The organism is Pseudomonas sp. 008, assembly GCF_016861935.1.
In the GTDB taxonomy this organism is placed as follows: Bacteria; Pseudomonadota; Gammaproteobacteria; order Pseudomonadales; family Pseudomonadaceae; genus Aquipseudomonas.
The window spans coordinates 633,109-746,337 of the sequence record NZ_BOMA01000001.1 but is presented as its reverse complement, the minus strand read 5'-3'; the positions used below and the strand labels follow the sequence as shown (position 1 = coordinate 746,337).

The 113,229-nt window shown below is 57.5% G+C and carries 106 protein-coding genes and 6 pseudogenes (2 of these 112 cut by a window edge); 33 read left to right on the top strand and 79 right to left on the bottom strand.

From position 1 onward, the window contains the following. From JUI81_RS03280 to JUI81_RS32125, 7 genes and pseudogenes are all read right to left on the bottom strand, one after another. Window positions 1–194 carry the start of a hypothetical protein gene (locus JUI81_RS03280; RefSeq protein WP_028940514.1) on the bottom strand. 754 nt of this gene lie to the left of the window's left edge, so the window shows 194 of its 948 coding nt (coding positions 1–194); its start codon is at window positions 192–194; the stop codon falls past the left edge of the window. 64 nt (window positions 195–258) lie between these two features. Next, the gene (locus tag JUI81_RS03275; RefSeq protein ID WP_019579212.1) at window positions 259–849 is read right to left on the bottom strand and encodes a hypothetical protein; all 591 of its coding nucleotides are present in this window, start codon (window positions 847–849) and stop codon (window positions 259–261) included. A 1-nt stretch (window position 850) separates the two neighbouring features. Then, window positions 851–1,303 (bottom strand): hypothetical protein, encoded by a 453-nt coding sequence (locus JUI81_RS03270; RefSeq protein ID WP_204123724.1) that lies wholly within the window; start codon window positions 1,301–1,303, stop codon window positions 851–853. Between the two features lie 363 nt (window positions 1,304–1,666). Next, on the bottom strand, window positions 1,667–2,191 hold the full coding sequence (locus tag JUI81_RS03265; RefSeq protein ID WP_204123723.1) for an AAA family ATPase: 525 nt from the start codon (window positions 2,189–2,191) through the stop codon (window positions 1,667–1,669). Beyond that, the gene (gene pnuC, locus JUI81_RS03260; RefSeq protein WP_028940517.1) at window positions 2,188–2,751 is read right to left on the bottom strand and encodes a nicotinamide riboside transporter PnuC; all 564 of its coding nucleotides are present in this window, start codon (window positions 2,749–2,751) and stop codon (window positions 2,188–2,190) included. The genes JUI81_RS03265 and pnuC overlap by 4 nt, the downstream gene beginning before the upstream one ends. Window positions 2,752–2,997: 246 nt before the next feature. Continuing rightward, the gene (locus tag JUI81_RS32130) at window positions 2,998–3,732 is read right to left on the bottom strand and encodes a methyl-accepting chemotaxis protein (RefSeq protein WP_370695259.1); all 735 of its coding nucleotides are present in this window, start codon (window positions 3,730–3,732) and stop codon (window positions 2,998–3,000) included. A 123-nt stretch (window positions 3,733–3,855) separates the two neighbouring features. Continuing rightward, a pseudogene (locus JUI81_RS32125) lies at window positions 3,856–4,542 on the bottom strand (cache domain-containing protein); the annotation flags it as partial. Window positions 4,543–4,927: 385 nt separating this feature from the next. Between JUI81_RS32125 and JUI81_RS03250 the strand changes: the two are divergent. After that, entirely contained in the window at window positions 4,928–5,758 is an 831-nt protein-coding gene (locus JUI81_RS03250; protein ID WP_019579207.1) for an undecaprenyl-diphosphate phosphatase, read from the top strand. Continuing rightward, window positions 5,755–6,183, top strand: a complete 429-nt coding sequence (locus JUI81_RS03245; RefSeq protein WP_019579206.1) for a DUF1294 domain-containing protein — start codon at window positions 5,755–5,757, stop codon at window positions 6,181–6,183. Before JUI81_RS03250 ends, JUI81_RS03245 begins: the two co-directional genes overlap by 4 nt. Window positions 6,184–6,201: 18 nt before the next feature. Here the strand turns inward: JUI81_RS03245 and JUI81_RS03240 are convergent, their stop codons facing one another. Together JUI81_RS03240 and JUI81_RS03235 are read right to left on the bottom strand one after the other, a co-directional pair. After that, the gene (locus tag JUI81_RS03240) at window positions 6,202–6,561 is read right to left on the bottom strand and encodes an MmcQ/YjbR family DNA-binding protein (protein ID WP_026286414.1); all 360 of its coding nucleotides are present in this window, start codon (window positions 6,559–6,561) and stop codon (window positions 6,202–6,204) included. Further along, complete coding sequence (locus JUI81_RS03235; protein ID WP_019649947.1) at window positions 6,558–7,466, bottom strand: LysR substrate-binding domain-containing protein; 909 nt, start codon at window positions 7,464–7,466, stop codon at window positions 6,558–6,560. Before JUI81_RS03235 ends, JUI81_RS03240 begins: the two co-directional genes overlap by 4 nt. 130 nt (window positions 7,467–7,596) lie before the next feature. On the opposite strand from JUI81_RS03235, the gene JUI81_RS03230 reads away from it, so the two are divergent. Then, window positions 7,597–8,208: an FMN-dependent NADH-azoreductase gene (locus tag JUI81_RS03230; RefSeq protein WP_204123722.1), complete on the top strand. Its 612-nt coding sequence runs from the start codon at window positions 7,597–7,599 to the stop codon at window positions 8,206–8,208. 169 nt (window positions 8,209–8,377) lie between these two features. After that, a complete protein-coding gene (locus JUI81_RS03225; RefSeq protein WP_019579088.1) occupies window positions 8,378–9,415 on the top strand; it encodes a dienelactone hydrolase in 1,038 nt (345 codons plus the stop codon). A 1-nt stretch (window position 9,416) separates the two neighbouring features. Here JUI81_RS03225 and JUI81_RS03220 read toward each other — a convergent pair whose 3' ends face one another. The 3 genes and pseudogenes from JUI81_RS03220 to JUI81_RS31760 all read right to left on the bottom strand — a co-directional run. After that, window positions 9,417–10,610: an MFS transporter gene (locus JUI81_RS03220; RefSeq protein ID WP_204123721.1), complete on the bottom strand. Its 1,194-nt coding sequence runs from the start codon at window positions 10,608–10,610 to the stop codon at window positions 9,417–9,419. 169 nt (window positions 10,611–10,779) lie between these two features. Beyond that, window positions 10,780–12,369 carry an ABC-F family ATPase gene (locus JUI81_RS03215; RefSeq protein ID WP_026286413.1) on the bottom strand — a complete coding sequence of 530 codons (1,590 nt, stop codon included), beginning with the start codon at window positions 12,367–12,369 and terminating at the stop codon, window positions 10,780–10,782. After that, a pseudogene (locus JUI81_RS31760) lies at window positions 12,353–12,624 on the bottom strand (hypothetical protein); the annotation flags it as partial. The gene JUI81_RS03215 and the pseudogene JUI81_RS31760, both read right to left, overlap by 17 nt. Before the next feature lie 348 nt (window positions 12,625–12,972). On the opposite strand from JUI81_RS31760, the gene JUI81_RS03210 reads away from it, so the two are divergent. From JUI81_RS03210 to JUI81_RS03200, 3 genes are read left to right on the top strand one after another with little or no spacing between them, the layout of a single operon-like run. Continuing rightward, window positions 12,973–13,254 carry an excalibur calcium-binding domain-containing protein gene (locus JUI81_RS03210; protein WP_204123720.1) on the top strand — a complete coding sequence of 94 codons (282 nt, stop codon included), beginning with the start codon at window positions 12,973–12,975 and terminating at the stop codon, window positions 13,252–13,254. Further along, window positions 13,251–13,463 carry a hypothetical protein gene (locus JUI81_RS03205; protein ID WP_204123861.1) on the top strand — a complete coding sequence of 71 codons (213 nt, stop codon included), beginning with the start codon at window positions 13,251–13,253 and terminating at the stop codon, window positions 13,461–13,463. The genes JUI81_RS03210 and JUI81_RS03205 overlap by 4 nt, the downstream gene beginning before the upstream one ends. Window positions 13,464–13,501: 38 nt before the next feature. Continuing rightward, window positions 13,502–13,843, top strand: a complete 342-nt coding sequence (locus tag JUI81_RS03200) for a hypothetical protein (protein WP_204123719.1) — start codon at window positions 13,502–13,504, stop codon at window positions 13,841–13,843. A 90-nt stretch (window positions 13,844–13,933) separates the two neighbouring features. Here JUI81_RS03200 and JUI81_RS31755 read toward each other — a convergent pair whose 3' ends face one another. Beyond that, window positions 13,934–14,140 (bottom strand): hypothetical protein, encoded by a 207-nt coding sequence (locus tag JUI81_RS31755; protein ID WP_019579085.1) that lies wholly within the window; start codon window positions 14,138–14,140, stop codon window positions 13,934–13,936. A gap of 182 nt (window positions 14,141–14,322) precedes the next feature. Next, complete coding sequence (locus tag JUI81_RS03195; protein WP_028940522.1) at window positions 14,323–15,000, bottom strand: SOS response-associated peptidase family protein; 678 nt, start codon at window positions 14,998–15,000, stop codon at window positions 14,323–14,325. A gap of 234 nt (window positions 15,001–15,234) precedes the next feature. Here JUI81_RS03195 and lpxO point away from each other — a divergent pair, with 234 nt between their 5' ends. Further along, window positions 15,235–16,134, top strand: coding sequence for a lipid A hydroxylase LpxO (gene lpxO / locus JUI81_RS03190; RefSeq protein ID WP_204123856.1), 900 nt, complete (start codon window positions 15,235–15,237; stop codon window positions 16,132–16,134). An 80-nt stretch (window positions 16,135–16,214) separates the two neighbouring features. Here the strand turns inward: lpxO and JUI81_RS03185 are convergent, their stop codons facing one another. Then, on the bottom strand, window positions 16,215–17,075 hold the full coding sequence (locus JUI81_RS03185) for a Ku protein (RefSeq protein ID WP_028940523.1): 861 nt from the start codon (window positions 17,073–17,075) through the stop codon (window positions 16,215–16,217). 213 nt (window positions 17,076–17,288) lie between these two features. Here JUI81_RS03185 and JUI81_RS03180 point away from each other — a divergent pair, with 213 nt between their 5' ends. Further along, window positions 17,289–17,651 (top strand): hypothetical protein, encoded by a 363-nt coding sequence (locus JUI81_RS03180; protein WP_204123718.1) that lies wholly within the window; start codon window positions 17,289–17,291, stop codon window positions 17,649–17,651. A 51-nt stretch (window positions 17,652–17,702) separates the two neighbouring features. Beyond that, on the top strand, window positions 17,703–18,851 hold the full coding sequence (locus tag JUI81_RS03175) for a PQQ-dependent sugar dehydrogenase (RefSeq protein ID WP_204123717.1): 1,149 nt from the start codon (window positions 17,703–17,705) through the stop codon (window positions 18,849–18,851). A 55-nt stretch (window positions 18,852–18,906) separates the two neighbouring features. On the opposite strand, the pseudogene rimI reads toward JUI81_RS03175, so the two are convergent. After that, window positions 18,907–19,353, bottom strand: a pseudogene (gene rimI, locus JUI81_RS03170) (ribosomal protein S18-alanine N-acetyltransferase); the annotation flags it as partial. A 200-nt stretch (window positions 19,354–19,553) separates the two neighbouring features. On the opposite strand from rimI, the gene JUI81_RS03165 reads away from it, so the two are divergent. Further along, window positions 19,554–21,032, top strand: coding sequence for a RimK family protein (locus JUI81_RS03165; protein ID WP_204123715.1), 1,479 nt, complete (start codon window positions 19,554–19,556; stop codon window positions 21,030–21,032). Here the strand turns inward: JUI81_RS03165 and JUI81_RS03160 are convergent. Next, complete coding sequence (locus JUI81_RS03160) at window positions 21,007–21,324, bottom strand: DUF2834 domain-containing protein (protein WP_019579077.1); 318 nt, start codon at window positions 21,322–21,324, stop codon at window positions 21,007–21,009. The two genes, JUI81_RS03165 and JUI81_RS03160, sit on opposite strands and share 26 nt — an antisense overlap. Window positions 21,325–21,572: 248 nt before the next feature. Here JUI81_RS03160 and ilvA point away from each other — a divergent pair. Next, window positions 21,573–22,568 (top strand): annotated as a pseudogene (gene ilvA, locus JUI81_RS03155) (threonine ammonia-lyase, biosynthetic); the annotation flags it as partial. Between the two features lie 30 nt (window positions 22,569–22,598). On the opposite strand, the gene eco reads toward ilvA, so the two are convergent. Further along, a complete protein-coding gene (gene eco / locus JUI81_RS03150; protein WP_204123714.1) occupies window positions 22,599–23,081 on the bottom strand; it encodes a serine protease inhibitor ecotin in 483 nt (160 codons plus the stop codon). Window positions 23,082–23,471: 390 nt separating this feature from the next. Here eco and JUI81_RS03145 point away from each other — a divergent pair, with 390 nt between their 5' ends. Beyond that, the gene (locus JUI81_RS03145; protein WP_026331664.1) at window positions 23,472–23,741 is read left to right on the top strand and encodes a DUF1652 domain-containing protein; all 270 of its coding nucleotides are present in this window, start codon (window positions 23,472–23,474) and stop codon (window positions 23,739–23,741) included. Here JUI81_RS03145 and JUI81_RS03140 read toward each other — a convergent pair whose 3' ends face one another. The 19 genes and pseudogenes from JUI81_RS03140 to JUI81_RS03050 form a co-directional block, all read right to left on the bottom strand. After that, on the bottom strand, window positions 23,742–24,140 hold the full coding sequence (locus tag JUI81_RS03140) for a hypothetical protein (RefSeq protein WP_028940527.1): 399 nt from the start codon (window positions 24,138–24,140) through the stop codon (window positions 23,742–23,744). 90 nt (window positions 24,141–24,230) lie between these two features. Further along, window positions 24,231–24,500 carry a DUF2790 domain-containing protein gene (locus tag JUI81_RS03135; RefSeq protein WP_028940528.1) on the bottom strand — a complete coding sequence of 90 codons (270 nt, stop codon included), beginning with the start codon at window positions 24,498–24,500 and terminating at the stop codon, window positions 24,231–24,233. A 172-nt stretch (window positions 24,501–24,672) separates the two neighbouring features. After that, window positions 24,673–25,206, bottom strand: coding sequence for a hypothetical protein (locus tag JUI81_RS03130; protein ID WP_204123713.1), 534 nt, complete (start codon window positions 25,204–25,206; stop codon window positions 24,673–24,675). A gap of 224 nt (window positions 25,207–25,430) precedes the next feature. Beyond that, the gene (locus JUI81_RS03125; RefSeq protein WP_204123855.1) at window positions 25,431–25,898 is read right to left on the bottom strand and encodes a DUF1910 domain-containing protein; all 468 of its coding nucleotides are present in this window, start codon (window positions 25,896–25,898) and stop codon (window positions 25,431–25,433) included. Between the two features lie 19 nt (window positions 25,899–25,917). Continuing rightward, window positions 25,918–26,079 (bottom strand): annotated as a pseudogene (locus tag JUI81_RS03120) (contractile injection system protein, VgrG/Pvc8 family); the annotation flags it as partial. Window positions 26,080–26,167: 88 nt separating this feature from the next. Then, a complete protein-coding gene (locus JUI81_RS03115) occupies window positions 26,168–26,899 on the bottom strand; it encodes a hypothetical protein (RefSeq protein WP_204123712.1) in 732 nt (243 codons plus the stop codon). Between the two features lie 394 nt (window positions 26,900–27,293). After that, on the bottom strand, window positions 27,294–28,232 hold the full coding sequence (locus tag JUI81_RS03110) for a carbohydrate kinase (RefSeq protein ID WP_204123711.1): 939 nt from the start codon (window positions 28,230–28,232) through the stop codon (window positions 27,294–27,296). A 13-nt stretch (window positions 28,233–28,245) separates the two neighbouring features. After that, a complete protein-coding gene (gene xylB / locus JUI81_RS03105; protein WP_204123710.1) occupies window positions 28,246–29,742 on the bottom strand; it encodes a xylulokinase in 1,497 nt (498 codons plus the stop codon). A gap of 126 nt (window positions 29,743–29,868) precedes the next feature. After that, entirely contained in the window at window positions 29,869–31,344 is a 1,476-nt protein-coding gene (locus JUI81_RS03100) for a mannitol dehydrogenase family protein (RefSeq protein WP_204123709.1), read from the bottom strand. A gap of 16 nt (window positions 31,345–31,360) precedes the next feature. Continuing rightward, window positions 31,361–32,464, bottom strand: coding sequence for an ABC transporter ATP-binding protein (locus JUI81_RS03095; protein WP_019579065.1), 1,104 nt, complete (start codon window positions 32,462–32,464; stop codon window positions 31,361–31,363). A gap of 32 nt (window positions 32,465–32,496) precedes the next feature. Then, complete coding sequence (locus JUI81_RS03090) at window positions 32,497–33,327, bottom strand: carbohydrate ABC transporter permease (protein ID WP_019579064.1); 831 nt, start codon at window positions 33,325–33,327, stop codon at window positions 32,497–32,499. Between the two features lie 10 nt (window positions 33,328–33,337). Further along, window positions 33,338–34,267, bottom strand: coding sequence for a carbohydrate ABC transporter permease (locus tag JUI81_RS03085; protein WP_028940533.1), 930 nt, complete (start codon window positions 34,265–34,267; stop codon window positions 33,338–33,340). A 182-nt stretch (window positions 34,268–34,449) separates the two neighbouring features. Next, window positions 34,450–35,760: a sugar ABC transporter substrate-binding protein gene (locus JUI81_RS03080; protein ID WP_204123708.1), complete on the bottom strand. Its 1,311-nt coding sequence runs from the start codon at window positions 35,758–35,760 to the stop codon at window positions 34,450–34,452. Between the two features lie 289 nt (window positions 35,761–36,049). Next, the gene (locus tag JUI81_RS03075; RefSeq protein ID WP_204123707.1) at window positions 36,050–36,955 is read right to left on the bottom strand and encodes an AraC family transcriptional regulator; all 906 of its coding nucleotides are present in this window, start codon (window positions 36,953–36,955) and stop codon (window positions 36,050–36,052) included. An 80-nt stretch (window positions 36,956–37,035) separates the two neighbouring features. Further along, window positions 37,036–37,917: a phospholipase gene (locus tag JUI81_RS03070; protein ID WP_204123706.1), complete on the bottom strand. Its 882-nt coding sequence runs from the start codon at window positions 37,915–37,917 to the stop codon at window positions 37,036–37,038. Between the two features lie 190 nt (window positions 37,918–38,107). Beyond that, window positions 38,108–38,974: a phospholipase gene (locus JUI81_RS03065; RefSeq protein ID WP_204123705.1), complete on the bottom strand. Its 867-nt coding sequence runs from the start codon at window positions 38,972–38,974 to the stop codon at window positions 38,108–38,110. 143 nt (window positions 38,975–39,117) lie between these two features. Beyond that, entirely contained in the window at window positions 39,118–40,413 is a 1,296-nt protein-coding gene (locus JUI81_RS03060; protein WP_204123704.1) for a glycosyltransferase, read from the bottom strand. Between the two features lie 133 nt (window positions 40,414–40,546). After that, window positions 40,547–44,341 carry a hypothetical protein gene (locus JUI81_RS03055; RefSeq protein ID WP_204123703.1) on the bottom strand — a complete coding sequence of 1,265 codons (3,795 nt, stop codon included), beginning with the start codon at window positions 44,339–44,341 and terminating at the stop codon, window positions 40,547–40,549. A gap of 238 nt (window positions 44,342–44,579) precedes the next feature. Further along, window positions 44,580–44,939 carry a response regulator gene (locus JUI81_RS03050; protein WP_204123702.1) on the bottom strand — a complete coding sequence of 120 codons (360 nt, stop codon included), beginning with the start codon at window positions 44,937–44,939 and terminating at the stop codon, window positions 44,580–44,582. A 258-nt stretch (window positions 44,940–45,197) separates the two neighbouring features. Here JUI81_RS03050 and JUI81_RS03045 point away from each other — a divergent pair, with 258 nt between their 5' ends. The 4 genes from JUI81_RS03045 to JUI81_RS03030 all read left to right on the top strand — a co-directional run bounded on the left by JUI81_RS03045 (window position 45,198) and on the right by JUI81_RS03030 (window position 51,216). Next, a complete protein-coding gene (locus tag JUI81_RS03045; protein ID WP_204123701.1) occupies window positions 45,198–48,689 on the top strand; it encodes a response regulator in 3,492 nt (1,163 codons plus the stop codon). Continuing rightward, entirely contained in the window at window positions 48,689–49,501 is an 813-nt protein-coding gene (locus JUI81_RS03040; RefSeq protein WP_204123700.1) for a protein-glutamate O-methyltransferase CheR, read from the top strand. Before JUI81_RS03045 ends, JUI81_RS03040 begins: the two co-directional genes overlap by 1 nt. 78 nt (window positions 49,502–49,579) lie before the next feature. Then, window positions 49,580–50,794, top strand: a complete 1,215-nt coding sequence (locus JUI81_RS03035) for a hybrid sensor histidine kinase/response regulator (protein ID WP_204123699.1) — start codon at window positions 49,580–49,582, stop codon at window positions 50,792–50,794. A 44-nt stretch (window positions 50,795–50,838) separates the two neighbouring features. After that, window positions 50,839–51,216 (top strand): response regulator, encoded by a 378-nt coding sequence (locus tag JUI81_RS03030; RefSeq protein ID WP_018926027.1) that lies wholly within the window; start codon window positions 50,839–50,841, stop codon window positions 51,214–51,216. Window positions 51,217–51,301: 85 nt separating this feature from the next. Here the strand turns inward: JUI81_RS03030 and JUI81_RS03025 are convergent, their stop codons facing one another. Both JUI81_RS03025 and JUI81_RS03020 read right to left on the bottom strand, forming a co-directional pair. Continuing rightward, entirely contained in the window at window positions 51,302–52,357 is a 1,056-nt protein-coding gene (locus JUI81_RS03025; protein WP_019579051.1) for a tetratricopeptide repeat protein, read from the bottom strand. A 76-nt stretch (window positions 52,358–52,433) separates the two neighbouring features. Next, on the bottom strand, window positions 52,434–53,333 hold the full coding sequence (locus JUI81_RS03020; RefSeq protein WP_204123698.1) for a bestrophin family protein: 900 nt from the start codon (window positions 53,331–53,333) through the stop codon (window positions 52,434–52,436). A gap of 210 nt (window positions 53,334–53,543) precedes the next feature. Between JUI81_RS03020 and JUI81_RS03015 the strand changes: the two genes are divergently transcribed. From JUI81_RS03015 to JUI81_RS03005, 3 genes are read left to right on the top strand one after another with little or no spacing between them, the layout of a single operon-like run. Continuing rightward, window positions 53,544–55,691: an FUSC family protein gene (locus tag JUI81_RS03015; protein ID WP_204123697.1), complete on the top strand. Its 2,148-nt coding sequence runs from the start codon at window positions 53,544–53,546 to the stop codon at window positions 55,689–55,691. Beyond that, window positions 55,681–55,881, top strand: coding sequence for a DUF1656 domain-containing protein (locus tag JUI81_RS03010; RefSeq protein ID WP_008026537.1), 201 nt, complete (start codon window positions 55,681–55,683; stop codon window positions 55,879–55,881). The genes JUI81_RS03015 and JUI81_RS03010 overlap by 11 nt, the downstream gene beginning before the upstream one ends. A gap of 4 nt (window positions 55,882–55,885) precedes the next feature. Next, complete coding sequence (locus tag JUI81_RS03005) at window positions 55,886–56,851, top strand: HlyD family secretion protein (RefSeq protein WP_019579048.1); 966 nt, start codon at window positions 55,886–55,888, stop codon at window positions 56,849–56,851. A gap of 236 nt (window positions 56,852–57,087) precedes the next feature. On the opposite strand, the gene JUI81_RS03000 is transcribed toward JUI81_RS03005, so the two are convergent. From JUI81_RS03000 to JUI81_RS02950, 11 genes are all read right to left on the bottom strand, one after another. Further along, window positions 57,088–58,509, bottom strand: coding sequence for an efflux transporter outer membrane subunit (locus JUI81_RS03000; RefSeq protein ID WP_019579047.1), 1,422 nt, complete (start codon window positions 58,507–58,509; stop codon window positions 57,088–57,090). Next, the gene (locus tag JUI81_RS02995; protein ID WP_019579046.1) at window positions 58,506–61,685 is read right to left on the bottom strand and encodes an efflux RND transporter permease subunit; all 3,180 of its coding nucleotides are present in this window, start codon (window positions 61,683–61,685) and stop codon (window positions 58,506–58,508) included. The genes JUI81_RS03000 and JUI81_RS02995 overlap by 4 nt, the downstream gene beginning before the upstream one ends. Window positions 61,686–61,700: 15 nt before the next feature. Continuing rightward, the gene (mexE, locus tag JUI81_RS02990) at window positions 61,701–62,954 is read right to left on the bottom strand and encodes a multidrug efflux RND transporter periplasmic adaptor subunit MexE (protein WP_019579045.1); all 1,254 of its coding nucleotides are present in this window, start codon (window positions 62,952–62,954) and stop codon (window positions 61,701–61,703) included. Window positions 62,955–63,265: 311 nt separating this feature from the next. Then, a complete protein-coding gene (locus JUI81_RS02985; RefSeq protein WP_019579044.1) occupies window positions 63,266–63,970 on the bottom strand; it encodes a YafY family protein in 705 nt (234 codons plus the stop codon). Window positions 63,971–63,972: 2 nt separating this feature from the next. Continuing rightward, complete coding sequence (locus JUI81_RS02980) at window positions 63,973–64,905, bottom strand: NAD(P)-dependent alcohol dehydrogenase (RefSeq protein WP_026331661.1); 933 nt, start codon at window positions 64,903–64,905, stop codon at window positions 63,973–63,975. Between the two features lie 164 nt (window positions 64,906–65,069). Further along, window positions 65,070–66,104, bottom strand: coding sequence for a Gfo/Idh/MocA family protein (locus JUI81_RS02975; protein WP_111455245.1), 1,035 nt, complete (start codon window positions 66,102–66,104; stop codon window positions 65,070–65,072). Window positions 66,105–66,110: 6 nt separating this feature from the next. Next, on the bottom strand, window positions 66,111–66,998 hold the full coding sequence (locus JUI81_RS02970) for a shikimate dehydrogenase (RefSeq protein WP_239077655.1): 888 nt from the start codon (window positions 66,996–66,998) through the stop codon (window positions 66,111–66,113). Between the two features lie 115 nt (window positions 66,999–67,113). Then, window positions 67,114–68,547: an MFS transporter gene (locus JUI81_RS02965; protein ID WP_096480174.1), complete on the bottom strand. Its 1,434-nt coding sequence runs from the start codon at window positions 68,545–68,547 to the stop codon at window positions 67,114–67,116. A 330-nt stretch (window positions 68,548–68,877) separates the two neighbouring features. Then, window positions 68,878–70,458 (bottom strand): aldehyde dehydrogenase (NADP(+)), encoded by a 1,581-nt coding sequence (locus JUI81_RS02960; RefSeq protein WP_019579039.1) that lies wholly within the window; start codon window positions 70,456–70,458, stop codon window positions 68,878–68,880. Between the two features lie 60 nt (window positions 70,459–70,518). Further along, complete coding sequence (locus JUI81_RS02955; protein ID WP_019579038.1) at window positions 70,519–72,066, bottom strand: UxaA family hydrolase; 1,548 nt, start codon at window positions 72,064–72,066, stop codon at window positions 70,519–70,521. 123 nt (window positions 72,067–72,189) lie between these two features. Next, window positions 72,190–73,176: a LysR family transcriptional regulator gene (locus JUI81_RS02950; protein ID WP_204123696.1), complete on the bottom strand. Its 987-nt coding sequence runs from the start codon at window positions 73,174–73,176 to the stop codon at window positions 72,190–72,192. A gap of 120 nt (window positions 73,177–73,296) precedes the next feature. Here JUI81_RS02950 and JUI81_RS02945 point away from each other — a divergent pair, with 120 nt between their 5' ends. From JUI81_RS02945 to JUI81_RS02920, 6 genes are all read left to right on the top strand, one after another. Then, complete coding sequence (locus tag JUI81_RS02945) at window positions 73,297–74,475, top strand: fumarylacetoacetate hydrolase family protein (RefSeq protein ID WP_204123695.1); 1,179 nt, start codon at window positions 73,297–73,299, stop codon at window positions 74,473–74,475. 290 nt (window positions 74,476–74,765) lie between these two features. Beyond that, window positions 74,766–75,572 (top strand): IclR family transcriptional regulator, encoded by an 807-nt coding sequence (locus JUI81_RS02940; RefSeq protein ID WP_019579035.1) that lies wholly within the window; start codon window positions 74,766–74,768, stop codon window positions 75,570–75,572. After that, complete coding sequence (locus JUI81_RS02935) at window positions 75,569–76,369, top strand: 2-keto-4-pentenoate hydratase (protein WP_019579034.1); 801 nt, start codon at window positions 75,569–75,571, stop codon at window positions 76,367–76,369. The genes JUI81_RS02940 and JUI81_RS02935 overlap by 4 nt, the downstream gene beginning before the upstream one ends. Before the next feature lie 3 nt (window positions 76,370–76,372). After that, window positions 76,373–77,266 carry a fumarylacetoacetate hydrolase family protein gene (locus JUI81_RS02930; protein ID WP_204123694.1) on the top strand — a complete coding sequence of 298 codons (894 nt, stop codon included), beginning with the start codon at window positions 76,373–76,375 and terminating at the stop codon, window positions 77,264–77,266. Window positions 77,267–77,287: 21 nt separating this feature from the next. Beyond that, entirely contained in the window at window positions 77,288–77,983 is a 696-nt protein-coding gene (locus JUI81_RS02925; RefSeq protein ID WP_019579032.1) for a DUF4286 family protein, read from the top strand. 286 nt (window positions 77,984–78,269) lie between these two features. Next, window positions 78,270–79,565 (top strand): OprD family porin, encoded by a 1,296-nt coding sequence (locus tag JUI81_RS02920; RefSeq protein WP_204123693.1) that lies wholly within the window; start codon window positions 78,270–78,272, stop codon window positions 79,563–79,565. Window positions 79,566–79,670: 105 nt separating this feature from the next. Here the strand turns inward: JUI81_RS02920 and JUI81_RS02915 are convergent, their stop codons facing one another. Beyond that, complete coding sequence (locus tag JUI81_RS02915; RefSeq protein WP_019579030.1) at window positions 79,671–80,060, bottom strand: helix-turn-helix domain-containing protein; 390 nt, start codon at window positions 80,058–80,060, stop codon at window positions 79,671–79,673. A gap of 102 nt (window positions 80,061–80,162) precedes the next feature. Here JUI81_RS02915 and JUI81_RS02910 point away from each other — a divergent pair, with 102 nt between their 5' ends. Next, a complete protein-coding gene (locus JUI81_RS02910; RefSeq protein ID WP_204123692.1) occupies window positions 80,163–81,281 on the top strand; it encodes an NADH:flavin oxidoreductase in 1,119 nt (372 codons plus the stop codon). Window positions 81,282–81,915: 634 nt separating this feature from the next. Here the strand turns inward: JUI81_RS02910 and JUI81_RS02905 are convergent. After that, window positions 81,916–82,497 (bottom strand): helix-turn-helix domain-containing protein, encoded by a 582-nt coding sequence (locus JUI81_RS02905; protein ID WP_019579028.1) that lies wholly within the window; start codon window positions 82,495–82,497, stop codon window positions 81,916–81,918. A 155-nt stretch (window positions 82,498–82,652) separates the two neighbouring features. Here JUI81_RS02905 and JUI81_RS02900 point away from each other — a divergent pair, with 155 nt between their 5' ends. Beyond that, on the top strand, window positions 82,653–83,546 hold the full coding sequence (locus tag JUI81_RS02900) for a DMT family transporter (protein ID WP_019579027.1): 894 nt from the start codon (window positions 82,653–82,655) through the stop codon (window positions 83,544–83,546). A 12-nt stretch (window positions 83,547–83,558) separates the two neighbouring features. After that, window positions 83,559–83,693, top strand: a pseudogene (locus JUI81_RS31980) (hypothetical protein); the annotation flags it as partial. Window positions 83,694–83,984: 291 nt separating this feature from the next. Here the strand turns inward: JUI81_RS31980 and JUI81_RS02890 are convergent. From JUI81_RS02890 to mobH, 6 genes are all read right to left on the bottom strand, one after another. After that, entirely contained in the window at window positions 83,985–85,982 is a 1,998-nt protein-coding gene (locus JUI81_RS02890; RefSeq protein ID WP_204123691.1) for a DUF3732 domain-containing protein, read from the bottom strand. After that, window positions 85,966–86,472: a three component ABC system middle component gene (locus JUI81_RS02885; protein ID WP_204123690.1), complete on the bottom strand. Its 507-nt coding sequence runs from the start codon at window positions 86,470–86,472 to the stop codon at window positions 85,966–85,968. The genes JUI81_RS02890 and JUI81_RS02885 overlap by 17 nt, the downstream gene beginning before the upstream one ends. Then, window positions 86,469–87,674 (bottom strand): ABC-three component system protein, encoded by a 1,206-nt coding sequence (locus JUI81_RS02880; RefSeq protein ID WP_204123689.1) that lies wholly within the window; start codon window positions 87,672–87,674, stop codon window positions 86,469–86,471. Before JUI81_RS02880 ends, JUI81_RS02885 begins: the two co-directional genes overlap by 4 nt. A gap of 783 nt (window positions 87,675–88,457) precedes the next feature. Then, on the bottom strand, window positions 88,458–89,600 hold the full coding sequence (locus JUI81_RS02875; RefSeq protein ID WP_204123688.1) for a hypothetical protein: 1,143 nt from the start codon (window positions 89,598–89,600) through the stop codon (window positions 88,458–88,460). Between the two features lie 584 nt (window positions 89,601–90,184). Continuing rightward, entirely contained in the window at window positions 90,185–90,619 is a 435-nt protein-coding gene (locus JUI81_RS02870) for a hypothetical protein (protein WP_204123687.1), read from the bottom strand. A 192-nt stretch (window positions 90,620–90,811) separates the two neighbouring features. Next, window positions 90,812–92,536: a MobH family relaxase gene (gene mobH / locus JUI81_RS02865; protein WP_204123686.1), complete on the bottom strand. Its 1,725-nt coding sequence runs from the start codon at window positions 92,534–92,536 to the stop codon at window positions 90,812–90,814. A gap of 223 nt (window positions 92,537–92,759) precedes the next feature. Here mobH and JUI81_RS02860 point away from each other — a divergent pair, with 223 nt between their 5' ends. Beyond that, entirely contained in the window at window positions 92,760–92,957 is a 198-nt protein-coding gene (locus JUI81_RS02860) for a hypothetical protein (RefSeq protein ID WP_007901093.1), read from the top strand. A 133-nt stretch (window positions 92,958–93,090) separates the two neighbouring features. Here JUI81_RS02860 and JUI81_RS02855 read toward each other — a convergent pair whose 3' ends face one another. Together JUI81_RS02855 and JUI81_RS02850 are read right to left on the bottom strand one after the other, a co-directional pair. Continuing rightward, window positions 93,091–94,053, bottom strand: a complete 963-nt coding sequence (locus JUI81_RS02855) for an ArdC family protein (protein WP_204123685.1) — start codon at window positions 94,051–94,053, stop codon at window positions 93,091–93,093. Between the two features lie 136 nt (window positions 94,054–94,189). Further along, window positions 94,190–94,519: a hypothetical protein gene (locus JUI81_RS02850; RefSeq protein ID WP_204123684.1), complete on the bottom strand. Its 330-nt coding sequence runs from the start codon at window positions 94,517–94,519 to the stop codon at window positions 94,190–94,192. Window positions 94,520–94,973: 454 nt separating this feature from the next. On the opposite strand from JUI81_RS02850, the gene JUI81_RS02845 reads away from it, so the two are divergent. Further along, a complete protein-coding gene (locus JUI81_RS02845; RefSeq protein ID WP_204123683.1) occupies window positions 94,974–95,357 on the top strand; it encodes a DUF3742 family protein in 384 nt (127 codons plus the stop codon). Between the two features lie 10 nt (window positions 95,358–95,367). Here JUI81_RS02845 and JUI81_RS02840 read toward each other — a convergent pair whose 3' ends face one another. From JUI81_RS02840 to JUI81_RS02820, 5 genes are all read right to left on the bottom strand, one after another. Beyond that, window positions 95,368–96,912, bottom strand: coding sequence for a conjugal transfer protein TraG N-terminal domain-containing protein (locus JUI81_RS02840; protein WP_204123682.1), 1,545 nt, complete (start codon window positions 96,910–96,912; stop codon window positions 95,368–95,370). Window positions 96,913–96,922: 10 nt separating this feature from the next. Then, window positions 96,923–97,231, bottom strand: coding sequence for a hypothetical protein (locus tag JUI81_RS02835; protein ID WP_204123681.1), 309 nt, complete (start codon window positions 97,229–97,231; stop codon window positions 96,923–96,925). 3 nt (window positions 97,232–97,234) lie between these two features. Next, a complete protein-coding gene (locus JUI81_RS02830; protein ID WP_204123680.1) occupies window positions 97,235–98,614 on the bottom strand; it encodes an integrating conjugative element protein in 1,380 nt (459 codons plus the stop codon). Continuing rightward, a complete protein-coding gene (locus tag JUI81_RS02825; RefSeq protein ID WP_204123679.1) occupies window positions 98,611–99,567 on the bottom strand; it encodes a TIGR03756 family integrating conjugative element protein in 957 nt (318 codons plus the stop codon). The genes JUI81_RS02830 and JUI81_RS02825 overlap by 4 nt, the downstream gene beginning before the upstream one ends. Before the next feature lie 105 nt (window positions 99,568–99,672). After that, window positions 99,673–99,927: a helix-turn-helix domain-containing protein gene (locus tag JUI81_RS02820; RefSeq protein WP_204123678.1), complete on the bottom strand. Its 255-nt coding sequence runs from the start codon at window positions 99,925–99,927 to the stop codon at window positions 99,673–99,675. Window positions 99,928–100,097: 170 nt separating this feature from the next. Here JUI81_RS02820 and JUI81_RS02815 point away from each other — a divergent pair, with 170 nt between their 5' ends. Next, window positions 100,098–100,370 carry a LasR-specific antiactivator QslA gene (locus JUI81_RS02815; RefSeq protein WP_204123677.1) on the top strand — a complete coding sequence of 91 codons (273 nt, stop codon included), beginning with the start codon at window positions 100,098–100,100 and terminating at the stop codon, window positions 100,368–100,370. 130 nt (window positions 100,371–100,500) lie between these two features. Here the strand turns inward: JUI81_RS02815 and JUI81_RS02810 are convergent, their stop codons facing one another. The 10 genes from JUI81_RS02810 to JUI81_RS02765 all read right to left on the bottom strand — a co-directional run bounded on the left by JUI81_RS02810 (window position 100,501) and on the right by JUI81_RS02765 (window position 108,362). Next, the gene (locus JUI81_RS02810; protein ID WP_090454301.1) at window positions 100,501–100,773 is read right to left on the bottom strand and encodes an HU family DNA-binding protein; all 273 of its coding nucleotides are present in this window, start codon (window positions 100,771–100,773) and stop codon (window positions 100,501–100,503) included. 124 nt (window positions 100,774–100,897) lie between these two features. Further along, window positions 100,898–103,648 (bottom strand): conjugative transfer ATPase, encoded by a 2,751-nt coding sequence (locus JUI81_RS02805; protein WP_204123676.1) that lies wholly within the window; start codon window positions 103,646–103,648, stop codon window positions 100,898–100,900. Beyond that, window positions 103,648–104,064 carry a TIGR03751 family conjugal transfer lipoprotein gene (locus JUI81_RS02800; protein ID WP_204123675.1) on the bottom strand — a complete coding sequence of 139 codons (417 nt, stop codon included), beginning with the start codon at window positions 104,062–104,064 and terminating at the stop codon, window positions 103,648–103,650. The genes JUI81_RS02805 and JUI81_RS02800 overlap by 1 nt, the downstream gene beginning before the upstream one ends. Beyond that, entirely contained in the window at window positions 104,027–105,544 is a 1,518-nt protein-coding gene (locus tag JUI81_RS02795) for a TIGR03752 family integrating conjugative element protein (protein WP_204123674.1), read from the bottom strand. The genes JUI81_RS02800 and JUI81_RS02795 overlap by 38 nt, the downstream gene beginning before the upstream one ends. Then, on the bottom strand, window positions 105,534–106,346 hold the full coding sequence (locus tag JUI81_RS02790) for a TIGR03749 family integrating conjugative element protein (RefSeq protein ID WP_204123673.1): 813 nt from the start codon (window positions 106,344–106,346) through the stop codon (window positions 105,534–105,536). Before JUI81_RS02790 ends, JUI81_RS02795 begins: the two co-directional genes overlap by 11 nt. Next, on the bottom strand, window positions 106,343–106,984 hold the full coding sequence (locus JUI81_RS02785; protein WP_204123672.1) for a PFL_4703 family integrating conjugative element protein: 642 nt from the start codon (window positions 106,982–106,984) through the stop codon (window positions 106,343–106,345). The genes JUI81_RS02790 and JUI81_RS02785 overlap by 4 nt, the downstream gene beginning before the upstream one ends. Further along, window positions 106,981–107,394 carry a TIGR03750 family conjugal transfer protein gene (locus JUI81_RS02780; RefSeq protein WP_204123671.1) on the bottom strand — a complete coding sequence of 138 codons (414 nt, stop codon included), beginning with the start codon at window positions 107,392–107,394 and terminating at the stop codon, window positions 106,981–106,983. Before JUI81_RS02780 ends, JUI81_RS02785 begins: the two co-directional genes overlap by 4 nt. Window positions 107,395–107,401: 7 nt before the next feature. After that, on the bottom strand, window positions 107,402–107,773 hold the full coding sequence (locus tag JUI81_RS02775) for a TIGR03745 family integrating conjugative element membrane protein (protein WP_020300904.1): 372 nt from the start codon (window positions 107,771–107,773) through the stop codon (window positions 107,402–107,404). Window positions 107,774–107,790: 17 nt separating this feature from the next. Then, entirely contained in the window at window positions 107,791–108,030 is a 240-nt protein-coding gene (locus JUI81_RS02770) for a TIGR03758 family integrating conjugative element protein (protein ID WP_029290855.1), read from the bottom strand. Further along, window positions 108,027–108,362 carry an RAQPRD family integrative conjugative element protein gene (locus JUI81_RS02765; protein WP_204123670.1) on the bottom strand — a complete coding sequence of 112 codons (336 nt, stop codon included), beginning with the start codon at window positions 108,360–108,362 and terminating at the stop codon, window positions 108,027–108,029. The genes JUI81_RS02770 and JUI81_RS02765 overlap by 4 nt, the downstream gene beginning before the upstream one ends. Before the next feature lie 286 nt (window positions 108,363–108,648). Between JUI81_RS02765 and JUI81_RS02760 the strand changes: the two genes are divergently transcribed. Then, window positions 108,649–109,020, top strand: coding sequence for a histone-like nucleoid-structuring protein, MvaT/MvaU family (locus tag JUI81_RS02760; protein WP_204123669.1), 372 nt, complete (start codon window positions 108,649–108,651; stop codon window positions 109,018–109,020). Window positions 109,021–109,289: 269 nt separating this feature from the next. Here JUI81_RS02760 and JUI81_RS02755 read toward each other — a convergent pair whose 3' ends face one another. The 4 genes from JUI81_RS02755 to JUI81_RS02740 form a co-directional block, all read right to left on the bottom strand. Beyond that, entirely contained in the window at window positions 109,290–110,021 is a 732-nt protein-coding gene (locus JUI81_RS02755) for a TIGR03747 family integrating conjugative element membrane protein (RefSeq protein WP_204123668.1), read from the bottom strand. Between the two features lie 86 nt (window positions 110,022–110,107). Next, a complete protein-coding gene (gene traD / locus JUI81_RS02750) occupies window positions 110,108–112,213 on the bottom strand; it encodes a type IV conjugative transfer system coupling protein TraD (RefSeq protein ID WP_204123667.1) in 2,106 nt (701 codons plus the stop codon). Between the two features lie 9 nt (window positions 112,214–112,222). Further along, window positions 112,223–112,738 carry an integrating conjugative element protein gene (locus JUI81_RS02745; RefSeq protein ID WP_204123666.1) on the bottom strand — a complete coding sequence of 172 codons (516 nt, stop codon included), beginning with the start codon at window positions 112,736–112,738 and terminating at the stop codon, window positions 112,223–112,225. Continuing rightward, window positions 112,735–113,229, bottom strand: the 3' portion of a protein-coding gene (locus JUI81_RS02740) for a lytic transglycosylase (protein ID WP_204123665.1). 54 nt of this gene lie beyond the right edge of the window; 495 of the gene's 549 nt are visible here — the last part of the coding sequence; its start codon lies off the right edge, out of view; the stop codon is at window positions 112,735–112,737. The genes JUI81_RS02745 and JUI81_RS02740 overlap by 4 nt, the downstream gene beginning before the upstream one ends.

Below are 113,229 nucleotides of genomic sequence, written 5' to 3'. Positions count from 1 at the left end.
CTGTCCTGTGTATCCCCTACATAGGCGCTGGCGGCGGAGTCGATTGACAGTTGCTGTTCCCAGGTTGGGCCTTTGGGGCCGTGATGATGGTGGCCGTGACCACCGTCGTGATCGTTATCGTTGGCTTGCGCAGCCATCGCCATGACGGCTGCCAGGGCGAAGACGAGAGGCTTGAGAGCCATTGTGGGTTTCATGGTGTTTCTCCGTGCTTATTAGTTGGTTAAGTGTTGGTTACTTTCTAATCGCACTGCGTTCGGGTCAGTCAGCGACCCGTATGCTCAGGGTGTTAGCCATTCGGTTCCCCACCCCGGCACTCTGGTTCACCTGAATCACTCCTCGGCTGCCGGTGAAGGCCTGGTCGCTTGTCACGACCTGGCGACTGCCTTTTGAAGCGTCAGTTGCCCCTGAGCTTGGTAGCAACGCCACGTTCTGTTGAGAAAGGGCGCTATCGTCGACGCTTTGCGGCGCAGCACTGATGCTGATGCGCATTGCGTTGGCCATCTGGTTATTGGCCCCGGCGCCCTGGTTGACACCCAGTGCACCGTTGCCTTGACTGAAAGAGTTGCCGCCGATGGTGGTCGTCGCGTTCATCGACGGGTTGGCGGGCGTGTCGAGTTTCTGGATGACACGAGTGGTCGCCGAGGCATCGGTGCCGATGGCGATGGCGCGGGTATTGGCCTGTTGCTGTTGATCGCCGGAGGCCTGGTTGACGTTGAAGTTGCCGTTGTACCGGGCGCCGGAATCCAGGATGTTGGCGGTGTTGACCACCGGAACGCTGGAGTCGGCCATGGCGCCTGGGCTCACGCTGGCACCGATGACCAGGGCGAGAAGGATCAGGGAGCGGCTCATGTCATTGACCTCCCGCCAGTCTGCCCAACGGCGCGAGGCCGGAACTCATGGCATGGTTGATCGTTCCCGAAATCGCGCCACCGCTACCGCCGCCGTGACCGGCACTCATGCCGGGCATGCCATTGGGGTTGGTCACGACATTGAGGCTGCCGGGTATGTTGCCGTTCTGGTTGATGTTGTTGCTGATGGACGAACCGCTGGCCACGCTGGCGAACTCACCATCGCTCAGTTCGGTGCTGTTGAGTGTCGAGGTGACACGATCCGAAGGGTTGGCGTTGACAGTGGTCGGGTAGGGGTCTTTCTGGAACGGCGGCCTGCCGACGGTGTGGGGCTGTACATCACGGGTGAGTACGATGACGCCATTGCCTTCAGCCTGAACGTCAAAACTGAGTACCGAGACGGCGGCACATCCGAGCAGCATCAAGCGCGTAAAGCCTTTACGAAAAGTCCCCACGACTGCGATTCCTTCTGTTGTGCGCTGGCCCTAATCAGCGTTGTGAAGGAGAGAGCGAAAGTCGTGCCGTTTTTTGATTGTTGTTTTGATTCAATGGGTTATCGATCAAGGGAAATGGATCCTTGATCGAGCTGTTTCAGGCCTGAGACAAAAGCGGGGGGCTATAACGGGGAAAAGGAGGCGCAACACTCTGGATCCATAGCTTGCGTTGTGATGTATCAGCGCTTTAACACAGATCATGACGCAATGATGAATAGCGCTGAAACGGGCTGTTCGAGTGTAAAGGTATGTTTCACAAACGGACGCATTTGCAAAAATATCGCAACAAATGCAGGGGGGCTGTAGCAGCTGCTACAGCCGAATTCAGAAACCTAGCAGCAGAGTGACGGCCTGCAACGCTTGGGCTCGGCGTTCTGCCCAGTCACCCTGGATCACTTGAACAGGTTGGCGATGCTGCTCCAGCCATGCCCGAGTCGCGTTGAAAAAAGCCCGGCGTTGATCCAGCTGCGGCTGACAGCGCTGACCATCGTCGGTCCAGTCGACGAGTTCAGGCGACAACAGCAAGTGCAAGTCGTAATGCCGGGCCAGCAGCGCTTGTTCGAGCCAGGCCGGGCAATCGCTAAACAGGGTCTGGCTCCAAAGCATGTTGCTCAGTAAGTGCGTGTCGAGAATCAGCAACGGTGGCGCAAGGGCGCGGGCATCATCTTCCCATTGCAACTGGCCGCGGGCGATCTCGGGGATATCCGCGAGGCAGGTGTCCCGTGCCTCCTGTTCAATGAACCAACGCACGTATTCGCCCACCAGAACGCCGCCGAATTGCTGTTGCAGCTCGGTGGCGAGCCAGCTCTTGCCGCTCGATTCGGGGCCCGTGAGCACCAGCACTTTCATGTGCGCAACGCCGGGTCGGCGCGCCACGTCCGCCAGCCTTGCACCGCCAGCAGGGCGAAAACCCCATAGAGGGCGGCGGTCAGGTACAGCTCTTTGTAGATGAACAGGCCGACGAAGATGACGTCCAGCGCGATCCACAGCGGCCAGCATTGCAGGCGTTTTTGCGCCATCCATAACTGTGCTACCAGGCTGAAACCGGTCAAGGCAGCGTCGAGCCAGGGCTGGGCGGCGTCGGTCCAGTGAGCCATCGCAGCCCCCAGCAGCAGGCTACCGACCGCGCCCACGGCCAGACCGAGCGCGACGGATTTGCCATCGAGCACGCTGACATGCCGCCCGTCATGCGTCACGCCCGCGCGAGTCCACTGCCTCCAGCCGTAAAGCTGCAACGCGGCGTAGATCACTTGCAGCAACATGTCCGAATACAGCTTCACCTCGAAAAAGATCCAGCTATACAGCAGCACCATGACCAGACCGACCGGCCAGCACCAGGGGTTCTGCTTGACCGTCAGCCAGACGGCAATCACACCGAGGGCGGCGGCAAACAGTTCAAGCCCGGACATGGAGGTTCCTTGGTGAAGACGAGTAGGGGGGCGGATTGTAGCGGCAGGCGCTGCCAAGTAGAACCGGCTTGCACGGTCCGGTGTAGCAGCTGCCGAGCCTGCGAGGCTGCGTTCGGCGGCGAAGCCGTCGTGAAATCAGGCGACGCGGTGTTCCAGATGACCGCGTGCTCAGAAATTACGACGGTTTCGCCCGAATGCGGCCCACACCGAACGCAGCCTCGCAGGCTCGGCAGCTGCTACAAGTGATCAGACCCGAAACTGCTTGAGCAACCCGTTCAACTGTTCGCTCAATTCCTTGAGATGAACACTGGCCACGCTCGACTGCTCGGCCGCCAATGCCGTGCTGTGGGACAACCCGGCGGCCTGGGTGACGTTCTGATTGATGTCTTCCACCACATGCGCCTGCTGCAAGGTTGCACTGGCAATCGAGGCATTCAAGCCGTTGAGGTTGCGCAAGGCCTGGCCGATGGCATTCAGGCTGGCACCGGCCAGACCGGCCTGCTCGATGGTCAGTTGCGAGGCGCGGCTGCTGTCGCCAATCACCTTGACCGCCGCCTCGGAATGGCTTTGCAGGCGTTCGATCATCGACTGGATTTCTGCCGTCGACTTCTGGGTGCGCTGGGCCAGCAGGCGCACTTCATCGGCGACCACCGCAAACCCTCGACCTTGCTCACCGGCCCGGGCGGCTTCGATGGCGGCGTTGAGGGCCAGCAGGTTGGTTTGCTCGGCGATAGAGCGAATCACTTCCAGGACACTGCCGATTTGCGTGCTTTCGTCGGCCAGCGTACGAATCACTTCTACCGCTTGATCGATGGTCGAAGACAGCTTGTCGATCTGCTGCAGGCTGCCATCAATATTGATCTGTCCCTGCTGCGCCTGAGATTCGGCATCGCGCATTTCACTGGCCGCGTGTTCGGCGTTTTTCGCCACATCCTGCACGCCGTAGGTCACTTCGTTGATCGCGGTCGCCACCAGTTCCATTTGCTGGGACTGCTGCTGGCTGCGTTGCTGGGCTTGCGCGGCGTCGTTGCCCAGTTCGCTGGAAGACTGGCCCAGCGCGCCGGCGGACACTTGCAATTGACTGATCACCAGGCGCAGCTTGGCGGTAAAGGCATTGAAGTGCCGGGCCAGTTGCGTGACTTCGTCCTGGCCGTGGGTATCGAGGCTGCGGGTCAGGTCGCTTTCACCGCTGGCGATATTGGCCATGGCATTCACGGTTTCCTGCAACGGGCGCACGATGCTGCGGGCAATCATGATCACCAGCAGCGCCATGATCAGGGCAATCACCAGGCCGACGAAAGACGCCTTCCAGACCTGCGCATTAAACTCGGCCTGCATGTCGTCGATGTACACGCCCGAGCCGATCACCCAACCCCAGGGCTCGAACAGTTTGACGTAGGAGGTTTTTTCCACCGGCGCACTGGCGCCCGGTTTCGGCCAGCGGTAGTTGACCATGCCGGCGCCCTTGGCCTTGGCGATGGCGGCCATTTCGTTGAACAGTGCAAAACCGTCCGGGTCGCGGATCGTCGAGAGGTTCTGGCCTTCAAGTTTTGGATTGGTCGGGTGCATGACCATGACCGGCGTCAGGTCGTTGATCCAGAAATAGTCATTCTGGTCGTAGCGCAAACCACGCACGGCGGTCAGTGCCTGCTGTTGCGCGGCGGCGCGGGTGAGGGTGCCGGCGGTTTCCAGGCCGTGGTAGTAGGTCAGGATGCCACTGGCGGTCTGCACCACATGCTGGGTCTTCTGGGCCTTGGCCTGATAAAGGTCGTCGTGGATCTGTTTGAGCATCAACGCGCCCAACGTCAACAGCATCACCACGGCCACGATCAAGATAAGCCACAAGCGTCGGCTGATCGACACACTGCGCAAGCTGTTCATAACGCTGTTACTCCGTTTTCTTGTTCTTGTCATAAACGATCGCCAGCATCCAACCACACTGTGCCGATCGGAGCCTATACGACTCAGGTCCTATTACACGGCAGCGCAAATGAGGCTTGTCTGATAGGATTTCGGCCCCGCGCGGAAAAACCTGAGTCCAAGTCGATTTTTCACGGAATTTTTACGGTTTTGTGTGGATCTTGTGCGCGCGGGGTTTCAGCGCACGCTGATCGCGAATAACGCTCTACAAATTATTAACGGGGCATGCCTGGGGGCATGGCTTCTTGGGGGAACGATGGATCTTTGGACAGCCTTTCAGGCATTGATTTTAGGCGTTATAGAAGGGCTGACCGAGTTCTTGCCCATTTCCAGTACCGGGCACCAGATCATTGTGGCGGACTTGCTCAATTTCGGCGGTGAACGAGCGATGGCCTTCAACATCATCATTCAGCTCGGCGCGATCCTGGCGGTGGTCTGGGAGTTCCGTCGCAAGATCCTCGACGTGATCATCGGTTTGCCGACGCAGCCCAGCGCTCGACGCTTTACCGCGAACCTGTTGATCGCCTTCCTGCCGGCCGTGGTATTGGGGGTGATTTTCGCCGACCTGATCCACAAGTACCTGTTCAACCCGATCACCGTAGCCAGTGCATTGGTCGTGGGCGGGATCATCATGTTGTGGGCCGAACGCCGGCAGCATGTCGTGCATGCCGAAAGCGTCGATGACATCACCTGGAAAGAAGCCCTGAAAGTCGGCTTCGCCCAGTGCCTGGCGATGATCCCGGGGACCTCACGTTCCGGTTCGACGATCATCGGCGGTTTGCTGTTCGGGTTGTCGCGCAAGACGGCTACTGAGTTTTCGTTTTTCCTCGCCATGCCAACCATGGTCGGCGCGGCAGTGTACTCGGGCTATAAATACCGCCACCTGTTTGTACCGGCTGATTTCCCGGTGTTCGCCATCGGCTTCGTCACCGCGTTTATCTTTGCAATGATCGCCGTCCGGGGGCTGCTCAAGTTCATCGCTAGCCACAGCTACGCGGCGTTCGCCTGGTACCGCATCGTGTTCGGCCTGGTGATCCTGGCGACCTGGCAGTTCGGTTGGGTCGACTGGACCGCGGCCAAGCCATGAGCGACGCCACCGCACGCAACAACCCCGGGCGCAAGTCCGGGGGAGCGATTCAAAACCTGCGGTTGAAATTGCTGGTGTTCGTTGCGCTGTGCGCAGTGCCGTTGTTTGGCTCGGTGTCGCTGTGGCTGCGCGGGGTGTCGGTGATTCCCCTGGCCGCCTATGGCGTCGTCAGCGTGCTGGCGTTTTTCCTGTACTGGGGCGACAAGTACAAGGCCCGCGCCGACAGCTGGCGCACGCCGGAGAACGTCTTGCACGCAGTGGAACTGGCGGGCGGTTGGCCGGGTGCCTTGCTGGCCCAGCAAGTGTTTCGGCACAAGACCCGCAAGGTTTCGTTTCAACTGGTGTTCTGGCTCATCGTGCTGATGCATCAGGTGTTCTGGATCGACCAGTTGTTTTTGGGTGCCCAGCTGTTCGCGCTGTTCTAAAGCTGTTCTAAAGCTGTTTTAAAGCAGCAAGCCGATCTGCGTGCGCTTGGGCAACTTGCTCACCACCAGTTGGTGGGAGCGTTGCAGCAAGCCTTGCAGCTCTTCGGTGCCCAGCGGGTAGGGCGTGTCCATGATGATCCACTGCGCCCGGGCCAGATACGGCGCCGGGTGAATACCCGGTCGGTCGCAATGGCCCAGGAACAGGTCCTTGTCGACCTTGAAGGCCAGGGACTGGCCCCGCAGGTTCTGCAAGGCGAACATCTTGCTCCCGGCAATCGAAAACACCCTCACGCCCCCCCACTTGTAATCCTCCCGCGCGCCGGGCAGCGCCAGGCAGAATTGCGCGACATCCTCTTCGCTCATTGGTCTTGCCTTCATAACAGTCGGTCCCCACAGGCATTGAATGATTCGATCAAATGGTCGATCCAGGCGCGTACCGCCGGCATTACCCCGCGCCGATGAGGGTAGACCGCTTGCAGCCAACCGCCCGGCAAAGACCAGTCGGGCAGCAGTTGCACCAGCGAGCCGTTTTCCAGTTCCTGCTCGCAGTACATCATCGGCAACACAGTGAAACCCAGCCCGGACAGGGTACATGCCTTGCGCACGAGAAAATCGTCGATGCCCAATCGAGCTTCGAATGTCATTTCACAGGCCTTGCCCTGCTGGTCGAGCATCCGCAGATGCACCAGCCGATCGGCTTCCAGTGCGCCCAATATCGGCACGTTTTTCAAGTCGTCCGGGGTCTTGATCTGCCGCTCGCGAAGAAACGCCGGGCTGGCGACCATGACAGTCTGCGCCTGACGTAAGCGGCGGGTGACCAGCAGTGGGTCTTCATCACCCAGTTCCCGCACTCTCAAGGCGACATCGACGCCTTCGGTCACCAGGTCAACCCGGCGATTGAGCAGCAGCATCTCCAGCTGAACCTGCGGGAATTTCTCCAGGAACTTGCTGATTACCGACGGGAACATGTCGTGGGCCAACCCCACCGGGCAGGACACCCGCAGTCTGCCGCGTGGTTCGCTGGACATGCTGGCCACCGCTTCGTCGGCCATCTCGGCTTCCAGCAGCATCGCCTGACAGTGCCGCAAGTAGCGCTCGCCCACGGCGGTCAGGTTGAGTTGGCGGGTGGTGCGTTGCAGCAGGCGCGCGCCAAGGCGTTCTTCAAGTTCGGCGATGCGTCGTGACAGCCGGGACTTGGGAATCCCGAGCAAACGCCCGGCCGCCGCGAAGCCGCCGGCGTCGACCACCTTGGCGAAGTAGTAGAGGTCGTTGAGATCTTGCATGCTTTAAATCCAACTGTCCTATCAGTGGGACGAACTATCGCACTATTGCCGGCTAATCAGCTATTGGTTTCGTTGGTAGGATTGTTTCCATCAGATCGCCGGGTGGCGATCCTCACCTTGGAGATCCCACATGAAATTACTGCATATCGATTCGAGCATTCTGGGTGACAACTCGGCTTCCCGTCAGTTGAGCGGTGAAGTCGTCAAAGCCTGGCAAGCCGCCGAGCCTGGCGTTGTGGTGACTTACCGCGACCTGGCCGCCGATGCCATCAGTCATTTCTCCGCCAGCACGCTGGTCGCCGCCGGCACCGCCGCCGAACTGCGTAACGCCGCGCAACAGCATGAAGCCGATTTGAGTGCGAAGGCCCTGACAGAATTCCTCGCTGCCGATGCCGTCGTGATTGCAGCGCCGATGTACAACTTCACTATCCCGACCCAACTCAAGGCCTGGATCGACCGCATCGCCGTAGCCGGCCAGACTTTCCGCTACACCGAAGCCGGCCCTGAAGGCCTGTGCGGCGGCAAGAAAGTGGTGATCGTTTCGACGGCTGGCGGTTTGCACGCAGGCCAACCGACCGGCACTGCTCACGAAGAGTACTTGAAGGTGATGTTCGGCTTCCTCGGTATCACCGACATCGAGTTCGTCCGTGCCCATGGCCTGGCCTACGGTGATGAAGTGCGCAGCAAAGCCATGAGCGACGCTCAGGCGCAAATCAGCGAACAACTGTTCGCCGCCGCGTAAGGCTTGCGTAAAGTCGTAAACAGCTCGGGCAATACCCCTGAAACTCTGTATTCTGGTCATCGTGATGGCCAGGTACAGAGTTTTTTGTTTCTGGCGGCGATCAGTTTCTGGCCCAGGTTATGCAGTCGAGGGTTAATATCTGCGGTCAGGTAATAAGGTGGGGCATCCCATGGTGCGTCTTTGTGCAACATTACTGATTTGCCTGTTCGGCAGCCTGAATTCAGTGCACGCCGCGCCTGTGCTGTTTCCTCACTGGAGCGTCGGTTTCCATGAGATGACGTTCCTCGACCCGCTGGACTTGCAGCCGATGCGCGCCATCGCCTTTTATCCATCCAGTGAGAGGGAACACTCCAGCAAGCTCGAGGGTTACACGGTCGAAGCCGGTGAAGACACCAAAGTTGCTATCGGACGCTTCCCGATGCTGATGCTGTCCCATGGCAACACCGGAACCCCGCTGGCGCTGCATGATCTGGCCACCTCGCTGGCACGCAAGGGGTTTGTGGTGGTGGCGGTGATCCATCCCGGCGACAACTCCAAAGACCACAGCCGCCTCGGCACCTTGAGCAATCTTTACGGGCGGCCGATCCAGATTTCCGAAGCCATTACCGCGACCCTGGGCGACCGTATGCTTGCGCCCTTCGTCAATGCCGATCAGGTTGGGGTGATCGGCTATTCGGCGGGCGGTGAGACCGCGTTGATCTTGTCCGGCGCCACTCCGGACCTGGACCGTCTGCGCCGTTATTGCCATGAGCGCCCGGACGATCATGATGCCTGCAACACGCAAGGTGAATTGATCGTCGACCGCGATGACTTGCAGCCAGTGCCAGACCCGCGAGTACATGCCTTGTTGCTGATGGCGCCACTGAGTCTGAAGTTCGGCCGTCATACCCTGGCCGATGTGCATGTGCCGGTGCTGCTGTACAGCGGCGATGGCGACAAGCTGGTGGCGTTCGACAAAAACGCCGCAGCGCTGGCGCGCAAACTGCCGACTGCACCGGATTTCAAATTGCTGGCCGGGGCAGGGCACTTCGTGTTCCTGGCACCGTGCAACGAAGAACAAATCGCCACCATGCCGGCGCTGTGCACCGACGCCGACGGCGTCGACCGCAAGGACATTCACCGCAACCTGATCTCTGAAGCCGGCCGTTTCTTCTCCCATGCCCTGGGCAAACCAAGCCGGGCCGGCATGCAAACCGCGGATCAATAAATCAATCCTGGCCGATGGCGCGGTGTTTCAGTAACAAGGTCAAACCGAGTCCAGTCACGGACAACAACGCCGCACTAAAGAAAATCCACGAATACCCCAGGTTCAATGCCACCGCACCCATCAGCGGCCCGGCAATCGCCAGTGCCAGATCGAAAAACACCGCATAAGCACTCAAACCCGCCCCGCGACTGGAATTGGGCACCTGCTTGATCGCTTCCACCCCCAGCGCCGGATAGACCAGCGACAGACCGAACCCGGTCAAGCCTGCGCCGATCAAGGCGTAAACGGTCGAGGGCGCCAGCCACAACAGCACCAGTCCAACGGTTTCAATGCTCATGCAGGCAATGGCCGAGGTGAAACCACCGAAACGGCTGATGCTGGAAATGAACAACAGCCGCGACAGAATGAAGCACACCCCGAACACCGTCAGGCAGTAAGCCGCACCAGTCCAGCTACGACTGGCGTAATACAGGGTTATAAAAGTAGTGAGTGTGCCGTAGCCGATGGATGCCAGGCTCAGGCTCGCGCCAAAAGGGGCGATGCGCCCGAACACCGCCCAGAACGGCAGCCGCTCGCCGCGAATCACCGGCACCGAAGGTTTGTTGCGGATCAACAGCAGTGCCAATAGGGCCAGTAACGACAGCACGATCCCGAGGCTGGCGAAGCCCAATTCAGCCACCATCACCACGCCCAACGGTGCGCCAATGGCAATGGCGCCGTATGAGGCAATCCCGTTCCAGGAAATCGAACGCGCCGTGTGCTCGACACCGACCTGGCCCATGCACCAACTGATGGTGCCGACCCCGATCAACCCTTGGGCGATCCCCAGCAACAACCGGCCGGCGATCAGGATGATCAGGCTCAACAACGGCAAACTTTGCAGCAGGGTCGACAGCAGCGTCAGCACGCCGCTCAACACAATCCCCGACAACCCGTAAACAATCGCCCGTTTGGTGCCGACGCTGTCCGACAAGCGCCCGGCCATCGGACGGCTGAGCAGGGTGGCCAGGTATTGCGAACCGATGGTCAGCCCCGCAACGATGGCGCTGAACCCCAACTGTTCATGGACATACCCCGGTAACACGGCAATCGGCAGGCCGATGCAGAGGAAGGCAATAAAGGTATAGAAAACGATGGATACGATCTGCAGGGTGATCGCCATGGAGCTTTGCGGGGGCAGTTGCTGCACAGACATGAGAGCTCGTTCGCGGGCGGCGGTAGGAGAACTGCATCATGGCGCGGGTGTGAAATAAAAGAAAGCAGGCTAACGATGTGGATGATAGATCGGCAGTAAGTGGATCAATCTGAAATGCAAAAAGCCCCGTCACCAGGACGGGGCTTTCCATTTGCAGCCAGAAGCCGCCTTACATCAACACACCCTGACTACGCAGGTAGTCGTCATAGGTGCCGCTGAAGTCGATCACGCCATCGGCGCTCAACTCGATGATACGGGTGGCCAGGGACGATACGAACTCACGGTCGTGGCTGACGAAAATCAGCGTGCCCGGGTAGTTCTCCAGCGCCAGGTTCAGCGCCTCGATGGATTCCATGTCCAAGTGGTTGGTCGGTTCGTCCATTACCAGCACGTTCGGCTTTTGCAGGATCAGCTTGCCGAACAGCATGCGACCTTGCTCACCACCGGAGATGACCTTGACCGACTTGAGGATCTCGTCGTTGGAGAACAGCATGCGCCCGAGGGTGCCGCGAACCAGTTGCTCGCCGCCCTGGGTCCATTGGCCCATCCAGTCGAACAGGTTGCAGTCGTCTTCGAAGTCGTGCGCGTGGTCCTGGGCGTAGTAGCCCAGCTCGGCAGCGTCGGTCCATTTCACGGTGCCGGCGTCCGGGGTCAGTTCGTTGACCAGGGTGCGCAGCAGGGTGGTTTTACCGATACCGTTCGGGCCGATGATCGCCACGCGCTCGCCGGCTTCAACGGTGAAGCTGAAGTCCTTGAACAGGGTCTTGCCATCGAAGCCTTTGGCCATGCGCTCGACGATGACCGCCTGACGGTGCAGCTTTTTGGTCTGCTCGAAACGAATGAACGGGCTGACACGGCTCGAAGGTTTGACTTCGGCCAGCTGGATTTTGTCGATCTGCTTGGCGCGGGAAGTTGCCTGCTTGGCTTTCGAGGCGTTGGCCGAGAAGCGGCTGACGAACGATTGCAGTTCCGAGATCTGCGCTTTCTTCTTGGCGTTGTCCGACAGCAACTGCTCGCGGGACTGGGTCGCCACGGTCATGTACTCGTCGTAGTTGCCTGGGAACAGGCGCAGCTCGCCGTAATCCAGGTCAGCCATGTGGGTGCACACGCTGTTCAGGAAGTGACGGTCGTGGGAGATGATGATCATCAGGCTGGAGCGCTGGGTCAGCACGTTTTCCAGCCAGCGGATGGTGTTGATGTCCAAGTGGTTGGTCGGTTCGTCGAGCAACAGCACTTCAGGATCGGAGAACAGCGCCTGCGCCAGCAACACGCGCAGTTTCCAGCCCGGCGACACTTCGCTCATCGGGCCGAAGTGCTGCTCGATGCCGATACCCAGGCCCAGCAACAGCTCGCCGGCACGGGACTCGGCGGTGTAGCCGTCCATTTCGGCGAATTCGGTTTCCAGCTCGGCCACGGCCATGCCGTCTTCTTCGGTCATTTCCGGCAGCGAGTAGATGCGATCGCGCTCGGCCTTGACCTTCCACAGCTCTTCGTGACCCATGATCACGGTGTCGATCACGGTGAATTCTTCGTAGGCGAACTGGTCTTGACGCAATTTACCCAGACGCACGTTCGGCTCAAGCATGACCTGGCCGCCGGACGGCTCGAGATCGCCACCGAGGATTTTCATGAAGGTCGACTTGCCGCAACCGTTGGCGCCGATCAGGCCGTAGCGGTTGCCCGCGCCGAATTTGACCGAAACGTTTTCGAATAGCGGCTTGGCGCCGAACTGCATCGTGATGTTAGCTGTGGAGATCAATTACTTTACCTATCAATGGGTTGCGAGCTGCGCATTTTGGCGCTTGGGCCATACCTGGGGCGTTTTGGAGTTTCTCCATCTCTCCCCAGTCACCGCTAGACTTCAACCGGCGCGCATAAGTCGAGAGCAGCATCTGGACGCTTGTCCAAGCTGTTGGGCAATAAAGGCGGGATTCATGCCAGACATTCTGCATATTGTCGCATAAGTGTGACGGCAGTTGTACGGCGCGCGATAACGTGTCGCGAGCTTCTTCAGGTTGGCCCCGCTGCTTGGGTCTACCTGAGGGGATGGTTCATCCTGGTGGGTGGTGAAACGCTGCGCAAATCCTTGATTACACGCCAATGTTATTTTTGTTCAGCGTTGTGTTAGGGACACCGGGCGCTGCTCTGGGTAAAGTCGGCAGCGCTTGCCCGGCCAGGTGTGTTTCAGAAGGATTGCTGAATGGCCAGCACTTGGTCAGGGTGGGCACCTATTCGGATTTATCTCTCCATGCCGCATGGGGCGGCAGTCTCTCTCCAGAGCATCGCGGCTTTGGTTGCCCTTGCCAGATGATTCGTTCTAAGCGACTAGAATATAAACGGCCTCTAGTCACGGATGAATCAAATGAAACTGATTTTGGTCGTGTTAATCATTGGTTTGTTGGCTTGGAAGCTTTCCCCCGAGTTACAACCTTGGGTTGAAGCCAAGCTACCGCATCCGAAAGTAACCCCTACAGTCGCGACTGCGCCGAAGCCTGTTTCTGCGCCATTCAAATGTGACGGACGCCAATATTGCTCGCAGATGACCTCGTGTGCAGAGGCCAAAAAATTCCTGCAAAATTGTCCGGGAATGAAAATGGATGGCGACAACGATGGCGTGCCCTGTGAGTCGCAGTGGTGCCAATGACTTTTTTGCCGCTCACCGGCAGGCTTAATGGTTTAATGCGGGAAATTCTTAAAGGAGAAGGTGCCATGGATAAGGCGTTTAGAAACCCGATGTTTTTGACTGGGCTGCCAATGGCTATCTGCGATCTCGCTATCACTGCGCCTGGCCTGTGGATTCCCGGCCTGGGCCTAATGGTAGTTGGTTGGGCAAAAGGGAATAAACGAGCCTGACGGCATCCTCTGTCCATCAGCCCACGCCCCCAAGGAACATGGAAGTGAGAAACAAATACGCTGCGGGCATGCTCTTTTTACTGACGCTTGTGACCGCTCAAAGTACTTACTCCGGCGCTACAGACGAGTCCATCGAGAATGCCTCGTTGCTCTGCAAGATCCTCGATGGCAACGACGCCTTGACCCAAGCCTCCGAATTCTCGGCCGAGGACCGTACGGTCAACATCTCGGTAGACCGCTCCCCAGAGGTGGCCAAAAAGCTTTACCCCGAAATCAACGCCATCGTCGAGTATCACGACATGACTTTTGCGCAAGGCTGGGCCGTGCAGATCACCTCTCCAGGCAGTGGTGATGATGTTGTTGCTATCTGCCCGTTGTAACGATGGTCGGGTAAAGATCAATAGATCGCAGCCTTCGGCAGCTCCAATGGGGCTGCCGTGCGACAAACTGGCGATCGTTCGGGTCGAGACTCAGAGCAAGTAGCCCGCTGCTTGTCCGAGGTGATTGTCCTGTACGCCAGTGATCAGGTGCAGTGGAATGTGCTGTTGCTCATCAATGCATGTGATTTCGAAACTGCCCACTATTTGAGGGTGTCGCTCACTCAGCCCGGTCGACTCTTCTTCCCTTGCCTTAGCCATTCTCGCGTGGTTCGCTGCGATTTCGTTGAGAGTTGACACGTTACATCTCCCGGTGACTGACCAAGCGGATCGCTGGAGTCCTTAAACGTTAATGTGAATGCCGCCGCGTCAGAATTACGTCGTTCTGGGGCTGCTACCGCCGGCATGTGCAAACCCTAAGCCAGACATTGACGCGTATTCCGCGCCACGCTTTCCATACGACGAATGGTGTCGCGCGATGTTCAGATAGGTTCGATCAGTCCAGGGCCATCGTTGTGCACATTGCCCACGGCTTGATCAACCTTGAACCACTCGAATGTCTCGGCCGGCTCGCCCTGCGACAGTACTATCTGCTCGGCTCGCTCTTTCGGCGTGGCCGGATCCAGCCATTCCCGGGCCAGTTCGGCATTCAGCGTCACCGGCTGCCGATCATGAACATCCACCATGCCGCCCTTGCTGTCGGCAGTGATGATCACGAAGCCGTCATGTTCGTCCGGCTGATGTTCGTACCTCGGATATTGACCGATCGCCGCGCACAGGATCGGTGCGCGATCCTTGCGGCGGATGAGGTAGGGCTGCTTCTTCGGGCCGCCCTCGTAAACCCATTCAAACCAGTTATCGATGGCAACGATCGCCCGGTGCGGCCATATGGCTTTGAAGAATGGCCCGTGACTGACTTTCTCAACCCTGGCATTGATCGGCATAGGGTGTTCTTCGGACCAATGCGGCCGCCAGCCCCAGCGAACCCTGTCGGCGTGCAGTACGTCGCCTTCTTGGTGGAAGAGGGCGAGCTGAGTCGTCGGTGCGGCGTTGTAGAGCTCGAATGGCTGATCGCCGGCATTGTTGACCAAGGCGTTGGGCATGCTCAGCGCCTTGACGAAGTCGTGAATGCCTCGGTACTGCGAAAGTCGTCCGCACATGGCTGAGCCCTCATGCTTACATCTGAGCTTAGACGATCCTTTGAACTAATAGGGCGTTAAAGCCGCGTGGCGTTTTGGCGGGCATGAGTAGACACATTTTCACAGTTGAAGGTTAACTATTGGTTACAAAGTATGGCTAAAATGACATCTTTCGCCCCCATGTCGATTGTCGGCATGGCTCAAGAACGCGCCATCGGGACGCACTTTGTTCATTTCAGACGTGTGACGATTTCCGTGAAACTCATTATTGCCGCTATCTATGTCATCTCCATCGCGTATGTCCACTTGCGCGGTAAGGTGCGCCACAAACTAGGCCGCCAACTAAGCGACCACTCGACATTTCTGGCGCCGATCAATTGCTTCCTTTATATGTTCTCGAAAATCCCCAATCGGCCTTATCTCAATCCCGCGGACTTTCCTGACTTGAGCCCATTGCAGGCTCATTGGGAAGAGATTCGCGCCGAAGGCCAGAACCTGCTCAAGGCCGGGGAGATCAAGCGCTCGAATCAGTACGACGACGTCGGTTTCAACTCGTTTTTCAAAAGTGGCTGGAAGCGTTTCTATCTCAAGTGGTATGGCGACAGTCACCCGTCGGCCGCGAAGCTCTGCCCGCGTACTACTGAACTAGTGCAAAGCATTGGCTCGATCAAGGCAGCGATGTTTGCCGAACTGCCACCGGGTTCCAAACTGGTCCGCCACCGTGATCCGTATGCCGGCTCGTACCGTTATCACCTGGGGCTGGAAACGCCGAACGAAGCCGGTTGCTACATCAACGTCGACGGTGAGAGCTACCATTGGCGTGACGGCGAAGCGGTGATGTTCGATGAAACGTTCATTCATTACGCTGAAAACAGCACCCAGCAGAACCGCATCATCCTGTTCTGCGACGTCGAACGGCCGATGAAGTATCGCTGGGCGGCGGCGTTCAACCGCTGGTTCAGCCGCACAGTGATGGCGGCGGCGGGTGCACCGAACGATGCGGGTGACAAGACCGGTGCTATCAACCGTTTGTTTGCCAAAATCTACACGGTTCGCCTGCGCGGCAAAGCACTCAAAAAGCGTAACCGCGCTCGCTATTACCTGGAGAAGTGGGCGATTTTTGGCGGGTTGCTGGCGATTTTTGTGCTGATCTGAGTTTTGCTTTGCGGCGCATTTAGTCATTGCAAGCAGGCCAGTATTTTCACCGCATAACGTATGGGCACTCCACTAACCGATCAGCCACGAGAACGCTTCGTGGCTTTTTTATCTGTGCTCGCTTTGGCTTTTTCTGCCGTTTTACCGGCATTCCTGGCACCGAGGCTGCGCTTGAGCAGTTCAGTCAGATCGATGACATCCGCGGTCCTGCGTTCCTCCTCACCCGTAGCGGTTTCGACGATTTCGATCTTGCCTTCATTCGCCTTCTGCTCAACCAGCGCCATGATCTTGTCTTCAAAGCTGTCGCGGTACTCTTCGGGCGTCCAGTCGGCGCTCATGTCCTCCACCAACCGTTTGGCCATCTCCAGCTCGCCTTTGGCCAGGTCCGGCTTGGTCACTTCACTGCCCAACTCCAATTGATCCAGGCTGCGCACTTCGGCCGGCCAGCGCAGCATCACCAGAACCAGAGCGGATTCCAGCGGCATGACGGCCGCCAGGTGCTGGCGGGTATGCAACACCACGCGTGCGAGGGCGACCTTGCCGGTTTTGCTGAGGGTTTCGCGTAACAGCGCATAGACCTTGCCACCGCGTTTGTCCGGCGCCAAGTAATAGGGTGTGTCGATGTTTTGCAGGGGGATCTGCTTGCTGTCGACAAAGGCAAAAATGTCGATGGTTTGGGTCGACAGTGGATGGGCCGAGCGAATGTCCTCTTCGCTGAGCACCACGTAACGACCCTTTTCGTACTCGACCCCTTTGACGATGTGTGCCTGGGTGACCTCCTTGCCAGTGACCTTATTGACGCGTTTATAGCCCACCGGCTCCATGCTGCGACTGTCGAGCCAGTTGAAATCGATCCCGTGGGAAGACGTCGCCGAGACCAGCGCCACGGGGATGTGCACCAGACCGAAACTGATTGCGCCTTTCCAGATTGCCCGTGCCATCGTCGTGTTCTCGTCAGCCCATTGATGTTCAGGTGACCTGTTGCCCGGGGGAAAGTTTCAGTCGGCTGCGACCCGCTTTTGCGGGCTGATCGACGGTGCAGTCAACTGGTGTTACATCTTCTGAAGGAGGTTTTAGTTAACAAATCCGAACCCCGGGCGTAGCGTGGCTCTATTCATCCATGAAGCGTTGCACGCGCTTTTAGAGAGGTTTCCATGAACCGATGTGTGTTCGGCGTCATCGCACTGGCATTGAGTGGCGTGCTAAGCAGCCTGGCCCTGGCCGATGCCGCTGATCCGCCATCCTCGCCCTTGCTGCTGGCCCAGAACCTGCCGGGCAGCACCAATAACAATCCTTACAACAACCCGATCCGCCGGGCCAATCCCAACAGCATGCAAGGCACGCGACCCGGCATCCCGGTGATCCGCGGGCCGAGTACGGCGCCTGCGCCGCGACCACCGACCCTGGAGAACGGCGGTATCGGCAACCGTTATCCGCAGGATCGCCAGGCTCCCGCCAGCCCACCGACATTCATACCCAATCCACCTCATCGGGACGCAGACACCAGCAACCGTTGAACGGTAGGACAGAGGTCTTACCAGCCATTTTGACGACAAAAGGAATCGTGCATGTTGCGTAAGACCCTCCTGACCACACTATTTACCGGCGTACTGTTCACCAACTCGCCCGTGTTTGCTGCGCCTGCCCAGGAATTGAAAAGTGAGGAGGGCACCCTTGAGGTCACGCCGATCGTTAAAGGTCTGGAGCATCCCTGGGCGCTGGCGTTCCTCCCCGGTCGCCAAGGGATGCTGGTGACCGAACGGCCGGGCAACCTGCGGGTGGTCAGTGCCGATGGCAAACTTTCGAGTCCGCTCAGCGGTGTGCCTCAGGTCTGGGCCAAGGGGCAGGGCGGGTTGCTCGATGTGGTGTTGTCGCCCGACTTCAAGCAAGACCGCATGGTCTATCTGTCTTATGCCGAAGGCGGCGGTGAGGGCGGCAAGGCGGGTACGGCGGTCGGTCGCGGACGGTTGTCGGAAGACCTGACGGTCCTCAAGGATTTCAATGTGATCTTCCGCCAGGAGCCCAAGCTTTCGGTTGGCAATCACTTTGGCTCCCGTCTGGTGTTCGACCGCGACGGTTATCTGTTCATCACTCTGGGCGAGAACAACGATCGACCCACGGCGCAGGACCTCGACAAGCTGCAAGGCAAGGTCGTGCGGATCTATCCGGACGGCAAGGTGCCGAAGGACAACCCCTTCGTCGGGCAAAAAGGCGTTCGCCCGGAAATCTGGTCCTACGGCCATCGCAACCCGCAAGGCGCGGCGCTCAACCCCTGGAGCGGCACGCTCTGGGAAAATGAGCACGGCCCCCGGGGCGGTGACGAAGTCAACATCATCGAGCGCGGCAAGAACTATGGCTGGCCGATAGCAACCCACGGCATCAACTATTCCGGCCTGCCGATCCCGGAAGCCAAGGGCAAAATCGTCGAGGGTACCGTGGGCCCACAGCATGTCTGGGAAAAATCCCCCGGTCTCAGCGGCATGGCGTTCTACGATGGCGATCGCTTCAAGGCTTGGCAGCACAACGTGTTTATCGGCGCGCTGGTGGGCCAGGAGCTGATCCGCCTGCAGTTCGACGGCGATAAGGTTGTTCACGAAGAGCGGCTGCTGGGTGAGCTGAACAAACGGATTCGCGATGTGCGGCAGGGGCCGGATGGTTATCTGTATGTACTAACCGATGAAGACGATGGTGCGTTGTATAAGGTTGGGTTGAAGTAAACAGACTCGCACAACCTTTGTAGCAGGTGGCGTAGCCTGCGTTCGGCAGCTGCTACAGGACGTGTTTCTCCAGTCGCAGTGCGTCGGCATGGTCCTGGTAATAGTCTTGAATCAGCCCGAATCGCCGATAACCGTTGCGCTCGTACAGAGCGATTGCCATCGGGTTGTCGATGCGTACTTCAAGTCGCAGGTAGGCGCAATCGTGCTCAAGGGCGCAGGCTTCGGCGCGTTCGAGCAATTGCCTGCCCAACCCACTGCCGCGAGCATCAACGGCGATCGCAATCGAATACAGACGTGCCCGTGAAGTACCCCGGTGAAATAACACCAGCGCATACCCCACCAATCGCTCGCCACGTTGGGCCACCAGCAGTTGCCCGTGAGCCCGGCTGATCATCCATCGAAAACTGCGCCGGTTGAGCCGGTCGGTGGTGAAGCATTGCTGTTCGAGTGCCAACAGTGCTGGAAGGTCTTCAATGACCGCCAGGCGGAAAACAGGATTCATATGACCGCCGTAAAAGTTGCGTAACGAAACGGGACTTTCGAAAAAGTTCGTGCTTAATAGGAAAGGTCTTGTTCTCCAACGGATCAATCACTATGTCAGCGGTACAAGGTCATTGGCGCGAAGTATCCGAACAAACTTTGCCGACGGCAATAACTTCTGCAAACTATTTAAATGCCTCGATCAGAACTTCCAGTCCGTTGATGATAATCGTCGAACGCAAGGAAGACTGGACCTCCTACTTTCCCAGTGAAGACATCGTCACCGCCCAGGAATACCTCGAACAGACCCGCAACAACGAGCAGGGCAAACGGGTTCAGGTGATCAACCTGTGCCGCAGTTACAAGTACCTCGGGCACGGCTATTACTGCTCGCTGCTGGCCGAAGCACGGGGGCACAAGGTGATTCCGTCGGTGCGGACCATCAGCGAACTGACCCGAAAGTCCCTGTATGGCCTGGCCTTGGACGATCTGGATAAAACCCTGGAAAAAGCCTTAAGTCATCATGTTTACAGCGACACCGAAGGTTTCACCTTGACCCTGTACTTCGGCCAGACCTCAATCGAGCCATTACAGGAATTGGCTCGACAGTTATTCGAGGTTTTCCCTTGTCCAATATTGTTAGTTGAATTTCGTCGAACTAACGGTTGGCACATCGAAGGTGTAAAGTTCGGCACCCTGCTTAAGTTGCGTGAAGATCAGGAAGATCAGTTTGCAAACGCGCTGGATAGTTTCAGTCGCAAGATCTGGCGCCTGCCACGCTCTCGGCGCTTGGCCCGTTATGACTTGGCCATTCTGCACGACCCGCAAGAAGCATTGCCGCCCTCCAACCCCAAGGCTCTGGACAACTTTGTCAGGGTCGGCAAGATGCTGGGCATCGACGTTGAGCTGATCGAACGCAAGGACTACGCCCGAATCGCCGAATACGACGGGCTGTTGATACGCGAGACGACAAGCGTCGACAACCACACCTACCGTTTCGCGAAAAAAGCCGAGAGTGAAGGCTTGGTGGTGATGGACGATCCGGCGTCGATCCTGCGCTGCACCAACAAGGTTTACCTGACTGACTTGCTCAAGAGCCATCAACTGGGCATGCCGGCCACTGAAATCCTCTACAAGGAGCGACCGGAAGACTTTGAGCGGGTAGGCGAGCGACTGGGGTTTCCTTTGGTGTTGAAAATCCCCGACGGCTGTTTCTCAAAGGGCGTCATCAAGGTTGAAAGCCAGCAAGCCTTGCTCAAGGCCACGGCGGAACTGTTCGAACATTCGGTGTTGCTGCTGGCCCAGGAGTTTTTCTACACCGAATACGACTGGCGCATTGGCGTACTCAACCGCAAGCCGATTTTTGCCTGCCAATACTTTATGTCCAAGGGCCACTGGCAGATCTATAACCACAAGGCCAAAGGCCAGGACATCAACGGCGAATGTCGCACCCTGGCGGTTCACGAAGCGCCGCGAGCGGTGGTCGAACTGGCGGTGAAAACCGCGAATCTCATTGGCGACGGACTCTATGGCGTCGACCTCAAACAGTCCGGCGACAAAGTGGTGGTGATCGAAGTCAACGACAACCCAAACATCGACGCCGGCATCGAAGACGCGTACCTGCAGGACGATCTGTACACGCTGGTGCTGGAAGAGTTCGTCCGGCGGCTGGAGCTCAAACGCCGTGGTCAGGCTTGGTGAGCCCCCGCACCACCAGATACAACAACGGCCCGACAGACACGAAAATCGCCGTCACCAGCAAATAAGGAACCACCGACAACCCTGACCGCCCACGCTTGCGTGCATCCCGGTACATCCAGATACCGGCAAGCGTTGCCAACAGGTACAAATCAATGACCACCTGCGCGGTATCGGGCCGTGACATCAGGCTGATACCGAAGTCGAGCAACGACTGTTCGGCTTGCAGCATCACCGAAACGGTATAGCCGGCGAAAGCGATCAGGGCAACGAGGGGCAGGGCGACAGACTTCATGGTTTCCTTCCTTGGGACGATGAGCAGAATCGCCAGCCTACAGAGCTCGTTGAAAATTGGCCATTGACTTGCCATCAGCGGCCGGCTAATTTCCAGCCATGACTTCCACCGTATTGCGCTGCCAGCCAAGCATTATTACCGCCATTCCTTATTTGGCGGGCTAGCTCACGACTGCAGCACCCAACCCGCCCTAGAGGCGGGTTTTTAGTTTCTGTCTCTTGGGCTCCGATCAAAGTCAGGAGACGACCATGAACAGCACCCCCGTCCAGCAGAGTTTGCTTGAGCATTACGTGAAAAAGATCCTCGCCGCGCCGGTCTACGAACTCGCCGTGCGCACGCCGTTGCAAGCAGCACCGGCCTTGTCCGAGGCGTTGGGTAATCAGATCCTGCTCAAGCGCGAAGACTTGCAACCGACTTTTTCCTTCAAGATACGTGGTGCTTACAACAAGCTGGTGAACCTGAGCGATGAACAGAAGGTTCGGGGCGTGATCACCGCATCGGCAGGCAATCATGCCCAAGGCGTAGCGTTGGCGGCTCGCGAGTTGGGGATTGCCGCCACTATCGTCATGCCCTGCACGACGCCGGAGTTAAAGGTGCAGGGTGTGCGCAGCCGGGGTGCCAATGCGGTGCTGCACGGCGAAAGTTTTCCGTTTGCCCTGGCCTATGCGCTGGACCTGGCACAGCAAACCGGCCGCACCTTTGTCTCGCCCTTCGACGACCCGGACGTGATCGCCGGGCAGGGCACCGTCGGTATGGAGATCCTTCGTCAGCACCAAGGGCCGCTGGATGTGATCTTTGTGCCGGTGGGCGGTGGTGGCTTGATCGCCGGTATCGCTGCGTACGTCAAATACCTGCGCCCGGAAGTGCGCATCATTGGCGTCGAGTCGGAACATTCCGCCTGTTTGCGGGCGGCCTTACAGGCCGGCGAACGGGTTGTGCTGCCAACCGTCGGCACCTTCGCCGATGGTGTGGCCGTCGCTCAGATCGGCGCGCATGGTTTCGAGGTCTGCCGGTTTTGCGTCGATGAAGTGCTGACCGTCAGCAACGACGAACTCTGTGCCGCGATCAAGAATATCTACGACGATACCCGCTCGATCACCGAACCTTCCGGCGCCCTGGCCGTGGCGGGTATCAAGCAGTACGTGGCGCAAACCGGCGTCCGAGGGCAGACCCTGGTGGCCATCGATTCCGGCGCGAATATCAACTTCGACAGCTTGCGTCATGTGGCCGAGCGCGCCGCGTTGAATGGCGCCCCGGCATAAGGGATGGGCGGATTATTCCTGAACGGCTTTCTCGACGTGGCTCGATGCCGACCAGATCCGGTAGCGCACTTCGATGTCTTTGGGCACGTAGAGCACGATCGGCAGTTTGCTGTTGTAGCGAAGCCTGAAGCCGTCACCGACCACCGGCACGAAGTCCTGTTTGCGCTTGCCGTCAGGGCAGGCCATCAGGGTGCTCATCGGGCCGGTGACTTTTTCCAGCCGGTAAAACGGGTAGCCCCAGCCTTCGAGGTTCTTTTCCTCAAGCATGCCGCCCAGACGCTGACGGTTGCAGTCGACGGTCAGGGTCTTGCCGGCCAGAATTTCGACCTGGTAGGCGTCTTCCTGTTTTTGTGGAGCGAGATGAATGACCTGGCGGGTAAAGCCGCTCTCCGGTTTGGGATACGGCGCGACGTCTTCGAGTGTCGCAGCGTGGGCTGCGGACGACAGAAGGACAACTATCAGCCCGGCGGTCGTGTTAAAGGACAAAGTACCCATGATGCCTCCTTGCGTGTGTGTGGGGTCAGCGGATACTGAAAAGATGGACCGCATTCTCACTGCCGTCCTTGCCCAATGCAAACCCGCCCTCAGAGGGGGGTTGCAAAATGCAGGTATTGAAAGCTGACCTTTCTTGCATTTTGCATGACGCAATGTGTTGCCATCTTCTCTAAACCTTGATTTGCCGACGAGGCGCAGGGCGAAATTCCGGGCATGTTTTATGCTGAAGCTGTCTTGAGCTGACCACGGTCCCATTGAGTCAGCGCTGAAACAAAAAAAACGGTCGGACGTTGGAACGATGAAGCCCGCAAGGAAGAAAAGAACGGGCGATCTGAGCTCCGACCGACAATTGATTTCGATTGGCAATCTCACAATACCGAGAGGGTGGCCATGTTTCTTTCTGCCTTGGAACTACGCAATATCGTTGAAAGCAGTTTTCTTCCGAAACGCTGCCAATGCACGCTATCGCCAGACCTGTCGATGACCGTCAAGGTGTATTCGGACAACGAGACTGACCATCTCGACTTGTGCGTTACCGGCATAGACGCCCATCGCCTCAATGGGTGTCGGGAGATTAATCATCTGATCGCCGAGTTACGCACCGACCTTGAGCACAAGACCCATAGCCAAATGTTCAGCCCAAAGTCAAAAGCCCATTAATTAACCGGCCGTTTCACGCAATTCGAGCGACACGCGCCGGGTCTGGATAAACCCCAGACCCAGCGCCAACTCCACCAGGATCGCCAGTAAGATACCCGGCCCGGCATGACCATTGAGCCATTCGCCGAAGCCCAGCGCTGCCAAGCCGAAACAGCCAACCATAAAGCCGCTGCATATCGCACTTCTCGCCGCCGAGGGCGGTGCCTGCCGCACGAGATAAAACATCACCCCAAGCGCACCGAACAGCACCGCACTGCGCCTGGCCACAAACCCCGCTGCGGACGAATACTCGATACTCCAGATCGCCAGCAGCCATTGCGGCATCAAACCCCACACCAGCGCCAGCAGAAAGCAAAGCGCGGCGGTGAACGTCGACAGTGTGCGAAACGAGAACGGCATGGCGAATCCTTTCGGCGGTAGAGGGGACGCCAAAGCATAGCGTCAGAATCCCCGCAGGCCTACCGCCAAGTGCCGAATCAGAATCGTCTGTCAGCTCTGATAACTGCACGCGTCAGAAAGTTTTCGATAGGTAATTTCTGCAGGCTTGCCCGAGGTGCTATCGATGTACTTCATGTCCGCCGTGACCACTTCGCAGTCCAGCGTCGACGGTTCGGTCATGGAAATGACCTTGCCCACATTCAGAGGCATGCCGTAGTGATAAGGCACGGCCTGGGAGGACGACGTATCGTTGGCCTGAGCGAGACCGGCGAATGCGGTGCAGGCGAGGGCGGTGGTCATCAGCAGTGTTCGCATGTTCATGATTGGGTCTCCAGTGCAGAGGGGAATCCAGTTCGATGCAAGAGCGTCGAACCTGCCGCACTGGGCGTCAGAGGGTGCTGAGGGAGTGCGGTCCAGTAAAGTTTTGGACCGCAGGATTAATCGAAGGTTAAGTAGCGGGCTAATGGTTGTTGCTAGCCTGTTGTGCGGTCATCTATTCGAGGCGCACAACCTTGAACCCACGTCGATTTGGAGGCGTCTCTATACCAGCGGGTCCTTCCAACTGCCCCCTTCCTGCAACATAGTCATAGACCAGAAACTTCGCCGACACTTCATACCCGATATTAGGAATGACGAGCCGGACCTGCTCTCGTCCGAGGTACAGCCAACGTGGTAACGCCTTCTCGGCAAAATCGATTCGCTCGACGGTGTGAGTGACAGGGTTCTTGTGTAAAACGACGCCTTTTAAATACGGCGAGCCGTATGCGAAGGCGAATATCAGGCTGGAAGAAACACACTTTGCCAGGAAGACTTCGCCGAAAAAGTCGAAATCCGGGATGTCGCTAAAGGCCGGTTGGATTTTGCTGTCGAGTTTCACAAACAGGCGCTGGCCTTGCGCATTCGTTTCCGCCAGCAAGGACACCTGAGTTCTATCGGCCAAAGGGCAGGTGAGGATTGTCTGGAGTGGTTGCGCGTAGGCCGGGGCGGCTAGCAGTGCCGCGATGATGTACTTCCATGGTGTTTGCATTCGGGGAAATCCCTTCGGTTGTCGGGTCCTACATTACTCATGCGCTTTATCTGCCGACTCAGGATGGTTACGACCTGCTGCAGGTTGCGCAGCAGCGGATGATGGGGTGGAAAGCGCCGGTCTGACGGATACGGTATTACACGCAGGCCAGCCTCTTGCGGACGCTGGCTTGTTCGCCCATCCGAACAATGATTGGCTGAAGTCAAGTCAATCTGCCGCCACTATTATTCTTCACCTGACCAATACCAAATAGTATCGCCCCATCTCGAGTCGCTGAAGCTCGGCATGATTTCGCCCTGTTCGAAATAGCGACGAGATTCTGCTTGTGCAGGTGTAAACCAATAGCCTGCTTTACTGCAGGGTTGCCCTGCATTTATACGAGCAATCTGGGCAGTGTCGGTCGGTTGGTAATTTCTCGCGTATTCAACCAAGTCTTTTGGATAAACCCTATGATTAATTTTGCTGTCGTCGATACCGTACAGAAAAGCAATAGCACCAGCCTCCAGCGCTTCTACAAGCTTTTCCAATAATGGGATCAGGACTACGATCTCATTGCCAGCGGTGTAGCGTATCAGTATTTCCTTGAGTATCAGCTTCTGAAAGTATCTGGCTCTTAGCGATTTTTCTTGCTCGTCAGAGTCGGCCTGAAACGTATTTTCTTTGAAGAATTCAATCGAATCTTTGTAGTTGATAAAAAAATTATCGAAGCGGCTTGATCACCGTTTTTTCGGCGGCCATCCCGGAGTCCTGCTGGTAACTCACTGGCGCCAGCTTGTGGCCGCTGGCCGAGTGCTGGAAGTGGAAATGGATGCCTTCCTCTTCGCAAAGACGCTGGATGAAATGCAGGTCGGATTCGTCGTACTGCACGCAATACAGGCACTTTTCGAGGCAATTGACCGCTACGTCAGATAAAAAGAAGGCCCCACAGAGGGGGCCTTCGTTTATGACTCAGCCAATGAATTCAAAGCGATTGCAGGGAAATGGTCGCGCTCTGAGAGTTTTGCTGGCTGTCAGCATCCATCCAGACCCACTGCGTACCGTCGCCTTGCAGATTATTGGAAATGCTCTGAATCTGCGAGTAACTGATCTTGACGGCCCCAACTTCACTTGCAGTAGGCCCGATCGTGGTGACCTGGCCGGAGAGCAGGCCGTTCGACGTCTCATTGACGACGAACACGGTCGCTTGCGCCTCACGGAACTGGCAGGAGAGGAACTGTGTAATGGTGCTGGTGATCGTCAGGTTCATCCATTTCGATGGGGGGACCGCATAGTAGCGGGTGTACTTGTTGAACGGATGCTGCTCACCATCGGCCGGCAGCGGATAGTTGCTGAGCCCCGATATGTTGGTCGGCATGCTGACACTTCCCAGCCAGATTTCGACCTGTGATTTACCGGCGTTGCTGGACAGTGAGACCGAAACGGTTTGAGTATCGGTGCCCGAGACAAAACCCAACGATGCCAGGCCTGCATTGGCCGTGGTGCCAGGCACCGTGATCGGTACGGGCGGCTGGCTGTTGCTCCAGTTCACGGAGACAGTCGAGTTGTTGTCATTTTGCGCGGAGTTGTAGATAAAGATGCCATAAAGCTGGCCTGGGCTAAGTGCGGTACAGGTGGCTGTATCTCCTGCGGTGAGAGTTAAACGTTGTCCGCCGTTCCAGTTAATTTGGGCAGCTGAGATAGCGACACTTTCCATGTTGGAGTTCCTTTTCCTGTTGTGGTGGTATAAGGATTCGCACAGCAGTTGTCCTTACCTGCGCCGTGCGTGGAAAAGATACTAGTTGAAGGCATGTGGCGGTCAAGCAACTACTTGGTTGTAATTGGCTGCGTGCAATTATTTTTTGGAATAGTTGCAAGTGTAAAGAGCTATAAATTTACTTCAAATTAAAAAATACATGGCTGTCAATAGCCGTTTATCTTTTGCCTGGATTTATAGTTTTAAATTGCAATAAGAATATATCTAAAAAACATAATGGGCGAAAAGATATAACGCCCAAAAGAACCATATGCAGGCTGTCTTTTATTCATGTCCGCCGGCAGGCCCTGAAATCAGGACCTGCCATAGCAGGGGAGGTATGAGGGCGTGTATTTCAGCTCAACTGCCGCCGATACGGTAAATCCGGCCCGGTCTTGCTGCAGGTCAACGCTGCAGCGCTCACCGCAAACCTGAGCATCGCGTCAATCTGCTCACGGCTCAGCCGCTGCACACCCGCAACCGAATCCAGCTGCTGCTCGGTCAGCCAGGTAATCAGCGCCGCCTGGAAGGTATCGCCAGCCCCCACGGTGTCGGCAATCTTCACCGAACAAGCCGGCACCGACCACGTGCCATGAGCCCGGCTGAACACCGTCGCGCCCTGACCGCCACGGGTCAGGAACACCAGCTGACAGCGATGCTCCAGCCAGCTTTCGATCACGCGCTGGGGATCCTGTTCGGGATACAACAGGTTCAAGTCTTCATCGCTGACCTTGATCAGGTCGGCAAGCTCCACCAGGGTGGCGATCCGTGAACGCCACAACTCGATGTTCGGCTCGGGATTCAGGCGCACGTTCGGGTCGAGGCTGATCAGGCGTTTGCCGCTTTCCCGCTGCACCAGCGCCAGCAAGGTATCGGCAACCGGTTGCACCACCAGCGAGAACGAGCCGATGTGCAAGCCGCGCACTTCAGGCCCCAGTTGCGGCAGATGCGCCAGGCTCAGCTGCCGATCCGCGCAGCCTTCGCCGCGAAAGCTGTAGTGGGGCGAGCCGTTGGCACCGACCGCCACCATCGCCAGCGTGGTCGGCGCGGCAAAGTCCACGAGGTAATCCGGGCGCACGCCTTCATCCTGCAGCACTTGCTGCAAGCGGCGGCCGAGGTAGTCGGTCGACAGTCCGGCAAACAGCGCGGCATCCACGCCCAGGCGGCGCAACCCCACCGCAACGTTGAACGGCGAGCCGCCGGCAATTGCCTTGAAATTCACTTTGGATGCCAGGCCGCTGGCATCGTCTTCGCTGAAGAAATCGAATAGCGCTTCACCACACACCAGATACATAGTTGCTCGCTCTTTAAAGGGTTGCGACATGCTGTTGATAGCGTTCGTAGGCCTGCTGACAGGCCTGTACATTTTCTGCAATCGGCAGGGTTTCACTGGCCAGGTCGAGCTTCACGCAGCGCTCGCACAAGTCCGCCAGGCTGTCTTCGTGGCCGTTTGCCCAAGACTTGCACCACGCCGCCTGAATCGCTGCGCCAAGCGCCGCGGCCTCGCTCTGTTCGGTACAAATCACTGGCGTATTCATGATGTCGGCGACGATTTGCCGCCACACCGGGCTTTTGGAGCCGCCGCCGGTCAGGCAGATGCTGCGGCTTTGTAAGCCATTGTGGCGCAGCAGGTCCAGCCCGTAACGCAAACCGAAGGTGGTGCCTTCCACCACGGCGCGGCACAGGTTGGCCCGGGTCAGGTTGGTCATGGTCAACCCCAACAGGCTGCCGCTGGCATGGGGCAGGGCGGGAACGCGTTCGCCATTGAGGAACGGCAGCATGCACACGCCTTCAGCACCAATCGGCGCGTGTTCGACCAGGGCGTTGAACTGCTCGATATCCAGTTCGAACAACTCGCGAATCGCGCCGGTGGCATTGGTCAGGTTCATGGTGCAGATCAGCGGCAACCAGCCGCCGCTGGAGGAACAGAACGTTGCCACCGAGGCGTCCGGACTGACGTGCGCTTGCTCGGCATAGGCGTAGACCGTTCCCGAAGAGCCGAGGCTCATGGTGATCGCGCCGGGCTTGATGTTGCCGGTGCCGATCGCGCCCATCATGTTGTCGCCACCGCCGCTGGAGACCAGGGCCTTGGGGTTGATGCCCAGATGCTCGGCGATGCCTGGCAGGATCGTACCGACCGGCTGGTGGGCATCGATCAGCTCCGGGAGCGCGGCTTGCAGGCGCCCGGTGGGATCGATGTCGCGCAGCAGTTGCAAGTCCCACTGGCGGGTGCGCACGTTGAAATAGCCGGTGCCCGACGCATCGCCGTACTCGCTGCAACTGCGGCCGGTAAGCCAATAGTTGAGGTAGTCATGGGGCAGCAGGATGCGGGCGGTCCGGGCGAAAATTTCCGGGTGCTGTTCTTTGGTCCAGAGCAGCTTCGACACGGTATAGCCAGGCGCGATGACCACGCCGAGGCGTTCCAGGGAGCCTTTTTCACCGCCCAGATGGGCGAGCAAGCGGTCGTTCTCCGGGGTCGATTCGGTGTCGCACCAAAGCTTGGCCGGGCGCAGTACCTGGCCGTGATCGTCGAGCAGCACCAGGCCATGTTGCTGGCCAGAGACGCCGATGCCGAGGATGGCCTGTCCGTCCACGTCCGCTGCGAGCAACGCGCGACGGGTAGCCTGGGTAAAGGCTTCCAGCCACTGGGCAGTGTCTTGCTCGCGACGGCCATTGGGGCCGCTGATGAGGCTGTGGACAGCAGCGCCCTGACCGAGGACCTGACCGCTGTGTGCGTCGAGGATCACGGCTTTGGTGCCTTGGGTGCCGCAGTCGATGCCCAGGAATAGTTGTTGGTTTGCCATGGAAACACCCTACCGAAGATTGTTCCCACGTTCTGCGTGGGAATGCATCAATGGACGCTCTACGTCCGCTTCTGGATGGGACGCGGAGCGTCCCGGGCTGCATTCCCACGCAGAGCGTGGGAATGATCAGACGGCCAGCACTCGTTCGAGCGTCTGCGTCACGCCAACCTCCCGCAAGCTGTTACAGCACCACTCGAACGCCGCGACGAACTCTGGCGAACGGGGAATTGCCGTGCCGAAAATCTCCTCAACCTCCAGCAGCCGCTGGGTGATCAACGCATCATCGGCCACCAGCGCCTGACAGAACGCCGCCCGCGGATCCGGAATTGCATAGGTCTGACCGTTCTCATCCACGCCTTTGAGGTACAGCGCCCACGCCGCCACCACCAGCGCCGCACGTTTGGTCTCGCGGCCATCGGCGATCAAACGGTTGAGGGTCGGCACGGTGAATTTCGGAAACTTCGACGAACCGTCCGAACATACACGCTCCAGCTGATCGGCAATCGCCTGATTGGAAAAGCGCGCCACCAGGGTGTTTTTATACTCGGTCAAATCGATGCCCGGCACCGGTGCCAGTTGCGGCGTCACGTCCAGGTCCATGTAGGCGCGCATGTAGCGCACGAACAGCGGGTCGTTCATGGTTTCGTGAACGAAGCGGTAACCCTTCAAGAACCCCAGGTAGGTCAGGGCCAGATGACTGCCGTTGAGCAGCTTGATCTTCATTTCTTCGTAAGGAGTGACGTCGTCGGTGAACTGCACGCCGACCTTTTCCCAGGCCGGGCGACCGTTGACGAACTTATCTTCCAGCACCCACTGCACAAACGGTTCGCAGACCACTGGCCAGGCGTCGTCAATGCTGTGTTTGTCGTGCAATTGCAGGCGATGCTGGATGCTGGTCATCGGCGTGATGCGGTCGACCATGGCGTTGGGGAAGCTGACGTTGCGCTCGATCCAGTCGCGCAGGTCGGCATCGCGCAGGGCGGCGAACGCGAGCAGGGCTTTACGGGTCACCGCGCCGTTGTGCGGCAGGTTATCGCAGGACATCAGCGTGAACGCGGGCGTGCCGGCTGCACGCCGTTTGGCCAGCGCGGCGCAGAGGAAACCGAACACGGTTCTCGGAGCGTTCGGATTGCTCAGGTCGTGCTGGATCTGCGGCAGGTGTGCCATGAACTCGCCGTTGCTGTCGTCGATGCAGTAGCCGCCCTCGGTGATGGTCAACGAGACGATGCGGATCTCGGGGCTGGCCAGTTTATCGATCAGCGCCTCGGCGCCGTCTTCGGCCAGCAGCATGTCGCGGATCGCGCCGATGACACGCACTTCGGTGTCGTCGGTATCGCCGAGTTCAAACAAGGTGAACAGGTAATCCTGTTCTTTGAGATCGTCCCGGGCACGACGGTCTTCGGCGCGCAGGCCAACCCCGCAGATGGCCCAGTCCAGTGCTTCGCCGGTGTTCATCAAGGCGTCGGTGTAGTACGCCTGATGGGCGCGGTGGAAACCGCCGACGCCAATGTGCGCGATGCCCTGGCGGGTGTCGCTGAGGGTGTAGGCGGGCAGGGCCACCTCGGGGGCGAGGCGGTTGAGGTTGGACTTGTTCAGTTTCATCGCATGTTCTCTGAGGTCAGGCTGCGGCGCGCAGTGGGCGGGTCAGCGCCACGCCGTTGGCATCGAATAAATGGCAGTGTTCGGCGTCCAGGTGCAGGCTCAGGGTTTCGCCATAACGGCTGGCCAAATCGCCGCGAACGCGCATGGTCAACGCTTCGCCGGACGACGTCAGCACATGGCAGAAGGTGTCGCTGCCCAAACGTTCGCTGACATCGGCGGTGACTTGCAACGTGCAGTCGCCAGGTTGCGCCAACTCCAGGTGTTCCGGGCGAATGCCCAGCGTTACCGCACCGCCGACGCTCAGGTTGGCAGCGCTCAGCGGCAGAGTGATGCGGGTACCGGCGTCCAGCAGCACTTCGCAGCCCTGGCTGTCGACACGGGTGACTTTGCCTTTGAGGAAGCCCATTTTCGGTGTGCCGAGAAAACCTGCGACAAACAGGTTGGCCGGCTGGTGATACAGGTCCAGTGGCGAACCGACCTGCTCGATCTTACCGCCATTGAGCACGACGACTTTGTCGGCCATGGTCATGGCTTCGACCTGATCGTGGGTCACGTAGATCATGGTGGCTTGCAGTTCTTTGTGCAGGCGCAACAGTTCCAGGCGCATCTGCACCCGCAGGGCGGCGTCGAGGTTGGACAGCGGTTCGTCGAACAGGAAAATTTTCGGGTTACGCACGATGGCCCGGCCGATCGCTACGCGCTGACGCTGACCGCCGGACAGCTGTTTCGGTTTACGTTCGAGCATCGGCCCGAGTTCCAGAATGCGCGCTGCTTCGCCGACTTTCTTCTCGACTTCGGCTTTCGCTACACCGGCCAGGTCGAGGGCGAACGACATGTTTTTACGCACGCTCATGTGCGGGTACAGGGCGTAGGTCTGGAACACCATCGCCAGGTCGCGCTTGGCCGGGCTGACTTCGGTGATGTCGCGGCCATCGAGCTCGATGGTGCCGCCGCTGACTTCTTCAAGGCCGGCGATCAGCCGCAGCAGGGTGGACTTGCCGCAACCCGACGGGCCGACGAACACCACGAATTCCTTGTCGTTCACTTCCAGGTCGATGCCTTTGATGATGGAAAAACCTTCGAAGCCTTTTTGCAGATTTTTGATTTTCAGGTTGGCCATGATGGCGCTCCTTTATGTTTATTCTTTGAGGGCTATTTCACGGCGCCAAACGACAGGCCGCGGACCAGCTGTTTCTGGCTGATCCAGCCGAAGATCAGGATCGGCGCGCAAGCCAGGGTCGACACCGCCGACAACTTGGCCCAGAACAAACCTTCGGGGCTTGAGTAAGAGGCGATCAGTGCGGTCAGCGGCGCGGCTTTGGACGAGGTCAGGTTCAGCGACCAGAACGCCTCGTTCCAGCACAGGATCAGCGACAGCAACACCGTGGAGGCCAGGCCGCCCTTGGCGATCGGCAGCAGCACCCGGACCATTTCCTGCCACAGGGTGGCGCCGTCCAGGCGTGCCGCTTCGAGGATGTCCTTGGGGATGTCTTTGAAGTAGGTGTAAACCATCCAGACCACGATCGGCAGGTTGATCAGCGTGTAGATCACGATCAGCGCAATTCGTGTATCCAGCAGGCCAAAGCTCTTGGCCAACAGGTAGATCGGCATCAGCACACCCACTGGCGGCAGCATCTTGGTGGAGAGCATCCACAGTAGCGTGCCTTTGGTGCGCTGGGTTTCGTAGAACGCCATGGAGTAGGCGGCCGGCACCGCAATCAGCAGGCACAATGCCGTGGCGCTGAAGGAAATCACCACCGAGTTCCAGGCGAAACTGAAGTAGTCGCTGCGCTCGTTGATGTGCAGGTAGTTTTCCAGCGTCGGCGTGAAGATGAACTGCGGTGGTGTGGCGAAGGCGTCGATTTCGGTCTTGAAACTGGTCAGCACCATCCAGAAGATCGGGAAGAAAATCAGGATCGCGATGGCCCAGGCCAGAGTGCCGAGCAGCAGGCTTTGCAGACGACGGGATTGTTGAAGAGTCATGGCGCGGGCCTCAGGCTTTGTCTGTCAGGTTTTTGCCGATCATGCGCACCAGCACAATGGCCGCGATGTTGGCAATCACCACCGCGATCAAGCCACCGGCGGAGGCCATGCCGACGTCGAACTGCACCAGCGCCTGGTTGTAGATCAGGTAGGCGAGGTTGGTCGAGGCGTAGCCGGGGCCACCATTGGTGGTGGTGAAAATTTCGGCGAACACCGACAGCAGGAAGATGGTTTCGATCATCACCACCACCGCAATCGGCCGGGCCAGGTGCGGCAAAGTCAGGTGCCAGAAAATCGCGATCGGGCCGGCACCGTCCAGGCGCGCTGCTTCCTTTTGTTCCTGGTCGAGGGACTGCATGGCGGTCATCAGGATCAGGATCGCGAAGGGCAACCATTGCCAGGACACAATGATGATGATCGACAGCAGCGGGTAGTGCGCCAGCCAGTCCACCGGCTGCGCGCCAAACAGCTTCCAGATGTAGGCGAGAATCCCCGAGACCGGGTGAAAGATCAGGTTCTTCCAGATCAGCGCACCGACGGTGGGCATGATGAAGAACGGCGAGATCAACATCACCCGCACGATGCCGCGACCGAGAAACTCACTGGCCTCCAGCAACGCGCTGATCAACACGCCGAACACCACGCTGATCAGCAACACACTGCCCACCAGCAACAGGGTATTGGTGGCGCCGGGCAGGAAACCCGAATCGCTCAGGAAGTAGCTGAAGTTCTCCAGCCCCACGAATTCGTTTTCGCCGGGGTAGAGCAGGTTGTAGCGGATCATCGAAAAGTAAACGGTCATGCCCAACGGCACGATCATCCACAGCAGCAGCAACGCCACCGAGGGGCTGACCAGAAACCAGCCGGGGTTGCTCAACCGGCTTTTACGCACCGGCTGGGGGATGTCCATGTGAGCTTTGACAGTGGTTGAAGTATTCATGGCGATCAGAACCGATTGGGAACAGACAAATGAAGATCAACTGTAGGGGCGAGGCTGTGTGGCGAGGGGGCTTGCCCCCGTTCGGCTGCGAAGCAGTCGCAAAGTGTTTTTGGGGCCGCTTCGCGACCCAACGGGGGCAAGCCCCCTCGCCACACAAGCCTCGCTCCTACAAGTGCGCGGGGTTATTTGGGATAACCGGCGCGCTTCATCTCACGTTCGGTGGTTGACTGGGCGGCGGTCAGGGCCTGGTCGACTGTGGTCTGGCCGATCAACGCGGCCGAGAACAGCTTGCCGACCTGAGTGCCCACGGCCTGGAATTCTGGAATGGTCACCAGCTGGATACCTATGTAGGGCACAGGCTTTTGCGACGGTTGGCTCGGGTCCGCGGCTTTCAGCGATTCCAGCGTCACCTTGGCGAACGGCGCGGCATTCATGTAAGCCTCGGTGTAGGTCGAGGCGCGAGTGCCTGGTGGCACGTTGGCGATGCCGTCTTTTTCCGCGACCAGGGCTCCGTACTCCTTGGACGTGGCCCAGGCGCTGAAGGTTTTCGCCGCTTCCTTGGCCTTGGAACTGGTGGGGATAGCCAGTGCCCACGAATACAGCCAGGCCGAACCTTTGTCGGTGACCTGATGCGGTGCGTAAGTAAAGCCCACGTGGTCGCTGACTTTGCTCTGGGTTTTGTCGGTCACGAACGAGCCGGCCACACTGGCATCGACCCAGATCGCGCACTTGCCGCTGTTGAACAGCGCCAGGTTCTCGTTGAAGCCGTTGCTCGACGCGCCGGGCGGGCCGGACTTTTTCATGATGTCGACGTAGAAATTCAGCGCATTTTTCCACTCAGGACCGGTGAATTCCGGCTGCCATTTCTCATCGAACCAGCGAGCGCCATAGGCGTTGGCGACAGTGGTGATCAGCGCCATGTTTTCGCCCCAGCCAGCCTTGCCGCGCAGGCAGATGCCGTACTGTTCTTTGTCTTTATGGGTGAGTTTGCTGGCGAATTCGCCGATCTGTTCCCAGGTCGGGCGTTCCGGCATGGTCAGCCCGGCGTCCTTGAACAGGTCGGTGCGGTAATAGGTGATGGAGCTTTCAGCGTAGAACGGCAGGGCATAGAGCGAGCCCTTGACCGAAAGACCTTCACGCACCGAAGGGAAAACGTCGTCGAGGGCGTAGTTGGCCGGCAAGTCCTTCATCGGTTCCAACCAACCCTTGGCGCCCCAGAGTGCGGCTTCGTACATGCCGATGGTCAACACATCAAACTGTCCGCCCTGGGTCGCGATGTCGGTGGTCAGGCGTTGGCGCAGGACGTTTTCTTCAAGCACCACCCAATTGAGTTTGATGTCCGGATGCTCGGCCTCGAAGGTTTTCGAGAGCTTTTGCATGCGGATCATGTCGCTGTTGTTGACGGTGGCGATGGTCAGGGTCTGAGCGCCGAGGCTGACGCTGCTGAGGGTCATGCAGGTGAGGGCAAGCAGAGCTTTTACAGAAGGTTGCATCGTGCACTCCTTTTCTGCACCCAGGGGGTTACAGAAGGACAGTTATTGTTTTTGTGTCTTCCTGCGCAGGGAAGAATGTGCAGCGATTACAGCCTTCAATTGACGGGCTGACAAATCATCCATCGCACTGTGATCGATACTTTTTTGCACTGGGCTTTGGCGGGGGAGATGCAAGGACAGGCTTTGCAGAGGCGAGCGGTCATTGAATTTGTACAGGTTTCATCGGCCTCTTCGCGGGCAAACCTCGCTCCTGCAGAAGCGAGGCTTGCCCGCGAAGGCGATCTAAAATTCAGCCGAGGTTTTGCTCAGTCAACCGCTGCACCGCCAGCCGCCGATAGTGCGACGGCGTCATGCCCTTGAGCTGCTGAAAACGCCGGTTGAAGTTGGAAATATTATTGAAGCCCGACTCGAAACACACATCGGTCACCGTTTTGTCGCCATCGGCCAGCAGCTCGCAGGATTTGCTGATGCGCAGGCGATTGACGAACTCGATGAAGCAGCGGCCGGTGGCCTGTTTGAACACTCGGCTGAAGTAGGTCGGCTTGAGGCCCAAATGCTCGGCCACCTCTTCCAGCGTTAAATCCTTGGCGTAATGGGCAAAGATGTAATCCACCGCGCGGTTGGTACGGTCGATATTGTGTTCATCGGCCAATTGCGGCGTCGTGGCACCGGACAGCAACTGGTAGTCATCGGACGCCGCCAGCAACTCCAGCAGAATGAAAAAATGCCCGAGCCGGGTCATGCCTCGGGTGTCGGCGATGCGCTGCATCAAGGTCATGGCCTGGCGGATGGTGCGCTTGCAGCGAAACTCGATGCCGTACTGCGCGCGCTCCAGCAAGGGAACAATTGTCTTGAGTTCGGCGAACACCTGATGGCCGCTTTCGAACAGTTCATCAGTGAAATTGACCAGCATGTCGCGCTCGGGCACCACTTCGTCTTCGGCCACCTGGCTGATCCAGTTGTGGGGCAGGTTGGGGCCGGTCAGAAACAATGTTTCCGGGTAGAAGTTACCGATGTAGTCACCGATGAACACCTTGCCGGAGCTGGCGACGATCAGGTGCAGTTCGTATTCCTTGTGGAAATGCCAGCGCACCAGGGGGCAGGGGAATCCGTGCTGGCGATAGATGATGGACAACCCGTTGTGGTCGTCCATCAATTCATAGGAAGGATCGGTGACTCTGGCTGTTCGGGTCATGTCAGGGTGCTTTTATTGTTATCGCCCCTTGATCATGCCTCTTTCGGGACGCCTAAGGCCAGCTTGCAACGCGACTGTGCTCAGACGGGGGCATGCAAGGCATCACCGTATACCGCTTTCATGCTGGTGGCACTCCAGCAGTAACGAACGATTTCGGATTCGTCGAAAAAGTCGGTATTGATGATGCTGCAGCGCGTCACCCAGTCCCGGGTGGGATTGAACCAGTCATTGATATGGTTTTTGATATCTTGAGGCCCTCCCAGAAACGCGTAGCTGGTGGCTGATAACGACCATAAAAATGTTTCGTAAGGCGCGTCTTTGAGTGTATTGGAAATATGGGTTTTCAGATCATCGCTATTGGTGAAGCGTCTGCCGGCCCACTTGTGTGTGATGCGCGGCCAGAAGTAGTCCTCATCGAGCTCCCGCCGTGCAGGCGCCGCCAACACTACCCTGCGACGAGCACTGATACGCTTTAGTTCGCCGATCGTTTTTGTGGCGTCACCGGATGGTATGGCCCGCTGTCCGAGTTGACTCACCAGAAGAGCATTGAGTTTCTGATAGTCAAAGGGCTTGTTGCCGTCCCCTAGTTCATGAAAGTCGAAAACCACAAATTCGTCCGGGTTGCGATCCAGGAAAGATAATATTGCGCTGATGAGTTCATCGAGAACTCGATGTGACTGATATCCATTGTGATGGAAATAGAAAATCGACTGATCAGCCCCCTCGGTGTAGCCCAAGCGGATATCGAATGCCCGTGCGCCATTGGACAATTGCCATGTAAATGAATCGTTTTGACACGTCGTCCAGTTGCCGACGACCACCTCATAATTAGGCGCCTGTTTATCCATGCCGGCATTATGGGCGCCGGGCCAGACAACATCAGTCAGTTTTATACGATCGATGTCGAGGGCATTACTCATCCACTTTTGTTTGTCCAGCGTGATTACTGTGTTATGGGTCATGACAGTTCCTTGTCGTAGACTCGTCCCCTCCATGGAGGGGACGAGGTCCATGTTTCGGGTGTGGCTGCGTGCCATACCTCTATTACTACGCCTGCGTAGAAAGGCTTTCATGACCCAGCATAGAAGTGCGCAACAGCATTGCCAGTCACGGAAATACTTGCATAAGAAATAACCCTTAAATGGCACAGCGCTAGTTGGCGCGCTTGGCCGCTTTACTCAGGTTCGCGGTCAGGCAATATGAAACGATGTTGCTTTCTTCAATGAAGTCGACGTTGATAATGTTGCACCGTGTTGCCCAGTCGCTATTATTCGGATCAAACCACGAATTAAGCTCATCGTGAATATCTACCGGACCGCCGAGAGCGCTATAACTGGTCGCGGACAGGGACCATGGTGCCCATGAACCTGGCGGATATTTCAGCACTTTTATAATGTACTGCTCCAACTCGGCGGCACTGGTGATGCCGTTGCCAGACCATTTGTGGTCGATTTGCTGAATGAACACGTTCTTGTCAATTGCCCAGTGCCAAGGCGCAGCAACCACAACGCGTTGGCTGCCGCTGAGGCGTTTGAGTTGGCCGAGGCTCAACGAGCGATTTTGGTTGGGAATCAAGCGACGCCCAAGGAAGTGGACCATCATCTTATTGAAGTAAGCGTAATCAAAGGTATCCCCATTCAACTCATGAAAGTCCAAGATGATGAATTCATTGGGATTTTCTTGCAGAAATGCTTCTACGTCACTGACAAGGTGTCCAAGCGTGCGGCCGTTACGGTAGCCGTTGTGATGAATGCAGAACTTGCCAAGCCCCGGCGCACTGGCGTCATACGTCAAACGGATGTCAAGCACTCGGGAACCGTGGCGCAGTTGCGAGTAAAACGATTCGTGCTGACACGCCAGCCAATGGGCGCCCGGGATCAGCGGCCAGGATGCCTTCCAGTCGCTGCCGGCGTTATGGGTGCCTGGCAGTGTCAATTCGGCGAGCGACAAAGTATCAATCGCCGGCGTGGCGGCCATCCAATTTCTAAATGCGTAGTTGTTCTGAATAACGTTATCCATTTAATGCATCCTTGCATTGTTTTATAGGTGTTATCGGTTGATCGAATTTTATGTTTTTCACTTCGTTCAACGATTTATAAATAGGAAAGTAAAGGTGATCAATAATTGTGATGATGCAAAATATGTGTGGTTGGTTTCGTGGCTTAAGCGAGGTTTCGGTTTTTTGCCTCGATCCATTGCGCCATGTATTGCGTACTTTTATGGTGGTGGTGGCGCAACATACTGCCGGTAAAATTATCGCGTCTAAGTTGAGGCAAGTGTTGTTGGCAGTGCAACAACTTCTTGATCAATGCAGGGCCATGTTCCGACGTTTTATATCGATCGGCCAGCAACCTCTGTCCGTGGGATTGGGCTTGTGCCCAAAGCGCTTCATTCTTGTACAGCCGCACCGCACAGTCAGCCACTTCCCGTGCCGTGCGGGCAACGGCCCCAGGCCACGGATGTTCGCCGTGCATCGCTTCGGCACCGATAGGCGTTGTAACCGTGGGCGTGCCGCACAGCATGGCGTCGACAATCTTGCCTTTAATACCGGCACCGAAACGCAGAGGCGCCAGACAAATGCGTGCCGCCGACATCACTTGCAAAGCATCTTCTGCCCAGTTCATGACATGAAAACCCTGGGCCGGGTTATGCAGCGCGGTAGCTTTGGGGGGCGTGTAAGCACCGTAGATATGCAACTGAGCCGCGGGCAGTTGCTCGCGGATCAACGGCCAGATGGTTGTTTTCATCCAGAGCACCGCATCCCAGTTGGGCGCATGTCGAAAATTGCCGATGCTGAGAAAGTGCGCCCGATCTTCAAAGGCTGTCGGCGGTACGCACGCAGGCTCGACCATCAGCGGACACCAGTGCAGCAAGTTGCGCGGTAGCTTGAACTGCTCGACCAGCAATTCGATCTCCACTTCAGAGATCATCAGGTTCAAGTCGCAACGGTACAGCGCAGCAATCTCCCGTTTGGCGAGATCGGTGTCAGCCATCAGTTCGAATTCTTCGCGCAACGCCGGCGCGAACAAGTCGCTGAAATCATTGTTGTCGTCACTGGCCTTCAAGCGATCCTTGAGCCGTTGATGCCGTGCATGACGAAGGCTTTGCAGGTCAGAGGTCTCAAGCACGCGCAAGGCGTTGGGGCAGTGTTTTTCGACTCGCCAACCGAACTGTTCTTCCATCATGAACTGGTCGAACAGGACAATATCCGGTGCGAGTTCACTGATAAACGCATCGAAGCTGCTGTTGTTCAATTCGATCGGCACTTCGCGGATGCCCAGCGCGGTCAGGTCAGCACGATGCTCACCGGTTCCAGCCGGACTGCTGAAGGTGATGTCCCAGCCTTGCTGCAAGAACGTATCGAGGATTTGCATCACATGCCCGCTGGCCGCCGAAGAACGGGGCTCGGGCCAGACGTAACCAATGACAAGGACTTTGGTTGCGTGGGGCTGGATCATGTAAGGGCGTTCCTTGAGGCGGGTAAAGGGCGGGGGAGAAGATGAAGGCCGTAATTAAACCACAGCCCGCAGTGCTTTTCCGTCCGCCATCCTGCGCCAGGGACAGTGCTCGCGATCACACCGCCTCACTACGTCACGACAACAGTTGCGAGGATTTTCCCAAGTTGATTCGAACAGGGTCGATGACCCGGCCTGAACCGGCATTTTTCAACGCACGGCGCAACGCCGACAGGTTGTCGTAGAACGCCGGGGCGTTGGTCTTCAACTGGCTCAACAGTGACGTGACCATTGACTGGGAGTCGGCGTTGAGCAAAGCAGGCGCCGTATGGAAAAGCTCCGAAGGAATGAATGCCGGAGGATCCAGCAATATGGGGGCATCGGCACCTGCCAGCTTGCTGGAAAGGTCGATGTGCGTGCGACCTTTGGCCAGATTCAACAACTCGGCTACGTCCACTTCACCCGACTTCAAGGCATGTTTTTGCGATTTTTGTGCGTAGAAGAAGTCCAGAGTGTCGGGACCTCCATGGGACATCTCATGGATCAACACGTCGGCGATTGTACTGTTGTCATACTTAACGCTGCGGTAAAAATCGTTCAGGTGGTCTGCATAAAATACGATGAACTCTTCAAGGGGGGCGTCGGCCTTGGACGCGGCTTGCCAGCTTCGATACTTGCCAGGGTATAACCCGCCTATGACCGATTTTTGGGTGCTGGCCTCGATGGTGAAATTGGTGGTCTTGATCGCATCAAGGTCATCTTTGATCAACAGAAGATCGTCCAGGTATCGTTCGGCAATTGCGGACGAATCGTCACCGAAAAATGTCCGGTAGACGAATTTCCTGTCAGTGTCGTGAAGGCGACTGCCTAATACCTCTATCGCATTGCTGACTTTATTTCGCGCAACGGGCAGAGCATTCTTGATGATCGCGCGGCTGTAATTTTTCGGCAGCAGTCGATGCCATCCACGAACGGGAATGAAGTCCGTCAATTTCAGGTTTCTCAGTGGCGCCCCCCATGGCGAGCCCGTTTTTACGTTGAGGGCGTACCAGTCTCCGCGTTTTTCGACAATCAACAGATGGGCAGGCTCGCCTGTATCGCCCAGTTTGTTCCAGGAGCCCTGCAGGATGTCTGTGCGATTGGCTGCTTTGAGCAAGTCATAGGTTTGCGCGCTGCCCGTGAGTCGGCGGACTTGAAATGTCGCCGCCTCGATGGCCGCCAGACTGTGTTTACTGAATTGCAATGCGCCTTTCTTGATCAGGTGTGCACCGCTGAAGAGCAAATCAGGTGCGCCATCCAGCGGGTTCAAGAGTGAAACCGCCAGGCGTGAGGTGAGTTTGCCGAGTTGGGCGGACCTTGACGCAAATGAGGTCGCTTTCGAGGCGGCACTGGTGAGTTTTGCGCTGAGGCCGATTATCGAGCCGACCACCGCCAGGCCATCGAGTATGCAGCCGACAGCGCCTTCGGCCCGGGTGGTGCTGCTGTCTGATGACAGGTCTTCAATGCATTTTTTGAACGGCACGACCAAATCAATGATGAAAGTCTCGATTTTCTCTGCTTTGTCTCGCTCCAGCTCCAGTGCGGTTCGTCCTTCACCATTGTGCTTGAGTTCTTCATAGCTCGCGAAGGGGCGGTGCTGGACGATGAAAAGGGCCAGTTTTTCCAGTTGCTCATTGAGAAAGCTCTGGTAATGACTACCGATCGACGGGGCACCCGACAGGGGGGCGGCAATCATGCCGAGTTTTTCGATCACGGCGCTGCTCGAGATACCCTCGCGTGGTTCAAAGCCCTGGCTGTAAGCGAGAAAATCAATGGGCATCTGAAATGGGCTCACCGCCGGTGTTGGCTCGGTGAAGTTCCCGGTGAAGTCCACCCTGGCCGGTGAATTGATCTTTCCAGAACTGACAATCAATCGGCCCAAGGCGTTGTTCTTTCGACATTCACCACGCAGGGTGAAGAGCTCATAGCAGTCAACTTCCCCTTGGTAAGATGCGGTGATGATCACCGCGTAACGGCAAGTTGCTGCGTCTTTATCCTGTTGGGTTTCCTTGTAGTGGGTCGGTTGAATGCCGGCACCAATAAGCCCGATGCTACTGACCGGTGTGGTGTAGGGACGCGCCACTGATTTGCGAACGGTATAAACACTGATTTCCCCCATTTGAAGTGCAGTGCGGTCCAGTGCCGGTAACTGTGACAGGGCGAGTTTTATATTAGTGAGAATGCCGGCTTCCAGGTTCTGGTGGTAGGCATCGAAGGCAACCTCATACAATTCGCTTGCCGGCGTCAGATGTTCAATGTCGGGAAGTTCCGGGTAGATGTCATTGGTGTTATTCCAGTCCAGAGTGACCAGGTCATCAGACATGTGCAAATCAACGACGGACATTTTCAACCTCGACCCGCGACCCGGGTTAAAGCCCCGGCCGGTCTTGGTCAGATTCACCGTCTCCAGAAAACGGCAGTTCGGGTACGCCTTCTGCAATTGAGCAAGTGCAATGTTTCGTCGGGAGGGAAGTGGGGTGGTGAGCGAGTGAATGACCTGGTCAAAACGATTGATATGTTGTTGATAGGCATCGATCGCGACGATCAGGGACGGCTTGTCGTACTGGCCGTGTGCGTCAGGGGAGATGACCTTGTTCATGGTCGCCCAATTAATGACGGGCTTGATCGTAGAGGCGTTGTGCAGCAGTTCCAGTTCCGGGGTCACGGGCTCCAACGCCGAAAACTTCAGGAGTTCAGCGTAGGACATCAGCCGCGAGGATCCCGGGTCATAGGCCTCGGCCAAGGCAACCGCCTGCGTGAGCGCAACCCAGGCCGGTGTTCCAAGTCGTATCGATGTGGGCAGGCCTCGGACCAGAAATTCCGGCGCAATTCCCGCCAGCAAGATGAACGTGGCAAGCGGGGTGGCCACTCCCGAATCGCGGCCCAGCCCCACCAGGTGTCGGTCTAGATCCTCCCGGACTGCCTCGGGACTGCGATCGACGTTGCTGGGCTGATAAAGCTCGTAGCCGGCGACCTCACTACCTGTGATGTCTGCCAATGGGTCGATGGCAAGTATGATGGCGGCCACCAGTAGCGATTGAAGATGCTCCTTGGGGGTTTCCTGGTCTTCGTGCGCGCCGTACCAGCCTGTAACGTTGAGGTACTCTTTGGCCCACTCGATCGCTGTTGATGTCTCCAGAATCTGGTCCAGCAAGTAATCCGCGCCGGCTTGCACTTCGTCACTGGTTCTGTTGCCGATGACAGGGCGTGCGAGCTCCTCCAGCATTTGCTGGGGGCGCGAGAACGCTTGCAGAGTGAGGCGCGCCACCTCACCACGCTCAGTCTTGCTCAGTACAAAAGGCGAGTTCTCATGCCCGGAGACGGCTTGCCAACAGTTGCCGATCGGTGGGCCCGCGGGTAAGTCCAGGGACAGGAAGTCAATCAGGTTTCCGGCCTCGGCAACCGTCGTCGGAACCGTCAACTGATTAAAGCGCAGCCATTGTTCAACACTGATGTCGTGAGCGAAATAGATATACCCGCCCGCGTGAAGGGCGATCTCACCAATCATTGATAAAGTCTGCTGGAGTTTCGAGAAATACTTGATGTCTTCCATCAAGTTATGCCAGCCCCCCTGCGAGCCGGCGTAGAGGTTACCCTCGATATCCACTCGCAATGGCGGCAACATATCCGAGGCACTCCAGGCCTCATGTGACGCTATAAAGTCAGGACTAAGGGTGGTGCTTTCCAGTAGTTCTTTTGCAGGACCATAGATTTCATCAAACAAGGAATTCGGGCGATGCGAAATATAGAATGTTGAAAGATCAATCTCTTGCGTGCTTTCCATTCCTTTTATGTAATGCACCAAGGCGCGGACAAAGTCTTCTCGTTCTGCTTGCGTGGCTTTTAGTTGTTGTGCGTTTTCAATCGGAGGGTACACCGAGGCGTGGCTCATAAACATCCATTTAATTAATCGTCGTAGGGATGCGCCAGGCGTAAAATGTTATTGTTTTGGCGCTCGACAAGCGTAACTTCGGCGATTAATAAATGGGTAGTGCTACTTGTTTATTTAATGTGTCGGCTCGGATTTAAAGAGCAACTTGCCGCGATGAAGACGGGCTCGCTAGCATTTCAAAATACGCAATTATTTGACCCGTTCATCGCGATGCGGGGCTTTCACCCCGACGGCCCAGTCAGGGCAATATGTTCTTGACCTTGTCGCGCAACTGGTCAATGGAAAACGGCTTGCCGATCACGTGCATGCCGTCAGGCACTTCGATGCTTTCGGCATAACCGCTGGCGAACAGAATCGGCAACCCGGGGCGCAGCATGCGTGCCTGTTTCGCCAATTCCCGGCCGTCCATGACCGGCAGCCCCACATCGGTCATCAGCAAGTCGATGTGCTGGTCCTCATCGTTGATGAAATCCAGCGCCTCTTCGCAGCCATCGGCCTCAAGTATCCGGTATTCCAGTTCCTCCAGCACATCGACGATCAGCGTGCGCACGATGGCATCGTCTTCGACGACCAGGATGGTGGATGTTTTGGTGGACATAGTGGGGCTCTCAAAGGTTGGATTTGCGATAGCGTCGATCGAAATCGCCGGGCTCTTGCATGAGTAAGTGACGGATCACGACAAGTTCCCGAGGCGTTACAAAGAACAATAGCCGCACAAGAGCCGCGAAGAATAACCGCTCCTTTGCGCCGGAGCAGTGAAATGCAGGATATTGCCGAAAAACGTGTCAGAAAAATGGATCCCTTCGGCCGATTTGGGGCAGACTCGATGGCTTCCAACAGTTCGACAAGGCTTCCCATGACCTCTGCGCCTGCGGTTGATGAGCAACGATTCCGTAAACTCCTGAGCCGCAACGTCAGCCTGCCGTTGGGTGTCGGTGTCATCAGCGCGGCGTTCTTTGTCTTGCTGATCACCTATCTGCTGTCGGTGATCCAGTGGGTCCAGCACTCGGACCGGGTGATCAATAATGCCAATGAAGCGGTAAAACTGACCGTCGATCTGGAAACCGGTATGCGCGGTTTCCTGCTCAGTGGCGACGAGCATTTTCTCGAGCCCTATGAGACGGCCAAGCCAAGAATAACGGTCGCCCTCAATACCTTGCTCGAACTGACCGCGGACAACTCGGTGCAAACCGACCGCTTGCACCGGCTCCAGGCCTTGCAGACGGAATGGGCCAATTACGCGCAATCGATAATCGATTTGCAGCGCGCAGGCGGTGATTACCGCAGCGTCGTCAAGGTCGGGCGCGGCAAACGGTTGACCGATGAGATCCGCAAGCAATTCGAAGACGTGATCGACATGGAGCAGCAGTTGCGTGCCACGCGCAATGAAGAAGTGCGAAGCGCCACCATCTGGAGCATCGCCCTTTATCTGTTGTTCGTGGCCGGTATCAGCGGATTGCTGGCCTATGTCGGCCGCCGGGATCTGCTCAACCTGTCCCGCAGCTACAGCGTCAACCTCGCCGCGCAACAGGCCAGCGCCCGGCGTCTGGAACAGCAGGCCTGGTTGCGCAATGGCCAGACCGAACTGGCCGAGCAAGTCCTGGGACAGTTATCGCTCAATCTGTTGGGCCGCAATATCCTGCAGTTCTGCGCGCAATACCTGGGCAGCGCCGTCGCGGCGATCTATGTCCGTGAGGAGCATGGCGGCCTGAAGCGCATCGCGTCTTACGGTTTCTCCCGGGAACAGGAAGCACTTGAGCAGCAGATTTACAATGGCGAAGGGATTGTCGGCCAGGTGGCGCAACAGGCGCGTCTGATTCGTCTTGATGAGGTGCCAGGGGACTACTTCAAAGTCAGCTCCGGCCTGGGCGACGGTTTACCACGCAGTGTAGTGGCGGTGCCGACCAGCGATGACGATCGCGTCAACGGGGTGATCGAACTCGGTTTCCTGCGACCGCTGACAGATCGTGACATCGAGTTGCTCGAACTGGTTGCCGGTAACATCGGCACCTCAATCGAAGCGGCGCGCTATCGCCAGCGCTTACAGGAAGTGCTGGCCGAAACCCAGCAACTCAACGAAGAGTTGCAGGTTCAGCAAGAAGAACTCAAGAGCGCCAACGAAGAGCTGGAAGAGCAGTCGCGGGTTCTCAAGGAGTCCCAGGCTCACCTGGAAACCCAGCAGATCGAGCTGGAACAAACCAACGACCAACTCGCCGAACAGGCGCAGATCCTGGCCGAGCAACGCGACGCCATGGACCTGAAGAACAGTCAGCTGAATCAGGCCCAGCTTGAGCTTGAGGCCCGCGCCGAAGAGTTGCAGCGTGCCAGCAGGTACAAGTCCGAATTCCTCGCCAACATGTCCCACGAGCTGCGCACGCCGCTGAACAGTTCGTTGATTCTGGCGAAATTGCTGGCGGAAAACCCGCAGGAAAACCTCAGCGCCGAGCAGGTCAAGTTCGCCGAGTCGATCTACTGCGCCGGTAACGACTTGCTCAACCTGATCAACGACATTCTCGACATTTCCAAGGTCGAGGCCGGCAAGCTTGAGGTGCGCCCGGAGAACACCAGCGTTGCGCGCCTGGTGGAAGGCCTGCGAGGAATGTTCGAGCCGTTGGCCGCGGACAAGAAACTGGATTTTGAAGTCGAATTGCGCGCTGACGCCCCGCTAATGCTGTTCACCGATCGCCAGCGCCTGGAGCAAGTGATCAAGAACCTGCTGTCAAACGCGGTGAAATTCACCGAAAAGGGCACAGTCAACCTGATCGTCGCGGCTCAGCCAGGCGAGGGCATCGCTTTTGTCGTCCGTGATTCCGGGATCGGCATTGCGCCGGATCATCAGGACAGCATTTTTGAAGCCTTCCGTCAGGCCGACGGCACCACTAACCGTCGTTACGGCGGAACCGGCCTGGGCCTGTCGATCTCTCGTGATCTGGCCACGTTGCTGGGTGGCTCCATCAGCCTGACCAGCACGCCGGGGCAGGGCAGTGTGTTCACCCTGGTGTTGCCGCAGCACTACATCGAACCGGGCGATACGCCTGTCGAAACGATGAAAGCCACGCCGGTGACCATGCCGCAAGCCATCGTGGCTACCGCGCCTGTGCCGCTGATTGCCGAGGTCGAAATCGCGCGTTTCGATGATGATCGCTACAAGGCGCCGTTCGCCACTCGTTGCATCCTGGTGGTGGAAGATGAGCCGGACTTTGCGCGCATCCTCTACGATCTGGCTCATGAACTGGGTTATCAGTGCCTGGTGGCCTACGGCGCTGATGAAGGCTACGACCTGGCCAGGCAATTCATCCCCGACGCGATCCTGCTGGATATGCGCCTGCCGGATCATTCCGGGCTGACGGTGTTGCAGCGCCTGAAAGAGCACGCCGAAACCCGGCACATTCCCGTGCACGTAATCTCGGTCGAAGACCGTGTCGAGGCCGCCATGCACATGGGCGCCATCGGTTACGCGGTCAAACCGACTACGCGCGAGGAGCTCAAGGAGGTGTTTGCCCGCCTCGAAGCCAAACTGACCCAGAAGGTCAAACGCATATTGTTGGTCGAAGACGACGATCTGCAGCGTGACAGCATCGCCCGATTGATCGGCGACGAGGACATCGAAATCACTGCCGTCGGCCTGGCGCAGGATGCACTCGATTTGCTGCGCACCACGATTTTCGACTGCATGATCATCGACCTGAAACTACCCGACATGCTTGGCAACGACTTGCTCAAGCGCATGTCCTGCGAGGATATCTGCTCGTTCCCACCGGTGATCGTCTATACCGGGCGCAACCTGACCCGGGACGAAGAGGCCGAACTGCGCAAGTATTCGCGCTCGATCATCATCAAGGGCGCGCGTTCACCCGAGCGGTTGCTGGATGAAGTGACACTCTTCCTGCATAAGGTCGAATCCCGCTTATCCCATGAACGCCAGACCATGCTCAAGACCGCCCGCAGCCGCGACAAGGTGTTCGAGGGGCGCAAAGTGCTGCTGGTGGATGACGATGTACGCAATATCTTCGCCCTGACCAGTGCGCTGGAGCAGAAGGGTGCGGTGGTGGTGATTGGCCGTAACGGTCGTGAAGCAATTGAGCGATTAAATGAAGTCGAGGACATCGACCTGGTGCTGATGGACGTGATGATGCCGGAAATGGATGGTTTCGAAGCCACCCTGGAAATCCGCAAGGATCCGCGCTGGCGCAAGCTGCCGATCATTGCGGTGACGGCCAAGGCGATGAAGGACGATCAGGAGCGCTGCTTGCAGGCCGGCTCCAATGACTACCTGGCCAAGCCCATCGACCTGGATCGCCTGTTCTCGCTGATTCGTGTGTGGTTACCGAAGATGGAACGCCTCTAATGGAGCGCAGCGAAATCGAACTGAGGTTGTTGATCGAAGCGATCTACCTCAAATACAGCTACGATTTTCGCGATTACTCCGGCGCGTCGATCAAGCGTCGGGTCAACCATGCATTAAGCCAATTCGAGTGCAATACCATCTCGGCGCTGCAAGAGAAGGTCCTGCACGACCCAACCGCGTTCATGCAGCTGCTGCAATTGCTGACGATTCCGGTCAGCGAAATGTTTCGCGACCCTTCGCACTTCCTGGCGCTGCGTCAGGAAGTGGTGCCGCTGCTCAAGACCTGGCCGTCGATCAAGGTCTGGATTGCCGGTTGCAGCACTGGCGAAGAGGTCTATTCGATGGCGATCCTGCTGCGCGAAGAAGGCCTGCTCGAGCGCACCATCATCTATGCCACCGACATCAACCCGCGCTCGCTGGATAAAGCCAGGCAGGGGATTTTCTCCCTGCAGAATGTTCGAGCCTACACTCACAATTATCAGCAGGCCGGTGGTCAGCGTTCGTTCGCTGATTACTACACGGCGGCCTACGACTACGCGATTTTCGACAAGAGCCTGTGCGACAACGTTACGTTCGCCGATCACAGCCTGGCCACCGATAGCGTGTTCTCCGAAACTCAATTAATTTCGTGCCGTAATGTACTGATTTATTTCAACAAAAAGCTTCAGGATCGAACGTTTGGCTTGTTTCACGAATCTTTGTGTCATCGGGGCTTTCTGGCGCTGGGCAGTAAAGAAACCCTGGATTTTTCGGCCTATGGCAATCAGTTTGAGCCGTTGGTCAAACAAGAAAGGATCTACCGAAAATCATGAACCGTGCAGGTATTCCTTGTGTAGAAGCTATCGTGATCGGTGCTTCGGCCGTCTGCGTGTCGAGCGGGAACGAATCCCATGCTAAGTAACATCCAGACCAAACTGCTGATCGTCGACGACCTGCCGGAGAACCTGCTGGCGCTTGAGGCGTTGATCAAGCGGCAGGACCTCATCGTCTACAAGGCCTTGTCCGCCGATGAAGCCTTGTCGCTGTTGTTGCAGCACGAATTCGCGCTGGCCATTCTCGATGTGCAGATGCCCGGCATGAATGGCTTTGAGTTGGCCGAGTTGATGCGCGGCACGGAAAAAACCAAAAGCATCCCGATTGTGTTCGTCAGTGCCGCTGGCCGTGATCTCAACTACGCATTCAAGGGCTACGAAAGCGGAGCCGTGGACTTTCTGCACAAGCCGCTGGATGTTCACGCGGTCAAGAGCAAGGTCAATGTCTTCGTCGATCTGTATCGCCAGAGCAAGGCGATGAAGCAACAGGTCGAAGCCCTGGAGCAAAGTCGCCGCGAACAGGGGGTGCTGCTCGAACAGTTGCAGAACACCCAGAAAGAACTGAAGCAGGCGGTGCGCATGCGCGATGACTTCATGTCCATCGTTGCGCATGAAGTCCGTACACCGCTCAATGGTCTGATCCTCGAAACCCAGTTGCGCAAAATGCACCTGGCCCGGGATAACGCCGCGGCGTTCACCCTGGACAAAATGCACGCCATGGTCGAGCGCGACGAGCGGCAGATCAAAAGCTTGATCCGCCTGATCGAAGACATGCTTGATGTGTCGCGGATCCGCACCGGCAAGTTGTCGATCCGCCCGACTCGGTTTGACCTGGTGCAACTGGCGCACAATCTTTTGCAAAACTTCGCACCGCAGGTTGAGGCCGCAGAGTCGTCAGTCAGCTTGATCGCCGACCAACCCGTGATGGGCGACTGGGACGAGTTTCGTATCGAACAAGTGATTTGCAACCTGCTGACTAATGCGTTGCGCTATGGTGCCAAGAGCGCGATCGACGTTCGCGTGTACAATCACCACGGGCAAGCGCGGGTTGAGGTTCAGGATCGCGGTATCGGGATCGGTGTAGAGAATCAACAGCGCATTTTTCAGCAGTTCGAGCGGGTTTCCACCAGGGCCGTGGTGGCGGGGCTGGGCCTGGGGTTGTTTATTTCGCAGCAGATTGTCGCCGCCCATGGTGGCTCCATTACCGTCGAGAGCCGGATTGGCGAAGGCGCCTTGTTTCGCGTTTGTCTGCCGCTGCAGGAAAACAGCCCGATGAACGCAACCTCTGATTGACCACATGGTCGTATCAGCAGCTATTGACCGAACAAAGGTTTTCCATGAGTGAAGATGCACAAGACGTGGTACTGATCGTTGAAGATGACCCTTCGATTTTGATGGTGCTGTCCGCTTATTTGTCGGGTGAAGGTTACCGGGTGCTGCAAGCCGAAAACGGTGAGCAGGCCTTTGAGATCCTGGCGAGCAAACCGAACCTGGACATGATGATCACCGACTTCCGCCTGCCTGGCGGGATTTCTGGCGTGCAAATCGCCGAGCCTGCCGTGAAGTTGCGACCGGAACTCAAGGTGATCTTCATCAGCGGTTACCCGCAGGAAATCCGTGAGACCGACAGCCCGATCACCCGCAAGGCACCGATCCTGGCCAAGCCATTCGATCTGGATGTGTTGCAACAGATCATGCAGGACATGCTCTCCTGAAGCTGCGTCGACGGTTGTGTCGTACGGCGCCCCTTTAGGAGCTGCCGAAGGCTCGGGCCGCGTTCGGACGATCTTTTGATCTTGATTAAAGCCCTTGCTGCAATGCCGGATCATCCGGATTGAGCTGCTCGAGCTGCGCCAACAGGATCTGTACGTTCTGCAACTGTCCGCTTTCCTTCCAATAGTTGATCAACAGCACGCGCGCCTTGCGATCGGCCGGGTGACGCTGGACGATTTCCTGCAGCTGTTTCTGCGCGGCCTCCAGCTCTTGCTCGCCATGCAACGTGGTGGCCAGGTCGTAGCGGTAATCCTTGTTGTCGGGTTCAAGCTCTACGGCTTTGGACAGCCCGAGCAACGCGAACTCACTTTGCCCGTGATGCAGCAACCAGAGCCCCAACGCATGTTGCAGATAGGCCGAATCGGGCTGGGCCTTTAACTGCTTCGCCAACAATTGCTGGGCGGCATCGCTTTGGCCCAGTCGATCCAGCACGTCAATCTGCATTACCAGTGCCGGCAAGTTGCCGGGCGCCAGTTGCAACGTGCGCTCCAATGCCTGCTGCGCGTCCTTCAGTTCGGCATTGTGCAAATGCAGGCGTGCCAGTTGGTACTGGGTGTCGGCGCTTTCCGGCTGCTGCTTGAGGACCTGTTCCCAAGCGTCAATGGCTTGCTCCAGGGGGCCGAAATACAACCCCAGCTCATCCGGGGACAGCCCCAACAAGGCGTTGACCGCCGTAAACCGAACGCTTGGGTCGCTGTCATCGAGCAAGGGCCCGAGCAACAGACTTCGCTGTCCATTGGGCACTAAACCGCTGATGCTTTTGATCGCCGCGATGCGTACATCCGCCGATGGATGTTGCAGGTCCGCATCCGCCAGTTTCAAGGCTTGCGGGCTGGGGTAGTTGGGCAGTTCGGCATGCAGCCAGACGCGGCGCTTGTCGGACAGGTCAGGGCGGCCCAATTGCTGGTAAAGCACCCGCGCCGCCCCCGGTTGACCCGTGCGTGCCTGGGTCAGCGCTTCGCTGTAGCCGCGTCGAATTGCCTCCGGCACCACAGGCGTCGTGCTGCGCAAAAAAAACCAGGCGAGGGCGAGGGCAAACAGTGCGCAGAGGCTGATGAGCAGATAGCGGCGGGACTGAGGCATGCAGGGATCCGGAAGCTGACAGGCTTTTACAAAGTCACCAGCTTCGGTCAGGCCGGGCTGTGAGTCAAACCCTGGCTCAGTTCAGCACGTAGTCATCGGGCTCAAGGGCCGGTGGCAAGTCGGTTTGCCCCAACGCTGCCAGCACTTCGCGCTCCAGTGTGCGCAAAATCGCATTGCACGGCAGATCGTTCTCATCGAAGCCGAACGGGTCCTCCAGATCGTCGCCGATTTCGTCGAGGCCGAAAAAGGTGTAGCTGACAATGGCGGTAATCACCGGTGTCAGCCAGCCAAGAGGTTCGGCCATGGCGAACGGCAACAGGATGCAGAACAGGTAGATGGTGCGGTGCAGCAACAGGGTGTAGGGGAAGGGCAGCGGCGTACTTTTGATGCGTTCGCAACTGGCCTGGACCTGACTGAGGCTGACCAGTCGCGTTTCCAGTTGGGTATAACGCCATTCGCTGATCTGGCCGCGCTCGGCAAGGGCCGAGCACCGGACTCCGATCCGCTGCAAGAGCGCGTCAGTGATGTTCGGATGCTCTGCGTCCACGGCATCCTGCGTCCACGGTTTGATGGCGCTCATCTCGTTTTCAACGCGCAGGCGGGCGATCAGGCCATGGGCGAACCCGCAGAGCTCACGCAGCATAAGTTCACGTTCGGCCGCCACCATCAGCCCCTGGGTTTGACGAATCAGCGATCGCACTTCGATGATCAACTGCCCCAGATGCTTGCGGCCCTCCCACCAGCGGTCGTAGCAGGCATTGTTGCGAAAACTCATGAAGATCGACAACGACAGACCCAGCAGGGTGAACGGCGTGGCGTTGACCTTGGAGAAATACGCCGGGTGCCAGATCTCCACCAGCACGATTACCGACGCCAGCAGGGTCACCAACAGACTGCGCAAGGCAATGCGCTTGGCAATCGAGCCTTTAAGGGAAAACAACATGCCGAGCAGATTCGGCTTGGGACGCACAATCATGGGCAGGGGCTTTATAGAGAGAGTGATGCTTTCGCAGCGATTTCAGCCTAGGGGCATGGGGGGATCCTGTCCAATCGCTTTGGCTGACGAAATGATCGACAGGCTCTATCGACGCAGGCGTGTCCATCGGCGAAATGGCCTACAGGTCTTGTCGACATTGAAACTCGTCGAAGCAAGGAAGCAATGACTACGCTTGCAGGAGATGACTCGATGAGCGCTCCCATGCAACCGCTGCTTCAATACTTCAAGGCGATTCTCAACCCCGGACGCGAGGTGCTGCTGTTTGCCCTGAGAACCATCGTGGCCGGGTTGCTGACGCTGTATCTGGCCTTTGTGTTCGACCTCGACCAACCCAAGTGGTCGATCATGGCGGTGATCATCGTCAGCCAGCCATTGGGCGGCATGGCCCTGGCCCGAAGTTTCGGCCAGATCATCGGCACCACGTTGGGCGCGGCGGTCGCGGTGTTGATCATGGCCATTTTCCCCCAGGCGCCGCTGCCCTTCATCATCACCCTGGCCTTGTGGTTGGCGCTGTGTACCGCCGGCGGCACTCTGTTGCGCTACACCAGTTCCCAGGCGTTTGTCCTGAGCGGTTACACGGCAGTGGTGGTGGCACTGCTGGCGCAACCCGATCAGGAGGGTACGTTCCTGCTGGCAGTCACTCGCGTGACAGAAACATTGTTGGCGGTGGCCTGCGTGTGCGTTGTCAGCCTTCTGACGGCGCGACCGGAGGCGGTGGCCAAGGGTTATTTCGCCAAGATCGATCAAGTGATCAAACTGCTCGCGACTCACGCGGCAGCGGTGATTCGAACCGAGGAAAGCGAGGCCGATTTCCACAAGCGGCAAATGCAACTGTTGGGCGAGATCAGCGCCCTTGAAGGGCTGCGAAGACATTTGTACTTCGATGCACCACGGTTGCGCAGTGCCAATAGCCTGGTGCAGTTGCTTGGCAATCAACTGGTGCTGCTGACTTCGCGGCTGACGGCTTTGCGTCACCAGCGGCAATTACTCACCGAACGTTGGGAGGGCGCGTTGCCGGAAGAAATACAGCGGTTGCGCAGCGAGGAACTGGCATTCCTTGATGAGTTGGCCGTGCAAGGTCGCTCATTGTCGACCGAGGCGCGGCATCATTTTTTGACGCTGCAACAGCGTTTCGATGACCAGGCCTACAAGGCCGAACAACTCACCGAGACGATGCCTGCCACGCTGCGTTCATTGGCCTGGGCACTGCGCTGGGAGCAGGCACGGATGTTGGAACAACTGGGGCAGATTCTGGAACTGAGCGACGCGATCCAGGAAGGACGGGAAGCCAGTTGCGTGTTCCGCGGCCAGGACAACCCGTTGCATCTGGACTTCACGTTGGCAGCAATGAACGCAATCCGGGCATTTACCGCGTTGCTGGTGGCGGGGCTGATCTGGATCGAGACTGCTTGGGATGGGGCCCGTGGCGGGATGATTGTAGTGGGGATTCTTTGTTCGCTGATGGCGACTTTTCCGCGGCCATTGCTGGCCAGTCAAAGCTTTGCCAGGGGGCTGGGTCTGGCCTTGGTGGTGTCGGCGTTCTATCTGTTCATGCTGATGCCGATGATCAGTGACTTCGAGTTGCTCGCCTTGTTGTTTGCGCCACTGCTGTACGCGGTCGCGGTGGGGCTGGCCAGTCCGCCAACCACTGGCACAGGCATTGGTCTTGGACTGACGACCATGCTGTTGCTGGGGCCGCAAAACGCAGGAATCGGCCAAAACTCTGCCATTCAGTGGTTTGAATTTGCCGGCGCGTATATCAGCGCCGCCGCGCTGGCGCTCAGTGTTTACGCCTTGATCTTCCCGTTCAGGCCCGATTTACGAATGCGCCGGCTGTTCAATGAAAGCTGCGAGCAGGTCTACGCTTTGTTGAAGACGCCGGCCACCGATGAACAGCAATTTGCGTTTGAAAGCCGTATGGTTGATCGCCTGACCATGATGTTGGGACTATTGCCGGCAACCAGCGACAAGCACTCCCGCGAGCTGTTCGAAGTCAGCCTCGGGTGCATGGCACTGGGGGTGGCTTTGAACCAGCTCAGGCAGCAGGGGCAGAGCAATACGTTGTTGAGTACGCAACAACAGAACCGTTTGCTGGCGGCTGTCCGAGAGACAGGGCGATTGATCGCCGGGCGACCCGGGGTTGACCTTGTGCAGTTGCTCGGAAGCTTGCACGTCTTGGGCGATGAAATGGACGACTTGCATCTAGACGTTCATGAACACCTGTGGTCGGTATTCAGGATGCGCGTGGCGTTGTTGATCGTGGTGTCGTTTCTGGAGCGCCATCGCAAATACTTTCAACCCGCAGACAAGGAAGGAGTGCCAGCCCTTGCCCATTGATCTGGAAGTGGGTGGCGTCTATCTGCCGCCAATCGCCCAGGCCCTGTTGCTGGCCTTGCCGATTTTTCTGCTGTTGGACTGGACCTTGCGCCGCTTGGGGGTGTTGCGTTTTGTCTGGCATGAAGCGCTGTTCGAAGGCGCATTGTATGCCTGCGTATGCGCAACGTTGATTCTGGTGATGGGAGCCTGATGCCTTGAAGACGATCCTTGCCCGACTCGCGACCCTTGCAGTGGTGGTGCTGGCCGTCATCCTCGGCTGGTTCGCCTGGGAGCATTACACCCGCGCCCCCTGGACTCGCGATGCACGGGTTCGCGCCGATGTGGTGACGTTGTCCGCCGATGTCTCGGGGCGGATCGTCAGCCTGAGCGTTCAAGACAACCAGCGTGTCGAGAAAGGCCAGTTGCTGCTGGAGATCGACCCGGCTCGGTATACGCTGGCGGTGGAGCATGCCAAGCGTGCGGTGGAAGTTGCCAAAGCCACGCTGGGTCAGTCCGAAGCGACGATTGTCTCCAGCGAAGCGCTGCTGCGCCAGCGTCAAAGCGAAGAGCAGCGCCGTCGAACCCTTAAACAGCGCTTCGCGATCTCCGGCGAAGAGTGGGAAAAGTCCAGTACCGAAGTGGCTGTGGCGCAGGCGGAACTCTTGCGCAATCAGGCCAATCTGGGCCTGGCACATGCCAACGTGCAGCTGGCGATCGCCGCTCTGACCCAGGCCGAACTGGACTTGCAGCGCACACGGGTCGCAGCGCCTGTCAGCGGTTATGTGACCAACCTGTTGACGCGTCAGGGGGATTACGCCACGGCCGGAGGGGCGTTGTTGGCTCTGGTGGACAGCGACTCGTTTTATATCAGCGGCTACTTTGAAGAAACCAAGCTGCCGCGAATCGCGGAGGGCGATCGGGTCAGGGTCGAGTTGATGAGCGGTGAAACCTTCGGTGGCACCGTACAAAGCATCGCTTTTGCTATCGCCGACCGCGAGAACTCACCGGGCAGTCGTCTGCTGGCCAACATCAACCCCAGTTACACCTGGGTCAAACTGGCGCAACGGGTGCCGGTGCGGATTCAGATCGACGCCGACTATATCGCCAAAAACAGCCTGCGTGCCGGGACCACGGCCACCGTCACTGTCATGGAAAACCGGGATAACGAGGCAACCCACTAACCCCATATGGGGACGGGCCTTTGTGGCGAGGGGGCTTGCCCCCGTTGGGTCGCGAAGCGGCCCCAATCTACGACTGCTGCGCAGCCGAACGGGGGCAAGCCCCCTCGCCACAAAGGCTCGCTCCCACAGGGAATGTGTTGAATTAAATACCGACAAAAAAAAGCCCCGCGACCGAATAAGGCGCGGGGCAAAGAATTTGGTTGGGTTGCGGCCAACCAAAGGGGCACGTTAAAGCATTACTTGCTGGCGACCGTCTCTGGCTGCCAGCCGCCGCCAAGGGCTTTGTAGATCGCGACGATGCCGCGGTACAAATCGACTTCGGCCTGGGCCTGGGTGTCTTCGGCTGCCAGACGCTCACGCTGAGCATCGAGCAGGACGAGGAAGTCCACGGTGCCTTCGCGGTAGCGAATTTCGGCGAGGTCCGCAGCGGCGCGGCTTGATTCGCTTTGACGAATCAGCGAAATCAGGCGCTGCTGGCGTTTGCCGTAATCGCTGAAAGCATTTTCCGACTCTTCCAGTGCCAGCAATACGTGCTGCTCATAGGTCGCCAGGGCGCCTTCGGCTTCAGCATCGGCGCCGCGCAAACGGGCCCGCACGCTGCCCAGGTCGAACGCCGCCCAGGTAATGCTTGGGCCCAGTGCCCAGGCATTGGCCGCCGACGAGCCGATTTGCGAACCGCGCCCGGCAGTCCAGCCAAGAAAACCGCTGAGGCTCACCCGAGGGAACAAATCAGCCTTGGCCACGCCGATACGCGCGGTGGCAGCCGCCAATTTGCGTTCGGCGCTGCGGATGTCCGGACGACGTTGCAGCAGTTCACCCGGATCACCGATGGGCAGGGCCTTGGCGATCGCCGGCAAGTCTTTTGGACTCAGGTCGACGGTCAGCTTGTCTGGACGTTCACCCAGCAGGGTGGCGATGCGGTTGCGCTGACGAACCTGTTCGGCTTGCAGTTGCGGCACGCTGGCTTCGACAGACGCCAGGCGCGCATCGGCACGAACCACGTCCAGCTGATCGCCAACACCGGCGTCACGCAGGCTTTCGGTGATCTTGCGTGACTCCTGCTGGTTGTTCAGGTTGGCCAGGGCAATCTTTTCCCGCAGTTGCGCGCCGCGCAGTTGGCCATAGGCGTCCACCAGTTCGGCAATCATGGTGACTTGCAGTTGGTAAAGATCGGCTTCGGCCGCTTGCTGTTCAGCGTCGCTGGACTCCAGGTTGCGCTGGATGCGACCGAACAAGTCCAGTTCCCAGGCCATGTCCAGGCCCAGGTCATAGCGTTCGCTGTTGACCCGTTTGGTGGTCTGACCCGGAATCTGCCCTTTGCCCAGATCGCTGCTCGCGCGGCTGGTGATGGTCGGCATGGCGTCATTGCTGGCGTCATCACGAATCGCCCGGGCCGCTTTCCAGCGGGCGAAGGCCACACGCAAATCACGGTTGCCTTGCAAGGATTGCTTCACCAACTGGTTGAGGGTCGGATCGTCGAATTGCTGCCACCAGATGCCTTCGAAACGGGCGCGGTCAAAGTTCTTCTGACCGGCGCTGCCATCGGTGGCGGCCGTGATGTTGGCCGCCTCGGTGGCTGGGGTCTTGTAGTCCGGGCCGACGGCACAGGCGCTCAGCGCCAGTACCAGCAGACTCGGCAGGAAGGCTTTCAGGCTCATTGTTGCGCCTCCAGTTTCAGGGCTTTGGCCGCTTTGCGCGCTTCACCGCGTTCCACAAAGTTGCGAATCAGTACGTAGAACACCGGCGTCAGCAGCAGACCGAAGAAGGTCACCCCGAGCATCCCGGAGAACACCGCCACACCCATGGCATGACGCATTTCGGCACCGGCGCCGCTGGAGAAGACCAGTGGCACAACACCCATGATGAACGCGAAGGAGGTCATCAGGATCGGCCGCAGACGCAGACGGCAAGCTTCCAGTACCGCTGCCAGCGGGCCGAGACCTTCTTCCTGCTTATCCTTGGCAAACTCGACGATCAGAATCGCGTTCTTACAGGCCAGTCCCACCAGTACGATCAAGCCGATCTGGGTAAAGATGTTGTTGTCGCCGCCCGAGGCAATCACCCCGGTAATGGCCGACAGCAGGGTCATCGGTACGATCAGGATCACCGCCAGTGGCAGGCTCCAGCTTTCGTATTGAGCAGCGAGCACCAGGAACGCCAGTAGTACGCAGAGCGGGAACACGAACAGCGCAGTGTTGCCGGACAGAATCTGCTGGTAGGTCAGGTCGGTCCACTCGTAGGTCATGCCGTTCGGAAGTTCATCCTTGAGCAGTTTCTCGATGGCTTTCTCTGCCTGGCCGGAGCTGTAGCCTGGGGCTGCCGCACCGTTGATTTCAGCGGTGATGAAGCCGTTGTAGTGCATCACGCGGTCTGGCCCCGAGGTGTCGCTGACCTTGATGAAGGTCGCCAGTGGGATCATCTCGCCACGGTTGTTACGCACTTTCAGCTGACCGATCTGATCCGATTCGAGGCGGAACTGTTGCTCGGCCTGAACGTTGACCTGATAGGTGCGACCGAAGCGGTTGAAGTCGTTGGCATACAACGAACCCAAGTAGATCTGCAGGGTGTCGAAGATGTCGCTGACGGCCACGCCGTGGGTCTTGGCTTTTTCCCGGTCGATGGCGGCATCGACCTGCGGCACGTTCACGGTGTAGCTGGTGAACAGACCGGCCAGTTCCGGCACGCTGCGGCTCTTGGCGATGATGTTCATGGTTTCTTTGTACAGCTCGTCATAGCCCAGGTTGCCCCGGTCTTCGATCTGCAGGCGGAAACCGCCAATGGTCCCCAGGCCTTGTACAGGCGGTGGCGGGAAGATCGCCATGTAGGCTTCCTGAATCCCGGCGTACTGGCCGTTCAACGCACCGGCAATCGCACCGGCGGACATGCTCGGGTCTTTACGCTCGTCGAAAGGTTTCAGGGTGACGAACACGATGCCGGCGTTAGGGCTGTTGGTAAAACCGTTGATCGAAAGGCCAGGGAAGGCCACCGCGCTTTCCACGCCAGGCTGTTTCAGGGCCAGGTCGGACATGCGCTTGATCACGTCTTCGGTACGGTCCAGGCTCGCGGCATCCGGCAGTTGAGCGAAGGCCACCAGGTATTGCTTGTCCTGGCCAGGTACGAAACCGGTCGGCGTGTTGGAGAAACCGAAGAAGGTCAGCACCATCAAGCCTGCGTACAGCAGCAGGGCGATACCGCTGCTGCGGATAACCCGGCCCACGGTGCCGACATAGCCATGGCTGGCACGATCGAAGAAGCGGTTGAACGGACGGAACAGCCAGCCACCGAAGATCTTGTCCAGCACCTTGGAGAAACGGTCCTTCGGCGCGTCATGACTTTTGAGCAACACGGCGGCCAGTGCTGGCGACAAGGTCAGCGAGTTGAAAGCCGAGATCACGGTCGAAATCGCAATCGTCAGGGCGAATTGTTTGTAGAACTGACCGGTCAAGCCGGAGATGAACGCGGCCGGGATAAACACCGCACACAGCACCAGCGCCGTCGCGATGATCGGACCGGTCACTTCACGCATCGCACGCTTGGTGGCTTCTACCGGAGTGAGTCCGAGCCCGATGTTTCGCTCGACGTTCTCCACCACCACAATCGCATCGTCGACCACGATACCGATGGCCAATACCAGTCCGAACAGCGACAGGGCGTTCAACGAGAAGCCGAACAGGTGCATCACGGCAAACGTACCGATCAGCGAAACCGGCACCGCCACCAACGGGATGATCGAAGCGCGCCAGGTTTGCAGGAACAGGATCACCACCAGCACAACCAGGATCAGCGCTTCGAAGAGGGTGTGAACCACCGCCTCGATGGAACCGCGCACGAAGATCGTCGGGTCATAGACGATGCTGAAGTCCATGCCTTCCGGGAAGTTCTTCTTCAGCTCGGCCATTTTCGCCCGAACGTCGTTGGAGATCTGGATCGCGTTGGAGCCTGGGCGCTGGAAGATCGGGATCGCCACCGCCGGCTGGTTGTTCAGCAAGGAGCGCAGGGCGTATTGGCTGGAGCCGAGTTCGACGCGAGCGATGTCTTTGAGGCGAGTGATTTCACCATTTTCGCCAGAGCGAATGATGATGTTCTCGAACTCTTCCTCGGACACCAGACGGCCTTGAGTGTTGACCGACAGCTGGAATGCTGTGGCATTCGGTGCGGGCGGAGCACCCAGGGCACCGGCCGCCACTTGACGGTTCTGTTCACGAATCGCGGTGACCACATCGGTGGCGGTCAGGTTGCGCGAAGCGGTCTTGTTCGGATCGAGCCACACCCGCAGCGAGTAATCGCCCATGCCGAACAGCTGCACATCACCGACACCGCCCAGACGCGCCAGCTCATCCTTGATGTTGAGCAAGGCGTAGTTGGACAGGTAGAGCATGTCGTAGCGTTTGTCCGGCGAGGTCAAGTGCACAACCATGGTCAGGTCGGGCGACGCCTTGTCGACGGTGATACCGATGCGCGTCACTTCCTCGGGAAGCTTGGGCTCGGAACGCGTCACGCGGTTCTGCACCTGCACCTGCGCGTTGTCCAGGTCGGTGCCCAGGGCGAAGGTGATGGTCAGGGTGATCTTGCCGTCAGCGGTGGATTGCGAGGACATGTACAGCATGTTCTCGACGCCGGTGATGGCTTGCTCCAGAGGAGCGGCCACGGTTTCACCGATGACTTTAGGGTTGGCGCCGGGGAAGTTGGCACGGACCACCACGGTTGGTGGCACCACTTCCGGGTATTCGCTGATCGGCAACTGGAACAGCGAGATGGCACCGGCGATCAGGATCAGCAGCGACAGTACCGCTGCAAAGATCGGCCGTGAAATGAAGAATTGGGAGAAATTCATCGGAGTAATTGCCCCTTAACCGCGTGGAGTCGCAGCAGCCAGTTTCACAACCGTACCCGGCGCGACCTTGGCAGGTGCGACTTGGGGCAGGTTGCTGGCTTCCAGCGCTTGTCGTTGTTGAGCGAGAGCCGCGAGGGTTTCCTTGCTGGCCATCGGGATCACTTCAGGGCTGACCGGCGAACCAGGGCGAACCCGTTGCAAACCCTTGACAATGATGGTGTCGTCTTTGTTCAGGCCGCTGCGCACGATGCGCAAACCTTCGATTTTCGGACCCAGCTCGACGGGGCGATAAGCCGTTTTGTTGTCGGCATCCATCACCAGCACGAACTTTTTACCCAGGTCGGTACCGACCGCTTCGTCGTTGATCAACACCGCGGAGTAGGTGCCGCTGCCCACCAGTTTCAGGCGTGCATAAAGACCCGGGGTGTAGCTGCCGTCGCTGTTGTCGAACACCGCACGACCGCGGATGGTGCCGGTCTTCGGGTTGACCTGGTTGTCGACGAAGTTCATCTGGCCCTGGTGCGGGTTACCGTCTTCATTGGACAGGCCCATGTAAACCGGGGTGGTGGCGCCGCGTTGACCCTGGCGGGCGAGCTGGTTGTACTTGAGGAATACACGCTCGTCGGCGTCGAAGTAGGCGTAGACCTTGTCGGTGGACACCACGCTGGTCAGGGCGGTGGTGTCGGCGGTCACCAGGTTGCCAGCGGTGATTTCCGCACGGCTGACACGACCGCTGATTGGGGACGTCACGCGGGTGAAGCTCAGGTTCAGTTTGGCCAGGTCCAGTTGCGCCTGGAGTGCACCGACGGCGGCGCGAGCCTCTTGAGCGGCACTGGTACGCGAGTCGGCGAGTTCGGCGGAAATCGCGTTGCTGGTGCGCAGGCGTTCACCGCGTTGGGCTTCGTTTTCACTGCGGGTAGCCGTGGCGCGAGCTTGCGCCACCAGGGCCTCGAGGCGGCGGACCTCAGCCTGGAACGGACGCGGGTCGATCTGGAACAACAGATCGCCTTTCTTGACCAATGCGCCTTCGGTGAAGGTTACGTCATCGATCTGGCCGGAGACCCGTGGACGAATCTCTACCGTTTCCGGCGCTTCCAGGCGCCCGGTGAATTCGTCCCACTCGTTGACCGGTTGCTCCAGCACCTTGGCCACGCTGACTTTGGCCGCGGGCATGGTGGCGGCAGCGTCCGGAGTCTTGCCGCAGGCGCTCATCACCATCACGGCCAACAGGGCCAAGGGGAAGCGCAAATGTTTGAGTGACTGTTCCATGGATGCATCCGCCAATGTATTGAGATGGGCGGATAATGCTTGGCGGGGCGGTATCAAACGAATCGAACGAGGCAAAGGTAACTATCATTCGGAATGATATAAGCCAGAAGCAAGCCCTCTAGCATGCACCTTTCGTTAGCGGGCTATCAAATGAAATGATGACAATTGTGTGTTGCGTGGAGTGCAAAGGTCTGGCTTGAAACCGTGTCGCAGCCTTCGCTGAGGATGGATGGGGCCCCGCGCCCCGGGAATTTTTGCGAACTGTTTGTTTTCGTCACACGAAGCTCCAACCAACGTATGCTCGACTCCGTTCAGCAAGTCTCGCCGCGGCTGTTACAAGGCAGGATTTTCTGAGCTCGCCATTCCTTAATCAGCCCGCGACGATTGCGAGAGTAGCGTTCGACAAGCACCTCAGCGTGTGCGACGTCATCCAGGTCTATCACCCGGAACTTGCTGTCAGCCTCGCACCATGCCGCCAGGGAACGCTTGGATTCGATAAACCCCAGCATGATCGGCCAGATAATTTGCTCATCAACAGGCGCATGAGCAATCGATAGCGTGATACGCAACTTGCATTGGTCGCGCAGTGCACGGCGGATTTCGCTTAAGTCGATCGGTGTGGAAAGAGTGGCGGGCCTACTTACGTAGAATGTCTCATCGTCGAAGGCCGGACGCATTTCCAAAGGCAAGACGGCGTTAATCTTGGCCAATGCGTTATTAACAGCGAAGGCAAACTTGTCGTCCATCTGACGACTGATCCATTGGGCGCCGGCTACAAGCGCTTGTATTTCTTCTTCTGTAAATGAGAGAGGGGGAAGAAGAAATCCAGGCTTGAGAACGTAGCCCAAACCAGGTTCACCCTCGATGTCGGCCCCCATACCCTGCAGTGTCAGTACATCGCGACGTATGGTGCGAAGTGACACCCCCAACTCCTGGGCGAGTGTCCGTCCCGATACCGTTCTGCGATGTCGACGGAGAACTTGCATCAGTTCAAACAATCGGTCACTTCTGGACATTCCTACTCCATTTCGATGACGCCTTTACCGCCGAGTTTTCGACCTTTTTCGAGTTCCCCGATCAATTGAATAGCGTCGCTTAGGGAAACGGTTTTTCCTATCGGGATCCTGAAACTTCCCTCACTGGCCGCTTTGGCAAGCTTATCCAGAATTTCAGCGCGCGGTGATCCGATGATTGGTTTGAGTCTGCGATCAAAAATAGCTCGAATAAACTTGCCAGGGCCTGGGTTCAGATCCAGAAACACGCCTCCCGCTCGCAACATCCCAATGCCTGTCGAAACCGGTAGCGTCGCCGCAGTGTCGTAAACCAAATCGAATCGTGTGGCGATACTCGATACCTGCGTGTTCCGATAATCATAGACGGTCTGCACCCCCAGCGACTTTGCTCGCTGGATGTCCTTGGCGCTGCAACTGCCCGAGACGACAGCGCCATGTATCAGCGCTATTTGTACGGCTGCTTCGCCGACGGCACCGGCACAACCGTTTACAAAAACGTGCTGGCCGGCTTGCAGCTTCGCTTTGTCGATTAGCCCGTTCCAAGCGGTTATACCGGGCGTGCCCAGACACGCGGAATCCTCGAATGAAACATCATCGGGCTTATGCGCTAGAAATGCTTCTTTTGTGATGACGGCTTCGCCAAACGCGCCGCTTTCTTTGAATCGGGCCAGACCGAAAACCGCATCGCCCACCTTCAGCCGCTTGACGCCTGGGCCGACCGATAAAACTGTGCCGGAAAAATCCATACCCATTGCTCGAGGTAATGTCCTCCCGGTGACGATCTTCATCCGTCCACTGCGCAGCTTCCAGTCAATCGGATTGATCGCAGCAAACTTGACCCTTACCGCCACCTCACCTTCACTTGGGGGGAGCAGGTCAAAGTCATCGACCCGCATGACCTCCGGCCCGCCGTACCTGTTGTACTGAATGCGTTTCATCATGCGTCTCCAAACTCCAACTAACGATTGAGGTAGTCACGGAGACGACTCTATAGCGCTATGTGGACAGTTTTTGTCACCATTCGATCGCTGTACAAGGCGTGTACTCATCGAGACAAATCATGGATGAAGTTCTTCAATGCCGGGCAGGCCATTACAGTTTGTCATCCCACGCAACGCTGCTGTGGAGTCGGCGTAAGTGTCAAAAGCGTACCTCCTTGCCGAGCTGAATCGTAGGCAGCGTCCATGACCTGCATGATTGCCTCGGCGTCGCGTAATGATGCAATTGGCTTGGCCCCGTTACGGCACTCAGCAAGCACTTGTTTGACGAACAGTGGGTAATAGACGTCTGTGTCCAGTTGTAGTCGGCGGCTTCGAGTGCCGGCCGCAAGGTTCTGTCGATCCCTTATTTCGATTCGGTCGGGACCGGATTTGGCATACATGTGATCAGATGAAAGGGTAAAGGAGAACTCGCGCTGCTCGTCGGCGGTGCTGGGAAAACTGTATCCTGTTTCCACAACACCGATCACGCCATCCTCAGTCTGCAGGGTCAATACCGAATAGTCTTCGACGGCACCCCGATGCGTGAGTGAATTCATAACGGCTGAGACTCGCGAAACCTCCTTACCGGTCAATAGTCTGAAGAGATCTATGAAATGCGTAGCCACGTTGATCGTGGATCCGCCTCCTGAAAAAGCGGGATCGATGGCCCAGCCTGAGCCTGCAGTTTCATAACGAGCGGGCGGACCTACGATGAAACGGAAAGACATGTAGTTGAAGTCCGCAGGCAAGCGTCCCTCAGTATCTTGCAGTGCGCCAAGCAGTTCACTCATGCGGAAGATCAGCGGTACAGCACAGTAGAGATTGGCTTGCTCGGCTAGCTCACGTAGCCGTGTGACCTGTGCCATGTTGATGCCGCAGGGCTTTTCCAGGGCAAAGGGAATGTTTCGTGCAATCACGGCCTCTGCCAGCGACGGCATTTCCGAATGCCTGCCGAACACGAAAGCAAAATCGACCTCCTCGCGCTCAAGCAACTCATAGGATGAGCTATACAACGCGCATTTGAATCGCTCGGCAATTGCTTCACCCTTCACGTGCTCCGAATCCGATACGGCCACCACTTGGACCCCGTTGGTCTCAAGAGCATTCAGATACAGCGGGACATGCCAATGGCTGACCTCCAGTAACGCAACTTTCATGTGTACTCACTCCTGGCGCGGTGCTGTTACGTTATCGGGGTGGTAATCGAACCCAAGGAAGCGTAGTGCAAGCAACGCCTGGCCTTTGTGCATGGGGGCCCCGTCCTGGGTGCGACAACCTCTTTTACGCGCAGCATCGCAAAGCGGTGTCGATTCCGGCGAGTTGATGATATCCACGACGAGGGTGCCGGGTTCGAGTCGCTCGGGATCCACAGGCATAGGATCATTCTTGTTCATGCCAAGCGGCGTGGCATTGATCACGATTTCATAGCCATGTGGGTCGGGTGGGCCAGAAAGCGTGATGCAACCTGTTTCGGCAGCAACGGCTTTCGCCAGATCCTCGGCTCGGTGTTCGTCGACATCGGAGATAGTGAGCGATCGAGCTCCCGCCGATGCGACGGCAAATGCGATCGCTCTGCCTGCGCCCCCAGCTCCGACCAAAAGAACGTTCTTGTTCGCTGGATGAAAGCCTTCCCATTGCATGCCAAGAACACAGCCGAGGCCATCGAATACGGCACCGACCCAGCGTCCGTCTGTTTCGCAACGAATGACGTTGATTGCACCCACTTGACGAGCAGTCGGATGAAGTTCGTCGACAAGAGCCAGCATCCTTTGTTTATGAGGCATGGTGACCAGGATGCCGGCGAGATTGTTCAATGCTCTGGCACCGGCCACGAACGAGGACAGGTCATCGGCCTTGACCTCCAATGGAATACAAACCGCGTCTGCCTGTTGTTCTATAAAGAGTCGGTTGAATAGTTGCGGAGACTTGGCAGCCGCCAGCGGATGGCCGACCAATCCATAAAGCCGAGTTGTTCCTGTGATATGTGAGGCCATGGTTGCCTGATATTTGATGTTGACGGGAAGAGGAGCGCTGGCTGGCTTCTTGGGCATGCACAGCGTCGATGGCTATGCATTGGCAAGTGCCGACCGCATGATGCTGCTCTGCCCATCGGGCCTGTGGGTCGCGAAAACCTAATGGTCGCACTAGTGTAATCGTCGAAGGTCGTTACGAACGCAGTTGGCTAGCCAGGTCATTCGGGACGGCTGTCTGAGCTGTGCCCCGCATCGCTTCGGCCCGCATACGATCGTATTCTTCTTTGGCAATAGGCACTGCGTTGCGCTTGCCGAGATCTTCAAGGCGAATCCGGTATGTTTCGCGTGTAGTGAACGCCGCGATCGCAGCGATAACACAGATACCTAATGTAAGAGAGCCGATTCTTAGCGGGATATTGTCAGAGCCGGGGGGCGCAACAGTGACGAAGATTGCCGGGAGAAACGCAGTCATCGCGGTCCCTATGTTCTGTCCGATGGCCATGCCGGTCACACGCACCCGCGTACGGAACAACTCGGGAAAGAGGCTCGGAAATACACCGTTGAAACCCTGGTAGGCGACGCCCCACATGAGTACGGAGAGAACCAGCGAAAGCCACAGGTTATGGATGCTGATAGCGTACAGATACGCGTACGAGAGCAGTCCCGCGCAGAGAATGCCAATAATGACTGGGGGCCTGCGGCCGATCTTGTCTGAGAGGTTACCAACGAAGGGGATCAGGATCACCGCGCACATGTTACCCAGCAGAGGAATCCACAAATAGACGCCTGCAGGGAAACCGATTCCATAGGCCGGTTGAACCGCATAGGTAGCGCCAAATACCGAGGCGACAATGGCGATCACCGCAGCAAGTGCCATGCAGATCACACGCAAGAGATCACCCCAGCTCTGCCGGATGACTTCGACAACTGGCAGGACAGTAGCTTCGCCTTGCGTTTTTTGTTTGGCAAATACAGGTGTCTCGTCGACCTGGCGGCGAATGATATATCCCAGGATGACTACGATGACGCTGAGCAGGAACGGAATCCGCCAACCCCAGGAAGCGAACTGATCCGCAGGCATAAAATGAGCGAGAGGCAAGAAGACTGCTGCCGCGAGCAATTGCCCGGCCTGAACTCCTTGGAGAGTAAAGCTCGCGAAGTAACCACGGCGGCCGGACGGGGCGTGTTCGAGAATCATGGAACTGGCGCAGGAGATCTCCCCGGCCACCGCAAAACCCTGAATCAGGCGCAACGTCACAAGCAGCACCGGCGCCCAGATCCCGATCTGCTGGTACGTTGGCAGAAGTCCGATACACATCGTCGAGAAGCCCATCAGGAACATGCAGTAAACCAGAACCGTTTTACGGCCGTGGCGATCACCCAAATGCCCTAGGACAACAGCGCCTATCGGCCGGGCGATATAGCCCACACCAAAGCTGGCCAGAGAGGCAATGATGCCGACCGCTGGGTTATCAGATGGAAAAAAGAGCTGTGGAAACAGCAAGGCCGCCGCGGTCGCATAGATAAAGAAGTCGTAATACTCCAGCGCTGAGCCGATCCAACCGCTAGCTGCGGCTTTTTTTGACTGGCCTTTGGAATGAGCGTCGATCGGTATGCTCTGATTCATAACGTGTCTCCGGTTTCTCAATTGTTGTTATTGTAACTTCGTTCCATCAGTAATTCTGTTACCAGAATCGCCGCCTTGTCAAGGGAGTCGTTCCGTGGTCGATCAAGGCGTAACGCTGGTTAATTGTGAGGTGCTGAGTTCGTACGTCTGACGTTGTCGCCAAGCCGAGCGAGCACGCTAAAGCCCGCTCGTGCAATTGAGCGAATAGGCTGTAAGAGGATGAACAGGCTCCGACGCGTCAAGCGCTCAGCACTGTTGCTTCATACAAAGGGTAATGAGGCCAACGACAGGTTCTAACGTCGTAGTACGCCGTCTTGCCCGTTTGCCAACCTACAAGCTATCTCGCGAGAGATGACCGTCGACGAGCCTCGAAATGTTCAACGGATTGGCGTTCTTGAGAGCATCGGGCAGCAATGCGTCAGGGTAGTTTTGAAAGCAGACGGGTCTCAGGAAGCGGTCGATGGCCAAAGTGCCGACCGAGGTGCCCCGACTATCGGAAGTCGCAGGATAAGGGCCGCCGTGGACCATTGAATCGCAGACCTCGACACCGGTTGGGTAGCCATTGATGAGGATGCGACCAACCTTCATCTCCAACAAAGCAGTCAACTCTACGAATTGCGTAAGGTCTTCTGGCTCACCAATCAAGGTTGCGGTCAATTGTCCGTGAAGGGCATTGATGGACGCGTTGAGCTGCGCCTGGTCATTGACCTCGATGAAGATAGATGTAGGGCCAAAGATTTCCTCTTGAAGGACCTTGTCGCCTTTCAGCAGCAACTCTACGTCGGCTTTGAACAATTGTGGCTGCGCCTGGTGACCCTGTTGGTTACAGCCAGCCAGGTGCACGATGCCGGGGTGCGCGTGCAGGTTCTGCAATCCAGCCGCATAGCTGCGCAGGGTGCCTGCGTTGAGCATTGTTTGTGCCGGTTGGTCGTTTATTAACGCCGCCACTCTATTCTGAAAGGCACTGAATGCATCCGAGCGAATGCCAACCACCAGTCCGGGATTGGTGCAAAACTGCCCGCAACCTTGAACCACCGAAGCGGCAAGATCGTGAGCGATACTGTCGGCCCGACGCGAGAGGGCGTGGGGCAGGATCACGACCGGGTTGATGCTCGACATCTCAGCGAAGACTGGAATAGGCTCGGGGCGAGCAGCGGCCATGTCGCACAATGCTCGACCGCCTTTGAGCGAGCCGGTAAAACCAACACCCTTGATGAGCGGGTGTTTTACCAAGGCTTCGCCTACGCCACTGCCATAAATCATGTTGAAGACACCGTCAGGCATGCCACTGCGCTCGGCCGCCCGGATAATTGCGTTGGCGACCTGTTCTGCAGTCGCCATGTGGCCGCTGTGGGCTTTGAATATCACCGGACAACCCGCCGCGAGCGCGGAGGCGGTATCGCCGCCGGCCGTGGAGAAGGCCAACGGAAAATTACTGGCACCAAATACAGCAACCGGACCGATGGCGGTGCGGTACTGGCGAAGATCAGGGCGTGGCAACGGCTTGCGAAGTGGTAACGCTTGGTCGATGCGAGCGCCATAGAAGTCACCACGTCGCAGTACGTTTGCAAACAGGCGCATTTGACCACTGGTACGTGCGCGTTCGCCCTGGATGCGAGCTACAGGCAATGCTGTTTCACGGCAAACCAGGGCAATAAACTCATCGTCCAAAGCCTCTAGCTCTTCAGCAATAGCATCGAGAAACTCAGCCCGTTTGCTCGCGCTCAGGATGCGGTAGCTGGAAAAGGCGTTGTTGGCTGCATGGGCAGCGTCCTCGATTTCTTGCGCGGTCGCCTGGTGGAAGGCATAGGGTAGGGTTTCCCCCGTGCTGGCATCCACACTCTTGACGATGATACTGCCGGCGGCGCTGCGCTGACCGCCGATAAAATTCTGGCCGGTGATGAGGGACATGGTTGTCTCCAGGTTGAATGTGCAAGAGATAGCTGGGCGAGGCATTCCTCGGACTAAAAGTCAGGTGACGGCGCCGATCTGCCAAGGCACGAACTCATTTTGTCCGTATCCGTGTTGTTCGCTCATGCTGCGCTCGCCGGAGGCAATGCGTAGCATGGTTTCAAAGATCGCTGCACCGCACGCTTCGATGGTCAACGTGTCTTCGGCTATTTCGCCGCAGTTGATGTCCATGTCTTCTCGCTGACGAGCCCACAAGGCGCTATTAGTCGCCAGCTTTATTGATGGGGCAGGGGCACAGCCATAGGCCGACCCGCGCCCGGTGGTAAACGCAATCAGGTTGGCACCACCAGCGACCTGGCCGGTTGCGGAGACCGGGTCGTAGCCAGGGGTGTCCATGAAAACCAGCCCGTTGGCCGTGACGGCCTGGGCATATTCGTAGACATCCATCAGGTTGCTCGAGCCGGCCTTCGCCACAGCGCCCAGTGACTTTTCCAGAATGGTGGTCAAGCCACCGGCCTTGTTGCCGGCAGAGGGGTTATTGTTTAATTCGGCCCCCATACGCTCGCAGTAGCGTTCCCACCAATGAATTCGAGCGATAAGTTTTTCGCCGACTTCACGGCTGACAGCCCGCCGCGTCAGCAAGTGTTCGGCACCGTATATTTCTGGGGTTTCGGAAAGAATCGCGGTACCGCCGCAGGCGACCAGGCGATCCACCGCATTGCCCAGCGCAGGGTTGGCGGTAATGCCGGAATAGCCATCCGAGCCACCGCACTGCAGCCCAACCGTCAGGTGGCGAGCGCTAACCGGTTCGCGCCGAATCTGATTGGCCTCGCCAAGTAATTGCTTCACGTGATCAATGCCACTGGCGATGGCCTTGGACGTACCGCCACTGTCCTGGATGTTGAACGTGCGCAGGGTATTACTACGGGTCAGTCCTTGCGTCGTGAGTAATGAGTCGATTTGGTTCGTCTCGCAGCCCAACCCGATCACCAGCACGGCGGCAAAGTTGGCGTGGGTTGCATATCCGGCCAGTGTCCGGCGCAACATGTTCAAGCCGTCGCCCGCAGGGTCAACGGCGCAGCCGGCGGAATGCGTCAGAGCCACAACACCGTCGACGTTTGGAAACGCTTGCAGTGCGGCGGGATTGATGTCTCGACGAAAATGGTCAGCGATAGCCCGCGCGACTGTGGCAGAGCAATTCACTGACGTAAGAATGCCGATGTAGTTGCGCGTCGCGACGCGTCCATCCGGGCGTATGATGCCCATGAACGACGGGGCTTCACTCGGCTTGATGTTGGGTTTCGCATCGACGCTGAAAGCATAATCGCGAGTGAATTCCCCCATAGCCAGGTTGTGCACATGGATATGCTCGCCTGCTTCTATGTCGACAACAGCAAAACCAATGATTTGCCCATAGCGCCTCACCGGTTGACCGGCTTCGATACGCCGGGAGGCCACTTTATGGCCCGCCACAATCGCTTGCCGGATGGTCACGCCTTCCTGCTCTAGGATTTCGCCAGCGAGTAGCGGTCGGCGTGCGATGAGCACATCGTCCAGCGGGTTCAAACGCAGCACAGCTGCTGCGCCGGTTTTCATGATCAGTTCCATCGCATCCTCACGGGCTGCTGGGTGGTGCGCGGTCACTCATAGCGCCGCACTTTTGTGCCGGCACTATAGGATTCATAGAAATGGCTGCCTAATGAGAGCTTTCGATTGCTCGATAACTTTGCCTCATCGACCTTTACTTGGATCGCTGCAGTGCTTCTTCTCCGTAGCCGTTTGCCGCAGTCTGGCGAACTCTAATAAGGTCGCAACAAACATCCGCGTTGGCTCTGACAGGGGCTCATCCTTGCGAGTGATAACCCCGTAATCCTGAGATTCGACTCTGAAGGGCGTATTGAGTATTTGAAGCTGCCCATTTTGCAGTTGCGACTGGACCATGGACTCGGGGAGCATGGCGAGCATCGGCCCAGACTGCAGCAACTGCAGGAAGGTTTGCATCGAAATGGTCTCAACGGTGTTGGTTGGCGGGGCGATCTTGAACAGTGTGAACGCGCGCTCCATGCGTTGTCGGATCGGCGTATTAAAGGGATACATGACCCATGGCCATTCGCTGAGTGCTTCGGTGGGGACCTCTTCAAGTTGGCACAGCGGATGTGTGCTGTTCACGACAAGGCAGAAGGGTTCAGGTCCCAGCGAGGTAAATTCGAAAGGCTGACAAGCCTCATCCGTGAAGCGTGCGATGATCAAATCGAGCTTTTTTTGTTCGAGCATTTCCAGCAAGTGGTTGCTGGTTTGTTCGATTACCTCAATAGAAAGGAGGGGGCGCTCACGCTTTATGCTGGCGATCGCTTCCGGCAGCACCACTGATGTTGCGGCGAAAATGGTGCCGATTTTTAAATGGCCATGCCCGCCTTTACGCAGCTTGTTGACTTGGTCGACGAACGACTCCGTGTCTTCCAAGGTAATACGCGCATAACGGGCTACGAACTCTCCTAGTTCAGTAAGCACCAGGCTGCGGGTTTGACGTTCAAACAGTGGGAAACCCAGGAGTACTTCCAGATCGCGAAGCAATTTACTGATGGCCGGTTGGGTAACATTCATCTGTTCTGCGGTCGTGTGCATATTGCGGGTCTTGGCCAGGCTATTGACCAGTACCAAATGTTTGATCTTCAGCCATCGGGTAACACTGCCAAAAGTAATTTGATCGTTTTCCATCGGATAAGGCCTTGTCTGTCGATAACAAAACAGCATTGATCGGTGAGATTCTTTCATTGGGATTTACGGGGGAGGTCCATTACTTTTACGGCTCTGATGGCTGACTGATCTGGAAGCTCTATGTCGAATCTGAAACTGACGCGCGAAAACACCCTGCCAGTGGATGGCCTGGCCGGAACGCTGATCGGCCGCGCCTGGATCCCGGGTGCGATTGCAGGCCCCTCGCCGGTGGTGCTGCGCGATGACGGTGTGTTTGATCTTTCTGAAGTCTTTTCGACAATGAGCGAACTGTTGGAACACACCTCGCCGTTGTTGGCGGTTCGTCAGGCGTCTGGCAGGTACGTCGGGACTGTCGAGGAATTGCTTGGAAACACTGGCAGTCATGCCGATCCCGGCAAGGCATCGCTGTTGCCCCCAGCAGATTTGCAAGTCATCAAGGCAGCCGGGGTGACGTTCGCTTCCAGCATGATTGAGCGGGTAATCGAGGAGCAGGCCCGAGGCGATGCTGCAAAAGCGGAAAGTGTTCGCCGCTTGGTGCAAGAAGCCATCGGCGATAACTTGCGGGCAATCAAGCCGGGCTCGCCAGCAGCGATGCGCCTTAAGGCTGTGCTGATCAAGCAAGGCATGTGGTCGCAATACCTGGAGGTCGGTATCGGCCCGGACGCGGAGATTTTCACGAAGGCACCGGTTCTGGCCGCCGTGGGCAGTGGCAGCGAAATCGGAATTCATCACAAGTCTGAATGGAACAACCCAGAGCCGGAAATTGTGCTGGCGGTGAACAGCCGAGGCCAAGTGCATGGCGTCACCTTGGGCAATGACGTCAATTTGCGTGATTTCGAAGGCCGCAGCGCACTGCTGCTGAGCAAGGCCAAGGACAACAATGCGTCCTGTGCGATCGGCCCATTTATTCGTCTGTTCGATGAAACGTTTACCCTCGACGACGTGCGCAACTGCGTCGTGGATTTGCAGGTTCAGGGCGACGACGGCTTCATCCTTGAAGGCAGCAGTTCCATGGCGTTGATCAGCCGTGATCCGTTGGATCTCGTGGCCCAGACGGTCGGCGGCAATCACCAATACCCTGATGGCTTCATGCTTTTTCTCGGAACCTTGTTTGCGCCTACCCAGGATCGTGAGGCACCGGGAAGCGGCTTTACGCATAAGCAGGGTGATGAGGTCAGCATTGGGAGCCCGTTGCTGGGCACGTTGCGCAACACAGTCACCTACAGCCATGAGGCTGCACCCTGGACTTTCGGCTTGCGAGCGATGATGCACAATCTTGCTGCCCGCGGGCTGCTGTAGGTAAGGCAGGTGGGTGAGCTGCATTGGGTGTTCTCCCGCAACGATTGAACAAACACGGGTGCACGTCTATTGATAAAGAGCCGAATCCGAAGGGTCCGGTTTTTTATATCCGCCAGGCGTCTCCCACCTTCTGGAGACCCGGTTGCATGGCTAGCCCTGTCTCGATAAGGCGAACCAGGTACAAGCAGGTTTGACTTATCGGGTGACGCCTGCATACTATTGGAACGTCGTTCCAGTACGAACAATGTTGCTCACATTCACCTCATTGTCAAAGATAAGTCGAGAAAAAAATGAGAGTCGTCAAAGGTGCTGTTGACCGTTGCCTGGAGGCTATTGAGCTGCTGGCACGTGAAGCTCGCTGGATGCGGATGTCCGATATCGCAGCCGAGCTGAGCTTGGAAAAGGGGCCTGCTCATCGAGTGCTTGCTCAGTTAGTCGAGCAAGGGTGGGCAGAACAGGATGAAGCCACCTCGCAATACCGCTTGACGCTGAAGCTGGCGCTGTTGGGGCAGCGCTATTTGCATGGAATTGGTTTGCCTGAGTTGGTCCAGCCGATCCTTGAGCAAGTGGCTGTTCAGTGCCAAGAGTTGGTGCGCCTGACGGTGGTCAACGAGGGCACCTTGTCTTGGCTGTCTTCGGCCCAAGGCGCTGCGCCAGGGCTTATGTATTCGCCAGCCATGGATAAGCCGATCAATCTCTACGCCACCGCCAATGGCAAAGCCTGGCTGGCCTCAATGCCGGATGAACTGGCCATTGAGCATGCGCTGCGTAGCGGCCTGGGGAAAACTGATGCCGGGATGGGGCAGGGGCCGAAAGCGATCAACAGCATCGAAGGCTTGCTGGCCGAGCTGGCGCTGACCCGCAAGCGCGGGTATGGCTTGGTCATTGAAGAAGCCGAGGCGGGTGTCTGGGCGATCGCCGTACCGGTCAAGCTGGTTCCATCTGGCACTGTGGTTGGCACGATGAGTATCGCCGGCCCGGTCTTGCGCATGCAGCCTGAACGTTATGACCAATTGCATGCTCTGCTCGAAGATGCAGCCAACAAGCTGGGTACGGTTTGGCCGCGCCAGAACAGTGTGCATACGGAGAACGTATGAGCCAGCTCGCACCTGCATGGACCGAGGCGGAGTCAGGGTTGGAAGTCGCCGCTGCCGCTCTGGTCCGTGCACGGCTAGAGGGTGTTCGGCTGGCATCCTTGCCAGGCCCGAACCTGCCAAGCAGCCTCGCACAAGGTTTTGCCATTCAGCAGCATGTGGGGCCATTGGCTGGAAAAACCGTGGGGGGGTGGAAGTGTGCGTTACCCCCGGCTGGCAAGTGGATCGTTGCCCCGATCTACAGCGACAGCATCGTAAAAGGCGAACGTTACCGACTGGCCGCCGACGCCGATAAGGCGCGCATCGAGCCTGAACTGGCGTCCGTCCTGGCCCATGATTTGCCGGCTCGTGTTGAGCCTTATACAACTGAAGAGATCGTTGCTGCGATCAGCGACGTGCACTTGGCATTGGAAGTGATCGATTGCCGTTACACCGATCCACACACACTGCCGTTCGAACAATTGCTCGCGGACGGTTTATTCAATCACGGCCTGGTATTCGGGGCGCCAATCACGCTGTCGAACCCTGCCAGCATTCCCTCTGAACTGGATATCACCCTGAGCGATGCAACGGCAGAGCTTGTGAATATCAAGGGCCGCCATCCGGACGGGAATCCGTTGTTGCCGATCGTATGGCTGGCCAATTTTCTGTCTACACAAGGGATAGGGCTGCAAGCAGGGCAGGTGATTATCACCGGGTCCTATGCAGGTGTTCTCGATGTGCCCGTCAACCAGCCACTGCATGTTCAGTTCGGCGAAGCCGGCTCATTGTCTGTCCATTTCTCAACGCTGGAGGAGTAACAAATGCGCTTAGTTCGTTTTGGTTTGCCGGGGCAGGAACAGCCGGGAATTTTGGATTCGCAAGGAATCGTTCGAGACCTCTCGGGCATTGTCGATGACATCGATGCGTCGGCCCTTAGCCCCACAGTGCTTGAAAAACTGCGTGCTGTTGACGTTGAAAAGCTGCCAGTGGTGGCGCCTGGCACACGTCTTGGTCCATGCGTAGGCAACGTACCGAACCTGATTTGCATCGGCCTGAACTACTCCGATCACGCGGCTGAAACGGATACGCCTATCCCGAGCCAGCCGGTGGTCTTCAACAAACACACCGCGTCCATCAGCGGCCCCAATGACCCGGTCATTTTACCAACGGGGGCTCAGAAGCTTGATTGGGAAGTCGAACTGGCCATCGTCATCGGTACGCCCGCCTGGCAGATTGATGAGTCGCAGGCCTTGAATCACATCGCCGGTTATTGCCTGGCCAATGATGTTTCCGAGCGGGCTTATCAGCTGGAGTACGAAGGTCAGTGGACCAAGGGGAAAAGCGGTTTTTCTTTCGCACCACTGGGACCTTGGCTGGTCACCCGTGACGAAATTGCCGACCCGCAGGCCATTGACCTCTGGCTCGACGTGAACGGCAAACGTCTCCAGACCGGCAATACCCGTACGATGATTTTCAGCGTTGCACATATTGTCGCGTACCTCAGTCGCTTCATGCCGCTAATGCCGGGTGACGTCATCATTACCGGTACGCCACCAGGTGTAGGGCTCGGGCAGAAACCACCGGTATTTCTCAAGGCGGGTGACACCATGCGTGTCGGTGGCCAAGGGCTGGGTGAGCAATTTCAGACCGTGGTTCCTTACGTTGCTGAAATGGGCGCTGCATGGATCGCCGGTCGCCATCCCAATGTTGACTGACTATCGCTAGAGGAAAACGCTATGAGCTTTGCAGGAACAGGTGTAGTCGCGATCTGGCATGATCTTTTGCCTGAAGCGCGGGACGAGTTCTATGAGTGGCATAACCGAGAACACATGCCTGAGCGGGCCGGAATTCCGGGCTTTTTACGGGGGCGCCGATACATCGCTCTGGATGCAGGTCCGACCTATTTCAACCTCTATGAGGCTGACACTGTGCAGGTGTTGGGCGGGCAGGATTATTTATCGCGTCTCAACAGTCCGACGGCTTGGACAAAGCAGTCGGTGCAGTCATATCGCAACGTCGCGCGATCCATCTGCGAGGTTACTTACACCAGCGGTGTAGGGCAGGGTGCGTATTTGTTAACGGTCCGTTTCGATGTTGTCGAAGGCCAGCATAAATCGGTGTCAGACGCATTGCGCCAACGCGTGCTTCCTCCTCTTGCTGATAAACAAGGTATTACGGGCGTGCATTTGTGTGTAGCTGATGAGGCCGTGAGCAGAGTTGAAACCGCAGAGAAAAAGGCCCGCGCCGAAGGGACCCAAATACCGGCCTGGATCGTCATGATCGAAGGTTGTGCACCTGACTACGTTCGTGTCGCCGGCGAGTCTTTTGTGGCCGAGCTAAAACGGCTGTTGGAGGGGCAATCGACGGGACCAGAAACCACGCTTTATCAATTGGAATACACACGTTGCAAAACGCCGGGGAGTGCGGGTTGATCGCCGAGCGTTCGAGTACGTTTTAACTTTCAGTCGTTGTTCTTACGCAATTCCCCACGAGCGTGCCATTACCGGCATTGAGTCAGGCTCGCGTCTGCGCACGCTCGGGTTTTGCTTAAGGTGATATTAAACAATTATCAAGTTGCTCAATAACGGACTGTTACAAGACAGATAAGGGATTCCCGCAGTTTTTCGGTAATTAGCTCTTCGAGCTGCCTGTGACTAAGTTGATTCGCGAGCTGAAAATCGCAACAAAAACAATAATAACTCATTGTGAGAAAACATCATGCGCTACCCTATTATTTCCCGCAGCGTGCCCGCACATCACTCTCTGATCAGTCTGACTCTTGCGGTTTGCGCGGGTTCGTCAGCGGCTGTTCAAGCCGATCAAAATAGCGGTTTTGTCGATGGCGCTACCGCAACTCTCAATTTGCGCAACGCTTATATCAATCGCAACTTCATCAATCCTGCCTATCCCAACAGCGCCGCACCACAGAACAAAGCCGAGGAGTGGACACAGAGCTTCATCCTTGACGCTCGCTCTGGTTATACCGCTGGGCCGATAGGATTCGGTGTTGATGTATTGGGTCTTTATTCTCAAAAGCTTGATGGTGGCAAAGGCACCGGCGGTACCCAACTGTTGCCGATCCACGATGACGGCCGCCCCGCCGATAACTTTGGGCGTCTGGGCGTGGCGCTGAAAGCCAAGCTGTCGAAGACTGAATTGAAGGTGGGTGAATGGATGCCCGTGTTGCCGATCCTGCGCTCTGACGATGGTCGTTCTCTGCCACAGACGTTTCGTGGCGGTCAGGTGACCTCCAACGAGATCGCCGGCCTGACACTCTATGGCGGCCAATTTCGCAGCAACAGCCCACGCAACGACGCGAGCATGGAAGACATGTTCATGAACGGCAAAGCCGCGTTCACCTCCGACCGCTTCAACTTCGGCGGCGGCGAATACACCTTCAACGACAAGCGCACCCAGGTCGGTCTGTGGTACGCCGAATTGACCGATATCTACCAGCAACAATACATCAACCTCACCCATAGCCAGCCCGTGGGCGACTGGATCCTGGGGGCTAATCTCGGTTTCTTCAACGGCAAGGAAGATGGCAGAGCCCTGGCTGGCGACCTCGACAACAAAACCACCTTCGCCCTGCTCTCGGCCAAATACGGCGGCAACACCTTTTACGTGGGTTTGCAAAAACTCACCGGAGACAGCGCGTGGATGCGGGTCAACGGCACCAGTGGCGGAACTTTGGCCAACGATAGCTATAACTCCAGTTTTGATAACGCTCAGGAGCGCTCATGGCAGGTACGCCATGACTTTAATTTCGTTGTGCTCGGTATCCCGGGACTGACATTAATGAACCGATATATCAGTGGTGATAATGTCCATACAGGTTCGATAACAGATGGTAAGGAATGGGGCCGAGAATCGGAATTGGCCTACGTTGTGCAGTCCGGCGCGCTGAAAAATCTCAGCGTTAGATGGCGCAATTCGAGTGTTCGCAGGGATTTCAGCACCAATGAGTTTGATGAAAACCGGATTTTTATTAATTATCCAATATCGTTATTGTGACGAGTATTTCGCTCGCCCAATACCTGGCAGCGTGACTTCTGCGATCGCTTGAACAGTAATAACTTCATCAGACGGTTGCAGATAAACCCAGCGTCAAATAGGCACTTAATGTGGCGTTGGTAGGTTTGCCTCCGCGGCCTCGTCAAACTTCGACCGGGCCGCTTCAACTTCAGGCAATTTGTCGAGCGTCCATTTATGCAATTCGCGAAATGGCTGCTGCAGTGTTCGACCAAGTGGGGTGATCTCATACTGCACTGCCACAGGTGAGAACGAAATGATTTGGCGCGAGACGAGACCATTTCGTTCCAACCGTCGCAGGCACTGTGTCAGTGCCTTCTGAGTGACGCCCTCCAGGCGGCGCCTGATGGCATTAAAGCGATGCGGCCCGTCATCAAGTACCGCCAGAACCATCATCGACCACTTGTCTGCGATTTGGTCGAACAGCGCCCGGCTTGGGCACTCCGACGAAAAACATTGCGGCTTTAATTCCAGCATCGAAGTTTCCTCATGTATACCTAGGCGACTCTAGGTGCCTAATTGACATTTGGTTTACAAAATATACTTATATGGCTTCCAAAAGCAAACGGAGTCCATCCAATGTCAAACCTAGATACCAGCATTTTATTTCGTCCCTTTTCCATCCGGTCGCTTGAACTGAAAAACCGGATTGTCATGGCGCCGATGACGAGGCAATTTTCGCCGCAGGGCATCCCCGGCGAAGGGAGCACTGCTTACTACCGGCGGCGGGCAGAGGGTCAGGTCGGGTTGATCTTGTCGGAAGGCACCGTCGTTGATCGTCCCGCTTCACGTAATGGTTCCAACATTCCTTTTTTCCACGGTGAGGCAGCGTTAGCCGGATGGAAGAACGTGATCGATTCTGTTCACAATGCGGGTGGCCGGATGGGGCCGCAACTCTGGCACACCGGTGCAGTGCGTGACGTCAGCGGCTGGGAGCCTGATGCGCCAGTTGAAAGCCCATCTGGCCTCGACTCGCCAAACGACCCGCGCGGTGTGGCGATGAGCGAAGAGGATATTGCAGACACAGTTGCTGCATTCGCCAAGGCAGCGGCGGTTGCGAAACGATTGGGTTTCGACACCGTTGAGATCCATGGGGCTCATGGTTATTTGATCGATCAGTTCTTCTGGGCCGGCACCAATCAGCGCACCGATCGTTATGGCGGACCGACTATCAAAGAGCGCTCCCGTTTTGCCGCTGAGATCGTGTCTGCCGTTCGTCATGCGGTCGGGTCCGAATTCCCTATCATCATGCGCGTTAGCCAATGGAAGCAGCAGGACTTTGGCGTGCGCCTCGCCGACACCCCTGCATTAATGGAAGACTGGCTGCTGCCGTTGGTTGAGGCTGGTGTTGATGTTCTGCATTGCTCGCAGCGACGCTTCTGGGAACCTGAGTTTCCCGAAATTGACGGGGAGACCGGACTGAACTGCGCGGGTTGGGCAAAGAAAGTCACTGGAGCCACAACCATCAGCGTTGGTTCGGTTGGGCTGGATAATGATGTTACTCACGCCTTCGCCGGAAAGGGATCAATCCCTGCGAGCCTGGATCGGCTCATCGAACGCATGGAGCGCGAAGAGTTTGATCTGATCGCTGTAGGGCGTGTTCTGCTGAGTGACAAGGATTGGGTCGCCAAAGTGGAAAATGGAGATTACGCAGATCTGAAGGGATTCAATCCGGCATCTTTAGCCGAATTGGCTTGAGCCTTACTGCGGAGTGGAGAGTGTGATGCCACAAAGGTTTTAGTCTGAAGGAATCAGAGGTCTAGCCTCGGATGCTGCGAGGTGGAGATCGTAATCTGCTGTTGAGTGCGCAATGACTGTTTCAATTGAGCGAACATGTCAAGGCCACTCAACATCCGCGCAAACAGGATTGCGTTGCAGTGTGGCCCGGGCATTTACGCGCAGGCTACACAGTGTTGCTAGGTAATGTAGTTAGATTTTTCATGGCGCGGGAATCCACCGATTGAGCAGCAAGGCTGCGGCGAAGAATCCATCCTGCGATTTACCTAGAACGCTCTGTTATTAAATGGTGATGAAGGCGGAGAGGGTGACGGGTTTGAGCGCTGCTTTTCAGGGTACACCTGAGATCGAAAACATTTGGGCAGGGCTCTAGGAAAGTGGTTCGCGCGATAAAAAAACTGATGATACCCCCACTTTTACCCCAAGTCGCTCGTGATACACGAGCGAACGAAAATGGCGAGTACTGGCAGAATTCCATTAGGGTTCTAATGGTTACTGTTAACTCCGCATTGGAGTCAGGGGCATCGTGAGTCGCTGTCAGGGCGTCCAGAAAATTCAGGGCGATTCAACATTTGGCGTGTCCATGCCACCTATCTCAGGAATGCTCTATCACCATCACCGCAGTGGTGTCCGCCTCGAGTGCTTCGAACACGTGAGGCACATTCGCCAGGTAGCTGATGTAGTCGCCAGCGTTCAGCAATACAGGTCCAGTCGCCGGGCCAATATGGGCGCTGCCGCTGCACAACACCACGTGCTCTACGGTTCCCGGTGGGTGAGGCTGAGACAGCCGAACTTCGCCGGGCTGCACTTTGAGCCGGTAGATATCACGTTGTACTCCCGCCGGGCAATCGGCAAGCAGTGTCGCTGCATAATTGGCAGTCTCGGCATAGGTCGTCATACCCTCGTTGGCGCGAATCACCCGCAGGGTCTGCTGGGGTTGCTCGAAGAACCGAGTGACTTGCAAGCCCATTGCCATCGCCAGCGACCACAAGGTTTCGATGCTGGGGTTACCGATTCCCGACTCCAATTGAGACAAGGTCGACTTCGCCACCCCGGCGCGCTTGGCCAGCTCGGTCAAGGAAAGTCCGGCGGCCAGGCGCTCGCGTTTGATTGAAAGGGCCAGCAGATCGATTCGGCTCGGGTTATTTCTCAGTAGGGCGTTCGTTATGTCGGTCATTTGTTTTGTAAATCATCCTGAAATGGGTTGACGCTCTCAGGCGCCTTGTTCAGTATAATGGTCATTAGTTCATTATAAAGTTCGATTTGCCGAACCAACCCCCGCGAATGGCGGCTTAGGTTACGGCAATGCCGGCAGCAAGGAAGCAGTGAGTGATGAAGTCGCAAACCCGTGGGACGCTCGAAATGATTTCGGCCATGGTGATCTCCGGCACGGTGGGCTGGTTCGTCATCATGTCGGGGCAGAGCCCGGAGGCCGTGGTGTTCTGGCGTTGCTTGTTCGGCGCCATGGCGATGCTGGTCACATGCCTGGTGCTTGGGGTGCTGCGCCGCTCCCTGATCAACGCCCGGCAGTTCATTCTGGTGTGCCTGGGCGGGGTGGCGCTGATCCTCAACTGGGTGCTGCTGTTCAGTGCCTACAAACATTCCTCTATCGCCATTGCCACGGTGGTCTACCACGTTCAGCCGTTCATGCTGGTCGGTCTGGGTGTGCTGTTTTTCGCCGAGCGCCTCAGCACCGCCAAGGTCGGCTGGTTGCTGTTGGCCTTCGCTGGTCTGATGCTGATCGTGTCCGCCAAAGGCAGCGGGCAGGGCACTGGCGCCGACTACTTGCTGGGCGTTTGCCTGGCCTTGGCTTCAGCCTTCTTCTACGCAGTGGCGGCGGCGATCACCAAGCGCCTCAAGGACCTGCCCGCGCACCTGATCGTGCTGATCCAGATGGTGGTAGGCGTGCTGGTCCTGGCACCGTTCGTGGATTTCAGCAGGGGCGATACGGTCGAGGGCGCCTGGACATACCTGATCATTATCGGCGTGGTCCATACCGGGCTCATGTCGACCCTGCTGTACAGCGCTATCCAGAAAATTCCCACGGCGCTGGTCGGGGCACTGTCGTTCATCTATCCGATCGTCGCCATCCTGGTCGACTGGGTTGCCTTCGCCCACCCGCTCGGCGTCCTGCAAGTGATTGGCGCGAGCGCCATCCTGCTGGCGGCTGCGGGCATGAACTTCGGTTGGTCGCTGGGCCGCGCCCCGCGTCAGGAAGTGATGTAGGGCTCGGCGCGACACCTCCTGCTGATCGGAGCGGAAGCCTTTACCACCGTCGTCAACCCGCAAGACCGTGCCACTTGGCCGATCTTCGGTGCCGGCGCCTCCACGGCCCGTCGTACCATGGACGGTACGGACAATCGCCATGCATGACCGCTGTGGATAGCGCCCGGTCGCCAGAGATCAGGCGCTACGCCGGTTTGATTCAAAGGCTCTCAGGGTCCCCGAAGAACATTTTGACTTAGCTCTAGCACGGTGGTTTCAGGCTGTAAAAATTGAAATTTGCCCCCAGTTTTGCCCCTTGTAACGCTTGATGGAATGTATGCGCATCAGTGACATTTTAGTCCCTGTATCATGAGATTCTTTATTTTAAGCTTGAGGGCTAGGTGATTTGGTCTACACGCTAGCCAATTGCGCCAGAGCAGCACAACTGGCGGGCTCGACCTACACAGGGTCAGTGTATGGATGAATCCAGTGGGCAGGGATTAGACCATCGCCCTTACGCTCCCAGGCTGCGACGGGCACTGTGTCAGCCACATTCCCCCAGATGTCCGGGCCCGCATGTTCAAGGACAATGATCTGGATGAAATGACCTGCTCGCTTCAGCCCCTCAGCCAGTACCTCGAAGATTCGGCGCGTGGCAATGACGTCCGCTGGCCTGGCCTGATTCACAGCCTCGAAGCCCGCATCCAATGTGTTGATGCCACCAGTGTTGCTCGGGAAATAGACCTGGCTCGGCTGGTCGATCACGATGAAACTGAAGGGTGGGAGCTTGCGATTCTCTTCCTTCGACAGGTACTCATGAATGCCGAGGAACGTCGCGATGTGGTACCCCATCCAGTTAGCGCCACTGCCGATTTCCCAGAGGAAGTCCCGTTGGCCATGTGACTCGAAGCGAAGCGTGAGTTCTTTTCTGTCTAAATAGATCTGAGCACCAGGCGTTCCGTTAAGACCGAACTGATCCGCATAATCCTCGAACATAGGGGCCAACTGGGCATCTACCTTCCGCTCTTGCTCAGCCATGTCGGTCAACGACATCTGGAAGTTGTAATGCCGAATCAAGTTCTCCAGCTCGGTCATGCGCTTCTGCAGACTTTCGTCAGCTTCAGAGCCATCCAGTTGTTTGAGAAGCCGGCTGATTTCGCCCGCAACGTAGTAAATCTGGCCGATGGCAGTCCGGGTGCGCTCATCCTCTTGGATCAAGCGAGTCTGCTCGCGCATCAAACGGGATAGTTCACGCTCTTCCTTGGCGCGCTGCCGTTTCAGCGTAGCCAGCTGCCTGTCGACAACGGGGTTGTCCTTGAGAGCGTCCGAAATCCGGGTAACCTTTTTGACCTTCTCTTCCAGGTTCTCGATAACCAGGGGCAGGGCGTTTGTGAACGAGCCGCAGGCCACACAGTGCCCACCGTCAGAGACGCTCTGCTTGAGCCAATCGAGACCAATGACATGGGATTTCTCAGTATCAATGGCCGCGACGAATTGTTTACTGTTACGAGCTAGGTGGTCGAAGCCATCGATCTGGGCGTCAAATTCGTCAACGATACGTTGCTGCTTCCCGACTTCCTCGATGACCACCTTCAGCTTCTGTGAGATATGCAGTCGTTGAGGTTCCAGAAGTGTCTGCTCGAGCCGCCCTTCATGGGTGGCGATGACGACCTTCTTGAGAAGCTCGACTTTCTGAGCACCCTGGGCGCTTGTGCGCTCAAGTAAGCCCAGTTGAATGCAGCGATCAAACAACTGGTCAACGTCGGCGTAATGGCTCGCCTTGGCCGCATCGTGTACCGCTAGCTGTTTACGTAGCCGATCCTGCTCGCGCTGCGCCTCATCCCGACGCCGCTCATTCATGATGTAGTTTGCATCCACCATGCCGAGCGCATAGGGCATGGCCCGCGTCAGGCGCTCCTTGTGAGCAAACGAGTCGGTTTTGAAAAATAGAGTGTTTGGGTTCGCCACAATATGCTGTGGGAGGAAGTTAAACGCAGCCATGTCCCGATAAGAGCTGCGGCGATCGAAGCTAGACGGCTCGTCCTCATCGGAGTGGGGGAGGTCACTGACCCGTACCATGCCATCAAAGGCGGCTTTGTACTGACCCAGGGAGTGGGTACGGTAAACGGAATCCGGGATGCCATCTTCGTCGACCTCCATCATGCAGAGATCGTTGGAGCCTTGGGAGTTTCCTGGAGTACGTCGCGCGACGATGTAGGTCGTATCGAAAAGACGGATCTTCATCCCGAACCACTCGACCGTGTCGCGGATGATGCCGATTGGGATCTGGCACTTGGACGCGCCCAGCACATAGTCAATAATATGAACAATTGACGATTTGCCGGTGCCGCTCAATCCGTAAATGATGTTGATCTTCCCATCTTCAAAGGGAATGACTCGTGGCTCCAAGCCAGGGCAGCGAGGCCAGAGGATGACAGCGTCAATCGTGAATTTCATTCGGAATCCCAAACAAGAGCTTGTACAGGTTTTCTGTAGTGTCGGTGGCAAACCACTTCGCCAGTCTCTCAGTGGTCTGCAGCATGGGCGCTGGAATCGTGCTCTTGATGCCTCGTGGCCAGGGATCGACCAGGACTTGGAAGCTCGCATCACCTTCCCTGCCGCCGACTTTTCCAACCAGTCGAGAGGAGACGGCGAGATTGAGGCCCTGCAGGGTTGTACCCGCATGAGCGGCCACCCTTCGCTGTAAATCAATTTTCAACACCGGAGTTTCCCTGAGCACTGCACCCAGGGTGGAGCGGCTGGTACGCTTGCTCAACGCTTCGCGCGAGCTTTGACTCCATACCAGCGGCAACACCAACATCAGTTTGGGCAGATCTGGGTTTTGCCCAAGCCCGGCCTCCTGGTATTCGCCAATGAAGTGCGTCAGGAGGAAGCATGCCAGTGACGAGTTGTGGATCAATTGGCGATCCAGATACGCCTCACTCATGACTCATCCTCCGGGGTCGACGCGTCACGGTGCCAATGGATGGGCGATTGTGTCCCATCGGCATTGGCCATTCTGTGATAGGTGCCGCTGAACAAGTATTGAGCGGTGGAGTTCACCCGCCCGACTTTCATGGGAAAGGTGTCTGGAAATAACGTGCTGATCATTACGGCGTTGTAATCGGCGATTTCGAATTGATCCACCGACTTCATGCTCGTCAGCCGGTGGCGACTGTTGATAGACCCCCAGCGGTCACTCAGCACGCGCTCAGCAGAGTCTAAATCGTTGAGCAGAACTCGACCTGAGTCCAAAAGGCGGATGCGCTCAGAGTAGGCGGCACAGAAGAAGCCGAACTGCTGCATCAGCAAATCTTTGGGCATGTTGATTTTGTTGAGCTGTTCCACGAAGAGCATGTCCGCGGGATCAATCTTCTGGGCCCATTGTGCGAAGTCAGTTTTCTCGAAGGGCAGAGGTTCCCAAGGGCCATTCATGAACGCCTCTACGAGCGCTTGTCGCTTGTTGTAGTAAGGCTGAGCGGTTGTCCAGAATGGCTTGCGCGCTACCCAAGTCTCTTGGCATTGGTCGAACAAGAAGCCGACCAGACCATGGTAGATGGTCTCAGCGTTAGCAACTGCGTCTTCTGGGAGGTGAAGGGAAGCGATCACCCGCTGCTTCATCTGGGCATTGAGCTGGCCATCCTCGATGTGCATGTGCTCGATCAGAAATGCCAGGTCGGCGTCCGAGTACGCGATGACATCCCGAGCGATTTCACCAGGCTTCCCTGTCATGCCGCTAGCATGTGTTCGCAGTGCAACGACTGCCTCTGCCACTTCCTGCTTTGAGGATGCGTCAGAGAGCCGCATGGCTAACGTGCCTTTTTTCAAAATTCGATTGGTGACGAAGAGGTACTGCAACGCCTCGTGCTCCTTTCGAGCTGCCGCTAACCCGCTCAACCAGATGCGGAGGGTCTTCCACAGGTTTTTACTGCTGTCTTGCAGTGGGTTTTTACGAGGTTGCACGGAGAGCTTGGCCTGCTCAGAAACGCGCCGAGTACCTGCTGCTGTCTGGCTGATCTCTTCCACGTCGTCAGCCGTTTCGATGCCGAATCTGGTCTGCGCATTGGGTGCAGTGAAGATTCGGTATAGCGCGCGTTCGTACTGGTAGCCATATCCCGCTGCACTGGGGCTAGCGTCTGGATCCTTCATCCTTCTATCTCTCAGGCCATACCCGTGTAACTGCGGGGCAGAGGCCCCATTCATTATTCCATGGCACAACGGGGAAAGAACTGTACCGGCAGGGATGTCATTTGGCCATAGTTTTCAGGTTGCAGCTGATGGGGCTGGTTGATGGAGGCTGCCCCTATAGCAGCTACCACTGCGATATCTGAAGCCCGGCAGTCGTCCATTTTTTTTGGGGGGCACGCTGAGCCCCATGATGACTGTCTGCGCCTGACAAATCACGACGATGCTAGCTAATAAGCCCACGATGGCTGGCTAGAATATCTAGCTTCTGAGCGCTCTGGAGGCTTGGTGATGCCAAGGAAGACTCTCATTTTCGGAAACGGGCAGGGCATGGCCCTCGGCGCTCGACATTTTTCCCTTACTGACGCTATGGCAGCTGTGTGGGCCGACCCTTTACGGTACCCTGTGTAGCTACTGCTTCCCGCAGAAGCATGGCACGCATTTGATCGATGAAGTCATCTCGTGATACGAAGGCAAACGCCTCTAGCAGTTTCTGGGCGCGCGAGCGATCGCCAAGATTGAACTGCTCCAGCCAGGCGCGGGCACGGGCATCACTGGTTATGGCGGTTGGCTTGTCCATTGTTCAACGTGATCCTATCGGCCGGCGTGGTCTGCACTGGTATGCGGGGTGTCACAGGTTGTTTGATCGAGTGAGTACATGGTGCTAAGCCCGTAGACTCGATGCCTGTCCGAGAGCCTGTGAAGGCTCCAATGATTCCGAAAATGTGGTGGGTTTGTTTACCACGCTCAAACGCTCGTTGGTGGGGATGGGCCATCCGCACGTTCGGCCATTTCGCGAATCTGTTTCCTCACCTGATCTTCGCACTTGTGGCATGCAAAATACTGAATTCTTTCCATATCCCCCGTCACAAACTCACCACATCTCTCGCACGTGACTGCACCCCAACCTCTGTCATAGCAGGCCACACAACCCCACATCCCGTCGATGAAGAAAACAGAGGGTTGAGGATGCTGGCACTTGTGGCAGGATGCGATGTGTACAGCATCGTCCTCGCACCAGCAGTCCCCTGCTGAAAAGTGCTGCGAGCACAGGTCAATCAGGACGCCAGTGTCGATGGTGTGGGTACAGCTCTTGCAGTGGTGGATATCAGCCTGGAAAAACTTAAACGGTTTACCGCATGCAGGGCAGGGTAGCTCGGCATCACAGCTCACGAGCGCAGTATCATCGACCCCGCAGACCATGCAGGAGTAGTCAACGCCCCATTGATGGTTCTCTCCGACGATTGCCGCAGTCATTTTGCAACGACCGCAAGCCATAAGCTCTTTGCCTTTCTTTTTCTGGATTTCGATCTGAGGCTGTAAAATGTCAAACCGGGCTTTGATGAACTCGTCCTGTCGCATCATGCGCTGATTGAGCACATGCAATTCTGCAGAGTACGGCTCGAAAACGGCTTTCCATGGCCCAGTCAAAAGCCCGTAAAGATAATGCCACGACGCCCACGCCTCGACGATAACGCCGGCCTGTGTGGCGCCCAAATCATCCATGCCTGAGTGTGCAAAGTGGACGATCTGATTGCGATGCTCGCCAAGCGCTTTGAAGTTCTCGGCCGCTGGAGTTTCGATCTTATCGCCAAGGATAGAGCCTATTCGTTTTAGGGCGTCATCCAGATAAACCGAGAGAAAATCCCCCACTGCCAGGTTTTGAAGATCGCCAGTCTCTGGTTTAGCAAGCATCAGCGTCCAATGCTCGGCCATCAACCTGGCTTTCAAAAACAGTTCGATCGCCGTATAGAGATCGACGATGGCGTTTTTTGGCTTTTTCTGGAGGTGGTCAATCGATGTGTGCACGAAGCCTAGTGCGTTGCGCACCAAGCCATCGAATAGCTTCTCTTTCGTCCGGTGCTCCTGTTTAAGCCATCTGCGTCCCATATTCCCTCGCTTTATCCATTCTGACTTACTCGTATCACCTAGGATTTTGACTTAAGCGCTGAGGCCGCGCCATGGTAGCTTGGGGTGCTTAGCTCACGGATGGTAACAGTGCGTTTGGAAGCTGCGGCGCACCCCGCCAGGGCGTATGCCAGCAATGGATCAACATAGGGATAGTTGAAAATGCCAAAGCAGTATTTTATCAATGGTATTCCGCCTCGACAAAGACGAGGAGCACATTGAGTACGTCAGGGTTCGTAAGGACGGATTGGGGGACAATTTCGTGGTACCAAGAGGATTTGTCGCCCAGCTGATCACATCCGGTATTCCATTCAAGGCTCGTTGAGCGATCATTGGGACGGTTGGTGATCGCAGGTACCGTCCTGGCTATACGCAACGCGCATCCCGACATCAAGAAGCGTATGTACGATATCGGACTTTACAAGGCGGGGCTGGTAGATGCGTTCTGTGACGACTCGGAAGAAGATTTGGAGGAGATCGTGCAGCCACCAGATTGATCGTTCGCAGCTACCTGGGTTTGTTGCCAATCAGGTGGCTGCGAGCATTTGGGACGATGCAATCCGGACTTAGTGCGAGCTTGATCGCAGGAACTGGGCGATGCTCCCCATGGCAGCGCCCATCCTTTTGATCCAGCGATAGGTGACAGCTGGGCTTGTGACCAGGTGGTAGCGATCGTTGAGATCCTGGATTCGATTCAGGACAAACTCGCGCTCCGAGGCACTCAGATCCTGCTCCAGTAGACGTGCTTGCAGGGGAACCAGCTTGGCTTCGTACTCGCGAGCCCACTCTGGCCGTAGGTAGTTCTGAATCCTCTCCAAATTGAGCAGAAGGACTGCAGAGGCGGACAATGTCATCGCGCTAGACACCATGGTCAGGTCACCCTGGTTCCATAGCGCGCCCAGTGCCAGGCAAGGTGATATCGCTACCAACGACAGGTACAAGAAGCGTTTGGGTGGATCTTTGCGATCTATCGGATCAGTATGGCTCAGAGCTGCAATCATAGGGGGCACCCGTCAATGAGTTCAACGCGGATCGTCTCACAGCGGATCATGTGCTGGGCTCAGAATTCGTTACCAGATTTGTAGGTCACCAGGGGGGGGCTGGGGTAACCGTTCGGGTAGGCCTTACTGGACTCGACCTCGACTTGCGTAGCGGATTCGATACAACAAAAGCGAAGAGTTTGATTAGCCTCGTTAGCCATCACCAATCGCGAGAAAAGGGTTATCTGGCGGTATCGATTCTAAAAGTAACGTCGGCTCCTTAATCAGATACCCCCTCAGGGTGGTTTTCTTCCTGGGACCGTGCACTTGGCATACCCAGATGTTCAGACCGTTGTCTCGCTTCTTGTGAACTTTCAGCTTCTCGAACTGCTTTTGCACCCAACGCCATTCCTCAATCTCCTGATCTGAACCCTGCGAAACGCCTGGGAACTCTTGCACGTAGCGTTGGAAGAGACCTGGCGTGACCAGAAATACGCTGCCACCCACCGTGTGGATTTTAGCCTTACTGTCGTTGATGATCAGCTTGTGGTTCTGGATGCTTTCCTTGACCCAATTCAGGAAAACCTGACCAGGTTTATTCGAAGGGGGATTTGAGATTTCGAGAGCACTTTCTGACGGTGTGTCACTAGCCTCGGGGTCTGCCAATTCGAACATGTCCAGCAATGTTCCGAAGTAGTCGGCATCCCCCATCACTATGGGATCTGGCAGCGATTGGCTTTGACGCGATCCGGTACTGACTGTCTTGGGGGCTGGTGGTGATACCGGAGCGTCAGTCGAGTGGTCATCGGCTGCAATACTCACCGTTCCGCTGAAAGCTTCGGGGCGGTCTTCGCTCCCCCAAATCAAAGCCGGTTGTAGGCGAAGAAAGGTAAAGCTCTGCTGCCAGTTTCCCTGTGCCACTAGCGCGGTCCAGATAGCTTTGCCTTCCGGAGTCGACTCGACTAATCCATGCGATTGCAGTTCGTCGAACACAGCAATGTTGGACGAGGGAATGCCCTCAATCGACTGCGACAGTAAGTAGGCTCGCAGTTTGTCCGTGACCGCCTTGCTGACCAGCCACAGGGCATCGTGTGTCAGCCAGCCGGCGGCGCCTGGCTGGTTGAGTTTCAATTCGTGTTGAACCAGGTGACGCAGTCCGCTGATCAGGTGGTGTTGCAGGGAATGATTCGGCGCTTGCAGCGCCTTGTTCGGGTTGCCACCGATGTTCTGCGCGGTGGAGACGCGGTCGGCCTGCATCACCAACTCACCCAGCACCCCGGCGCGTTCGTATTGGCCGGCCAGGACATACAGCAGGCTGGCCCACAGCGGCGGAAAACCACTGAGCCAGTCCAATATCGGGCGGTCGAGAATCTGGGTGTAGAGCAAGCCTGCGGCGGCGCCGTGCAGGTGGTAGTCACGGCCCTTGAGGTAGCGAAAACGGTAGGGCTGATCCAGCGGCCCCTGCCAAGGACGCCAAAGGCTACCATCCTGGCGTTCGACCAGCAGGTCCACGGCGATCTTGCCGATGTCATGCAGCAGGGCGCCATAAGCAATACCCGCCGACCAGGCATCGGTCTGGGCGGACTGGTCTTCGGGTGCGGCGCCGGTGGGAAGCAGATACGACTGGCGCAGTTTCAAACTGCAAGCGACCAGCTCCAGGCCATGGTCGAGCATGCCACCGAGATACGCATGGTGGTGCGTCTCGCTGGCCGGGAGTTGCTGGACCTGTTCGGCGTAGCGATGGATCGGATTTAAATAGAGTTGGGTGAACTGCGCGTGGGAGAGGGCGGTGTATTGCCAGATACGATCGAGCAACTGACGGCGGTGTTCCGCTGCTAACAAGCTGTGGGCCGACTCGATGGGCAGGTAGCCTTCGGCGACGCTCACGGTCGGCGGCGGAGAGGGCTTCTGCCTTTTGTGGCGAAACAGACTAAGCATCGTGACCTCCGGGAAGTGGCTGGGTCAGTGGCCTTTTAGCCTTTTCGGATAGGGCTCTTACCCTTGAATCCCCATTCCCTTCCAACCCTTACCCGTCCTTTTGGCTCGTGTCCCTTTGTGCGGCAATCGGAATATGGATACTGCTAGACATCGTTTTGTTAGGGGGCTGGTACGAAAAAGAAAAGAGTCGGTACACTGCGGGGCCTATTTTTTGGGTCTTGCCATGAACCTCACTGACGCCACGCTCGTGCTGCTACTCGCGGCACGCATCCATGGGACCGACGAAGCCGTCAGGGCCTCGGCGAAGAGCGTGGTCAAGAAGTTACCGCGCAGCAAACGTGATCTGATCTACAAGGTGATCGATAGCCGAAGCCCGCTTGAGCTGGTGGATTTTCTGGCGCAGAACCTGGATGCGGAATGACAGGCTGCGGGTGTGTGCCCATCTCTGATTCTTTGCGTCAGAGCCCTGCGGCATTGGGGCTTTTTCTGGGCTTAGAAAAAAGGGCTCAACTCGCGTCGGGCCCTGTGCAGCGTTTTCAATGGTGAGGTAACGATCAAGCTCCATCGCTCATGCATAACGAGTCATCCATAACCGCCTGCTTCAATTGCTGCTCCAAGTTGAGCACATACTCCGAGGCGCTTCGAGCGTGACCACTGGCCCGAAAGATCGCACGTTTGTCTGCTTTGAGCAGGCTGAGCCAGGAGTCGATGTAGCCCTCGTGCCGCAGCTCTCCCTGAATGCCAGCGTAGGCGCATAAAAACGCAGCGCCCATTTCGGCGACCAACTCCTCAAAGGCATAGCCTGGCGAGCCGAACGGACAGGATGAGGTCACACCCTCGCGCTGCAACCGAGAATGATGTCCGGTCCAGTGCGTCAGCTCGTGAAGTGCGGTGGCGTAGTACCCACCTTCATCGTGAAACTGCGCTTTTGTCGGCAGTTGGATGAGATCCCTAATCGGGTGGTAAAAGGCTTCGTCGGCAGGCCGATGAACGATGTGTGCACCCGAACTTGACAGCAGATTTTCCGCAGCGCTGTTGGCCAGGAAGGGATCAGTCGGTTCTGTGTCGATCAGTGTTTCATCGTAAGTGTCGAGCCCTTCTGTTTGCTCGATGTTGAACAGGAAATGCGTCCTGAGAATACCGAAGTGAGCGACCTTGGGCTGACCGTTTTCATCGAGTACGGGTTGGCCTGACTCGGTCTGTTCCTCGCGCTCCATCGGCTTGTAGAGCACCGCCAGGGTGCTGTGCTCACCCTTACGGATGTGCCCGCCGGCTTTTTTGGCTTGATTGAAGGTCAGCCAACGATCTTGAGTGAACCCCTGCAACCTGGCCTCGGCCCAGAGCAACGGTAAATTGATCCCCGAATAGGGACGCCGCGTGATGGCGTTAATGGGATAGGGTTGATGATGACCGACGTCAGCTGAGCCACTTGAGGACCAGGGTTTGATCCAGGGGACAACGCCTTGGTCTAAAGCAGTAACGATCTTGTCAGTCACGTCTTGGTAGATATCGCGCATGGCATTTTCCTCGAGAGAAAACGGAGGAACGCCTTGCCCGTCGGGGAGGGTTCCCCGGTTGGGTGATAGATGGATTGATGCAGATCTTGCATGCTGTCCGAATGTAGATTTGAGCGCCGAGTACGGTTATGTGCGTTTAGCGTTGATGTTCTCCTGCAAGCGCTATCAGCAAGGCGACAGGCTGGTCCGGCTCTTGGAGCAGGCTAAGGCTCAGTTGCAGCAACGGGTCATGGTGTGGCTGACCCGTTGGCGCGATGTGGGTTACCTCAAACACCACATAGGGCTCGTGTGGATTGGCCAGGTGAGCCTTGAAGGCTGCGCGCAATAGATTGCTCAGCCGATCGACCTGCAGCTTCTCAGAATGACCTGAGCGCTCGAGCAATACTGCGCGTTGCCAAGCGCCAGGCGTTAACACAATGGGCAACCGAAGGGTGTTCAGTGCTTCCGGTGTCAGTGAGTCGGACATGGTGTGCCTCCGTTGAAAACGCGAAGAGACCTGTCCCATGGGGAAAGAGTTTCCCCGCGGTGGGTTGAAGAAAAACAAGAAGGTTTGCCTGGCGAGCAGAGCTCGGAAGGCGCTCAGAAGAGCAGTAGGCGTTCATCACCGTAGAAACGGTCATCGTGCGAGCCACCGAACGCTAATCGCACTTGGGGAGAACCATCACCGAGGTGACGTAGTCTTGAAGGCTCTGGCTACCTAGGAAGGTGCTGTCGGTAACAGCGATCCGTACCTAGTATTTAGCCGGACGATTTACATGGTTCAATCATTGTAGAGAAGCTGTTTTACGGGGCTTGTCTTCTGTCTTCCAGTGAAGATTTTTCGACTGGGCAAACTGATAAGCGGTCAGGCGCGGACAGTTTTCAGTAGTAGGCTGTTACTCCTGTCTCAATCATGAAAGCGCTCAGAAGAGGGCGAGACCATGCCGACGCAGACCCCTGTTCAGAATTCACGTGCCCACCGCTGGGCATATGCCTGTGGCATGTCGATAAAACGCGGGTATCGCAAGTTGAAAGCGTTTGAGTCCCGCGTGGCTGAGCGTGCGGTGTCAGCAGGTATGCCTGCAGGTAAATTACTTGTTCGTGGGAGCTTTCTGATCGCCAAGTTCACTATGGTGGGAGCGTTGCTTTTTGTAAGTTTTTGGCTGTTCCTGTCATTGATGACTCTAATGGGTTTGTATTGGGTAATCGTCCATCGCCGACCCAACGCCTCAAAGGACTTTTACGGGGCTCAGGCATTCGGAGATCCTTATGGCGAGTACGAACTCAATCGTGCACCGGGACAGCCTGACCTGGACGAGCATTAGTGGGTTGTCGTTAGCTTTTTCTGATTGAAGTACCTGCAGAGATCAGAGCATCAGTACCTTTCGAACCCGCATTTTGTGCACTGAGTGTCCCTTTTCCTAACATGCCTTCTGCTATGGAACCTACGCTATATCCGGCCCAACTCATGGCGGCTAGAAAAACCATCGGCAGCACGATGAACATCGCCCCCATCACATACTCAATTACCTGCGCCGTGACCGTCCCATCCATAAAACCGGATGTGGGCAGCGATAACAGCACTTGATTGGAAGCCGAAACCTGGTTGTACAAGGTATCGAGCATGCTGGAGTCGACCCAACGCGCCAGTTCCCACCAGAAGCTCAGCATGTGTAAGGTGAACAGCGCGAACGTCACGGTCATGACGGTTTTCAACTGGTAGGTACTGACCAACAGTATTAACGGCAAGCTGATGATGACGCCCATGATCAGGAAAGCCTGCACCATCGGTAGTGCAGCGCGTAACGCATTCATCGACGGGAAGTTGCTGAAGGAGCCGAGGGCCAGCCCGGTATTGGTGGCCAGGTTATTGAGCCCCTGATTGATCGAGCCGCCGCGAGCGCTGGAGCCATAGTCCTGGTACACCTGTCCGGGCGACATGGACATCGATTGCTGGCGCGGGCTGACCAGCTCGCGCAGGGTGGCATCCTCGATCTCATTGCTCGAACGACCAGTCAACCAACCTTTCAGCTGAGTCAGCAGAGAGGGATCAACCTGCTGGATCAAGCGCTCGCGCAACCCAACACCGCTATCACTCCACCACTGCTTGCAGGTGGGGTAGCCCGCGCCATTCTCCAACCGCGGCAAGGAGACATCGCGGCTTTCGTCATACGGCCAACTGACCCGCGGCGTGCGTGATCGATCGGTGTCGTAGTAGCCGGACGTGTCGAGAAAATAGCTTGAGCCGATCCAGGACGCGTCGTGACTTTGTGCCTTATCCAACTGCGGGCGGTTGGTGAACAGCCGAGAACGGGAATAGCCATAGCAGTCGCGGGTGAAGTCGGCGACTTCCTGCAGCAGTACCTGGCTGTCGATGCGCGAACTGTCGATCTCCATGCGCATCTGCCGGATATCCGGTGCGCAGGGAATGGAGGCGGTGGCTGCGGCGGTTACCCCTTTGCTCAAGGCATGCACCAGAAACCACCAGATCGGCACGTTGGCGGAGCGTTCGCCGATGGTGTTGAAGGTGGTCCCCCAGGCCGTTTCCGCCGGCTTGGCCACACTAACGCCGCAGCGCTGGCTCGACGCATCGTCAAACGCCATTGAGGCGAGGCTCAACGGAAAGACCGGCGCGCAGCCGAACAACAAAACGATGTAGGCCAGCCATAAACGGTTCTCGATCCGCGGTACCGAGAGCAGTCCCTTGTTGCCTTCATCTGCACCTTGCTGACGGGCCGACAGCCACTCTTGCAAAATGATTGCGCCAAAGGGCGCGGCGAACAGTCCGGTGTCGGACAGGACGCTCCAGAGGCCGTTGTTGATGATCCAGGCCAGCAGGGAGAGGTAAAACTCCAGGTAGCTGTTGGTGCTCATGAGCATGGTGGTGACCTCACAATCGGTTGAGTTCGACGCAGGTAAAGAGCACGAGCCCTAATGCCCCGATACGCTTCACGCGCAGTCGATCCTGTGGTCGATGTCGGTAGCGCCGGAGCAGATCCCACCAAAGCGCAAAGAGGGCGCCGTAGAGCAGGGCACGCCACCACCGCAGATAGGGCCGTACCGATTCCAATGCCTGCTGCCAGACCTCGAAACTACCCAGCGCAGTGCGGCCGATCCATGCGACCAGTGCGGCGGTCAGGATCATCACCGCGGCAATCCCCAGACTCGAAAGCAAAGTGAATAGCGGTGAGCGTTTCATGGCTCACTTGCGCCTGGCGTCGGCGTCATTGAGTCGACCGGGCTCAGGGTCGCCTTGCTCGACGGTCCGCGAAGCATCGGCACCACCGGCATGTCGATCGAGCACCAGGCTGGCGGTGTTGGTGGCCAGCATCTGCCGGACCTGCAGTTCGGTCTGCAGCAGGCGTATTTCGCGCTCCAGAGCGTCGATGTTTTTCGTCAAGGCCGTCTGTGCTGGTTCGGCGGAGGCGATGTTCGGTTCGTGGCTGCCCGCCAACAGGGTTCGCAGTAGTAGGAGCGCCTTGTCGAGTACGCTGGACAAGGCCGTCTCACTGGCTAGGCGCCGTGCCAATAGATCCTGGTCGGGATCGTCGCGCAAGGCTTCGATCACGCCACGGGTCACCGGCAGCATTGGGCTCGAGGCTTTAGCCAGATTGTCAGGGGTTGGCGACAGTGAACCGGACAGCAGCCCTTGCAGGGCTTTGAGACGTTCGCTGTACGTCTCCTGGATCAGCGGCGTCAACCCGGTACCAGCGGTAGCACGCAGGGTTTCGCAGGTGTCGCAGGTCGAGACTTCGCTCTCGCCCAACACGCGAACGGCCCATTCGGATTCCTCTTGGGGTGAGGTCCATGTCTGGCAAATAGCCCCACCCAGGCAATCGCTGCTGCTGATCGAGGCACTGTCATCCACCGACCGGTTATGCAGCAGGTTATAGCCCGCTCGCACCACGTCGGCGGTCACCCGAATGGGCGTCTGCCCATCACCACCAGCCTTCGAACCGCCGACCCAGGACACCCCATTGTTGCCGTTATGGGCCTCGGTATTTTTCACCGCGGCCACTGCATCACCGCCGGTTTGCTCCAGATTGCCTTGCATCTCCTGGTTCTTGGCCAGCGCGCCCCAGCCGGCCTGACCGACCTTGTCCGCCATCTTTTCGGCCATGGCCTGGCAGGTCAGCTTGGAGCGGTCGAAGTCGATACGACCTTGCATCACCCCGTTACTCAGCAACTCATAGAGTCCAGGGTTGGCGCGCTGAATGATCAATGCTGGCAGCGACATCACCGCCTGGGTCGCGTTCTGCACGATGCTGCCCATGATCTGCTGGAAACCTTCGGTGGCACCGTTCAGCTGGTTTTGCAGGGTGTTGGTGAGGCTCATGTTTCCGCACATCATGTTCGCTCGCCAGGAGCCGCCGACGCCGAGACCACTGGGTCGGTAGAGCGAACTCGGTGAGCCGACTGCCGAGCCGCCACCAATGGTGTACATCACTCGGTCGTCGAGTACTTCGCCTTGAGTGCCCAGGCGGTAATCGCCTTCGGTGGCGTGGGCATACGTGGCAATGGCGAGCAGTCCGCAGAGAAACAGGCTCTCCACGGTAAGTGGTCCCGCGCGAAGCCAACTCATGACTCACCGCCTTCGAAGTCGATGCTGAACAGAAAAGTCTGTCCTTCACGTTTGCAGCAGCTATAGGGACGCCACAACGACCAGGCGTAGCCGCCATCCACGCTTTGTTCCTGGTTGCTGGGGAAGATGGCGCACGTCGGTTGAACCTGGGGGTAGAGCAATTGCCATTTGTGGGTTGAAGCGTCGTTTTCAGCAATCGGGCCAGGCGGCCAGTAACCGTCGCGTTTGGTCGGCGTGAGCGGTACGTACACATGTGGCTGCCCGCTACGAGTGATGACATCGCCGGCCCGTTGCGCCATGACGGCGGCCGCCTTGAAATCGTCGGGCTGTACCAGAAAACCCTGCCGGGGATAGACGTTGCCCCACATGTTTCCCGAGGCCTGACGACCGATTTCGCGGATCCCCGGCATGAGCGACTCGGGGTAAAGACTTTCCGGGATGCCATAGCGCCAGGCCAGTGAGTCCAGGGTACTCATGTAGTAAGGCATGAATGCAGTTGCACCGCTGGCGCAGGCATAGCCGGATTGCGAAGCCAGTTGCGTGGCGATCCAGCCACCGGGGTGGCCGATGCCATCGACGTTCTTGAAGCGGGGCAGGTTGTCGCGGTGGGTGTTCGGGGTGATCAGGTTGCCGCCACCTTCCGCGCCGCTGATGGGCGAGGAGAGGGTGGCCATCTCGGTCCAGGGGTTATTGCCGGTGGTGGCGTAGCTCGAGACCACCAGTTCAGGAGTGAAATGACGAACCTTGGTCGAGGTTTTGACTGTGCAGCCGAAGGGCGTGCAAAGGAGCCAGAAACAAATGCCGACGACCCTGTATGCGAGGCAGTTTGGCGAGAACACGGAGGAGGTGATGTTGGCGGTGTCCAGCGCCACGCTCGGGCCGCACGCCAGCAGGATGCTTAGCGCCAAGGGCCGTAGCTTTGTGGGTAGGATTGACGCGCAGGCAACGGACATGATCCAGGCTCATCGGTGATGGCCTGGGCAGATTCGGTTACGGACTGAAGACTGTCAGTGGGAATTATGAAGGCAGGTCTATCGGATTTGCGAGACGTGAGACTATTATTTGACGTGAAGGGAGCTGCGCAGGATGTCCGGCTCTGTAAGTAGTTGATCTGCGGTAATTTCGAAAATATTGGCGAGCTTGCACAGGACCAACAGCGACGGATTGCCCGTGCATCGTTCGATTTGACTGACGTAGGTGCGATCCACCTCGGCCATGAGCGCCAGCTGCTCTTGGGTAAGGTTTTTCACGCGTCGCATCCAGCGGATGTTTTCCGCCAGCTGCAGACGAAGCTGTTCGTAGTCTTGAGTCATGCGCGCAAATTGCGCCTTGAGGGACTCTCAATCCACGGGATATAGTCTACATTGGCATTCAACTAGGCCATTTGGTGTTCATGCCTGTTATCGAGCGTTCATTTGGTGTCGTTAAGCTTTTTCGAGGCAGGACTGCGCGTCGAACAATAAATCAGAAATCTAGGGTGGGTATGGACGAAAACTACATTTCAATTCCTGCGGCGGATGGTTGCCCAAGTCTTCTGACGCCTTGGGGCCGCGAATTTGCCCCGATGATCGAACGTGGCGTGCAATGCGCTCAGGCTTGGCTTGATATGCCCGGCGAGATTCCACTGTGGTGGGCGCTGGCGCAAGCGCGCAAAACCTTTCCTGTCGGTGACTGCCAGGATGCCTTTGAAGCTGGATTCTTGTTGAGGATTCAACAGCGGCTAAGCAGTGTGTCACCCAGCCCAAATCAAAGCTGAGAAAAACGACGTTTAAGACGCGTACATACTCATGGCTTGAACGACTTCCGGAGTTCAGCAAGCGTTTCGGCTGCTAAAGCCCAATACCAGCGCTCTCGCAGAGTTGGTATTGGGTAATCGCCACCAGCGTCTAGTTAACCGCGTCTTTCAGCGACTTACCGGCTTTGAAACTAGGCGTCTTCGCGGCTGCGATCTTGATGGTGGCCCCCGTTTGAGGGTTACGGCCGTCGCGCGCTGCACGCGCTTTCACCGCAAAGGTACCAAAACCAACCAAGGTGACGTTCTCACCGCTTTGCAGCGCAGTGGATATGATGGTTGTGAGGGCTTCCAGCGCGCGTCCGGCAGTGGACTTCGGGAGGTCGGCGGAGCTCGCGATGGCCTCGACGAGATCGTTTTTATTCATGTATGACTCCTTCTGCTGGCTGAATGGTGACAAGTAATCTACTCAGATAGTTCGGGCATATCCAGCACAAAACCGCTCTCCAGCCCTTTGTAGATGTAACGCTATTTGGGCTTCAAATCGATACTTACGTCCCGATTCCACGGGCCTGGTCAATGCGCTCAGCTACCTGAAAAGCCGCTTCCAACTCCGAGCAGCCGTTTTCCTGCATCAGTGTCCAGCGCTCGGCTTTTTCCTCGGGCTCCGTCATGGCCAGGGCGAGATAAAGACTAGGCGGCACGGCCCGAAACAGCGTTTCGAGCTTCTTCGATAGCACGACCCCCTCAGTGTATTTACCCGGCTCCTTACTGGCGAAGAGCAGCAAGGCTTTTTGCGCCGGTGTGAGCTTCTTGAAGCGAGCAATCTCTTCGATTTCCGCGGGCGGCATGTTCAAGCAAATCCACCATTCGATCATGTTGAGCATGGTCTGCGCAGCAGTGGGGAAGTCGGCAAGGTTTTGTGTCGCCAGCCAGAACCACGCGCCGAGCTTGCGCCACATCTTCGTCCCCTTGACTACGAATGGCGCCAGCAGCGGGTTTTTGGTGATGATATGGCCTTCGTCGGTGACCATGATGATTGGCCTCCCCAGGTACTGGTCGCGTTCGGCTAGGTTGTTCACGGTGTTCATCAGGCTGATGTAGCTGATGGACATCTGCGCCTCGTAGCCTTCGCGAGCGTAAGTGGCGAGATCGACAATGGTCACATCGCTCTCGGGCCAAGGCGTGCCCTCGCGATCGAACAGTTCACCCTCGAAACCTTGGCAAAAAAGGTCGATGGACTCACCCATTTCCTGGGCACGCTCGCGACGCTTCTCCGGCAAGTGCGGGTCGGCGGCGACGCGCAGCAAGGCGTCGCGCACGTTGCGGGTCAGTACCTGGCGACACGCCGCGACACACGTTTGCGCCGCATCGAGAATGCACTCGCGGATCAAGCTGCGATCGGCTCGACTCAGGCGCGCCTCTTCCTTGGCCTCGCCGCCGGTGATCATCAGGCGGGCGGTGATTTCCAGTTCGCCGAGAACATCGCGCTGGTCTTCGCGACTGGTTACCACCTCATCGTCCAGCTCATCGATAGACAGACTCGCCACCTGATCCGGTTGCTCGACCAGGCGCCAAGCATCGACAAAGGGCGCGAGGCTGACCGAGGCACCAGGTTTCAATTGGACCTTATTGACCGACAGGTCCTGTGTCGCGAAGTAGTCGCCCTGCAAGCCAAACGAATTGCCGGCTTCGACGATAAATAAGCGAGGGCGGTACACGGCCATGACCTGCATCAGCAGGGTGACCAGGGTGGCCGACTTGCCGGCGCCGGTCGGGCCGAACAACAGCAGATGGCCGTTCATGGCCCGGTCCAAGCGTGACAACGGATCAAAGCTCAACGGCGAGCCACCACGATTGAACAGGGTGATACCCGGGTGGCCGGTGCCTGTGCTGCGGCCCCAGACCGGGACGAGGTTCGCCAGATGCTGGGCGAACATCAGTCGCGTGTACCAGTTGCGCGTGTCGCGGGCCGGGTTGTAAGCCATCGGTAACCAACGCAGGTAACTGTTGCAGGCGGCGACTTCATCGCCTTCGCGTACCGGTTGCAGCCCCGCACCCAACAGCGCGTTGGCCAGGCTGACTGAGCGCTGGTGCAATTGCTGCTCATCGTGACCGCGCACGTAGAACGCCAGGGTGCCGCGATACAGCTTGTGCTGGCGACCGATGATCGCACGAGCCTCTTCAACATCTTGGCGGGTCTGGGTCGAGGCTAGGTTTTCACCGATGGCTTTGCGAGCAAGGCGGTTCAACTGATCCTCAAGTACATCCTGCGGTTTGACCACCAAGGTCAGACTCATCACCGTGCCTTCAGGTAACTGGTCGAACAGGGCATTCACCGCGTCGCCCTTGCGGGTTTCTCCGGTGAGTTGACCAATCAAGGGCGCCCGGCGCAGCTTGTCCACCACCATGACCCGGTGGGGCTGATCGTCAAAAAACCAGAGTCCGTACTGCACATCCGAACGCGGTTCGTTGAAGAACAGCCGCTCGGCAAAGTCATGATCGAAGGGCAGTTCCAGCGACTCGCCCTCGCCCAACTCCGGATAGGCCACGCGGCGGTAGAACTCCTCGGGTGCTTCATTGGTGAGCGTGGGCGCAGGATTGAACCAGGGCACTAACCAGGCATAAAGACCTCGGCCATCGACTCGGGTCGATTGCACCCCGCATGCCCGCAATGAAGCCGCAATACGTTCGCAAGCCTGCTGCAGGGATTGCACTGGGGTGAGTTGCGTCTCCTCAGCGTCAGACTCAAGCCAGCGATAGACCACCAGGCGCACCCGTCGGTTATTGCCACGCCAGGGCAGGCGCGTCACCACCTTATCCTCAAACAGACCACCGGGCTTGGCGATGGCCTTTAGATGACGGCGGCTGAGCGCCAAATACGTCTCGGTGAAGACCGTGCCTCGCGCGCTGTCCTGAATATAATCGGTGAGCCGGGTCAGGTAGGGGGTGAAGTCGTGGTCGTCCTGGCAGAAAAACTGCGCCACCCAAGGCGTTTGATCCAGTTCGTCAAAGCTATCCTGCAGGGCATCCTCAAGGGCATCCCGGGCCGCCATCAGCCAATCGGGTTCGCGCCCTTCGGTACCGATAGGCAGCAACTCGAACACTGCACCCACCGAGCGATTGTCATCCAGCAGAAAACACTGCTCGGTGTCGAGGTACTCGACCCACGGCAGGTGATCGGTGAAGCTGGGGTGGTGTGCATAGAGTGCGGCGTCATCGGCCATGGTAGCGCGAGGACGTAGTGGGTTGCGCCAGGCTTTCCACGCGGCAGTGCGGTTGCTCGAATCGCCGGTACGCACTACAAGTCTTCCTGACGTTCACCCGGCAATGCGTACTGCACACGTTGGTAGAACGGAAAAACTGTCGAGTAACCCGGGACCGGTGCCTGCTCGGTACCACTCAAATGCGGATACACGTACAGCATCAGATCGGGATTGGGCAGGCGTGGGAACAGATTGTGGATCTCGTTCGTCGCGGTGCGAGTGTACGGTTCTTGGAGAGAGGTAGAGAAATCTGCCTGAGCCAGCGAGCGACGTAACTGCTGCCGAGCATCCAGCAGTTGCTGCTGAGCACCTTGTGAACCGGCGCCGTTCCAGATGTCCAGCATGGTTTGCTCGCCATGGGGTAGAAGCGTTTCCTTGTCGGTGGAACACCCCGCCAGGACCCAGCAGAGCAGGCTAATCCAGGTCAGGCAGAGAGGCATGGTCTTTTTCATGGCGAACGCTCCGGCCCTTGGGCTCGTAGTCGATGGTGATCTCATGGTCGAGGTGCAGTGCGACTTGTGCTGCAGGCGGTACGTAAACGGCCGCAAAGGCCTCGCCATAGAGTTTGTTAACCCACTCGCGGATGTCGCTGACTCCACTGCTGAGGATTGAATTCAGTGCGCTATTGCCACTGCTGCTGGTGACCCCGAGGGTACTGCCGCCCGAACTGATCACACTGCTGTTGTTCTGCTCATCCCCGAGCAAGGCGGCGACACCCGCACCAGCCGCAGTGATCAGGCTCTGGCTGCCGAGGTACTGCTGGGCGTTCGAGCGGCGCTCGCCAGCGATGCACGGAATGCCATACGGATCGGACAGGTAACCGAGTCCGCCACGGATCTTGTCGGTGTTCGAACTTTGGCTGGTGGAGGCGTTGCGGCTGGCTACCGCTTTCGGCTGAGGCACCGTGCGGATGGTGCCATCGGTAAATACAAAGGTGATTGACTCGACCTGTCCGCGTACACAAGACAGGGTCCAGTCAGCGGACGCCGTGCCGCTCATCACGGCACCTGCAACGTCCGGCAGGTCGATGCCGTTCGCAGTCAGGTTCTCGGGACCGACCAGCACCTTGAAGGGATAAGGATCATTCACTGTACCGTCCACCGGGACTCGGCCGATCAGCGCGGTCATGGCGACCGAGCCCATCAATGTCGCGTTTTCGGGAATGGTGTAGACCGGCTTCGCGCCTTCGGTACGATCAACGGATCGTGTCAGGTCACGCTCAGCTTTGGTGACTGCCCGTAGCTGTTTCTGGCTGCGATCAATAGCGTTGTCTTTCAGGCCCTCCAGTGAGTTGAAGGCGGTAGGCAGGCTCAGCGCGGAGGAGGTCTTGGTTTTGCCTCGGGCGTCGGTGGACGGAGCATCCGAGGGTTCAATCCACTGCAGCGCATCATTGGCAGAGTGCTGCCCTTCAAACTGAGCACCGTCGCCGGGCTCAAGCCCCAATCCGATTGGCATATCCTTGCCTTTGCCGGTCAGCCCCGACAACTGCTCCTGCAATTGCGTCAGCAGACCGCGAGCCTGGCGACTCTCTTGTTCAGCTTTGAGTCGGGCCTCGTTGGCTTGGCGGCGGCCTTCGTCGACCTGCTGGGTCACACTGCCAAGCGCCGTCTGGATACGTGAATCGACACTGTTCTCCCGCTCGCGCAGGCGGTTGTTTTCCGTCTGCAGTGAGTCATTGTGTTTCTTCAAACCGAGCATGTCGCTGCGCATGGCCTTCACCTGGCCGACCAAGGTGGCGACCGTGTCTCTTGGGGTATCGCCCGCAATGCCGAGCGACTTGGCTTGCTCGGCGGATAGCTGAATGTTGCCCTGATCAACCGGGTTCGCTGGAGAGGGAGGGCTGCCATCCGCGACCCAGGTTTTCAGGATGATCAACACCACGGCCAGTAGCGCAGCCGGTACCAGCCATTTGAGCAATGCGTTAGCCTTCATCGTCTGCACCTCGCGCAACGGGCGGGAGTAGCACGGCTTGTTCGAGGCCGGCTCCGCGGGTGACGAGGTAGGCAACCGTGGTGTCTTCAGCGCTGCCGACAGGCCCGAGGAAAGCATGCTGGAAGGCCGCGGCGAACAGCTTGGCTTGAAGCCGACGCGGGTCGAGTTGCAGAGTCTCTGAACCACGATTGCGCAACTTCACCGCCGTCACCCAGTAATCACCGAGTCGCCAGGCGGCGATGGGTGTGCTGGACACGTTTTCGGTCGGCAGCAGGGTTGGCAGTTCGGTGCGCAGCTTGAGCGGGACGCGGCGGACGCCGGGCAGGGACTCCACGGCGCGCAGCGGTGCGTACAGGCTTTGCGCGGCGTAGCGTGTCAAAGCGACCGGGATCGGCGTGCGTTCTTGAACAGGGACGGTGCTGGATTCGGCCTCGGTAGCCTGCACCGGAGCATTCTTTAGAATACGCACGGGCTCCAGCGGCTGGTCGCCGGGACTGGCCGCGATATCCAGCAGGATGATCTCACCTGTCGCGACAGATTGCAGTTGCAGTCGGGTCGGGGCAATGGCTTCCGACGCTTGCAGGTACAGCGTGCCGCCGGTCGATTGCACACGCAGCTTGCCCGTCAGGGTTGAGGGAACGCCGACGCGAACAGCCTCATCGACAAAGACCACCCGCTCCTGATTGATCACCAGTGGGACCGCGAGGGGAAGGCGTTCCCAGCGCATCAGTTCGACGGCTTGTGCTGCTGCTCCCCATAGCATCAGTACGACGGTGAGTCCCAGGGTAGAAATCCGCTTCATGGCTCACCTCCAGGCAGGGAGATTTTTTGCGGAGTGCCCTGATAACAATCCAGTGCCAGCCCCCACTTATTGCGTTCGGGATCCAGATCAAAACGCACCACGCGCAATGGATACCGCACCACCACCCGTTTCACCGGTTCGGCGGCGTAATATTCATCGGCATTGAGATCGAGCTTGACCAGCCAGCTGTCGCGGTCGAGTTGCTTGACCCTGAGATCCGGATCTTCGCTGTAGCCTCGGCCCAGAATTTCGTAGACGCCACGCACCCGCTGGCGCAGCTCGCCGGCGGCCTTACGGTACTCATAATCACCGTCGAGGAAGGCCTTGCAGGCGGGTGTCAGGTAGGACTGCAAGCCATAGATGGCGCGGCGATAATCCTGCTCGCCATCCGAAGGCCAGCGGTTGAGTTGGCCAAAGATGTACAGGGCAAAGGCATAGACATTCTCTGGGGGGACATCCCACCATTTGCGCGTGCTGCCCGAGCGCAGATCCGGGGGGACATGCACCGTCAGATCGGTCGGTGCCGAGCGCCAGCCATACCAAAGTCCGGCACAGACCAGGGCCAGAATCACTACCGCCAGACGCAGGCTGAAGATGTGGGCCTGTTGGGCATCTACCTTGTTCCGAAATCGGCTCATGGCTGCCTCCGGGACAGGGCAGGGCGCAGTCGACGCGAACGGCGAACCGTCCAGGCGCCGGAGTGCAGGATCAGACTTCCGCGACCCAGGCGCCAACGGCTGGCCAGTACCCATTCGAGTTTGCGGTACAACCAGGTCTCGGGGCGAGCCCGTTTGGCCCGTCGCAGTAGCGTGCCACCGGCCAATAACACCAGCGCCATGCCGGCGATCATGCCGGTCGGCGCTATGGCAATGGAAGCGGTGGCAATCGCTAGAGGAACGTCCAGCAGCAGGCCAATGACGGCGCCGGTGCCGAGTGCTACCCACATCTCATCATTGGTCAACCCTCGCAATACGGCGGGATCACGATTGAGTCGCTCTGGAAGAAAGACCAAGGTGCCGTCGGCAAGGCGTTCGATAGTGTCGTTCATGCCGATCTCACAGAATGGCGGCCGCCTTGGTCAGGAACCAGATGATGATCACCACCAGCAGGGCTCCGATGCCGACCACTGCACCCAAGTCCTTCCAGGTCTTTCGTTGGTTTTGCACGTCGGCGTACACGGTCAACGAGTGCCACGCCACCCCCAAGAAAGCGAGTAGGGCGATCAGCAGACCGAGCAGGATGCCGCCGTCGTAGGCATAGTTTTTGATCGTCTCGATCAACCCGGATCCTTCGCCGCGCGAAGGGGCTTCCATGGTGGGGAGCTCGGCAAAAGCCAGGCTTGGGCCGAGCACCAGCAGCAGTCCGATCAAGCGCTGGCTCGCACGATCACGCAGGTTGTTTTTCAGAGGGGTAAAGCACTTGAGCATGGCGGCGATCTCCTGGGTTAGGACAGGGTGAAGAACATCAAAACCAGCAAGGTGAGCAGCACGCGTGCGGCGCTGCCGCCGAAGGCTCCAAAGCGCACGCTGCCGCTCGCCCAACCCCGGTAAGCCGTCCACATCACCCAGGCGCACCACAGCAAGGTCAGGACGAGAACCAGGGACAGCCACAGCGTCGAACTGCTCTGCGGTGCGAAGCCGGCGGCGTTTTGGAACGCAGCGATCTGAACGTCAGTCATGCTCATGGCGAGGGCTCCGCAATCGGAGTGTCGAGGCGGTAATCACCGACCAGTTCACTGGGGTCGCGGGGTTGCGCACGGGAGGGGAGCAGATAGCTCTGCACCCCTTGGCGGATGCGTTGAATGTCCTGGGTCAGTCGGGGGTAGTCGAATCGATAGCGTTCGATTGGTTCAAGGGTACGGGCTGCCTCCGCTCGCGTCGCAAGGCGTTCGAGAGTGTCGAGTTGCTGCTGGACTAGGCTGAGCTGTTCCTGCTCATGAGTCGATGCGGCATAGCCGCTGCCATGAGCGATGGCCAGTGAAAGGAATAACAAGCAGCGAAAGACGGTAGTCGACATGATGCTGGTCCATGTGGAGATGGCGCCAGCATCAAGTTAGGGGTTGAATTACTCAGTATAAAACGCGAGATGGGATGTATCGCTTTTTTAACGGAAAGCGGAAGAAGACACTCACACTAAATCAACAATCGCTTGGACCATAAATAAAGCTCAGACAGCACTCTGTTGTTCATGCAGCAATGAGTGGATTTGCTCGTGCTTGATGGCAGCATGGGTGACGAAGAGCTAATCATCGCTTAACATTGGAATGTCATTTCTCATTTCCCTAAACTGAAGGAAGTTTCCCATGTCTCGGTTGGTTGAATTTCGTAAGCTTGAGCAACAACTGGCCGAACAGCTCGCAGAGCTTGAGTCGATGAAAAGTGATTCCGGCCTGAAAAAAGAAATGGAATTTGAGAGCAAATTGCGGGCGTTGCTGGGCGAGTACGGCTTCAGCTTGAAGAACATCATTAGCATCCTAGATCCAGAGGCTGGCCGTCGTACCTCGACACTAATAACAGCACCGGTGAAGGCCGCCCGTAAAGCTCGCGATGTGAAAATTTACAAAAATCCGAACTCTGGTGAGCTGATCGAAACCAAGGGAGGTAACCATCGGCAGTTGAAAGAATGGAAAATCGAGTTTGGCGCAGACGTTGTCGAGTCGTGGCGTACGCAGTAAGAACGGTTTGATTACAAGGGCACAGCATGGGCCCTTGTTTGTTGGTGAGGATGATGAGTCCTGAATGCGAATCTTGGTCCCACTCCTGCACCAATCTTGAGGCACACTCCCAAACTTTGGGAGCCTACCTTTCATTCAACACTCCGTTCGAAGTGGGGAATCTCGGTCGAATTCCGGCGGGTTAACTCGTGCGGGGTATCAGTTCTGCAGTCGCTGGATAACTATCCAGACACCTGGGGATATATGAAGGAAAATATAATTTTTCCGAGTCAGAGATATTTCTTAAATGTCGTTGCCGTGATTGCTGTTGTGATGCCAAGCGTTACCGCACAAGGCAAAAATACGGCCATAGGATTGAGCGAAAAGGGTAGGGATAGATAAATGATCCAGGGCACGATCAGTAGCGGTATTACTGCTCGTTTAGCACGGTGATAGACGAAGCTACTTTCTCGTCCTGCTCCAAATTTGCGCAGGTCGCGGTGCATCAAACCATCGACAAAACCAGTGAGCGTGGCCAGCAGAAACAAGGGTATCGCCAGGACCAAAATGGTTAGCCTCACGACGAAGGTGAGGGTGACGTACACCGCCGCCAGTACAAAGTCCTCGATATTCACGTAGAGCTGGTTGATCCAGCTCCAGAAGTCATTGCCCTTACTCGACCCCCGCGCCTGCTGGGCAAAATCCGCAAAGCCAGTCTTGACCAGCAGCCACTGATTGAGGAAATTCAGCCACTGGCCAATCGTTTGTCCGGGCTGCTGGATGAGAAGTGAAGATTTGAAGTGCTCGCTGAGCCAACCCAACTCACTGGTTAGCATGGCCTGACTGTGTCGCCAGCCCTGATCACCCCAGAACAGTAGCAGCCCGGCGAACTCGATCAGGATCGAGAACAGCAACGAGGCGATCAGCAAACCGATGATGCGAAAAACCAATCCAATCGCCGAGACGATCACTCCCGGGTGCTGGACAGGTTGTGGCGACGTGTTCTGTGCTGAAGTCGCCATTGTTCACTCCATTACGCGCTGCAGAGTTGATGTCGTCACGACGCTTTCTGAATGGTTTTGTGCTGAATCGAAACGGCGAGGTGGGGCTACACCACCTGATCCAAATCGAAGTTAATTGTTGGGCCGCCACCGCTTGCGCTCCACCATTGCCCCGCTTGCTCGTTGTAGGCCGCTCGCATTCGCTGAGTGAGTTCCAGCAAGTCCTTGGGCATGGCATCGTCGTTGGTGGATTTAGGTAAAGGCATGCGAACTTTCCAGAGCTGCCCGCCGGCCTGGAAGGAGAACATTTGCCCCTTCGGCAAACTGACAATATGAGCAGGCTCAATCAACGGCACGCTGGTGCTGCTGACCCGGTCCTGCGAGGAGGAGGTGAAGTCCGTATTGGCCTCCGGATCAGAGGTGTCGGTGGCGCCCGACACCAGCGTTTTGGTCAGCACGCTGACCTTGGGCAACTGCTGGGTGAGCAGTTCAGCAGTAGCGGTTTCGCGCACGCGGAGCATCTGCAGAGTGTTAAAGTTGCCGATGACCTGGCCTGCCTTGGCTCTGTTGCCGATGCGCGCTTCGATATCGCTAAGGGTCTGGGTGTAGGCGGTTACCTGAATGCCTGCGCCACCGCCTTTATTGATCAGTGGGATGAACTCATCGCCCATCAACTCGTTGAACTCATCGGCGTGCAGGTTGATCGGCAGCTTGTCACGGCTGCTGCCCGATGTAGGCAGGCCATGATCGATGCCATGCTTGTAAATGTGGCCCGCGACCGAGACCAAATCGGCGAACATGGAGTTGCCCACAGCGGCGGCCACCTCGGCGTCGGTCAGTGCATCCAGACCAACGTAGACGATGCCGCGTTTTCGGATGATCTGCATCCAGTCGAAAATTGGCCGAGGGTCATCTAAGTCGGTGTAGTTGGGGGCCAGTAACTGGGCGGTCTTGCCGGTGGTGAGTTTCTCCAGCAGCGGGAGTAGCGAGGCAACGATTTTGTCGAAGTAAGTACGGTCATAGCGTACCGCCGAACGCAGTCCATCTAGTACCGGATCAAATACCCGCTTCACCGCCAGGTATTGTTCGATGGCCACCACGCGTTTATCGCGCCCCACCATATGCCGGGGAATGTTCTTCTCGGTGAGCTTACCTTCAAGCTGGACGATCACTTCCCACGCTTTCGGATCGGTTTTGGCGAAAAACTGCTGGGCGTATTCGATGAACAGCGCGTCGATGTTGACCACATGTCGCTGGATCTGCAGGTAGTCCGGGCGTCGGCCCAACTCGATCAAAGCTCGGGCAATGATATTGACGAAGCGCCACGCGAACTCACGGAAGGCCGCAGAGTTACCTTCACCGCTGAGCTGCCCAGCAATGCGTGACGCCACTTCCGAAATGCGTCCGAAACGTCCCACCGCGTTGTAGCGCGCGGAGATCTCCGGCCAGCCCAGATGGAAAACATAAAACTCCTTTTCCCGACCGGCCCGTTTGGCTTCGACATACATGCGCTTGAGCAGGTCAGCGTCGCCCTTCGGATCGAAGACGATCACTACCTCGTGTTCGACGCGATGTATGTCCTGAGTGATGTACACCTCGGCTAGTCGCGTCTTGCCGACACGGGTAGTGCCGAGCACCAATGTGTGTCCGACCCGTTCGCTCAGCGGCAGACTGACTTCCGTTTCGTCGGGCTCGACCCCATGCAACAGCGGCGAACCACCGACCGGGGGCAAAGGGCGCAACGGATTGAAGGCGCTGTCCCAGGCCGTGACACGGGCCAGTGTCGAAAGCGGAAACGGTGCATGCTCCAAGCGCCGTTCGAGTCCACGCGCCAGGCGGTAATGGGGCGGTTGGTCGACATAGTGAGCGACAGCCGGATCCTGAGCCTCGACCAAGCGTTGGGTGTGCAGGCGGGTCCAGCGAAAACCACGTCCCATGAACAAACGCTTACGACTGACCGGAATCTGTCGGCTGGTCAGTTCGTAGCGGGGCAGGCGGCGGATATTGCGCCGATAACGCAGCACCTCCCAGGCTTGTCGCAGCCGGATCAGGCCGAACACGGTATAGGCCAGCGCCGCAACCAGACCGATCTCGGGTGACAGGGCCACGGCCCAGGGCGAGTACACGCATAACACCGCAGCGGCGATACAGATCGCTACGGTGTACAGCTCCACCGCTGGCCGGAGCTTGGATTCCATCGCATGCTCGGCCATGGCCTGGACTCACTGTTCCAGTGAGGTGGCGGTGATCAGGACGGGGTAATGCTCGATCTGCAGGCGGCTGGCGATGTCGTTGCCATTGACCGGCAGGATGGTGATGTCTGGAGCGACTGCTCGTATCCGGGCCAGGGCTTCAGTATCGGTCACTTCGACGGCCAGGCCCGCCGCGCCCATTTCCTGCAGTTCAGCCGCGCGTTGACGCAGCCAAGTCAGCGACTGGGGATCGTCACCGACCAGGAAAAATGGCCGCAAGCCCGGCATGTTCAGGACGCGGGGCGTGATCTGGCCGGGGCTCAAGTGAGAACTACGGATCGGCAGTATCCAGGCTTCATCGGCAAACGTAGACAGGTCCGCATGCATGGGCCGATCAGGCTGGCTCTTGTTGTTTATGGGTGGCCTGGAAACTTGAAAATGGGGTCGGGTGAAGTCGCTAGGCGGATCCCCGGCTACGGTCAGTTCCGGCTGGGCGAAAGGTGCCAAGAGCAAGATGAAATAGCAGGTAAGGGGTATTCGCTTCATGGTGGTGAGCCCTGTTCGGAGGAAATCAGCAGCCGTTCGAGTCGCCGGGAAAAGCCAGTGCGGTAGCGGGCGGCCGGCGCACCTCCTGCCGGGCGGTGATAGCGTCCGGCAGCCAACACCCAATCACCGGTGGCGGCGTGATGCTCCTGCAACAGCGCGGCGGTTACGGCGAGATTTCGGTACGGGTCGAGGGCTTCGCAGGGACTGGAGAAACGTTGTCCGTGGTAACCCAGGTTGGTTTGCCCGAGTCCGACATCGACCCGCTTGGTGTCATGTCGGGTGAGCGCCTGAAGTAAGGCGCGACAGGCGGCCTGGCGAGTGGCGAAGCGGAAGGGTGTTCCAGCGATGTTGAGTGTCCAAGGCCACGGCAGCAGCCGACTACGAACGCGAACACCACCCTCCTGGAGGGCAATCGCGAACAGCACCATGGAAGGGATGTTTGCGTCATGCGCCGCCACTCGGTAGGCAGGAGGCGGAAGTTCGTCAGCCTG

Excerpts from the sequence above, each read along its gene's own strand:
- JUI81_RS02950 (WP_204123696.1), bottom strand. The coding sequence starts at position 73,176 with ATGGAAAACGATCAAATTACTTTTGGCAGTGTTACCCGATGGCTGAAG.
- mobH (WP_204123686.1), bottom strand. The coding sequence starts at position 92,536 with ATGCTTAGTCTGTTTCGCCACAAAAGGCAGAAGCCCTCTCCGCCGCCG.
- JUI81_RS32130 (WP_370695259.1), bottom strand. The coding sequence starts at position 3,732 with ATGGAACTGGTGGCGACCGCGATCAACGAAGTGACCTACGGCGTGCAG.
- JUI81_RS03140 (WP_028940527.1), bottom strand. The coding sequence starts at position 24,140 with ATGCCGTTCTCGTTTCGCACACTGTCGACGTTCACCGCCGCGCTTTGC.
- JUI81_RS03160 (WP_019579077.1), bottom strand. The coding sequence starts at position 21,324 with ATGAAGTCTGTCGCCCTGCCCCTCGTTGCCCTGATCGCTTTCGCCGGC.
- JUI81_RS02960 (WP_019579039.1), bottom strand. The coding sequence starts at position 70,458 with ATGTCCCTCATCACCGGCCAGAATTTTATCGGCGGTCAGCGCAGCGCC.
- JUI81_RS02755 (WP_204123668.1), bottom strand. The coding sequence starts at position 110,021 with ATGGCGACTTCAGCACAGAACACGTCGCCACAACCTGTCCAGCACCCG.
- JUI81_RS03185 (WP_028940523.1), bottom strand. The coding sequence starts at position 17,075 with ATGGCACGGGCAATCTGGAAAGGCGCAATCAGTTTCGGTCTGGTGCAC.
- JUI81_RS03070 (WP_204123706.1), bottom strand. The coding sequence starts at position 37,917 with ATGACCCATAACACAGTAATCACGCTGGACAAACAAAAGTGGATGAGT.
- JUI81_RS02780 (WP_204123671.1), bottom strand. The coding sequence starts at position 107,394 with ATGAACGACACTATCGAACGCCTTGCCGACGGCACCTTGGTCTTTCTT.
- JUI81_RS02925 (WP_019579032.1), top strand. The coding sequence starts at position 77,288 with ATGAGCTTTGCAGGAACAGGTGTAGTCGCGATCTGGCATGATCTTTTG.
- JUI81_RS02890 (WP_204123691.1), bottom strand. The coding sequence starts at position 85,982 with ATGAAATTCACGATTGACGCTGTCATCCTCTGGCCTCGCTGCCCTGGC.
- JUI81_RS02745 (WP_204123666.1), bottom strand. The coding sequence starts at position 112,738 with ATGAAGCGAATACCCCTTACCTGCTATTTCATCTTGCTCTTGGCACCT.
- JUI81_RS02870 (WP_204123687.1), bottom strand. The coding sequence starts at position 90,619 with ATGATTGCAGCTCTGAGCCATACTGATCCGATAGATCGCAAAGATCCA.
- JUI81_RS02840 (WP_204123682.1), bottom strand. The coding sequence starts at position 96,912 with ATGCTCATGAGCACCAACAGCTACCTGGAGTTTTACCTCTCCCTGCTG.
- JUI81_RS03220 (WP_204123721.1), bottom strand. The coding sequence starts at position 10,610 with ATGTCTGTGCAGCAACTGCCCCCGCAAAGCTCCATGGCGATCACCCTG.
- JUI81_RS02855 (WP_204123685.1), bottom strand. The coding sequence starts at position 94,053 with ATGCGCGATATCTACCAAGACGTGACTGACAAGATCGTTACTGCTTTA.
- JUI81_RS03175 (WP_204123717.1), top strand. The coding sequence starts at position 17,703 with ATGTTGCGTAAGACCCTCCTGACCACACTATTTACCGGCGTACTGTTC.
- JUI81_RS02920 (WP_204123693.1), top strand. The coding sequence starts at position 78,270 with ATGCGCTACCCTATTATTTCCCGCAGCGTGCCCGCACATCACTCTCTG.
- JUI81_RS02905 (WP_019579028.1), bottom strand. The coding sequence starts at position 82,497 with ATGACCGACATAACGAACGCCCTACTGAGAAATAACCCGAGCCGAATC.
- eco (WP_204123714.1), bottom strand. The coding sequence starts at position 23,081 with ATGGGTACTTTGTCCTTTAACACGACCGCCGGGCTGATAGTTGTCCTT.
- JUI81_RS03135 (WP_028940528.1), bottom strand. The coding sequence starts at position 24,500 with ATGAACATGCGAACACTGCTGATGACCACCGCCCTCGCCTGCACCGCA.
- JUI81_RS03090 (WP_019579064.1), bottom strand. The coding sequence starts at position 33,327 with ATGACTCTTCAACAATCCCGTCGTCTGCAAAGCCTGCTGCTCGGCACT.
- JUI81_RS02810 (WP_090454301.1), bottom strand. The coding sequence starts at position 100,773 with ATGAATAAAAACGATCTCGTCGAGGCCATCGCGAGCTCCGCCGACCTC.
- JUI81_RS03265 (WP_204123723.1), bottom strand. The coding sequence starts at position 2,191 with ATGAAAGTGCTGGTGCTCACGGGCCCCGAATCGAGCGGCAAGAGCTGG.
- JUI81_RS03195 (WP_028940522.1), bottom strand. The coding sequence starts at position 15,000 with ATGTGCGGACGACTTTCGCAGTACCGAGGCATTCACGACTTCGTCAAG.
- JUI81_RS03115 (WP_204123712.1), bottom strand. The coding sequence starts at position 26,899 with ATGGAAAGTGTCGCTATCTCAGCTGCCCAAATTAACTGGAACGGCGGA.
- JUI81_RS03035 (WP_204123699.1), top strand. The coding sequence starts at position 49,580 with ATGCTAAGTAACATCCAGACCAAACTGCTGATCGTCGACGACCTGCCG.
- JUI81_RS02820 (WP_204123678.1), bottom strand. The coding sequence starts at position 99,927 with ATGACTCAAGACTACGAACAGCTTCGTCTGCAGCTGGCGGAAAACATC.
- JUI81_RS03055 (WP_204123703.1), bottom strand. The coding sequence starts at position 44,341 with ATGAGCCACGCCTCGGTGTACCCTCCGATTGAAAACGCACAACAACTA.
- JUI81_RS03095 (WP_019579065.1), bottom strand. The coding sequence starts at position 32,464 with ATGGCCAACCTGAAAATCAAAAATCTGCAAAAAGGCTTCGAAGGTTTT.
- JUI81_RS02825 (WP_204123679.1), bottom strand. The coding sequence starts at position 99,567 with ATGTCCGTTGCCTGCGCGTCAATCCTACCCACAAAGCTACGGCCCTTG.
- JUI81_RS03085 (WP_028940533.1), bottom strand. The coding sequence starts at position 34,267 with ATGAATACTTCAACCACTGTCAAAGCTCACATGGACATCCCCCAGCCG.
- JUI81_RS03065 (WP_204123705.1), bottom strand. The coding sequence starts at position 38,974 with ATGGATAACGTTATTCAGAACAACTACGCATTTAGAAATTGGATGGCC.
- JUI81_RS02980 (WP_026331661.1), bottom strand. The coding sequence starts at position 64,905 with ATGAAACGCATTCAGTACAACAGGTACGGCGGGCCGGAGGTCATGCGG.
- JUI81_RS02760 (WP_204123669.1), top strand. The coding sequence starts at position 108,649 with ATGTCTCGGTTGGTTGAATTTCGTAAGCTTGAGCAACAACTGGCCGAA.
- JUI81_RS03200 (WP_204123719.1), top strand. The coding sequence starts at position 13,502 with ATGGAAGTGAGAAACAAATACGCTGCGGGCATGCTCTTTTTACTGACG.
- JUI81_RS03100 (WP_204123709.1), bottom strand. The coding sequence starts at position 31,344 with ATGAAACTGAACAAGTCCAACCTCAACCGCCTCGCCCCCGAGGTGGCC.
- JUI81_RS03025 (WP_019579051.1), bottom strand. The coding sequence starts at position 52,357 with ATGCCTCAGTCCCGCCGCTATCTGCTCATCAGCCTCTGCGCACTGTTT.
- JUI81_RS03240 (WP_026286414.1), bottom strand. The coding sequence starts at position 6,561 with ATGAAGGCAAGACCAATGAGCGAAGAGGATGTCGCGCAATTCTGCCTG.
- JUI81_RS03165 (WP_204123715.1), top strand. The coding sequence starts at position 19,554 with ATGATAATCGTCGAACGCAAGGAAGACTGGACCTCCTACTTTCCCAGT.
- JUI81_RS02945 (WP_204123695.1), top strand. The coding sequence starts at position 73,297 with ATGTCGAATCTGAAACTGACGCGCGAAAACACCCTGCCAGTGGATGGC.
- JUI81_RS02845 (WP_204123683.1), top strand. The coding sequence starts at position 94,974 with ATGCCGACGCAGACCCCTGTTCAGAATTCACGTGCCCACCGCTGGGCA.
- JUI81_RS03000 (WP_019579047.1), bottom strand. The coding sequence starts at position 58,509 with ATGAGCCTGAAAGCCTTCCTGCCGAGTCTGCTGGTACTGGCGCTGAGC.
- JUI81_RS02955 (WP_019579038.1), bottom strand. The coding sequence starts at position 72,066 with ATGGAACTGATCATGAAAACCGGCGCAGCAGCTGTGCTGCGTTTGAAC.
- JUI81_RS02815 (WP_204123677.1), top strand. The coding sequence starts at position 100,098 with ATGGACGAAAACTACATTTCAATTCCTGCGGCGGATGGTTGCCCAAGT.
- JUI81_RS03210 (WP_204123720.1), top strand. The coding sequence starts at position 12,973 with ATGAAACTGATTTTGGTCGTGTTAATCATTGGTTTGTTGGCTTGGAAG.
- JUI81_RS03080 (WP_204123708.1), bottom strand. The coding sequence starts at position 35,760 with ATGCAACCTTCTGTAAAAGCTCTGCTTGCCCTCACCTGCATGACCCTC.
- JUI81_RS02795 (WP_204123674.1), bottom strand. The coding sequence starts at position 105,544 with ATGAAGGCTAACGCATTGCTCAAATGGCTGGTACCGGCTGCGCTACTG.
- JUI81_RS02940 (WP_019579035.1), top strand. The coding sequence starts at position 74,766 with ATGAGAGTCGTCAAAGGTGCTGTTGACCGTTGCCTGGAGGCTATTGAG.
- JUI81_RS02765 (WP_204123670.1), bottom strand. The coding sequence starts at position 108,362 with ATGTCGACTACCGTCTTTCGCTGCTTGTTATTCCTTTCACTGGCCATC.
- JUI81_RS03045 (WP_204123701.1), top strand. The coding sequence starts at position 45,198 with ATGACCTCTGCGCCTGCGGTTGATGAGCAACGATTCCGTAAACTCCTG.
- JUI81_RS03225 (WP_019579088.1), top strand. The coding sequence starts at position 8,378 with ATGGTGCGTCTTTGTGCAACATTACTGATTTGCCTGTTCGGCAGCCTG.
- JUI81_RS02785 (WP_204123672.1), bottom strand. The coding sequence starts at position 106,984 with ATGAGCCGATTTCGGAACAAGGTAGATGCCCAACAGGCCCACATCTTC.
- JUI81_RS03050 (WP_204123702.1), bottom strand. The coding sequence starts at position 44,939 with ATGTCCACCAAAACATCCACCATCCTGGTCGTCGAAGACGATGCCATC.
- JUI81_RS03030 (WP_018926027.1), top strand. The coding sequence starts at position 50,839 with ATGAGTGAAGATGCACAAGACGTGGTACTGATCGTTGAAGATGACCCT.
- JUI81_RS02850 (WP_204123684.1), bottom strand. The coding sequence starts at position 94,519 with ATGTCCGACTCACTGACACCGGAAGCACTGAACACCCTTCGGTTGCCC.
- JUI81_RS02790 (WP_204123673.1), bottom strand. The coding sequence starts at position 106,346 with ATGAAGCGGATTTCTACCCTGGGACTCACCGTCGTACTGATGCTATGG.
- JUI81_RS02985 (WP_019579044.1), bottom strand. The coding sequence starts at position 63,970 with ATGTCCAGAAGTGACCGATTGTTTGAACTGATGCAAGTTCTCCGTCGA.
- JUI81_RS02910 (WP_204123692.1), top strand. The coding sequence starts at position 80,163 with ATGTCAAACCTAGATACCAGCATTTTATTTCGTCCCTTTTCCATCCGG.
- JUI81_RS02885 (WP_204123690.1), bottom strand. The coding sequence starts at position 86,472 with ATGAGTGAGGCGTATCTGGATCGCCAATTGATCCACAACTCGTCACTG.
- JUI81_RS02995 (WP_019579046.1), bottom strand. The coding sequence starts at position 61,685 with ATGAATTTCTCCCAATTCTTCATTTCACGGCCGATCTTTGCAGCGGTA.
- JUI81_RS02880 (WP_204123689.1), bottom strand. The coding sequence starts at position 87,674 with ATGAAGGATCCAGACGCTAGCCCCAGTGCAGCGGGATATGGCTACCAG.
- traD (WP_204123667.1), bottom strand. The coding sequence starts at position 112,213 with ATGGCCGAGCATGCGATGGAATCCAAGCTCCGGCCAGCGGTGGAGCTG.
- JUI81_RS02975 (WP_111455245.1), bottom strand. The coding sequence starts at position 66,104 with ATGAAAGTTGCGTTACTGGAGGTCAGCCATTGGCATGTCCCGCTGTAT.
- JUI81_RS02875 (WP_204123688.1), bottom strand. The coding sequence starts at position 89,600 with ATGGGACGCAGATGGCTTAAACAGGAGCACCGGACGAAAGAGAAGCTA.
- JUI81_RS02770 (WP_029290855.1), bottom strand. The coding sequence starts at position 108,030 with ATGAGCATGACTGACGTTCAGATCGCTGCGTTCCAAAACGCCGCCGGC.
- JUI81_RS03075 (WP_204123707.1), bottom strand. The coding sequence starts at position 36,955 with ATGACCCGAACAGCCAGAGTCACCGATCCTTCCTATGAATTGATGGAC.
- JUI81_RS02900 (WP_019579027.1), top strand. The coding sequence starts at position 82,653 with ATGAAGTCGCAAACCCGTGGGACGCTCGAAATGATTTCGGCCATGGTG.
- JUI81_RS02830 (WP_204123680.1), bottom strand. The coding sequence starts at position 98,614 with ATGAGTTGGCTTCGCGCGGGACCACTTACCGTGGAGAGCCTGTTTCTC.
- JUI81_RS02970 (WP_239077655.1), bottom strand. The coding sequence starts at position 66,998 with ATGCCCAAGAAGCCAGCCAGCGCTCCTCTTCCCGTCAACATCAAATAT.
- xylB (WP_204123710.1), bottom strand. The coding sequence starts at position 29,742 with ATGGCAAACCAACAACTATTCCTGGGCATCGACTGCGGCACCCAAGGC.
- JUI81_RS02965 (WP_096480174.1), bottom strand. The coding sequence starts at position 68,547 with ATGAATCAGAGCATACCGATCGACGCTCATTCCAAAGGCCAGTCAAAA.
- pnuC (WP_028940517.1), bottom strand. The coding sequence starts at position 2,751 with ATGTCCGGGCTTGAACTGTTTGCCGCCGCCCTCGGTGTGATTGCCGTC.
- JUI81_RS03015 (WP_204123697.1), top strand. The coding sequence starts at position 53,544 with ATGAGCGCTCCCATGCAACCGCTGCTTCAATACTTCAAGGCGATTCTC.
- JUI81_RS02835 (WP_204123681.1), bottom strand. The coding sequence starts at position 97,231 with ATGAAACGCTCACCGCTATTCACTTTGCTTTCGAGTCTGGGGATTGCC.
- JUI81_RS02915 (WP_019579030.1), bottom strand. The coding sequence starts at position 80,060 with ATGCTGGAATTAAAGCCGCAATGTTTTTCGTCGGAGTGCCCAAGCCGG.
- JUI81_RS03040 (WP_204123700.1), top strand. The coding sequence starts at position 48,689 with ATGGAGCGCAGCGAAATCGAACTGAGGTTGTTGATCGAAGCGATCTAC.
- JUI81_RS03130 (WP_204123713.1), bottom strand. The coding sequence starts at position 25,206 with ATGCAAACACCATGGAAGTACATCATCGCGGCACTGCTAGCCGCCCCG.
- JUI81_RS03060 (WP_204123704.1), bottom strand. The coding sequence starts at position 40,413 with ATGATCCAGCCCCACGCAACCAAAGTCCTTGTCATTGGTTACGTCTGG.
- JUI81_RS02935 (WP_019579034.1), top strand. The coding sequence starts at position 75,569 with ATGAGCCAGCTCGCACCTGCATGGACCGAGGCGGAGTCAGGGTTGGAA.
- JUI81_RS03110 (WP_204123711.1), bottom strand. The coding sequence starts at position 28,232 with ATGTATCTGGTGTGTGGTGAAGCGCTATTCGATTTCTTCAGCGAAGAC.
- JUI81_RS02930 (WP_204123694.1), top strand. The coding sequence starts at position 76,373 with ATGCGCTTAGTTCGTTTTGGTTTGCCGGGGCAGGAACAGCCGGGAATT.
- JUI81_RS03275 (WP_019579212.1), bottom strand. The coding sequence starts at position 849 with ATGAGCCGCTCCCTGATCCTTCTCGCCCTGGTCATCGGTGCCAGCGTG.
- JUI81_RS02860 (WP_007901093.1), top strand. The coding sequence starts at position 92,760 with ATGAACCTCACTGACGCCACGCTCGTGCTGCTACTCGCGGCACGCATC.
- mexE (WP_019579045.1), bottom strand. The coding sequence starts at position 62,954 with ATGGAACAGTCACTCAAACATTTGCGCTTCCCCTTGGCCCTGTTGGCC.
- JUI81_RS02800 (WP_204123675.1), bottom strand. The coding sequence starts at position 104,064 with ATGAAAAAGACCATGCCTCTCTGCCTGACCTGGATTAGCCTGCTCTGC.
- JUI81_RS03250 (WP_019579207.1), top strand. The coding sequence starts at position 4,928 with ATGGATCTTTGGACAGCCTTTCAGGCATTGATTTTAGGCGTTATAGAA.
- JUI81_RS03020 (WP_204123698.1), bottom strand. The coding sequence starts at position 53,333 with ATGATTGTGCGTCCCAAGCCGAATCTGCTCGGCATGTTGTTTTCCCTT.
- JUI81_RS03230 (WP_204123722.1), top strand. The coding sequence starts at position 7,597 with ATGAAATTACTGCATATCGATTCGAGCATTCTGGGTGACAACTCGGCT.
- JUI81_RS03245 (WP_019579206.1), top strand. The coding sequence starts at position 5,755 with ATGAGCGACGCCACCGCACGCAACAACCCCGGGCGCAAGTCCGGGGGA.
- JUI81_RS03205 (WP_204123861.1), top strand. The coding sequence starts at position 13,251 with ATGACTTTTTTGCCGCTCACCGGCAGGCTTAATGGTTTAATGCGGGAA.
- JUI81_RS03235 (WP_019649947.1), bottom strand. The coding sequence starts at position 7,466 with ATGCAAGATCTCAACGACCTCTACTACTTCGCCAAGGTGGTCGACGCC.
- JUI81_RS02775 (WP_020300904.1), bottom strand. The coding sequence starts at position 107,773 with ATGCTCAAGTGCTTTACCCCTCTGAAAAACAACCTGCGTGATCGTGCG.
- JUI81_RS03145 (WP_026331664.1), top strand. The coding sequence starts at position 23,472 with ATGTTTCTTTCTGCCTTGGAACTACGCAATATCGTTGAAAGCAGTTTT.
- JUI81_RS03180 (WP_204123718.1), top strand. The coding sequence starts at position 17,289 with ATGAACCGATGTGTGTTCGGCGTCATCGCACTGGCATTGAGTGGCGTG.